This window comes from Rhodocytophaga aerolata (assembly GCF_030503435.1).
In the GTDB taxonomy this organism is placed as follows: domain Bacteria; phylum Bacteroidota; class Bacteroidia; order Cytophagales; family 172606-1; genus Rhodocytophaga; species Rhodocytophaga aerolata.
The window spans coordinates 1-115343 of the sequence record NZ_JAUKPO010000003.1 but is presented as its reverse complement, the minus strand read 5'-3'; the positions used below and the strand labels follow the sequence as shown (position 1 = coordinate 115343).

General features: G+C 41.6%; 81 protein-coding genes, 1 tRNA gene and 1 other RNA gene (1 of these 83 running past the window's edge). 48 read left to right on the top strand and 35 right to left on the bottom strand.

Annotated features, from left to right (window positions below; all coding sequences use genetic code 11):
- A protein-coding gene (locus tag Q0590_RS07335) for a 1-deoxy-D-xylulose-5-phosphate reductoisomerase (protein ID WP_302036859.1) crosses the window boundary here: on the bottom strand, window positions 1-393 show its beginning. The gene continues 777 nt to the left of window position 1, outside the view; 393 of the gene's 1170 nt are visible here — the first part of the coding sequence; it begins with the start codon at window positions 391-393; its stop codon lies beyond the left edge, outside the window.
- A gap of 43 nt (window positions 394-436) precedes the next feature.
- A complete protein-coding gene (locus Q0590_RS07330) occupies window positions 437-1936 on the bottom strand; it encodes a GH3 auxin-responsive promoter family protein (RefSeq protein WP_302036858.1) in 1500 nt (499 codons plus the stop codon).
- A gap of 323 nt (window positions 1937-2259) precedes the next feature.
- Between Q0590_RS07330 and Q0590_RS07325 the strand changes: the two genes are divergently transcribed.
- From Q0590_RS07325 to Q0590_RS07315, 3 genes are all read left to right on the top strand, one after another.
- Window positions 2260-3681, top strand: a complete 1422-nt coding sequence (locus Q0590_RS07325; RefSeq protein WP_302036857.1) for a trypsin-like peptidase domain-containing protein — start codon at window positions 2260-2262, stop codon at window positions 3679-3681.
- Between the two features lie 77 nt (window positions 3682-3758).
- Complete coding sequence (locus tag Q0590_RS07320; RefSeq protein WP_302036856.1) at window positions 3759-4331, top strand: DinB family protein; 573 nt, start codon at window positions 3759-3761, stop codon at window positions 4329-4331.
- A gap of 44 nt (window positions 4332-4375) precedes the next feature.
- Window positions 4376-5251, top strand: coding sequence for a GNAT family N-acetyltransferase (locus Q0590_RS07315; RefSeq protein ID WP_302036855.1), 876 nt, complete (start codon window positions 4376-4378; stop codon window positions 5249-5251).
- A gap of 5 nt (window positions 5252-5256) precedes the next feature.
- On the opposite strand, the gene Q0590_RS07310 is transcribed toward Q0590_RS07315, so the two are convergent.
- Entirely contained in the window at window positions 5257-6780 is a 1524-nt protein-coding gene (locus Q0590_RS07310) for a hypothetical protein (RefSeq protein ID WP_302036854.1), read from the bottom strand.
- Between the two features lie 196 nt (window positions 6781-6976).
- On the opposite strand from Q0590_RS07310, the gene Q0590_RS07305 reads away from it, so the two are divergent.
- The 9 genes from Q0590_RS07305 to Q0590_RS07265 all read left to right on the top strand — a co-directional run bounded on the left by Q0590_RS07305 (window position 6977) and on the right by Q0590_RS07265 (window position 15507).
- Complete coding sequence (locus Q0590_RS07305; protein WP_302036853.1) at window positions 6977-7252, top strand: YiaA/YiaB family inner membrane protein; 276 nt, start codon at window positions 6977-6979, stop codon at window positions 7250-7252.
- Between the two features lie 30 nt (window positions 7253-7282).
- Window positions 7283-8629 carry an MFS transporter gene (locus Q0590_RS07300; protein ID WP_302036852.1) on the top strand — a complete coding sequence of 449 codons (1347 nt, stop codon included), beginning with the start codon at window positions 7283-7285 and terminating at the stop codon, window positions 8627-8629.
- A 255-nt stretch (window positions 8630-8884) separates the two neighbouring features.
- Window positions 8885-10261, top strand: coding sequence for a lysophospholipid acyltransferase family protein (locus Q0590_RS07295; RefSeq protein WP_302036851.1), 1377 nt, complete (start codon window positions 8885-8887; stop codon window positions 10259-10261).
- 91 nt (window positions 10262-10352) lie between these two features.
- Entirely contained in the window at window positions 10353-11189 is an 837-nt protein-coding gene (locus tag Q0590_RS07290) for a universal stress protein (protein ID WP_302036850.1), read from the top strand.
- A 49-nt stretch (window positions 11190-11238) separates the two neighbouring features.
- An RNA gene (gene rnpB, locus Q0590_RS07285) (RNase P RNA component class A) lies at window positions 11239-11731 on the top strand.
- Between the two features lie 89 nt (window positions 11732-11820).
- Window positions 11821-12984 (top strand): sigma-54-dependent transcriptional regulator, encoded by a 1164-nt coding sequence (locus Q0590_RS07280; RefSeq protein WP_302036849.1) that lies wholly within the window; start codon window positions 11821-11823, stop codon window positions 12982-12984.
- Window positions 12985-13201: 217 nt separating this feature from the next.
- Window positions 13202-13897, top strand: coding sequence for a DUF4142 domain-containing protein (locus Q0590_RS07275; protein WP_302036848.1), 696 nt, complete (start codon window positions 13202-13204; stop codon window positions 13895-13897).
- A 376-nt stretch (window positions 13898-14273) separates the two neighbouring features.
- Window positions 14274-14699 carry a hypothetical protein gene (locus Q0590_RS07270; protein ID WP_302036847.1) on the top strand — a complete coding sequence of 142 codons (426 nt, stop codon included), beginning with the start codon at window positions 14274-14276 and terminating at the stop codon, window positions 14697-14699.
- Window positions 14700-14841: 142 nt separating this feature from the next.
- On the top strand, window positions 14842-15507 hold the full coding sequence (locus tag Q0590_RS07265; RefSeq protein WP_302036846.1) for a toxin-antitoxin system YwqK family antitoxin: 666 nt from the start codon (window positions 14842-14844) through the stop codon (window positions 15505-15507).
- Here the strand turns inward: Q0590_RS07265 and Q0590_RS07260 are convergent.
- The gene (locus Q0590_RS07260; protein ID WP_302036845.1) at window positions 15487-16626 is read right to left on the bottom strand and encodes an HTTM domain-containing protein; all 1140 of its coding nucleotides are present in this window, start codon (window positions 16624-16626) and stop codon (window positions 15487-15489) included. The genes Q0590_RS07265 and Q0590_RS07260 overlap by 21 nt on opposite strands.
- Window positions 16623-17021: a hypothetical protein gene (locus Q0590_RS07255; RefSeq protein WP_302036844.1), complete on the bottom strand. Its 399-nt coding sequence runs from the start codon at window positions 17019-17021 to the stop codon at window positions 16623-16625. The genes Q0590_RS07260 and Q0590_RS07255 overlap by 4 nt, the downstream gene beginning before the upstream one ends.
- Before the next feature lie 125 nt (window positions 17022-17146).
- Here Q0590_RS07255 and Q0590_RS07250 point away from each other — a divergent pair, with 125 nt between their 5' ends.
- The 3 genes from Q0590_RS07250 to Q0590_RS07240 all read left to right on the top strand — a co-directional run bounded on the left by Q0590_RS07250 (window position 17147) and on the right by Q0590_RS07240 (window position 24403).
- Window positions 17147-18958, top strand: coding sequence for a hypothetical protein (locus Q0590_RS07250; protein WP_302036843.1), 1812 nt, complete (start codon window positions 17147-17149; stop codon window positions 18956-18958).
- Window positions 18959-19388: 430 nt separating this feature from the next.
- Entirely contained in the window at window positions 19389-22688 is a 3300-nt protein-coding gene (locus Q0590_RS07245) for a SusC/RagA family TonB-linked outer membrane protein (RefSeq protein ID WP_302036842.1), read from the top strand.
- A 152-nt stretch (window positions 22689-22840) separates the two neighbouring features.
- Window positions 22841-24403 (top strand): RagB/SusD family nutrient uptake outer membrane protein, encoded by a 1563-nt coding sequence (locus Q0590_RS07240; RefSeq protein ID WP_302036841.1) that lies wholly within the window; start codon window positions 22841-22843, stop codon window positions 24401-24403.
- Between the two features lie 164 nt (window positions 24404-24567).
- On the opposite strand, the gene Q0590_RS07235 is transcribed toward Q0590_RS07240, so the two are convergent.
- The 8 genes from Q0590_RS07235 to Q0590_RS07200 form a co-directional block, all read right to left on the bottom strand.
- Window positions 24568-26319, bottom strand: a complete 1752-nt coding sequence (locus Q0590_RS07235; RefSeq protein ID WP_302036840.1) for a RagB/SusD family nutrient uptake outer membrane protein — start codon at window positions 26317-26319, stop codon at window positions 24568-24570.
- Window positions 26320-26358: 39 nt separating this feature from the next.
- A complete protein-coding gene (locus tag Q0590_RS07230) occupies window positions 26359-29664 on the bottom strand; it encodes a SusC/RagA family TonB-linked outer membrane protein (RefSeq protein ID WP_302036839.1) in 3306 nt (1101 codons plus the stop codon).
- A gap of 604 nt (window positions 29665-30268) precedes the next feature.
- On the bottom strand, window positions 30269-31999 hold the full coding sequence (locus Q0590_RS07225) for a RagB/SusD family nutrient uptake outer membrane protein (RefSeq protein ID WP_302036838.1): 1731 nt from the start codon (window positions 31997-31999) through the stop codon (window positions 30269-30271).
- 42 nt (window positions 32000-32041) lie between these two features.
- Window positions 32042-35302, bottom strand: a complete 3261-nt coding sequence (locus tag Q0590_RS07220; RefSeq protein WP_378410331.1) for a SusC/RagA family TonB-linked outer membrane protein — start codon at window positions 35300-35302, stop codon at window positions 32042-32044.
- A 739-nt stretch (window positions 35303-36041) separates the two neighbouring features.
- The gene (locus tag Q0590_RS07215; RefSeq protein ID WP_302036837.1) at window positions 36042-37022 is read right to left on the bottom strand and encodes a prolyl oligopeptidase family serine peptidase; all 981 of its coding nucleotides are present in this window, start codon (window positions 37020-37022) and stop codon (window positions 36042-36044) included.
- A gap of 84 nt (window positions 37023-37106) precedes the next feature.
- A complete protein-coding gene (locus Q0590_RS07210) occupies window positions 37107-37778 on the bottom strand; it encodes an ABC transporter ATP-binding protein (RefSeq protein WP_302036836.1) in 672 nt (223 codons plus the stop codon).
- Window positions 37779-37902: 124 nt separating this feature from the next.
- On the bottom strand, window positions 37903-40314 hold the full coding sequence (locus Q0590_RS07205; protein WP_302036835.1) for an ABC transporter permease: 2412 nt from the start codon (window positions 40312-40314) through the stop codon (window positions 37903-37905).
- Between the two features lie 169 nt (window positions 40315-40483).
- Entirely contained in the window at window positions 40484-42922 is a 2439-nt protein-coding gene (locus tag Q0590_RS07200; protein WP_302036834.1) for an ABC transporter permease, read from the bottom strand.
- A gap of 859 nt (window positions 42923-43781) precedes the next feature.
- Here Q0590_RS07200 and Q0590_RS07195 point away from each other — a divergent pair.
- Window positions 43782-46154: a zinc-dependent metalloprotease gene (locus Q0590_RS07195; RefSeq protein ID WP_302037139.1), complete on the top strand. Its 2373-nt coding sequence runs from the start codon at window positions 43782-43784 to the stop codon at window positions 46152-46154.
- Window positions 46155-46416: 262 nt separating this feature from the next.
- On the opposite strand, the gene Q0590_RS07190 is transcribed toward Q0590_RS07195, so the two are convergent.
- Window positions 46417-47562: an FAD-dependent oxidoreductase gene (locus Q0590_RS07190; protein ID WP_302036833.1), complete on the bottom strand. Its 1146-nt coding sequence runs from the start codon at window positions 47560-47562 to the stop codon at window positions 46417-46419.
- A gap of 459 nt (window positions 47563-48021) precedes the next feature.
- Here Q0590_RS07190 and Q0590_RS07185 point away from each other — a divergent pair, with 459 nt between their 5' ends.
- Window positions 48022-48426 (top strand): MerC domain-containing protein, encoded by a 405-nt coding sequence (locus Q0590_RS07185; RefSeq protein WP_302036832.1) that lies wholly within the window; start codon window positions 48022-48024, stop codon window positions 48424-48426.
- 433 nt (window positions 48427-48859) lie between these two features.
- On the opposite strand, the gene Q0590_RS07180 is transcribed toward Q0590_RS07185, so the two are convergent.
- Window positions 48860-50734 (bottom strand): proton-conducting transporter transmembrane domain-containing protein, encoded by a 1875-nt coding sequence (locus tag Q0590_RS07180; RefSeq protein ID WP_302036831.1) that lies wholly within the window; start codon window positions 50732-50734, stop codon window positions 48860-48862.
- Between the two features lie 10 nt (window positions 50735-50744).
- Window positions 50745-53285, bottom strand: coding sequence for a YbcC family protein (locus Q0590_RS07175; RefSeq protein WP_302036830.1), 2541 nt, complete (start codon window positions 53283-53285; stop codon window positions 50745-50747).
- Between the two features lie 232 nt (window positions 53286-53517).
- Here Q0590_RS07175 and Q0590_RS07170 point away from each other — a divergent pair, with 232 nt between their 5' ends.
- From Q0590_RS07170 to Q0590_RS07160, 3 genes are all read left to right on the top strand, one after another.
- Window positions 53518-55749 carry a SulP family inorganic anion transporter gene (locus Q0590_RS07170; RefSeq protein WP_366970339.1) on the top strand — a complete coding sequence of 744 codons (2232 nt, stop codon included), beginning with the start codon at window positions 53518-53520 and terminating at the stop codon, window positions 55747-55749.
- A gap of 17 nt (window positions 55750-55766) precedes the next feature.
- On the top strand, window positions 55767-57317 hold the full coding sequence (locus Q0590_RS07165; protein ID WP_366970338.1) for a hypothetical protein: 1551 nt from the start codon (window positions 55767-55769) through the stop codon (window positions 57315-57317).
- Between the two features lie 196 nt (window positions 57318-57513).
- Window positions 57514-57765: a hypothetical protein gene (locus Q0590_RS07160; RefSeq protein WP_302036829.1), complete on the top strand. Its 252-nt coding sequence runs from the start codon at window positions 57514-57516 to the stop codon at window positions 57763-57765.
- Window positions 57766-57836: 71 nt separating this feature from the next.
- Here the strand turns inward: Q0590_RS07160 and Q0590_RS07155 are convergent, their stop codons facing one another.
- Genes Q0590_RS07155 through Q0590_RS07145 form a run of 3 tightly spaced genes read right to left on the bottom strand, consistent with a single transcriptional unit; the run spans window position 57837 to window position 61040 of the window.
- Entirely contained in the window at window positions 57837-58403 is a 567-nt protein-coding gene (locus Q0590_RS07155) for an acyl-CoA thioesterase (RefSeq protein WP_302036828.1), read from the bottom strand.
- A gap of 24 nt (window positions 58404-58427) precedes the next feature.
- A complete protein-coding gene (locus Q0590_RS07150; RefSeq protein ID WP_302036827.1) occupies window positions 58428-59261 on the bottom strand; it encodes an ion transporter in 834 nt (277 codons plus the stop codon).
- Window positions 59262-59267: 6 nt separating this feature from the next.
- Window positions 59268-61040 carry an alpha-amylase family glycosyl hydrolase gene (locus Q0590_RS07145; RefSeq protein WP_302036826.1) on the bottom strand — a complete coding sequence of 591 codons (1773 nt, stop codon included), beginning with the start codon at window positions 61038-61040 and terminating at the stop codon, window positions 59268-59270.
- 432 nt (window positions 61041-61472) lie between these two features.
- On the opposite strand from Q0590_RS07145, the gene Q0590_RS07140 reads away from it, so the two are divergent.
- Window positions 61473-62039: a hypothetical protein gene (locus Q0590_RS07140; RefSeq protein WP_302036825.1), complete on the top strand. Its 567-nt coding sequence runs from the start codon at window positions 61473-61475 to the stop codon at window positions 62037-62039.
- Between the two features lie 128 nt (window positions 62040-62167).
- On the top strand, window positions 62168-62920 hold the full coding sequence (locus tag Q0590_RS07135; protein ID WP_302036824.1) for a class I SAM-dependent methyltransferase: 753 nt from the start codon (window positions 62168-62170) through the stop codon (window positions 62918-62920).
- 4 nt (window positions 62921-62924) lie between these two features.
- Here Q0590_RS07135 and Q0590_RS07130 read toward each other — a convergent pair whose 3' ends face one another.
- Window positions 62925-63878, bottom strand: a complete 954-nt coding sequence (locus Q0590_RS07130) for a glycosyltransferase family 2 protein (RefSeq protein ID WP_302036823.1) — start codon at window positions 63876-63878, stop codon at window positions 62925-62927.
- An 82-nt stretch (window positions 63879-63960) separates the two neighbouring features.
- On the opposite strand from Q0590_RS07130, the gene Q0590_RS07125 reads away from it, so the two are divergent.
- The 6 genes from Q0590_RS07125 (at window position 63961) to serS (ending at window position 71550) form a co-directional block, all read left to right on the top strand.
- Window positions 63961-65250, top strand: coding sequence for a hypothetical protein (locus Q0590_RS07125; RefSeq protein WP_302036822.1), 1290 nt, complete (start codon window positions 63961-63963; stop codon window positions 65248-65250).
- Between the two features lie 34 nt (window positions 65251-65284).
- On the top strand, window positions 65285-67417 hold the full coding sequence (locus Q0590_RS07120) for a bi-domain-containing oxidoreductase (RefSeq protein ID WP_302036821.1): 2133 nt from the start codon (window positions 65285-65287) through the stop codon (window positions 67415-67417).
- A gap of 103 nt (window positions 67418-67520) precedes the next feature.
- On the top strand, window positions 67521-68237 hold the full coding sequence (locus Q0590_RS07115) for a tetratricopeptide repeat protein (protein ID WP_302036820.1): 717 nt from the start codon (window positions 67521-67523) through the stop codon (window positions 68235-68237).
- A gap of 103 nt (window positions 68238-68340) precedes the next feature.
- Window positions 68341-68817, top strand: coding sequence for a 6,7-dimethyl-8-ribityllumazine synthase (gene ribH, locus Q0590_RS07110; RefSeq protein WP_302036819.1), 477 nt, complete (start codon window positions 68341-68343; stop codon window positions 68815-68817).
- A 47-nt stretch (window positions 68818-68864) separates the two neighbouring features.
- Complete coding sequence (locus Q0590_RS07105) at window positions 68865-70178, top strand: aspartate kinase (protein WP_302036818.1); 1314 nt, start codon at window positions 68865-68867, stop codon at window positions 70176-70178.
- Window positions 70179-70275: 97 nt separating this feature from the next.
- Window positions 70276-71550 carry a serine--tRNA ligase gene (gene serS / locus Q0590_RS07100; protein WP_302036817.1) on the top strand — a complete coding sequence of 425 codons (1275 nt, stop codon included), beginning with the start codon at window positions 70276-70278 and terminating at the stop codon, window positions 71548-71550.
- A gap of 125 nt (window positions 71551-71675) precedes the next feature.
- Here the strand turns inward: serS and Q0590_RS07095 are convergent, their stop codons facing one another.
- The gene (locus tag Q0590_RS07095) at window positions 71676-73016 is read right to left on the bottom strand and encodes an HTTM domain-containing protein (protein ID WP_302036816.1); all 1341 of its coding nucleotides are present in this window, start codon (window positions 73014-73016) and stop codon (window positions 71676-71678) included.
- A gap of 327 nt (window positions 73017-73343) precedes the next feature.
- Between Q0590_RS07095 and Q0590_RS07090 the strand changes: the two genes are divergently transcribed.
- Together Q0590_RS07090 and Q0590_RS07085 are read left to right on the top strand one after the other, a co-directional pair.
- The gene (locus Q0590_RS07090; RefSeq protein ID WP_302036815.1) at window positions 73344-74768 is read left to right on the top strand and encodes a GMC oxidoreductase; all 1425 of its coding nucleotides are present in this window, start codon (window positions 73344-73346) and stop codon (window positions 74766-74768) included.
- Between the two features lie 11 nt (window positions 74769-74779).
- Window positions 74780-75199 carry a hypothetical protein gene (locus Q0590_RS07085; RefSeq protein WP_302036814.1) on the top strand — a complete coding sequence of 140 codons (420 nt, stop codon included), beginning with the start codon at window positions 74780-74782 and terminating at the stop codon, window positions 75197-75199.
- A gap of 189 nt (window positions 75200-75388) precedes the next feature.
- Here the strand turns inward: Q0590_RS07085 and Q0590_RS07080 are convergent, their stop codons facing one another.
- Entirely contained in the window at window positions 75389-76627 is a 1239-nt protein-coding gene (locus tag Q0590_RS07080; protein WP_302036813.1) for a M16 family metallopeptidase, read from the bottom strand.
- Between the two features lie 381 nt (window positions 76628-77008).
- A tRNA-Phe gene (locus tag Q0590_RS07075) sits at window positions 77009-77081 on the bottom strand.
- A gap of 179 nt (window positions 77082-77260) precedes the next feature.
- Between Q0590_RS07075 and Q0590_RS07070 the strand changes: the two genes are divergently transcribed.
- Window positions 77261-78640, top strand: a complete 1380-nt coding sequence (locus tag Q0590_RS07070; protein ID WP_302036812.1) for a 4Fe-4S dicluster domain-containing protein — start codon at window positions 77261-77263, stop codon at window positions 78638-78640.
- Window positions 78641-78718: 78 nt separating this feature from the next.
- Window positions 78719-79513: a (Fe-S)-binding protein gene (locus Q0590_RS07065; protein ID WP_302036811.1), complete on the top strand. Its 795-nt coding sequence runs from the start codon at window positions 78719-78721 to the stop codon at window positions 79511-79513.
- 225 nt (window positions 79514-79738) lie between these two features.
- Here Q0590_RS07065 and Q0590_RS07060 read toward each other — a convergent pair whose 3' ends face one another.
- On the bottom strand, window positions 79739-80170 hold the full coding sequence (locus Q0590_RS07060; protein ID WP_302036810.1) for a hypothetical protein: 432 nt from the start codon (window positions 80168-80170) through the stop codon (window positions 79739-79741).
- A gap of 416 nt (window positions 80171-80586) precedes the next feature.
- Between Q0590_RS07060 and Q0590_RS07055 the strand changes: the two genes are divergently transcribed.
- The 5 genes from Q0590_RS07055 (at window position 80587) to Q0590_RS07035 (ending at window position 83752) form a co-directional block, all read left to right on the top strand.
- A complete protein-coding gene (locus tag Q0590_RS07055) occupies window positions 80587-81204 on the top strand; it encodes a deoxynucleoside kinase (RefSeq protein WP_302036809.1) in 618 nt (205 codons plus the stop codon).
- 131 nt (window positions 81205-81335) lie between these two features.
- The gene (locus tag Q0590_RS07050; protein WP_302036808.1) at window positions 81336-81776 is read left to right on the top strand and encodes an ABA4-like family protein; all 441 of its coding nucleotides are present in this window, start codon (window positions 81336-81338) and stop codon (window positions 81774-81776) included.
- Window positions 81763-82596, top strand: a complete 834-nt coding sequence (locus tag Q0590_RS07045; RefSeq protein ID WP_302036807.1) for a hypothetical protein — start codon at window positions 81763-81765, stop codon at window positions 82594-82596. Before Q0590_RS07050 ends, Q0590_RS07045 begins: the two co-directional genes overlap by 14 nt.
- Window positions 82597-82700: 104 nt before the next feature.
- Window positions 82701-83096 (top strand): Dabb family protein, encoded by a 396-nt coding sequence (locus Q0590_RS07040; protein WP_302036806.1) that lies wholly within the window; start codon window positions 82701-82703, stop codon window positions 83094-83096.
- A 95-nt stretch (window positions 83097-83191) separates the two neighbouring features.
- Window positions 83192-83752, top strand: coding sequence for a hypothetical protein (locus tag Q0590_RS07035; protein WP_302036805.1), 561 nt, complete (start codon window positions 83192-83194; stop codon window positions 83750-83752).
- A gap of 36 nt (window positions 83753-83788) precedes the next feature.
- Here the strand turns inward: Q0590_RS07035 and Q0590_RS07030 are convergent, their stop codons facing one another.
- The gene (locus Q0590_RS07030; RefSeq protein ID WP_302036804.1) at window positions 83789-84049 is read right to left on the bottom strand and encodes a CBU_0592 family membrane protein; all 261 of its coding nucleotides are present in this window, start codon (window positions 84047-84049) and stop codon (window positions 83789-83791) included.
- A 153-nt stretch (window positions 84050-84202) separates the two neighbouring features.
- On the opposite strand from Q0590_RS07030, the gene Q0590_RS07025 reads away from it, so the two are divergent.
- Together Q0590_RS07025 and dacB are read left to right on the top strand one after the other, a co-directional pair.
- Entirely contained in the window at window positions 84203-85624 is a 1422-nt protein-coding gene (locus Q0590_RS07025) for an alkaline phosphatase PhoX (protein WP_302036803.1), read from the top strand.
- A 278-nt stretch (window positions 85625-85902) separates the two neighbouring features.
- Complete coding sequence (gene dacB, locus Q0590_RS07020; RefSeq protein ID WP_302036802.1) at window positions 85903-87435, top strand: D-alanyl-D-alanine carboxypeptidase/D-alanyl-D-alanine endopeptidase; 1533 nt, start codon at window positions 85903-85905, stop codon at window positions 87433-87435.
- Window positions 87436-87499: 64 nt separating this feature from the next.
- On the opposite strand, the gene Q0590_RS07015 is transcribed toward dacB, so the two are convergent.
- Complete coding sequence (locus Q0590_RS07015) at window positions 87500-89107, bottom strand: hypothetical protein (protein WP_302036801.1); 1608 nt, start codon at window positions 89105-89107, stop codon at window positions 87500-87502.
- Window positions 89108-89485: 378 nt separating this feature from the next.
- Between Q0590_RS07015 and Q0590_RS07010 the strand changes: the two genes are divergently transcribed.
- The gene (locus Q0590_RS07010; RefSeq protein WP_302036800.1) at window positions 89486-90316 is read left to right on the top strand and encodes a YciE/YciF ferroxidase family protein; all 831 of its coding nucleotides are present in this window, start codon (window positions 89486-89488) and stop codon (window positions 90314-90316) included.
- A gap of 126 nt (window positions 90317-90442) precedes the next feature.
- On the opposite strand, the gene Q0590_RS07005 is transcribed toward Q0590_RS07010, so the two are convergent.
- Together Q0590_RS07005 and Q0590_RS07000 are read right to left on the bottom strand one after the other, a co-directional pair.
- Window positions 90443-91000: an RNA 2'-phosphotransferase gene (locus tag Q0590_RS07005; RefSeq protein WP_302036799.1), complete on the bottom strand. Its 558-nt coding sequence runs from the start codon at window positions 90998-91000 to the stop codon at window positions 90443-90445.
- A 23-nt stretch (window positions 91001-91023) separates the two neighbouring features.
- On the bottom strand, window positions 91024-92502 hold the full coding sequence (locus Q0590_RS07000; RefSeq protein WP_302036798.1) for a M14 family zinc carboxypeptidase: 1479 nt from the start codon (window positions 92500-92502) through the stop codon (window positions 91024-91026).
- Between the two features lie 158 nt (window positions 92503-92660).
- Between Q0590_RS07000 and Q0590_RS06995 the strand changes: the two genes are divergently transcribed.
- Complete coding sequence (locus Q0590_RS06995; RefSeq protein ID WP_302036797.1) at window positions 92661-93998, top strand: D-alanyl-D-alanine carboxypeptidase/D-alanyl-D-alanine-endopeptidase; 1338 nt, start codon at window positions 92661-92663, stop codon at window positions 93996-93998.
- Between the two features lie 146 nt (window positions 93999-94144).
- On the opposite strand, the gene Q0590_RS06990 is transcribed toward Q0590_RS06995, so the two are convergent.
- Window positions 94145-95338: a C40 family peptidase gene (locus tag Q0590_RS06990; protein WP_302036796.1), complete on the bottom strand. Its 1194-nt coding sequence runs from the start codon at window positions 95336-95338 to the stop codon at window positions 94145-94147.
- A gap of 644 nt (window positions 95339-95982) precedes the next feature.
- On the opposite strand from Q0590_RS06990, the gene Q0590_RS06985 reads away from it, so the two are divergent.
- The 4 genes from Q0590_RS06985 to Q0590_RS06970 all read left to right on the top strand — a co-directional run bounded on the left by Q0590_RS06985 (window position 95983) and on the right by Q0590_RS06970 (window position 104723).
- Complete coding sequence (locus Q0590_RS06985; RefSeq protein WP_302036795.1) at window positions 95983-98049, top strand: PKD domain-containing protein; 2067 nt, start codon at window positions 95983-95985, stop codon at window positions 98047-98049.
- 237 nt (window positions 98050-98286) lie between these two features.
- Window positions 98287-99348, top strand: a complete 1062-nt coding sequence (locus tag Q0590_RS06980; protein ID WP_302036794.1) for an efflux RND transporter periplasmic adaptor subunit — start codon at window positions 98287-98289, stop codon at window positions 99346-99348.
- A gap of 40 nt (window positions 99349-99388) precedes the next feature.
- A complete protein-coding gene (locus tag Q0590_RS06975; RefSeq protein WP_302036793.1) occupies window positions 99389-102478 on the top strand; it encodes an efflux RND transporter permease subunit in 3090 nt (1029 codons plus the stop codon).
- 112 nt (window positions 102479-102590) lie between these two features.
- Window positions 102591-104723, top strand: a complete 2133-nt coding sequence (locus Q0590_RS06970) for a prolyl oligopeptidase family serine peptidase (RefSeq protein WP_302036792.1) — start codon at window positions 102591-102593, stop codon at window positions 104721-104723.
- Window positions 104724-104948: 225 nt separating this feature from the next.
- Here Q0590_RS06970 and Q0590_RS06965 read toward each other — a convergent pair whose 3' ends face one another.
- The 3 genes from Q0590_RS06965 to Q0590_RS06955 all read right to left on the bottom strand — a co-directional run bounded on the left by Q0590_RS06965 (window position 104949) and on the right by Q0590_RS06955 (window position 109163).
- Window positions 104949-105497 carry a hypothetical protein gene (locus tag Q0590_RS06965; RefSeq protein WP_302036791.1) on the bottom strand — a complete coding sequence of 183 codons (549 nt, stop codon included), beginning with the start codon at window positions 105495-105497 and terminating at the stop codon, window positions 104949-104951.
- A gap of 156 nt (window positions 105498-105653) precedes the next feature.
- Window positions 105654-108920, bottom strand: a complete 3267-nt coding sequence (locus tag Q0590_RS06960) for a PAS domain-containing sensor histidine kinase (protein ID WP_302036790.1) — start codon at window positions 108918-108920, stop codon at window positions 105654-105656.
- Window positions 108921-108950: 30 nt separating this feature from the next.
- Window positions 108951-109163, bottom strand: a complete 213-nt coding sequence (locus Q0590_RS06955) for a PAS domain-containing protein (RefSeq protein WP_302036789.1) — start codon at window positions 109161-109163, stop codon at window positions 108951-108953.
- A 394-nt stretch (window positions 109164-109557) separates the two neighbouring features.
- Between Q0590_RS06955 and Q0590_RS06950 the strand changes: the two genes are divergently transcribed.
- Window positions 109558-109863 (top strand): DUF4286 family protein, encoded by a 306-nt coding sequence (locus Q0590_RS06950; RefSeq protein ID WP_302036788.1) that lies wholly within the window; start codon window positions 109558-109560, stop codon window positions 109861-109863.
- 41 nt (window positions 109864-109904) lie between these two features.
- On the opposite strand, the gene Q0590_RS06945 is transcribed toward Q0590_RS06950, so the two are convergent.
- Together Q0590_RS06945 and Q0590_RS06940 are read right to left on the bottom strand one after the other, a co-directional pair.
- A complete protein-coding gene (locus Q0590_RS06945; RefSeq protein ID WP_302036787.1) occupies window positions 109905-110384 on the bottom strand; it encodes a GNAT family N-acetyltransferase in 480 nt (159 codons plus the stop codon).
- Window positions 110381-110842, bottom strand: coding sequence for a hypothetical protein (locus Q0590_RS06940; protein ID WP_302036786.1), 462 nt, complete (start codon window positions 110840-110842; stop codon window positions 110381-110383). The genes Q0590_RS06945 and Q0590_RS06940 overlap by 4 nt, the downstream gene beginning before the upstream one ends.
- Window positions 110843-111094: 252 nt before the next feature.
- Between Q0590_RS06940 and pruA the strand changes: the two genes are divergently transcribed.
- Both pruA and Q0590_RS06930 read left to right on the top strand, forming a co-directional pair.
- Window positions 111095-112726, top strand: coding sequence for an L-glutamate gamma-semialdehyde dehydrogenase (gene pruA / locus Q0590_RS06935; protein WP_302036785.1), 1632 nt, complete (start codon window positions 111095-111097; stop codon window positions 112724-112726).
- Between the two features lie 178 nt (window positions 112727-112904).
- Window positions 112905-113747 (top strand): Rossmann-fold NAD(P)-binding domain-containing protein, encoded by an 843-nt coding sequence (locus Q0590_RS06930; protein ID WP_302036784.1) that lies wholly within the window; start codon window positions 112905-112907, stop codon window positions 113745-113747.
- A gap of 80 nt (window positions 113748-113827) precedes the next feature.
- On the opposite strand, the gene Q0590_RS06925 is transcribed toward Q0590_RS06930, so the two are convergent.
- Window positions 113828-115195: a HAMP domain-containing sensor histidine kinase gene (locus Q0590_RS06925; RefSeq protein ID WP_302036783.1), complete on the bottom strand. Its 1368-nt coding sequence runs from the start codon at window positions 115193-115195 to the stop codon at window positions 113828-113830.
- Window positions 115196-115343 lie beyond the last annotated feature (148 nt).

Genomic DNA, 115343 nt, shown 5'->3' with positions numbered 1-115343 from the left:
TACCAGGGTTTCTTTATTAGCTAAAGCAATGTGTTTTCCGGCTTGAATAGCTTTGAGTGTAGGCTGCAAACCTGCGTAGCCGACTAAGGCCGTTAGTACTATATCAATTTGCTCCATTTGCACGACAGAAGCAAGTGCCTGTAACCCTGCATACACCTTTATGCCATGCGGATCTAGGGCAGCAAATACTTTATCGTACAGCTTCTCATTGCAGATTACAACCGTATTAGGGTTAAAGTGTATGCTTTGTTCTATTAACAGATCTGCATTATTCTGGGCAGTAAGTACTTCCACTTCAAACGTATCCCGGTTAGCCGCAATTACTTCCAGTGCCTGCCTGCCAATAGAGCCAGTAGAACCTAATATAGCTATATGCCTTTTTTGTGATGTCATTCAATTATATGGTTGATAGATAAAATATACTCCATCTATCGTATTAATTTAGTTTATACTGCTGCAACTCATCCGCAATTATTCGGTCATTGGATAGGCGGGGAACTTTGTTCTGGCCACCTAATTTTCCTTTAGATTTCATATAACTACGGAAGGCATCTTTTTGCAATGGTGTAATTACCAGATTTTTTAAAATATTTCCAACAATCAGGTCATCATAGTATACATTTAGTTGCTGGAGATGCGCATTTAAATCTTTTTCAAATACCTGCATATTCTCGGGCATCCGGGCAAATTCTATCAGCCACTCGTGATGAGGTAGACCTTCGGCTGGCGTAACTTGTGGAGCTACTGTAAACTCTACTAGTTCCACTCCCGGATGCCGTTTCATGGCTTGCTGCATAGCTTTTTCTACTTCCTCGCCTATTACGTGTTCGCCAAACGCAGAAATAAAATGCTTAATTCGCCCGGTAACCAGGAGTTTATAAGGATTTTTGGAAACAAATTTTACTGTATCGCCAATAGAGTAACTCCAGAAGCCAGCATTGCTGCTAATTACCAGGGCATAATTTTTTCCTAGTTCTACTTCGCCAATCGTTAGCCGGGTAGGCTTCTCGTTAAAATATTCTTCTACAGGAATAAACTCATAAAAAATACCATCGTTCAGTAATAATAATAACCCTTCGTCGTGCTGTTTGTTCTGGTAAGCAAAAAAGCCTTCAGATGCCGGAAACAATTCAATGGAATCTATCTTTTTGCCGATAGACTCATAAATTTTTGCCCGGTAGGGTTCAAAATTTACGCCACCATATACGAACAAATTAAAGTTTGGAAAAATATCTTTCACGAGTTTTCCGGTACGGGCCTGCAACCTGTCGAAGTACATCTGCACCCAGGGTGGAATACCAGAGATCAGCGACATATCGGCAGTAATGGTTTCATCAATAATTTTGTCCAGTTTCTCTTCCCAATCTTCAATACAATTGGTTTCGTAACTCGGTTTCTGATTCGACCGCAAATACGCTGGTACATGATGGTTAGCAATACCTGATAAGCGGCCGGTAGGTATAGTACCTTTCGTATCCAGAACCGGACTGCCCGATAAAAATATAAGGCTTTTATCCAGAAAAGCAGACTGCCCGGTTTCTTGCACATAATTGAGCAGGGCATTGCGGGCAGAGTTAATATGGTTAGGAATAGAATCTTTAGTAATCGGAATATATTTCACCCCTGAGGTAGTGCCTGAAGTTTTGGCAAAATAAATAGGCTTTCCTTTCCATAAAACGTTTTCCTGTCCATCAATGATCTTTTTAATGTAGGGCGAAATCTGTTCATAATCTCGTACCGGAACCTGGTTTACAAAATCCTGATGCGAACGTATATTCTCAAAATGATGATCTTTGCCAAAAAGCGTATTCTTTCCCTCTGCAAGTAAGTGTTGAAAAGTTTTTTGCTGGGTTTCTACCGGGGAAGCCGCCCATTTATTCTGGGCTTGTACTATATAAGCGGCCAACGGTTTACTTAATAATGCTCTTATTCCCATAGTTATTTGAATAAACAAAAGTAACTAAAATAATAAGGACTAAAAGCAAGCATTATTGTCTGATACACGTTTGTTTTGTAAGATATAGCCTACGTATGTTTTTGAAATGTGTCATAATTACTATATATCGGCATACTTTTTAAAGATGTACATTTTTTGCTTAGTTCTTTATTCATACAAATTTATACTGCGCACCTATGTATACTGATCCATCAACTGATAACCCGGGACACAAGAATACGTCTCCTATGCGGCCTCCAATGGGCAGCACAGGCAACTATTCGCCAGAAATAGTACCGTTTGAATCAATTATACAGTCACCTATGAAATTCATATTTAAGATTGTGCTTATTAGTTTTATAGCCGGCCTGGCGGGTGCCTACGCCTTTCAACTGCTGTTACCTAAAGAAAATCCACCAGCTACCCAGACTGCTGCTCCTATACAGCAAGCCAGTGACAAAAGAAATCTGACAGTAGCCGCTAACCCCGATCTGGTAGCTGCTTCTGCTGCAAGTACGCCGAGTGTGGTATATATTAAAACAGCAGCCACCGGATATGCCCAACAAGATATTTTTGATCTACTGTTTGGTGGCGGAGGTCTTCGGGAGCAAAAAGTAGTCAGCTCCGGCTCTGGGGTTATCTTCAGCAACGATGGCTATATTGTTACCAACAACCACGTAATAGAGAATGCTACCTCTATTGAAGTTATTCATAATAAACGTTCGTATGTAGCCAAACTGATAGGTACCGACCCTTCTACGGATTTAGCAATTTTAAAAATTGAGGCCAAAAATTTGCCCAATGCCAAACTAGGCCGCACCAAGGATGTGCAGGTAGGGGAGTGGGTACTGGCTGTAGGCAATCCGTTCAACCTGGAATCTACGGTTACAGCCGGCATTGTAAGTGCAAAAGGCCGAAATATTAATATTCTTAGCAGCCAATTTCCCATTGAGTCATTTATTCAGACAGATGCTGCCATTAATCCTGGCAATAGTGGAGGAGCTTTGGTTAATAGCCGGGGCGAACTCATTGGCATAAACACTGCCATATTGTCCCGGACAGGTTCGTATACTGGCTACGGCTTTGCCGTTCCTATTGATATTGTCGTAAAAACAGTAAATGATATTATTCAGTATGGGGAAGTACAAAAAGCATTTATGGGAGCAGAGGTAGCCGAAATTACAACTGAAACTGCCAAACAATATGAGTTGCAGGATTATAATGGAGCCGTAGTAACTTATGTAGAAAAAGAAGGGGTAGCTGAAAAGCTGGGCGTACGCAAAGGTGACGTAATTCTGAAAATCAACAACGAAGCAATTAATAGTAAGAGTGCTTTTGATGAGCAGCTGAGTTATTACCGTCCGGGTGATAAAATAACTGTTACATACCGGCAGGGTACTAAAGTGAAAGATGGACAGATTACTTTAACCAACCGGGAGGGAACCACGGAAATATTAAAGCGTGAAACGGTTACTGTGGAAGGCCTGGGGGCTGACCTGGAAACTATTTCCAAAGTAGAACGCGATAAACTAGGTATTCAGAGTGGAGCACGGGTGCTGAACGTACGGAGCGGACTGGTTGGCCGGCTTGGTATTGAAGAAGGATTTGTGATTACAGCTATCAACAAACGCCCAATTACGGCTGCCAAAGAAGTAGTAGATATCTTGTCGCGGCTGAAAGGACGAGTAATTATTGAAGGTGTAGACAAACGGGGCAGGCCAAGTTACTACCAGGCTTATTTCTAATTCACCCACAGAATACTATACTATTTTAGAAGGCATGGATCAACAGTTCATGCTTTTTAGTTTTTAGCTTTACGAATATGATTGATCAAATAATTTCAAAAATCGAAACCGATCTTATAGAAACCTTTGCAGCCATAGATAGGTGGTTTGATGTGCCCGATACGTTAGGAAATTTTACGCCTAGCAATAGTGGCTGGACAATTCACCAAATTCTGGAACATGTTTCGCTTACGAATCATTTTCTGCTCATCCTGATTGAGAAAGGTAAGCGTAAAGCCTTGCAAATGGTAGATGAAGCAAAACTGCAAGAAGCTTTAGCTACCTATGCTTTCGAGTCTGATCAATTAACCCAGATTGGTATGCATCAGTCGTTTATCTGGATACGGCCGGAGCACATGGAGCCCCGAGGTGAAAAACCAATGGAAGAAATAAGGCAACTACTTAAAGAACAACTTGCCCAATGCCTGGCTGTGTTGGAAGCTTTACCAAATGGAGAAGGCGTACTTTATAAAACCACTATGAGTGTAAACAATCTGGGCAAGATTGATGTGTACCAGTATATATACTTTCTAGCCCGGCATGCTAGAAGGCATCTCGAACAAATGCAAAAAGTAGCAACAGAGTATACACAAGTGACTAATAAGCAGTAAATTGTAAGGGAATCCATTTAGGCACGTTAGGAAGATATATATATATGCCTGCCTCTAGTAAAGAACTGCATCATAACTACAGAGATACCCAGTGGGTACGGGAAGCCTTTTTTGAGTTTACGCCAAAAGCCTTATACGGAGCCGATTTCCGGCCATGGTATGATATGGGTGGCTGGACCAATCAGTATATTCCTTATTCTTTTGTGGACCAAACCACAATGCTTGCCAATGTTTCCATTTCTACAATGGAACTGCTGATAAATGGGAAGAAAAAAAGAGGAATCCAGTTTGCTACCGTAGGTACTTTACCCGAATACCGCAACCAGGGTTTAGCCAGAGAGTTAATGGAGCAGGTGCTGGCAGCATATGAGGCTTCAACCGATCTTTTTTTCCTGTTTGCCAATGATACAGTTCTGGATTTTTATCCGAAATTCGGCTTTACCAGAGTAGAAGAAACCATCTTTTGGGCGGCTGCTTCTGGCATTACGCCTCAGTTCAAAGCCCGGAAGTTAGAGGTAGCTACCATTGCCGACCGTAAGTTGATAGAAAGTCTGGTGAAAGAGAGAATACCTGTTACAGAAGTGTTTGGCGCAACCGATTACTGGCATATTCTGCTATTCTATCTGCCACATTATTCCGTCTGGTATCTGGAGCATGAACACATTTTGGTGATAGCCACTGTAGAGGGAAATATTTTGCATGTATATGATATTATCAGCAGGCAACCTTTTTCTTTCCGGCAAATTTTGCCTTTCGTAGTAGAAAAGCCTATAGCTACTGTGTATTTCTATTTCACACCAGACAAAATAGATTTGCCTACCCTGCCTAGTCATCTCTATACAGAATCACCCTTGTTTGTACGGGGAGAGTTTCCGTTAAAAGGGCAGCCATTCAAATTTCCACTGCTGGCACAAACCTGAGCTTATTAGTCAGTTGTGTTTGCCAGTTCCAATAACACCTCATAATAGTTTCTTTTCGTCATTTTAGACTTCAGCCAGGCATAAAAACCCATCGATTGCAGGTCTTCTTGCTTGGAGGGCAGAAAGACAAAAGAACTATCTACCTGTTGGAAGAAATCCTCTTTGGTGGCAGAAGAAGGATTTTGGAGCAATTGCTTAATAAACTGCACATATACCTGTACATTTTTGTAGGCCGGATTTTTAAATAAAGTAACAAAACTTCTCTCAATAGCACGGACTTTATTCATCGCTAGGTCGTCATTTCCTACTTCATATTGAATAATCAATTCGCTTAAGTTTTTCTTCAATACCCATTCTTTTCCCATCTTCTTCTCACACCACTGGTCGGAATGTGTAATCGTTCGGAGTTGTTTATTGGCTTTGCTATACTCTTCCTGCTGAAAATAATAAAAAGCTAAATTCAGCTGTGCATTTAATATATCTCTGGTAGCATAAGAAGTATTACTTGTACTTAGAAACTGCTCCAGCAAAGCCACTGCCTTCGCATTCTGATGCGTAAATACATAATTTGCTGCCAGCAGTAAAACATATTTGGGATATAGCTGCTGTTCGTATATTTTCTTATCAGAAGTCATCTGTTGCCGGAGCATCGCCAGGTATTGTATAGAGTCCGTAAACTTCCGGTTGCGGTACAGCACATGGGCAATCATGTATAATAAATTTAGCTTGTAGGGTAGTTGTGATTGAGCAAAACCCTGCGAACTCTCTATTTTCTGATACTGGCTAATAAGGTAGGGTTCAAAGGAATAAAAGTCTTTCTTTACCAGAATGGCGCTCCGGGCTATCGTGATCAGTTTATACAACAGCGCAGGTCTGCGGCTTACTGCCTGCGTGAGCTGATAGCTTTGCAACGTTTGTTCAAGTATTTCATCAAAATTCAGTTCCTTGCCTTGCAGCCTCACCTGGTTTAATTTCTTACTCACCAGGCTGCTGGCAATGGTAGCCCGTTCATCTTCGTCGGCGAGTAATTTATTGCGGTTCCGTTTGTCAAGTACCATATCCAGGTCTGGCGCATGCTCACTGGCGATGTAGGTAATTTGCAGGTTGTAAATGCTATTCAGCAAATCGTATTGCTCGGCATCAGCAGCTAGTTTCTCCGCTTTAGTTATGTACTGCCAGCCCATTTTATACAATTGCCTTTCCAATAGATATCTGGCAAGCGAGATAAGGCTCATAATAGCAGCCGTAGAAGAAGAATCATGTGTGGTCTGCTTCAGCAAAATAAAGTCTGACAGATGGCGCATTAGCCGTTTACGCAGCGCATGATACGCCATGGTATTGTCGCTCTCTTCCGGATATAACTTTTGAATAATTTCCTTGGGAGTATACCTGTTTTTTTGTTGCAGTAATTTTAGCAACTCCACATCTTTCCTGGATCGTTTCTGTTTTTGCCTGCTGATAAACTGGCTAAGTTCCTTTAACTCATCGGTAGATAGGGTATGGATAATCAGTCGTAAATCGTCTGCCATAGTGTTTAATTGAGCTATAAATTTAACAGATTTTTGAGATTTCTAAAAGTCCGTACTATAAACATATAAATTAATATAAATCAATTATTTATATCAATTTATAATTGATTTTAAAAGTCTTGCTAGAATATATCTTTGTTTTTGCTGTACCTGTTTTCCGTCTACTTTTGATGCATCACTAAAACAAATAACTCATATGGAGAACAATGTAATTACCAAAAATACCGGCGCCTTCCGGATGCAAGTGTGGGCTTCGTTTATCTTATCGTTTGGATTGATGTTGATAGGTATTTATCATGTGCCAGTAGACCTGTGGATAAAAGGCTATTTAATGATGGGGACCATTTTTCTGGTAGCCTCCTGCTTCACCTTAGCCAAAACCATCCGCGACGATCATGAAACCCAAAAGTTAATTAACCGCATTACCGGGGCAAAGACAGAAAAGATTTTAAAAGAGTACGAATCTGTTTAATAAACCTCCCAATTTCAGTATATTACCCTCATGACTCATCCCATTCAGCCGGTGGCGGCACAGCCGGACGTATATAAAAACAATAAAAAAGTAGTGAATGCCTGGTGTTCCTACGATTGGGCTAATTCGGTATACAATCTGACTATTACCGCTACTATATTTCCGGTGTACTACAGTGCAGTTACCCGTGCGGCCTATAATGGGGAAGTAGTGAATTTCTTTGGCGTAGAAGTACAAAATACGGTGCTGTATAGTTATGCCATCTCCTTTTCTTTTCTGGTAATAGTTGTGTTATCACCTGTTTTGTCGGGTATTGCGGATTATAGTGGAAAGAAAAAACGGTTTATGCAGTTCTTTACCTATCTGGGTTCCCTGGCTTGCCTGAGTCTGTACTTATTTACCGGAGAAAATGTAGCGTATGGTATTATTTGTTCGGTACTGGCAAGTATTGGGTATGCGGGAGCCTTGGTATTCTACAATGCCTTTCTGCCAGAGATAGTCACGCCCGACCGGATGGATAAAATCAGTGCCCGAGGCTTTTCTATGGGCTACATTGGCAGTGTGGTGCTCTTGTTAGTGAATGTGGTTATTATTTCTAATCCGGAACTGGTAGGCATGGCCAATACAGATGCAGGGAAATTGCAGGCAACGCGGCTGGCATTTCTGATGGTGGGTATCTGGTGGCTTTCTTTCTCGCAGATTGCATTTTACTACCTGAAAGATATACCTACGCATCATAAAGTCAGTTCCGGGGTATTAACCAAAGGCTTTCATGAGTTATCAAAAGTAGTGAAGAACTTAGTTAATCAGGTGCCTACCTTGCGGTTTTTAAGTGCCTTCTTTTTCTATAGCATGGGCGTACAAACAGTAATGCTACTGGCCCCTTTGTATGGAGAGGCGGAAATACACCTGGCTGGAGACAAACTAATACTAACTGTACTTATTCTGCAGATCGTGGCTATTTTGGGTGCCCAGGTATTTGCCAGAATTGCCACAGTAAAGGGAAATAAATTATCCATAGCCATTGCTATCGTGATATGGGCTGGGGTATGTATCGGTGCCTATTTCCTGCAAACCGAAACCCAGTTTTACATACTGGCAGCTTTCCTAGGCCTGGTTATGGGAGGTATTCAGTCGGTATCCCGTTCTACCTATGCCAAACTTATTCCAGTTAATACACAGGATACGGCCTCTTATTTTAGTTTATATGATGTAAGCGAAAAACTGGCGATTGTATTGGGTACTTTCTCGTATGGCCTTATCCTGCAACTGACCGGCAGCATGCGCAACAGTGCCGCCTTCATGATTGTGTTTTTCGCCATAGGCTTCTTTTTCCTCATGCAAGCCAGATTACCGAAACCGATGAGGATTGATTAATGAGTATGGACGAATAATTAAATGTTATTTTCCAGCTAAAATTCAAATTAATAGCAACTGATAACAGCCTTTACATAAGCCGCCTTATTGAATCTTCGGCATAGGGAGCAGGTATGTGCGGATTCTATAGAGCGGTTTTGCAAAGGCGAGGCCTGCCCGGCCTTGAGGGCAAAAGATTTATACAAGGAGTGCACTCAATGATTAGTGTACCATTTCTACCTATTGTTCATTCATCACACGTCAATATTCATTCCTATGTACGCTTTGTTGAAACTGATTGTGCAACTAGCTTTACGGGTCTTTTACAAAGATATTCATGTGCAGATAAAAGGAGCCATTCCTAAAAACGGACCTTTACTAGTAGTGTCCAATCATCCGAATACCTTTATGGACCCCATTGTAATTGCCTCTATTCTGCCGCAGCAAGTATATTTCCTCACGAATGGCTCTGTATTTAAAAATCCCTTTATTGGCTGGTTGCTGGGAAAAATGCATATGATTCCAATTTACCGCAAAGAAGACGTAAACGGTCAGGCGCCAGATAACCGGGCTTCTTTTGCCAAATGTTTTGATTTTCTGGCAAATAAAGGCACCCTGCTTATTTTTCCGGAAGGGAGCAGTGTGCATGAAAGAAGGCTTCGAAAACTAAAAACTGGTACAGCCCGCATCGCTCTGGGCGCCGAAGCAGAACATGAGTTTACGCTGGGTGTACAAATTCTTACCATTGGCTTAAATTACTCTGACCCTATTCGGTTCCGCAGCGAATTATTTGTCAATATAGATGCTCCTATTGCTGTAGCAGAGTACGCTTCCGCGTATCTGAAAGATCCGGTAGAAGCCGTGAACCAGTTAACAGAGCAGATGCGCCTCCGGCTGGAAAAACACGTGATTATTACCAGGACCCAGGAAGAAGATGCCTTGGCTGCGAATATTGAGGCTGTGTACAAAAGCCGCCTGGTGAAGGAACTGAATATAAATGAGGAAGAGCCAGAACAGGAGTTTCTGTTAACTAAAAACATACTGGAAGCTATCCGGTTTTTCGAAGAGAAAGCACCTGCCAGAGTACAGCAGATCCAGGCAAACTTAGCAGACTACCAGAATAGCTTAAGGCAACTTCGATTAGAGGAAGAAGTCTTTCATAAAAAAGATAACCGCAAGGGGTTTTACACTATTTTTATATCAATCCTATACATCCTACTAGGTTTTCCTCTTTATCTGTATGGCTTGATTAACAATTATATACCTTATATCATTCCATCTAAAGTGGCTAGCCTTATTATACGGGATAAAGTATACAGAGCGCCCCTTATGATGACTATTGGCATATTCAGCTTTAGCCTATGCTATAGTTTGCAGGTACACCTGTTTCATCAGCTGATCAGCCCTTCTGGATGGTATACAGCCGCCTATGCAGGTAGTTTGCCAATTAGTGGATTTTTTGTATTACATTATTGGAATTACCTTGTTAGTTTTTATCAAAACTGGACCTTTGCTTCGATAGTTCGTAGCAGAAAAAGCCAAGTAGCGGCTATTATCCGTAAAAGGCTTATTATACTAAGAGAGTTGGAGAATGCCCGCAAAGAATATAACACCTATCTGCAAATGCATAAAAAAGCTGTGAAAAAGATGTAAAGTAGAAGGAATATTTTCAATTTTACTTCAAAGTTTGTAAACTACATTCTTCTTTTTCAACCTAGTATAGAAGTTTAGAAAGTAATCGTCTATGAAAAGCATATTATTACCTACCGATTTTTCTGATAGTGCAGAAAATGCACTGAAATATGCGCTTTATTTAGCCAAAAAAACAGGCGCTACCCTCACCCTGCTGAATGTTACCTATCCGTCGCCGGGCAATAGTACGATGCACCGCAACATCCGCGACATATTAAAAAATGATTCTAAAAAAGCCCTAATTGAGCTGGAAAGTAAAATAAAAATTGATCCGGCCAACGAAGGTGTAAAAGTAAAAACTGTTTCCAAATATGGCACACTCAATGTGCAGATACAGGCCGTAGTACAAGATTTGGACATAGATTTAATTGTGATGGGCACACATGGAGCTACAGGATTGAAGGAATTAATCTTCGGTAGTAATACCGCCACTGTTATTGAAGAAGTAACCGATTGCCCAGTGCTGGCTGTGCCTTACAAAGCTCCTTTGCATGAACTCAATAAAATTGTATTTGCTACTACCTACTCATTTAATAATATCGAAGTATTAAAAGAGTTATCAGCTATGGCAGATATTCTTGGAGCAACTATCCAGATTTTACACGTGCGTACTCCCAAAGACAGCACGAAAGAAGCCATTGTGGAAGAGTTTAAGCAAAAGTTAAAAACAGAAATACCCCAGGGTAACTTTGCTTTCCATGAAATAGAGCACGAAGATGTTGTAGAAGGCCTGCAGCAATATGTAACTGCTGAGAAAATAGATTTACTGGCCATGGGTACCCGAAAAAGAGGTTTTTTTGGCTCGTTTATCAACAAAAGTCTTACCAAAACAGCTGCCTTCCATACTAACATACCTTTGCTGGCGTTCCATGACAAGCAGAAAATATAATTTGAAACTAAGCTGTTGATATTACAGTTAATAGAGAGCATATTTGCAGAAAGCAAGCCGTCTTATCGCTGCTCTGCTCCGGCAGAGGAGAGGAAAGTCCGGGCAACACAGAGCATCGTACTTCCTAACGGGAAGGCATTCTGGCAACGGAATGACAGATAGTGCCACAGAAAATTACCGCCTTTGTAATGAGTACTGATTAATGCATAATGACTACCTAAAAATATTCATTTATCATTCTTTATTATTCATTATAAAAGTAAGGGTGAAAAGGTGCGGTAAGAGCGCACCGCCTGGCTGGCGACAGGCAGGGCATAGGTAAACCTTACGAGTTGAAAGACCAAATAGGCTGGCATAGCAATGGTTAGTGATTAATAAATAATGAGTAGTCATTAATGTTTCTTCATTAGTCATTGCTAAAGGGCTGCTCGCTCTTGGCCAGCGGGTAGGTTGATGGAGTGCAGCTGTGAAGCTGTGCCTAGATAAATGATAAGACCTTTTGCAAAAAAGGACAGAACCCGGCTTACAGGCTTGCTTTTTATTATTCAATGCCGTTAAAAGATTAGAAGTTGGAAGATCATCCATTCTCTAATCTTTTAATTTTTTAGAACCTACTAATTTTATACAGTGTATGGCAAAAATTCTCATTATTGACGACGAAAAAAGTATTCGCTACACTTTACGCGAAATACTGGAATATGAAAAATACCAGGTAGATGAGGCAAAAGACGGAGAAGAAGGCCTGGAAATGTTTACCAAAAATGACTATGATGTAGTGCTGTGCGATATAAAAATGCCTAAAATGGATGGCATGGAAGTATTAGCCAAAGCTACCGAACTAGGTAAAGAAGCACAATTTATTATGATATCGGCACATGGTACCATTGAAACAGCAGTGGATGCCACCAAAAAAGGAGCCTATGATTTTATTCAAAAACCGCCAGATCTTAACCGTCTGCTACTGACAGTAAGAAATGCAATGGATAAATCTTCGCTGGTTACAGAAACCAAAGTGCTGCGCAAGAAAGTAAGCAAAACGTTTGATATTGTAGGAGAGTCTGCCCCCATCCGGAAAGTAAAAGAAGCGATAGACAAAGTTGCCCCGACCGATGCCCGTGTGTTAATTACTGGGGCCAATGGCGCTGGAAAAGAGCTAGTAGCCAGATGGCTGCACGAAAAAAGCAACCGGGCACAAGCCCCTTTAGTAGAAGTTAACTGTGCTGCCATTCCTAGCGAACTAATTGAGAGTGAATTATTTGGGCATGAAAAAGGTTCTTTTACTTCTGCTGTTAAACAACGGATTGGGAAATTTGAACTAGCCAACAATGGCACCCTGTTTCTGGATGAGATTGGCGATATGAGTTTATCTGCTCAGGCCAAAGTACTACGGGCATTGCAGGAGCACAAAATTACCCGCGTCGGTGGCGACAAAGAAATAAAAGTAAACGTACGGGTACTGGCAGCCACTAACAAAGACCTGAAGAAAGAAATAGCCGAGAACCGTTTCCGCGAAGATTTGTACCACCGCCTGAGTGTTATACTCATTCATGTGCCGTCTCTGGATGAACGCAAGGACGATATTCCATTATTGGTAGAGAAGTTTCTGAAAGATATTGCCGAAGATTATGGAAATAGTCCCAAGAAAATCACTCCAGAAGCTTTGGCTTATCTGCAAAGCTTGCATTGGTCTGGCAACATCCGGGAATTAAGAAATGTAGTAGAGCGGCTGGTCATTATGAGCGGCACAGAAATAACCGAAGAAGATGCTTCATTGTATGCCGGTTTAAACCGGTAATTTATGAGGCAACTATTGTAACTAATAGGTTACCAGACACACCCGTAAGGCTGATATATCCTTACGGGTTTATTGTTTTAACGGATTTACTATCGATAGAGGATACATGCAACGTATTAAAGCCCCTATAACCCTACTTGTTTTTATCCGTATATACACTCCGAAATGCACATAAAGTGCTAAACAAACTTAACCTTAAACTTAATAAGTTAACAATATGAAAAAGATAGTAATGAATGGTATGCTTGCAGCCGCCCTATGTTTTGGCTTTGCTGCATGTGATTCAGGCCAACGAGCCACTAATGATGCAGAAACTGCTGCTGCTTCAGATGCTAATACTATGGAACGTGATCCGATGGAAGCTGCTGAGGACGCCAATGAAGATAAAATAGAAAATAATGATGCAATGGCAAACAGCACTTCTGACGATAAAGAAGATGATGCAGAATTTATGATGAAAGCGGCTGCCAGTGGTATGTTTGAATTGCAAGCTTCTGAACTGGCTTTACAAAAAGCCTCTAGCCAATCGGTGAAAGAGTTTGCTAAGAAGATGAAAGACGACCATACCAAAGCTAACAGCGAGCTGAAAGCACTGGCTGCTAAAAAGAATATTACCTTGCCCACTTCTTTGGATAAAGAACATCTGGATAAAATAGAAGATTTGCGGGAAGAAACCGGCACCGATTTCGACGCTGAATACATGGAGGCCATGCACAAAGCACATGAGAAGGATGTGGAATTATTCGAAGATATTTCTGAGGAAGATGATGTAGATGCTGAAGTGAAAGCCTTTGCTTCTAAAACATTGCCTACCCTGCGTTCACATAACGATATGGCGGAAACTAAAAAAGAAGCCGCTCAGAAAATGGATATGGATACCATTGGTATTCCTAAATCTAAAAGAAACAACTAAGCACCAGATAATAACGGATAGTAAAAGAGGCCTCTATGGGGCCTCTTTTCGTTTTTGTGAAGAGTGTTTTTCCTAAAAAAATTGGTAACCGAAAAATCTATATATGTTTTATTGAATACACAAAACTTTTTCAAGCCATTAGCCTTAAAAAGCCAAATATTATTTACTTAATAAAATTAAATTTCGATAATTAAAAATTTTCGGAATAATATTTTGATTTGGGATATTTTTTTGCTTAATTAAAAATACAAACTCAGTAGTAACGGCATTACAGTTAAAGGGAATTTAGGCCTATGTAAGATATTAATCAATAAGTTATAGAATGCAGGTAAGCCAATGGTAGGTTACCCAATGAAAATCAGGTGTATCCATAGATATGAAACATCTTCTGACCTACCTGTTATGCATGGTTATATTTTCTGTAAATGCAGAAAACAAACCGAAAGCTGTTAAAACAGTTCATAACCCTACATCTGCGCTTCCAGTCATTTATTCTTATATAGATATGGTGTTGCTGTTGAAGCATCCGATGGACGTAGTTGATGGAAAAGGAAATCTCAAACACACCGGATTTACCTACAATGCTATTAAGCATTCCTCGCCAGAGAATATTTACAAAGCAAAGCAGGGACAGATCTTCAAAGTGATTGGAGTGTTGAAAGAACAAAGTGATGTGTATTTTTTACGGTTGGAAGTTGTAAATACCGACCAGATCGTGTATTACCGGGTAATGGAAGGAACAGACAAACTTAAAAAGCAATTCCTGATAGCCACCTTTGCAGAAAGTAAAGGACAATTATAAATAGTAGAATGGAAGTAAGGTGGCATCCAGTATAACAGCCTATATTCTCTCTATTGGTGAGCTAAAAATTGATAGTAACAACGTATACAGCACATCTTAGGAGAAGCAACTATAACTTATTGACCACCTAATTGACAAAGCTATGAAAGGTATACTATCCCTTTTGCTGGTATTGCTTTTATACACTTTTTCCTTTGCACAGCTTCTTTATAAACCTATTATACTGCATAATGGGTACAAAAACGGAGTCTTGGTAAGAAACCACGTAGAAATACACTATACGCATTATACTTCCAAGGTAATTAGTGGATGTATAGTAGTCAGCCGTGTGCTGGAGGTAGCCCAGGTTGATAATTTATCTCTGTATTCAACGTATATTCAGAAAGATACCTTAGCTTCCTTTTATGGGACCATTAGCAAAGGAAAAAAACAAGGCACTTTTATTTCTGAGCCCGATGGAAATATTGTAACCATTCACACCTATACAAATAATACCATTGAAGGACCTTTTCGAGGTTTTTATATATCTGGTCAAGTGTACAATGAAGGATATATGCATAATAACCGGCAAACCGGGCAATATGTACAATATTATGCAAATGGAAAGCTGTCTAAAATAATTACCAGAAGCACGGTTGAAGATTTATCAGCGGAAGAGCATTTTTTCGTAAATGGGCAACTGGAATCTAAGGGGACCATGTACCGGGATAAAAAGGTAAATGAATGGGTGTATTATGACTATTATGGAAATCTGAAGAAAAAAGAGTACTACAATCACCGGGGCAGGTTATTGAAAACCATCCGTTAAGGTAGCTCTTGTTTGTCTATTGGGCAAATAGGGGTCTAGCCAGGTCCAGTCAATAAAGAAAATATAAACAAAGATCCAGGCATTGAAATACCATCCTACCTCCAGCAAAATATAGGTGCCAGCATGAAAGCCGATGCCTGCTAGCAAGACGAAGGGAGTAAGCCTGCGAAAAAATAAAATGCTGCAAAATCCTAGCTGAAAAAGCATAGCTCCAAAGGGTAGGATGGTACATAATACATCACTTTGGGCCACCCATAATCCTGCGGGAGCCTGGTGTAAAAACAAATAACTGCGAAAACTCTCCGGGTTGAACCATTCTGTTCCTGCAATTAATAACTTTTCTAAGCCAGCCATTACATAAACCATGGCAATGCATACCCGGATCAACTGCAGAGGCCAGGCAGCTTGTTGAGGACTTGCTGCCCGGAAAGCTTTTTGTTGCTCATACACGAGGAAAGGCATAATCAGAGCAGCATAGGTTAGGGTAGAGAAGGTATGATCTATTTTTTCGAAACTATATAGCCAGCCCTGCATCAGCACAAATAGCAGGGTGGATATTATGGAACAGCTAACTGGTTTAACCCAGAAAATTACTCCTGCATAAGATAGCATAAGCAAGCCGAATACTATCCCACTCACTGGAACCGACGGAAAATCAATGTTCAGAATCCGCAATAGCAGCAAAGGTTTGTAAAAAATCTCGGCAGGCCTCACTAAATCAAGGTAGTAAAACCAGTCGTAGGTAAAAAAGAGCATGCCCAGATAAAACAATACGCGTAGCCAGTGTACCTGACGGACTGAAACCGGAGTATCCCAAAAAGCATTAACTTGGTTACGGAAAGGAAGTTTAAAAATATAGGCAGACGTAAAAACCAGCAAAAACATCTGCACCAGACTGAACCTGATAACTACCTGGTCAGCCTTAGACAAAAAAAAGTGTGTATCGAAACGATGTTTTTCTATAGCAAATCTCGGATAAAATGTCTCTAGTATCTGGTTAAACCAGGCAGGAGCCTTACCTTCTATAGCTTCCAGCATTAATTCACGGCCTGCAAACAGGTACAGCATAGGTACTCCAACAATACATAGCAGCCAGCCTAAAAGTACTTTTTTCATCATGGCTTAGCTGGAATGGTATATCTGGCAACAATGGCTGTATCTGGCTTAAACATTTGCGCAGGGCTTGTGATCCGCAGAAACTGCCATTCCCTTACTATATGTTTACCTGGGTATATGGTGTGAATATTCTCCAAAAAAGCTATGGCCTGATTCCGGTAATAGTAATTGCGCAGCAGATAATCCAGGCTGCTAATTCCAAGTTGCTTAGGCGTAAGCACCTGTTGCCGCTGATTGAAAGACGTATAGCGGATAGCAAATTGCTCCATTTGAATGGCTTCCCTTACAGGTTCGGCAAACATGCCAAAACGGAAAAAAGGATATAAGTCTGTCAATAAAACAAAAGGAATCCATAGCAGACTAATCATTGCTATAATACTTATTCTCTTTACAGACATACATTAAAAAATTAAACGGCTCTAATACCCTTAGTATACGCATAAGGCTTTTACAACTTAGAGTAAAGATGGTACATAGGCATCAAAATTAGTATAATTTTCAGCTACTGTATAGCTTTGTATGTATGAAAAGGCTTCAGGTGCTTTTATTTAGACTAACTTTGTTACTAATGGTGGCAAGCTGCATGGGGAGCACTTTAGTTACCATTGTCTATTCTTATGAAGAGTTTACGGCCAGTATTGCTTCAAGTATTGGCCAACCGGAGAAGCTGGCAAAATTCCGCGAGTTGTTGCTTACTCAAGAGCGCTTCTCCCTCCTAAGAATTATTTCCTTTTTTAGCAGTAGTATATGGGTGGCTATTCTGCCATTTTTATGGAAACAAGCAGTGAGTGTTCCTGCTGTTACAAGCCGGATAGCTGCCTACAGTAACAAGCAGATAAAAAAATATGTATCCTTTTGGCAGGCTATGCCTATAACAATAAAGTATATGGCTGGTATCCTGTTATTGCTAATCATTCTTTCCAGATTTTACTTTCTTTTCCGTTTCCCCTTTCACGTAGACGAACGTTTCACCTACTTGTATTTTGTAGATAAAGGCTTTCTTGTTTCTATGACCTATTACCCTGGCCCAAGCAACCACATTTTCTATACGCTTATCTGCAATTTTTTTGATCTTTTTATAGCTGATCCTGTAGTGGTTATGAAGCTACCTGCTTTGCTAATAAGTATAGCCCTGTCTGTTGTATTCTGGCTAATTATAAGCCAGTATTTTACTTATTCTATTGCTTTGCTTATAGCAGCTTTGTTCTCTTTTGCAGAACCGGTTTTTTATTATAGCATACAAGGCAGAGGATACATCTTACTTATGTTCCTAACCTTAATAGCAACCCAGAATGCCATAAAAATAACCCAAAGCAACAGGCTTTCTTTTTCGTATTTTTTCTGGCTAGGGGTAAGCGCTACGTTGGGTTTTTACACACTACCTATCTTTTTGTATCCCTTTGTCAGCCTGCTCTTGTTCATCACATGGCAACTGATTATCCAGCGGAATTATACCTTCTTTCAACCATTATTTATCACTTGTATGGCCATAGCGGGTAGTGTATTTATTTTATACCTGCCGGTGATTGTGTTTAATGGATGGAGAGCTTTAATAGCCAATAGTTGGGTAGCCCCTATCCCTTGGCAAGAATTCATACCCTTTTTTCCGCAACATCTGCTGAAACTGGCTTCTGAGATTTGGGGTGGGTTGCCAGGAGGAATATGGCTTACTAGTGTATGCATACTCTTCTGCGTAGGAGGAATGATTAATAATAATTGGGTTTCTGTCGTCAGACCTTGGCAGCAGATATATCTACTGAATTTGATTGTAGTAATAGGTATTTCCTTTTTGCAGCGGCTCCTGGTACCTCTGCGAGTATTGTTTTATTTAAGCATTTATCAGTACATACTTCTGGTGTATGCAGCCTTAAAGGTAGTTCAATTTGTATCTGCCTATCTCCCAATTTATCTGCCTGCGGAACATTTACAAAATACAGAAAAAGATAAAACTACCTACCCGGTAAACCGGTTGCCTATGCCCCTATTGCTAGGCTTAGTGTATATTTTATTAAATGTTTATACTTTTTATTCACTTACCAAGCCCGGTCAATTCCCAGCCTATAAAAGTTTTGATGCAACCGCACAATGGCTTTACAACCATAGAGCCAACAACATATTTGTAAATGAGTATGACTATAGCTTATGTATCCGCTTTCTTTACGAAACACGGGGACATGAAATTCATTTAGATACTAATCAGCCGCAACCAGGAAAAGAATACACCTATGTTGTTATACATAAAAATTCTCCTTATCCTGCACAATTGCTTCTTAATCAGTATACTCAGGTTTATACCGATAGTCAAATAGCAATCTATAAAAAAATGCTGCTTTAAAATGAACGGGTACGTAACCTGCCTTCCCAACTATATAGGACTATATCCAGAAATTATTTTGTTAATATCGGAGGATTTTTAGAATAAACTTATACCTTTGGCCCCAATAATTAATATTAGCCTCATCACAAGCAGCACAAATCATGAAGATCTATCAGATACTTAATAATGTAGTTGTGAAAAAAATGAATTTTACGATTATTTCATGATTCTATACTATTCTGATAGTGCTTGCATAGTATCTTGACGACCAAATTTTATATTAAACCATATAAAATTTCTATTTCTAGCTATTTCTAAACAGTTTAGCTTTTTGCAGTAGCCTTCTTTCTGAACCTGTGACCCTGCTTGTAGCTATCCTATTCAACGCTCAATTAATGCTATAATCTTTTTTTATTAAGTAAACAGTTTATTAATTAACCTTAAATCTATGAGTCAACGAATTACTATTCCCTCACAGAAGCAGCTGCTCGTAAAAGTGCAGAGGTTAACTGGCATTAGCCTGTTTTCATCTGTGCTCTTCGTCAGTTCTGGCTTCTTCCCAGCTGAAGCAAAAGCGTACATCTCAACAGACCATGGTACATTGGTTGCAGGCGTACACACATCTGCATTGTTAACTAATGGCAAGCAAGCAGCTGATATCTCGGTTAGAGGTACCGTGAAAGACGAAAATGGAGAGGCTATTCCAGGTGTGAATGTCTTGCTGAAAGGTACCTCCACAGGAACCACAACAGATGTAAATGGCGGGTATACGATTAATATACCTGATAATGCAGCTAATGGCACGTTGGTATTTTCGTATATCGGCTATACTACAGAGGAAGTGCCCATTAACGGGCGTACCAGTATAGATATTAGTCTGGTGTCAGATATTAAATCACTAAGCGAAGTAGTAGTAATCGGCTATGGTACAGCGCAAAAATCTGACTTAACAGGCTCAGTTTCGTCAATAAAAGCCGAAGTACTACAGGAAAGGCCAGCTCCATCCCTTAATCAGGCCTTAGCAGGTAGAATGGCCGGTGTTCAGGTAAATACGAACTCTGGCCGTCCAGGAGGTAGAACCACTGTACGGGTGCGTGGATTCAGTTCTATCAACTCCTCCAATAATCCTTTGTATGTAGTAGATGGAGTAATGTTACCTCAAGGCAATCAGAATCAGTTCAGCAATGCCATAGATTATATTAATCCTAACGATATTGTTTCTGTAGAAGTATTAAAAGATGCCTCTTCGACAGCTATTTATGGAGCAAGAGGTGCAAACGGCGTTATTCTAGTTACAACCAGAAAAGGCAGATCTGGCGAAGGAAGAATAACCTATGATGCAGATTTTAGTGTGCCAACCCTTGGCCCTAATGCACCTGAAGTACTAAATGCGCGAGAATACTTAGCCGTAGAAGACCTGGCTTACCAGAACATGGCAAAATATGATCCTAAGGGATGGGCAGAAGGCAAATGGGCATTTAGAGATCCTGCACTTGCCCGGAAAGATCCACGGCTTTTAGATGCCAATGGTAATAATAAACTTTTTGATGCCAATGGCAATCCCTTATATGATACCAACTGGATGAGGGAAGCCACACAAAATAAACTCTCTCAAAATCACCAGCTGGGCTTTAGCGGTGGTAATGAGCGAACTACCTATGCCCTTTCGCTGGGTTACCGGGATGACCAAGGGTTTGTAAAAACTTCTTATCTGAAACGCTATTCAGGCAGATTCTCTATAGATGACCAAGTTAAAAAATGGTTGAAGATAGGTGGAACCCTGAGTTATACCTACCAGAACGAAAACTTGGTGGATGTGAATGATGCAGTTTCTCGTCAGATTGTGGAAGATTTTCCTTTTATGCCAGTACGATATGCAGATGGCACCTTTGCTAATAACAGGGATTATCCCAATGCAGAAGGCACTATGAGTTCTGTACACAGGTTATACGGCCGCAAATACATCTTGAATACGCAAACCAGTATAGGAAGTCTTTATTCCAATATTACTTTCTTTCCAGGTTTAGAAATGCGAACCGTTTTGGGTGCTAATATCCTGACACAGGAAAATAACCAATCCCAAACCCGGACCTTAGCTATAAATGAACAAGGCACGGCCTCTACGTTCAATAAACGTGAAATGTTCTGGTCTTTAGAAAACTATCTGACCTATACCAAACGCTTTGCTGACATTCATTCACTTACTGCTTTGTTAGGTATTTCCTGGCAGAGGACAAACTATTTTGATATGAGTACCAGCATACGTGGCTTTGCAACAGATTATTTTGGTTTTAATAATATAGATGCTGGTAGCACTAACCCTCAGGTTTTTTCTGAGGCTTCCCAAAATTCATTTAATTCTTATTTTGGAAGGATCAACTATGGCTTGATGGATAAATATTTAGTAACCTTTACTGGCCGTGCCGATGGTTCATCTAAGTTTGGTGAAAATAACAAATTTGCTTTCTTCCCATCTGCCGCCCTGGCCTGGAGAGTTTCTGAAGAAGAATTCTTAAAAGGTAACAATGTAATCTCCAACTTAAAGCTGCGGGCCAGCTATGGGTTAACAGGTAACTCTGAAATACCTGCTTATAATTCTTTAGCTTTATTAAGTTCAACCTATGCGGCAATCTATGGTGATACACGTGTAGGAGGTACTGGCTTGAACAGATTAGCTAACCCTGATTTGAGATGGGAAAAAACTGCTCAAACAGATGTTGGTTTGGAACTGGGCTTATTTAAAGGCAGAATAAACTTAGAAGTGGATCTCTATCACAGAAAAACCACGGATATGCTGCTGGATGCTCCTGTTCCCCGTACCAGTGGCTATGCTACTATCCGGAAGAATGTGGGCTCAATGGAAAATAAAGGGATAGAATTCGCACTGAATACTGTAAATATTCAATCCGGAGATTTTTCATGGAATACTAATTTCAATATTTCACTAAATAAGAACAAAGTACTTACATTAGCCACACCTGCCGATATTTTTGGGGTTGGTGGTCCTAATTTTACCAATCAAACCAGTGTTATTCGTGTTGGAGAGCCAGTGGGTTCTTTCTGGGGGCTTACACGTTTAGGCATCTGGGGAACTGCTGAGGCGGATGAAGCTGCTAAATATACCAGTTACCGTAATAACCTGACCATTTTGCCAGGTGATGTTAAATATCTGGATGTAAATGGCGATTACATCATCTCTGATGCTGACAGGAAGATTATTGGCAATGGTACGCCTAAAGCCTGGGGAGCCATGACTAACTCATTCCGTTATAAAAGCCTGGATCTGACTGTAGAACTTCAGTTCTCTTATGGCAATGATGTGTTAGATTTAACCAGACATGCCAGTGAAGACCGTCAGGCACTTGCCAACAGTTACAAAACTGTATTGAACGCCTGGACACCGGAAAACCAGAATACCATGATTGCCGAAATACGTGATACACGGGCTGGTTATGTAACCAACGTAGATAGCTGGTGGGTGAAAGATGGCTCTTTTATACGGGGCAGGAATATATTATTAGGGTATACTTTCCCTGAAGCAATCTATTCTAAATTAAAATTAAGTAGACTTAGAATTTATGCTTCAGCCCAAAACGCATTCCTGATTGTTGACAAAGACCTCATCGGAGATCCTGAAGTAACACCGACCAATCAGAATAATGAAAATAGCGCATTCTCACAAGGTATAAAATGGCATGAATATCCCAGACCAAGAATTTTTACGGTAGGTATTAACATTGGTATTTAAGTAACTGGATAATTATCTAAAGATATAAGGTACAAGACAAGAGATATACGTGTAGTGAAAATGAAAATTTTGTAGAATAAATGCCTATATCTTTTGTCTACAGTCTTAGTATCTGCTTATTCAAATTTATTTCATTATAACAGACATTCCTTATGAAGTTTAATATAGTAAAAATTGCTGGCAACATATTTCTGTGCGGAGCCATGCTGCTTGGTACAGGTTGTAAAGATTTTCTGGAGGAAACTCCTCCTTCCAACCTAACACCGGATAATTTCTATACCATTCCAGATCATGCTGAAGCTGCGATTGCAGCTGTCTATGCTGATACCAGGTTTATAGGAAATGGTGCCGGTATATTCTCGGTGACCTGGCAAATGCTGGAAGCACCTACCGGAACTTCTACTACAGAAACGGCTCAGAATTCAGATCTAAACAACTTGTATTCCCTTTCTTATGATGGAAATACACAGCATATCATCAACTGGTGGAATGGCCTATATAGGGTGATTGCCAATGCAAACCTAGTTCTTGAGAAAGTACCAAGTATTACTCCAATGGATGCTGCCCAGAAAGCCCGGATATTAGGTGAAGCACAATTTCTGCGTGCCTGGGCCTATTTTTATGCCGTCAGGTTATGGGGTGATGTACCTTTAATTACTAAGCCTCAGACTATTAATTCACCGGATTTTCTACCTTCCCGTACTTCACAAGAAGAGGTATACCAACTAATTGTAGATGACCTGACTGCTGCTGAAAATGCTGGGCTTGCCTGGATGAATGCAAATGGACGTGTATCACAAGCGGCTGTAAAATCGCTGTTAGCAAAAGTATACCTGACAATGGCAGGGCAACCGCTCAACAAAGGTGCTTCGCATTACAAGTTAGCTGCTGATAAAGCCAATGAAGTAATAACCTATGCGAATGCAAATCCGGCAACCATCAATCTTTTCCCAACCTACGGGGATGTGCATCTGGAGACTAAGAAAAATATAGTAGAGCATCTTTTTATGATTCAATACAATATATTGGTGGCTGGTAATCCAATGCAGGATATGCATCCTAATTTTAAGCCTGTTACCTTTGCCGGGAATGCTGGTACCGGAAGTACTGTGCCAACCAGATCATTTTATGAATCTTATGAGGATGGAGACCTGCGTACTAAAGACAGAGAAGGTTACTTTTACACTAGTTATTTCCAGAGCGGAAATGGCGCTCCTTTTGAGTTAGGCGCACCCTATATTTTTAAACACTTTAATGTAATAGCAAATGGGACTGCAGGCGTAGCTGGCACTCGCAATAACAACCTGAATGTACCAATGATCCGGTATGCTGAAGTATTGTTAATTTATGCGGAAGCACAAAATGAATTGGGTGGCCCTACACAAGAAGCCTACAATGCATTTAAAAGAATCAGAGATAGAGCTCAGCTAACAACTCCGGAACTAGGTACCTATGATCAGAATACCTTTAGAGAAGCAGTATGGAGAGAGCGCTGGCATGAGTTCTGTTATGAATTTATTACCTGGTTTGATATGGTACGCCTCCGGAAAGTATACAATGAGACTACTCAAGGATTTGATAACTTTGTAGGCCATGTTAATCTTGGTTCAAATCAAGCTTTACAGGAAAAACACCTCCTGTTCCCTATTCCAAGACCAGAGATGCAGAATAATGAGAATCTCAGACCTCAAAACCCAGGGTATCCACAACAGTAAATATAGAAATCTATACTTGACAAAATCCCCACCTACAAATGCTGGTGGGGATTTTTTTATGATACTGATTAGGAATATTATACACGATACGTATTGCGATTAACAACAAAAAAGCTGCTTCATCTGAAGCAGCTTTTTTGTGAATGTATGAGTAAGATGAAATTCTAATTATAGCCTGGGTTTTGTACCAGTACATCTTTTCCATCCACTTTTGTATTAATTATTTCTGACCAAGGAATCGGATAGTATTCATGCCTGCCTTTTATAAACTGTGCATTGTTTAGATAGGTACGCAAGTTTTTTTCCTTTTCCAGATAGGCGTTGAGTGTAGGGGCAGCTATACCCCAGCGTACCAGATTAAAGTAACGTTCTCCCTCCATAGCAAACTCAAGCCTTTCTTCAAAACGTACGGCTTTACGGGCTGTTTCCTGGTCTGTCCAGGGTAGCAGGTATTCACTAATTACATAGTTGGCAGCAGGTGTTCCGTCGGCTTTCAGCACAAAACCGGCAGGGTTGGCAGCCCGGCGGCGAACCATATTCACATGTTCACGGGCTTTTTCCAGATTGCCTAATTCTACCTCACATTCTGCTGCCCACAACAACACGTGTGCATACCGGACCATGCGGTAGTTATTGGCATTCCGTCTCTGGTTACCGGCTATCCCTGAATTTCTTCTCTCAGGAATATGTTTTTTTGGCGAATAAGGTCCACCATAGGCCTGGTCACGTATCCAGTCTCTGCCTGGGTGAATGGCCCAGTCCATATAGGGAATTCCTCTGCGGCCCACACTCCAGTCTACCCTGGGGTCTAGGGTGCCGGTATAGGGTTCAAAAGGCTGGTTCGATGCAATACCCTGGTCACTTTTTACATCTACCTCATTAAAGGTGTCGAGTAAGGGAAGGCCGTTTTCAGTTTTGTGTGCGTTCACCAGGTTTTGAGAAGGCTGATAAAATCCACAGCATCCGCCAGGACCATTGTTGTAAGGCCATGCCAGGTCCATACCTGCATTACCACCGCCATCGGCTGCGGCCGTTACAGAGTACTGTACCTCAAAAATAGACTCTTTGTTGTTCCGGTTAGCATTATCGGCAGACCAGTTATCGTGGTATTTTTCTACCAGTGTATACTTGCCACTGGCAATAATCTGATCTAGCAACCCTTTGGCCTGCGTAAGCTTATCTACTCTGGCAGCACCCGTATTTACATCAAATCCCTGATACATTAATGCTTTGGCTAGCATAGCCATAGCTGAATATTTGGTAGGCCTGCCGGGGAAACCAGGTTGTGTTTCAGGAAGTACAGCTATAGCAGCCTCAAAATCTGCCTGAATTTTAGGCCAGGCATCTTCCGTATTAGAAATTTTCACACTATTAGGATTGGTAGAGTTGTATACCTGTTCATCGTAATAGGGAATATTGTTCCACATCCGTTTAGCTTCAAAATGGAAAAGCGCCCGCAAAAATTTGGCTTCTGCTGTGATTTGTGCGGCACGGTCTGCCGATAGATCAGTAGCCTTGGCTACAGCCTGTAAAACCTGATTTGTCCGGGCAACACCATTATACATAGCGCTCCATTTTCCACGCACGTGGTTATTGGTTTCCAGCCATTGATAGGTTTCCAGAAATGTCTGCTCTGGCTGGTCTCCGGCATCTGTACCCTTATATGCATCATCTGACACGACATCGCCAAATATCCAGGCATGAATAGAGCCATGCCAGTCACTTTGCCCGGCACCTACAGGAATACCATCCAGCGCACCATACGCCCCTACTAAAAGTCCTTCTACGCCGGTAGCGTTTTGAAGGCTCTCGGGGCTATACCTGCCTTTCGGTTGTTTTTCAAGAAACTTGTCGCCGCATGAGCTTACGGATAATACTCCTGCCATAGACAAAGCAATAATCCAATTTCTTTTCATAATATATAATTAAAGGTAATTAAGGTCTGATAAACTAGTTTAGAAGCCAAGGTTCAATCCGAACATATACAGTTTAGGAGTGGGTGTAACTGCCTCATCTACCCCAATCTGGTTGTCGCCGCGTAAAGCCATTTCAGGATCAAGACCTGTGTATTTAGTTATGGTAAACACGTTTTGTGCTTGTGCATAGAATCTAATCTGGCTCAATCCGATTTTTGATACAAAGCCAGCAGGTAAACTGTAGGCCAGTTGCAGATTTTTGAGACGGGCATACGAACCTTTCTCAATAAAATAGGTAGAAGGCCGGCTACTTACGGCATCTTTCTCATCCAGAATTGGCAATTTTGCATTTGGGTTGCCTGGTGTCCAGGAATCGTATAATACCCGTGTGCTACGGTTTCCCTGGAATGTATTGAAATCTGTCCAGTATCGCACATAGTTAAACACATCGTTACCAGATACACCTTGCAGGAAAGCCGTTAGTTCTATGCCTTTATATCCGAGAGAAAGATTCACCCCATAATTGAAATCAGGGTGTGGACTGCCAATATAAGTCTGGTCAGCAGACGTAATAGCACCATCTCCATTTATATCGCGGTATTTAAATTTACCTACTCCTTGCACCGCTTCCCGCACACCATCGCCATTCATATCTACATAAACGGTAGCATCGTTATATCCGGCGAAGGTGGGTGCAGCAGCGGCTTCTTCAGGGGTCTGGAAAATACCATCAATTACGTATCCATAATAGGACGAAATCGGATAGCCCTTCTGAGAACGTGTTACAGCTGGTGTACGTAAGGCAAAGCCAGGAATGAAGGCAGCATCGTTGTTAGGGTCAATTACGGTAACTTCGTTGCGGTAGGTAGAGAATATCAGGCCCAGACTTACGTCTATCTGGTCGTTCAATATCTGATCGTTGAAGTTAATCCCCAGATCAACACCTCTGTTCCGTACACCTGCCGCATTAAACGAAGGCAAATCGGCATTACCCAGGGCACGTGGCAATTCCAGTGTTAGTAATACGTCGTCAGTCTGGCGGTTAAACCAGTCAAAGTTTACCTCAATTCTGTTATCCAGTAAGCCTAAGTCAAACCCAATATTGGTAGAGGTAGTGGCTTCCCATTTACCGGAGGGGTTACCAAATTTCCGCAAAGAATACGCTACATCATAGCCATTGGGGTTACCACGTACGCTGTAGCCACCTCTGGTAACATCAGTATCGTAAAACTCATAGGAGTTATAATCGCTGATACCGTCCTGGTTTCCGGTTTGGCCCCAGCCTGCACGCAGTTTTAAATCACTTATTAATGGTATATCCTGCATAAAGTTCTCTTCAGACAAACGCCAGCCTACACTAAAGGCTGGGAAAGTAGCCCAACGGGAAGCAGCCAGGAAGCGGGAGGAAGCATCGCGGCGCAATGTAGCCTGGAACAGATACTTATCCATCAAGGAGTAGTTAATCTGGCCAAAATAAGAGAAAAGGGAGTAGTCGTTCCGGATTTCGCCCCGGTTAGTCTGAAACTGGGGGTTCCCAGCATCCAGGAAACGTAAGTTATCTGGGAACAGCACATCGGTGGTGGAATACCTGTCACGGAAGCCTTCCTGAAACTCACCCCAGGCGTTAATAGCTTCTGTGCCTAGGGTAGCATTAATGTTATGCGTTTCGTTCAGGAAAAGTTTATAGTTCAAGGTATTAGTCCAGGTCCAGGCCGTACGGTAGTTGAAATCCGAGCGGTAGTTATAGTAGCGGCTTGCTTCGGATGCTTCCCAGGTAGGGGTAGTAGCGTATTTTCCACGGCCAACGGTTCCATCCATACCAAAGCTTGTACGGGCGGTTAGTCCTTTCAATATATCTACTTCTGCAAACACATTCCCAAATACGCGTACATCCTGATACCCATTGTCTTTGTTTCTGTATAATAAAGCCACCGGGTTGTGTGCATTACCCAGGTTGTTTCCTAGTGTGCCGGCAAAATTTCCCATAATATCATATACAGGCACAATAGGCTGCATGCGCAGAGCAAAAGAGATTTCATTGCCTTCTGCCTGGTTGCCAAAAGTACCATTACGTTTGGCATATACTACCTGTAGGTTTTCACCTATCCGGAGGCGTTTTTTAATGGTAAAATCGGTATTAGCCCGTACAGAATAGCGCTCAAATCCATTATGAATAATTAAGCCTTTCTGGTTAAAGTAGCCTGCTGAAAAAGAATAATGGGCACTTTCATTACCGCCAGAAACACCTAGCTGATAATTCTGCATAGGGGCAGGATTCAATACTTCATCCATCCAGTTGGTGCCTTGTTTATTGGCCCGGGTAATCTGGAATACATCCCGGCCAAAAGCTGGGTTATTAGTACCATCCGGCAGAAAACGTTCCCGGCTATATAAAGAAGGATTTGTTCTGGGGTCGCCTTCAAACGCACCACTAGGCACCAGATAATCTGGAATTATGGGTTCTGGCCCATTGCCATACTGGCCATGTTCCGGATTGCCGGTAGTGCGATTTACAACACCTGCATTCAGCTTACTTTGCCAAAGGTACTGGCCATATTCTGCTGTATTCAATAAATTAAGAAGCTTCCCTTGGCCTTGCACCCCATAGTAACTCTCAAAAGTTACTCTAGGCTCGCCTGTTTTCCCCTTTTTAGTTGTGATGATAACTACCCCGTTACCAGCTCTGGCACCATAAATAGAAGCGGACGTAGCATCTTTCAGAATTTGAATAGATTCTATATCGTTTTGGTTAAAGTTTGCCAGGTTGTCTTTGGTAGGAACCCCATCAATAATATACAAAGGATCGTTATTACCTAAGGTTCCAAATCCGCGGATACGGACGTTTGCTCCTTGGCCTGGAACGTTGCTGTTAGTTACAAATACACCTGCTGCTCTACCTTGCAATTGCTGTTGTACACTGGTAGCAGCAACCGACAGAAGCTCTTTTGGTGATACTACGGCAATAGCACTGGTCAAGTCTTTTTTCTGCTGGGTAGTATAGCCGGTAACGACTACTTCTTGCAGGGCTTTTACATCGCCGGCTAATTGTACATCTACAGAGCTACGGCTGCCTACGGCTACTTCCTGGGTGGTGTAGCCAATGTAACTAAAAACCAAGGTAGGATTATCTTCTGTAACGCCAATACTATAGGCACCGTTGGCATCGGTAATGGTTCCGGAAGAGGAGCCTTTCACCAATACGTTCACCCCAGGTAGAGACGAGCCATCGTCTTGAGCGGTTACTTTTCCCGTAATAGTTCTGTTTTGGGCAAAAGTTGGCAGGCTCCATAGGAATATAAGCCCTATTAGCAGGATGCTGCCAGAGGAATAAATTTTCAATTTCATAAATATTGGTTTGAGGTAAAATTCAAATGCGTAAGCAAGAAAATTAGCTACTACATAGAGGGACAGGCTTCTTCTTTAGAAGTTTGGCAATCTAGTATAGCAGCTCACCGGGAGCAGTGTAATCAGTTATTTATGAACCCTTAAAGGGATATGGGAGGGGTGTAAACTATGCACTCATAGATAATATACTTTGGTTTATGGGTTTAAGATTAAATTATTTAAAGGATACTTAGGCTTAAAAATAAGTGCGAAAGATTATAGGTAAAAAAATAGACTATTATGGCTATAAAATTATACTTTTATCATAATATACCAACGAAATTATAATAAATATTTGTTAAGTTATATTTATGCAAACGTTTACATGGCTTATTCCTTGAAAAACCAACTTATTTTTATTGCCGCAAAGTGTAATCTGCTATGAAAAGTCATTGATGGAAGCTCCGTAAACAAGCATTAGAAAGGCTACTGCAAAATCAACTTACTCCTGGTGCACAGATAATTTTATGATGGAGGATTTTAATGAAGCAAAAGCGGCACAAGTATCTTGCGCCGCTTTTGCTTTACACTTCTGGTTTGTATTTGGTTGCTTAAGCTGTTATAATTAATAATTGGGATTTTGTTGTAGTGTAGGTTGTCCGTTTACTGTGCTATTTAGTATTTCTTGCAGGGGAATAGGGAAATACTCATGCTTCCCAGAGATAAATTGTACACCGCTTAAATAGGATCTTTTGGTTGCTTCCGTAGCATAATACGCATTTAATATTTCAGCGGCAATTCCCCAACGTATCAAGTCAAATCTGCGGTGCCCTTCCATACCAAATTCCAGACGTTGCTCGAATTGAACGGCTTTACGGGCAACGGCTGCATCTGTCCAGGGTTGCGTATATTCATTAATTACATAGGTGGCAGCAGGCGTGCCATCCGCTTTTTTTACAAAGCCGTCTGGGTTGGCGGCTCTTCTGCGGATCTGGTTTACATACCCTCTGGCATTTTCCAGATTACCTAATTCAACTTCTATTTCGGCTAGCCACAGCAGCACATGCGAATAGCGGATCATCCGGTAATTATTGGCATTAAGGCGAGGGTTGCCGGCAAATGTGTTTGTACCTACATCGGAGCGGTACATTACATGCTTTTTAGGCGAATAAGGCCCACCATAGGCCTGGTCGCGGACATAGGTTTTGCCCGGATGAACTCCCCAATCCAGGAAAGGTATTCCCCGTCTGCCTACCGTCCAGTCGAGGCGGGGGTCCAGGTTACCTTGGTAAGGTGTAAAATTAGGATTGGTTGATTCCAGACCCTGATCACTGGTAACATCCGTAGCATTAAATGTATCTAGCAAAGGCAAACCTTCGTCACTCGTCTTAAAAGCATTCACTAAATTTTGAGAGGGCTGAAAAAATCCGCAGCAGGTAGTAACGCCACCTCCCCCATACGGATAGTTTAAGGTAGCGCCAATATTGCCGTTTTCTCCACCAGGTGCACCATCGTTTACAGAGTATTCAATTTCAAAAACAGACTCGGCATTGTTATTGGTAACTGCCCGGAAGTTATCGTGAAATCTGTCTACTAATCTGTACTGGCCGCTAGCCACTATTGCTTCCAGAATGGTTTTTGCCTCCGTATATTTTTTCTGGAATAAATAGGCTTTTGCTAAAGTAGCGCCTGCAGCCCATTTGGTTGCCCGGCCGGGAGAGGCTTGCTTAGTAGGAAGCACCTCATAAGCTGCCTGTAAATCTGCTTCAATTTGGGGCCAGATATCAGCAGTATTGGGTATTTTGGTGCTTTCCAGATTATTGGGATCGTAGATCGTTTCATCAATGTAAGGCACATTATTGAACATCTTTTTGAGTTCAAAGTGGTAATGTCCACGTAAAAATCTTGCCTCTGCCGTAATCTGCTGGCGTTCGGTATCGGTAATATCGGTTGTTTTGGCTAATACCTGTAACACATCATTCGTACGGGCAATGCCATCATACATGGCACGCCACTTTCCCCGGAAATAGATGTTATCCGATGCTATATTCCCTTGCTCTATCAGGGAAATAGGTGGCTGATCACCGGCAATTGTCCCTTTATAGGCATCGTCTGAAGCTACACTACCATATACCCAGTTATCGGCTGACGACTGGTACGAACGGTAAGCTCCTTCGGCTGTTGCCCAGCCATCTAACAGCGAGTAAGCACCTACTAACAAAGCAGTTACACCTTTGCTGTTTTGTAGAGTAGTGCTACTCAAGGCCGCTTTTGGGGTTACTTCCAGAAACTTATCTGAGCAGGAGCTGAATACGCTCAGTAAAAAAGCATTTGTTATAATTAAAATCTTTTTCATCGTGTTAAATTTTACGTTGACTTATGTATAAACAGATGGTAGTTAGAAACTTAGGTTAATTCCAGCAATGTACTGCCTGGATACCGGATAAGAACCGCCATCTACGCCGATCTGACGGTCGTTACCAGAGGTATAATTCCGCAGGTTAATTTCAGGGTCCATGCCGGAATACTTAGTGAAAGTAAGTAGGTTCTGGCCTTGTATATACACCCTGGTAGTTCCCAAACCAAATCTGGATAACAGATTAGTAGGCAGTGTATAGGTTAGCTGAATATTGCGCATCCGGAAATACGATCCATTTTCCAAATAATAGGTGGAAGGCAGAATGCTAACCTGGTCGCTGGAGGTAAGCTGTGGCAGAATAGCATCTGTTTTGCCTGGCCGCCAGGAATCGTAGAGCATCCGTTTGCTTCTGTTTCCGGCAAAGGTGGGGAAGTCTGTCCAGTATTTTACATAATTAAAAATCTCATTGCCTTGTACACCCTGTCCGAAAATGGTTAATCCAATATTTTTATAATTAACATTGATATTTATACCATAGGTAAAATCTGGATGCGGATTGCCGATAATAGACAAATCTTTGGTATCAATTACATTATCGCCATTCATATCTTTGAAAATGAAGCGGCCGGCTCTGTTTTGGTTAGTACCTAGGTTATTTTTGGGAGCCGCCGCTGCCTCATCATCCGACTGGAAAATGCCTTCAATGGTGTAGCCAAAGAAAGAGGAAATAGGATAACCTTGCTGGGTAACTACAAAATTTTGAATACGTTCGTCGTTAATGCCAAAATATTGTGTTCTGGGGTCGCCGGTTGTTTTTATTACTTCATTCCGGTAGGTACTAAAGTTCAGGCCAACATTAAAAGTCAATTGGTTATTAAGTGCTTGTCCATTGTAGTTTACTGCTGCATCTATTCCTCTGTTCCGCATAGAACCAATGTTCTGAAAAGGTGCTGTGGCTACACCTGCGGTTCCGGGAGCTTGCACCGGAAAAAGCATATCGGTAGTTAGGCGGGTATACCAGTCAAAAGCCACATCTATGCGGTTATTAAATAAACTGGCATCTAAGCCAAGGTTAGTTGACGTAGTAGTCTCCCACTTAGCTTTGGCATTGCCAAACTGGATAAGTTCATACCCGGGAATAGCAGAGGTACGGGTGCCATTCCAGTCGTAGAAGGAGGTAGCGGGATTGGTAGCAAAAATGGTGAATGGGTTGTAGTTACCAATTTCCTGGTTTCCTGTCTGTCCCCAGCCGGCTCTTAGTTTTACCGAGCTAAGCCAGGAACTCCATCCTTTGGCAAAGCCCTCTTCAGACAGAACCCAGCCTGCACTCACAGCCGGGAAATAAGCTACCTGATATTGAGGTGAAAAACGGGAAGAACGGTCGCGGCGTAGAGTAGCTTCCAACAGATATTTATCTGCCATTACATAATTTACTTTGGCAAATTCTGAAGCTAAGGACCAGTTATAACCGCCGCCATTATTGGTTTGTACGCCAGTTCCCCCACTTAGGTAGCGGTTATCCAGGTCATCTACAGCAAAGTTAGTACGGGAAGCATCAAAGAATTCATAGTAATCTTTAATAGATTCTGTACCAATCAGCATATTCAGGCGGTGAATTTCGGCAATAGTCAACTTATAGGTCAACGTATTATACCAGGTCCAGTTCCACTCATAATTATTGGTGGTTTGCAGACTATTCGAACCCCTGGCCTCTGCCGATTCTATATCCCGGATAGTATAGTTGCGGTAGTTAAATATATTATAATCAATACCAAAACTGGTTTTAGCTGTTAAATTATCTAATATATCTACCTCTGCATAGGCATTCCCAAACAAACGCAATTCTTTCTGCTGGTTTTCTTTATTGCGCCACAAGTCTCCCACCGGCTGGCGTGAGTTATCCAAGTCAGTGCCGCGTGTTCCGGCAAACGTTACACCCGATACATCATATACTGGCACAATGGGCTGAATGCGGTAAGCAAATGAAACAGGGTTACTTTCACTGTTGTTACCACTTGGTTGGCCAACCCGTATGCTGTGGGCAGCCTGAAAGTTTTCCCCTACCCGTATACGTTTATTTATGTTAAACTCTGTATTTGCACGCAAGGAATACCGCTTAAAGTTGGTGTAGATCATAATCCCCTGCTGATCGAAATAATTCAACGACATGGCATACCGTCCGCTTTCATTTCCGCCGGAAACCCCTAACTGGTGATTCTGAATCGGAGCCGGATCAAATATTTCGTCGAACCAGTCGGTACCTTCTTTGTTGGCTTTCGTGATCAGCCATTTAGTCCGGTTAAATTCAGGTGCATCTATGTTGTTGCCATAATTGATATAATTTCCATTAGCATCCTGTGCCACCCGTGGATCGTCTGCCATAGCTCCGGCAGGGAAAATATAATCTGGTATTCTGGGTTGTTCTCCGTTTCCAAACTGGGCATGAACCGGATTGCCATTTGCACCGACTGCACCTGAATTCCTGCGTGATTCCCATACCAGATTGGCATATTCCTGCGTATTTAACAGATCCAGAAATTTGCCAGGCCGCTGGGTACCGTAATACATATCGTAGGTAAACATGGGTTTGCCAACTTTCCCCTTTTTGGTAGTAATAATAACTACCCCATTACCTGCCCTGGAACCATAGATAGACGCGGCAGATGCATCTTTTAAAATCTGCATAGATTCTATGTCATTCAGGTTCAATGTATTTAAGTTGCCTTTGGTGGGTACCCCATCAATTACATAAAGTGGGGAGTTATCGTTAATTGTACCAAAACCCCGGATACGTACCATCACCCCACCTCCAGGACTGTTCTCATTGCCAATGGTTACGCCGGCTACTTTTCCTTGCAGTGCCTGGCCTAAGTTGGTGGAAGGAGTAGTTAAGAGTTGCTTGGCATCAATGGTTGCTACCGCCCCGGTAATTTCCCGCTTTGACTGTGAGCCGTACCCGGTAACGACTACTTCTTGCAGGGCTTTTACATCGCCGGCTAATTGTACATCTACAGAGCTACGGCTGCCTACGGCTACTTCCTGGGTGGTGTAGCCAATGTAACTAAAAACCAAGGTAGGATTAGCTTCTGTAACACCAATACTAAAGGCGCCATTGGCATCGGTAATGGTTCCGGAAGAGGAGCCTTTCACCAATACGTTTACCCCAGGTAAGACGGAGCCATCGTCCTGGGCGGTTACTTTTCCCGTGATGGTTCTGTTTTGGGCAATTGTCTGCAGGCTCCATAGGAGAAGCATGCCCAGCAAAAAGAATTTGCTAAAATGGTAAATTTTAGGTTTCATAATGAATGAGAAAATAGATTGAGTAAGAACAAAGAGGGTTGATTAGCGGATGCGTGTAAAACTGAAGGTATATATGAAATGCCGGTTATAGTACCTTAGTAAAAAGAAAACGGTACTCCAAACTTCACCCTATAGCCGAAAGAGGGAAGTTCATTCATACACTATATTACTTGGACAGTGAGCTGTAAATTGATTGTATTTGCTTGCCTGCCCGTTTATACTGCTATCACCAGCATACATCAGAAAAAAATCAGGAAAGGAAGACATTCTTGAATATGCCTGGGTATCTCTGCTTAACATACAAATTAAGGTTGTTTAGGTAGTTTTAGTATGATTAGTATATTGGGTAATAACTTTTCAGAAACTTTAAACAATTCAAGAAGGCTTAACAAAATATTATTTATGAGTAAAATATACTAAAAATAAACATTCAATTGCTTCAAAAACTAAAAAAATAATTATAAAAGTGCAATTTTTATCCTGAAAAGCTATGTTCGTCGGAGTAAGCAGCTATCAAAAGTAATAAATTGGATTTTAGCTAGAGTAAATTTAATTTAAAGAGTCTTTGATGAAAAGGAAGTAGGCTGTTCCTGGCTTGCCAACTTCTAGGAAATTGAATAGGGTATAGGCACCTGAATGAAACAAAGGTAGTATTTGCTTCATGATTTGTTCAATACAGCCAATATGGCATGGATAATTCTGGCTAGGCGCTTAAACAAGTTTCTGGTGACGTACTGTATTATTTTAGCCTTTTTGCCCGCCGCTCACCATTCTGGTATAGAATCAGTTCGGTGGCTTTGCCTTTATTGTCGGTAACAAAGGTGAATTGAATGTCGGCTTCTTTAATAAAATAGTCTTTTTCGGTTTCCGGCAGCAGTTCTACTTTAGGTTGCCCGCTAGCCTGTCCATATAAATGGTCCCTTTCTTTGGTTACTGTAAATATAAACTGAGGCGAAAATTCATACTTGCCCACGTATTTGTCGAATATTTTAGGGTCTACTTCAACCGCTAAACGTTCCTTCTTCTTATGAGATAGCAGCCATTGGTAGAGCTCGGGATTATTATAAGTTACTGTCCAGGAGTCGTGGCCTGCCTCCGGATATACCGTAAACTTGGCATTATTGCCTACGTTTTTCAGGGCATTTACCATATCTTCCGATTGCTTGATAGGTACCGCTTGGTCTTTGGCTCCATGAAATACCCATATAGGCAAGTTCCGTATAGACCAAACCTTGGCCGGATCGCCGCCTCCGCAAATAGGCACAATGGCTGCAAAACGGTTGGGGTACATAGTGGCATATTCCCAGGTCCCGTAGCCGCCCATACTCAATCCGGTTAAATACATACGTTCCGTATCCACATTATGCTCCTGAATTACTTCTTCCAGCAAAGCATCTAATAAAGGGGGATGCCACCCTTGATTAGGTGGGCATTGAGGGGATATTAAAATAAAAGGAAAATCTTTCTGAGTCTCCACAATTTTAGGAGGCCCATGTTTTTTTACAGAATCAAGTACGGTACCTCTTTCGCCAGATCCGTGCAGAAACAACATAAGAGGCCACTTCTTTCCATCGTCTTTTTTATACCCTTCCGGCAAAAAGAGCAAATACCCTGTTTCTGTTACAAATTTTTTTGCTTCCTGTTGTGCCTGCAGGGGTAACTGAAGGCTATAAAGGCAAGCAACAACTAACAGTAAGCGCAAGACATAGGTAGGCCGCATACATAGAAAGTTTAGTAAAAACACAATGTAATACAAAAAGCACAGTTTTCCTGTGCTTACCTGTTTTTTATGGGCCTTGTACCATTACGCATAGGCTTGTTCTACACGTCCGTCCAGCAGGCTTACAATGCGGCTGCCATATTCTGCATTTTTTTCTGAGTGGGTTACCTGCACAATCGTTACGCCTTCTTCATTCAGTTTCTTGAACAGCTCCATAATTTCTATTCCTTGGGCAGAATTCAGATTTCCGGTGGGTTCATCCGCTAGAATTAGTTTAGGAGTAGTAATAACAGCTCTGGCAATGCCTACTAATTGCTGCTGTCCGCCAGACAGTTGGTTGGGAAACAAATCTTTTTTACCCACTATATTAAATTTATCCAGGGTATCGGCTACAATAGCTTTCCGCTCGGCAGACTTGATATTTTTATACAGCAAGGGGGTTTCCAGGTTTTCATATACCGTGAGTTCATCTATCAGGTGGTAGCTCTGAAATACAAAACCGATGTGATTTTTATGTAACTCTGAACGGTGTTTCTCCTTCATCTTATGCACCGGCTGATCCAGAAAATAGTATTCGCCTTCAGAAGGATCGTCGAGCATGCCAATTATATTAAGTAAACTGGATTTGCCGGAGCCGGAAGGACCCATAATGGATACAAATTCTCCCTGGGCAATGTCCAGGCTTACGTCGCGCAGGACGAAGGTCTTTACAAAACCCGAAGAGTACCACTTGAAAATATTTTTGAGCTTGATCATGGATATAATAAATAATAATTGATGACGAGTGAATAATGAATATATAGGTTAATATGCAGGAAACAAAGAAATAAATAATGAATAATGAATAATGTAATCATCTGTCACTATTCATTATTCATGGCTACTCGCTTCGTAGCGCATCTACCGGGTTGGCTAGTGCAGCCTTTATTACCTGATAGCTTACTGTAATCAGGGCAATTGCCAGCGACAGTACGCCAGCCAGTAGGAATATCCAGGGGCTGATGGCTACCTGATACTCAAAATCCTGTAGCCATTTTTGCATGACATAATACGCTATTGGCGTGGCTACCAGAAACGCAAACAACACCAGCAGAGCAAATTCTTTTGAGAACATGAGTACAATGTTTTGTAGCGAAGCCCCCATAATTTTGCGTACACCTATCTCGCGGCGGCGCTTTTGTACAGCCAAGGTAGCCAGACTGAATAAGCCCATACAAGATATAAATATAGCAAAGCTGGTGGCGTAGTTCATCATTTGCCCTAAGCGTAGTTCACGCTGATATTGGTTGTTAATGGTTTCGTCTACAAATGAATAGTTAAATGGCAGGTTTGGCGCATCTTTTTTCCAGGTCTGCTCCAGTAGTGAGACAGTGGTTTGTAGGTTTCCGGGCTTTACCCGTACCATAATTTTACGGCGCGACGAGGCCTGGATCATTACATTATCGGCACCTCTCAGCAAAGAATCGCTTAACGCCAGCACCAGCGGTTTTACGGGTGTGTGTAACGATTCATAATTAAAATCTGCCACAACTCCAATAATCTGGTGTGCCGGAAAGTTGGGTCCTGGCAGTCTTTGCCCCAATGGGTCTTTCCATCCGTATTCCTTAACTAATGCTTCGTTTACAATAATCCCCTGGCTAATATCCGAAGTTATTTCCCGGGAGAAGTCCCGTCCGGCAACCAGGTGAGCTTTCATGGTTTTCAGGAAATCGACATCTACTATGTTCATCATAAATGGCCGCACCGTTTTAGTATTGTCGCGGTAGTCGGCTTCCATCCAGCCTTCCCCGATTGCAAATACCGAATGGCTGATCTCTGCAATAGCTGGGTGGTTTTGCAGATTGTTTTTCATCCGGTCGAATATGCGGAGAGCCTCATTATCACCCACACCAGTAGGAATAATAATGACCTGTTCTTTATCAAATCCAAGATTTTTGTTTTGCAGGAAACGTAACTGCTGCGACATAACTAAGGTACAGATAATTAAGCCAATGGATAGCATAAACTGAAATCCAATGAGGAAACGCCTGTACAAGTTGGCATCCCCTACCTGCAAACGGCCTTTCAGTACAGCTACCGGATTAAAGTTGGATAGGAAAAGAGCCGGATAAATACCTGCCAGCAAACCCACTACAAACGCCAGCAATAGAGAGGTTAACGTAATAGTGCTGAAAAGTGAATACGATAATTTTTTGCCGGCCAGTTCATTGAATACAGGTAAAGCCAGCGTCGTCAGCGCAAGACCTAACACTAAGGCTAATAAGCTTACCAGCACCGCTTCGCCCCAGAATTGCAAAATCAGTTGCTGACGCACCGCTCCCACTACTTTACGCACACCTACTTCACGTGCCCTGTCTATGGACCTGCCCAGGGATAAGGTAATAAAGTTGATACTGGCAATAAGTAAAACAAAAAGAGCCACTGTACCTAAAATATATGAATAAGCAGGGTCACTAATGGGTTCCAGTCCTTCGGGAAAGTCCGTGTTCAGGTGTATATCCGTTATAGGCTGGAAAAGCACCAGGTACTGTCCGGTATGATCTTCGCCCAGGTGTTGTTTCAATATGGCCGGAAGCTTTTGTTGTATTTGATTAATATTTCCTGAAGCGGTAAGCTTTACATAGTTTTCACCATATACCTGATAGAAAGAAGTAAAAGCCCGTTCTCCCCAGATGTTTTTGGCATTTTCGAACGAAATCAGGTAATCGAAACGGATACTGGAGTTAGAGGGTGTATTTTTGGCTACGGCACTTACTGTAAAAGCATACGGTGTTTCCCGTAGTTGAACAGTAATGGGTTTTCCCAGAGGATCTTCTTCGCCAAAAATCCGCTTGGCTGTTTCTTCAGTTAACACAATGGTACCTGGGTTTTTTAACGCCGTAGCTGTGTTTCCTTTTACCAGCGGGAAATTAAATACCTGAAAGAACGTAGTATCTACTACATGAATGTTTTCAGAAAACACGGCTTCTCCTCTCCGGATTAGGTTCCGGTGAGTGGCTACCCGGACGGTGCTTTCTATTTCGGGCAAACTTTGCTTTAATACCGGTGCCAGTACAAAAGCCGTACTGGTGCCAAAGTATTCCTGGTTGTCTGATGTTATTTCTTTTACCGCCAGCCGGTGAATGCGGTCGGCCTGTGGATGGAATGTATCATAGCTCCATTCGTCTTTTACAAACAGCAGAATCAGCAGACAAAAAGCAATGCCAACCGATAAGCCGGTAATATTAATAAAGGTATATACCTTATGCCGGAGCAGGTTGCGAAGGGCAACTTTCAGATAATTTTTATACATACCAGGAGGTTAAACGATAGAAGGGTCTCTGCAACAAATTAGCCTTTTTGCTAATTTGTTAATTATCAATAAATTAAAAGAGATGTATAATAATACTGCCGCAAAATAACGTCCGGAAACGGACACCCACGTACGCTTCCGGACAGGACACTATATTTATTTATGATTCTTATTCACTTCGTAAAGAGGTTACCGGATTAGTCAAAGCTGCTTTAATAGACTGGTAGCTGACTGTCAGGAGTGCAATAAGCAAGGCCAGTATGGCAGCCAGAACAAATGTTAATGGATTTATGCTGATTTTGTATGCAAAATCGTCCAGCCATAAGCTCATGGCATACCAGGCCACCGGCCAGGCGATAAGGTTGGCAACAAGCACCAGTTTCAAAAATTCTTTAGAAAGCAACCCTACAATTCCTGTAACTGAAGCACCCAGTACTTTGCGCACTCCTATTTCTTTGGTACGCTGCAGGGCAGTAAATGAAGCTAAGCCAAATAAACCCAGGCAGCCAATAAGAATGGCTAATACTGAAAAGGTAGTAAAAAGTTGACTTTGTTTTTGCTCGCGTTCATAGAGTAAGCCGAAGCGTTCATCCAGAAAACTATACTCATAGGGGCGTTGAGGCAAAAACCGGTTCCATACTTTTTCTATATGTGTCAGACCCTCTTTTAAATTCGCTCCATTAACTTTAATAGACAGATTGTTGTAGCGTGTCTCCTGGCTAGGCATAACAAAGATCATAGGCACGATACTCTGGTGTACCGATTCAAAATTAAAATCTTGTACTACCCCCACAAGTTGCCCCTTCCGGTTACCATATTGTATTTGTTTGCCAATAGCCTCTTTCAGGTCGGTAAAGCCCATAGACTTAGCTGCTGATACATTTACAATAAATGCGGTAGTATCGGTGCTGTAGTCTTTGGAGAAGTTACGCCCGGCTACCATGTCTATTTTATAGGTAGGAATAAAATCCTGATCAATAGATACATCTTTCAGCGTAGCAGAAGCGGGAACGGTAGAATCGCCGCTCAAAAGAATAGCGCCTCCCTGCGAATCCAGTAAACGGCCCGATGGTATCCTGCTGGATCTGCCCACCTTGTTGACTGCGGCACTGGACGTTAACTCATTTTTAAAAGCTTCATATTGCGGACCTAGTTCATCGTAGAATGGCAGGGTTACCATATGTTCTTTCTCAAAGCCCAGGGACTTATTCTGGATATACTGCAACTGATTGAACATAACGCCGGTACAGATCATAAGTATAATAGAAATGGCAAACTGCCCCACCACCAGTACCTGCCGGAGAGTAATGCCGCCCCGTTGGTTTTTCGCCCCGGATAATAATTTCCCTTTTAGAATGGAAACTGGCTGAAAAGAAGATAAATACACCGCTGGGTAGCTCCCAGCCAGCAAACCAACAACAATGGTCAGCAGCAATAACGCTGGAATGGTGTACCAGTACTGTAAATACCCCATAGTTAAGGTACGGCCAGTAAATGTATTCAGCGCAGGCAAGCCCAGATGCACAATACCTATCGCCAGAACTAACGATATTAAAGCAAATACCACCGATTCGCTCAGAAACTGAGTTACTAAACTAGATTTGGTTACGCCCATTACCTTACGGATACCTACTTCTTTCGCCCGCTTAACGGCCAAAGCAGTAGACAAATTCATAAAGTTGATACAAGCAATAATCAGAATGAATACAGCAATCGCTATGAGAATATATACAGTGGTAATATTGCCATTCGGTTCTATTTCAGAATCCAGGTGAGAATGCAGGTGAATATCGGTAAGCTTTTGTAAATACAGATGAGTATACGTAGAAGGTTTTGTTGCATTCTGATCGTTGCTGCCCATGTGCTTATCAATAAAGGCCGGGAATTGCGAAGTAAGCCTTTCGGTTGGGTAGTTCTTGGGAAACAACAAGTAGGTAGCAAAAGAATTATTGCCAAAATTCGTGCGTAATCCTTCCCGGCCATATATGTTTTCATCGTTCAGTGTGGCAAACGACACGAAGACATCCGGATGAAAATGAGAGTTGGATGGAAAAGACGCAAATACACCAGTAACTTTTACCGTATACTGGTTATCCATCCGCAACACTTTCCCTACCGGATTTTCATTCCCGAAATATTTTGCAGCTATTTTGTCACTCAGCATAACTGAGAAAGGCTCATCCAAGGCATTGTCCGGATTGCCACTGAGTACCGGGATAGTAAATATTTTAAAAATAGAGGGTTCTGCAATAAATACATTATCTTCATTGAAAGCCTTCTCGTCATACCGGAACAAGGTACCGGATTCCAGCAAACGGGCAACAGCCTCAATATCCGGAAAATCGTTTTGCAGCAGGGGGCCGAAAGGAGGGGCTACATGGCCTAAATGTAAATCCACTTTCCCTTCGTTAGATACCCAGTCACGCGTAACCCGGTATATTCTACTTGAATTCTCGTGGTATCTATCATAGCTTAATTCATCGCGTACATACATCGAAATAAGTAGGCAACAAGCCAGTCCGAGTGCCAGGCCAAAAATATTAATGAAAGAGAAACCTTTGTACTTGGCTATGTTGCGCAATACAATTTTTAAATAGTTACTGAGCATGCGTTTTAGGTTAGTAGGTAGTTACACAATTAATTTAGGATAAAAGCCCCTGTTTGTTTGTTATACTCTTGTTTGTAAATACACTATGCTAGTAGATTTATCTGGAATTATTCCCTTTTTAGTAGATCAATAACCTAGGCATTAGCTGTAAGGTGGTAAACAACAAACTTGCCACAATTGTAATTGATTATTTTTCAGTAGTTTATGGTTGAGAATAAGCGTTTGCTTTTGTCCGGAAACGGACATCGTTTGTACATAGACGGACGGTAGATGCTATACTTTTCTATCAGGTAAGCTTTTATAAGTCAGTAAGCATAGGATGATAAATTGCCTTTACTGAATTGGCATATGCGAACTTCCAACACATGCCTCTATTCTAAAAATCATCAAGGTGAATCTTAAAATAATCAAATATTATTCCTAAAAAGTAATTTTAATTGAAATTTAATTCTAATATTAGTTATTTATATAATATATAATTTTGAAATAATAAAATAAACCTATATTATTACTCGTAAAATTGAAAAAAGTATAGATCAGGTAGCATTCCCTACCAACGGATTAAGGCTCATATAGGATTTTTTACATATACAAAAGTTGGGTAGGTGTTACTCACCCACCAAGTAATAAACCATGAAGTGAGAGGGTTCTGCTTATACATATATGAATACATAGGATAGTACATAGGTTTTAGTAAATTGATTACCCAATACCATCCCCTACACCTATGATAAAAATACTAATAAATGTGTTTCTGGCAGCACTCGTAACGATAGCAAATGCCCAGACCAACAAAAAAAAGAGTACTACAGCCGGGTTAGCCAACGAACCGGCTGGCATCCGTACTTTTACGGCAGGCATGACGCCATATCCGGGCTATTTTACTTTTTACTGGGACTATAAAAAAGGAAAAATATGGCTGGAGATAGATAAGTTTGATACAGAATTTTTGTATTATGCCTCTCTCCCTGCCGGTATTGGGTCTAATGATATAGGTTTAGACAGAGGCCGGATGGGGCCAAGCCATGTGGTAAAATTTCAGCGGACCGGCCCTAAAGTTTTACTCGTTGAACCCAATTATGACTACAGAGCCCTAAGCACTGATGCAGCAGAACGGGAAGCTGTTGAACAATCATTTGCTCAATCGGTACACTGGGGATTTGAGGTGGCTGCCGAAGAAGGGGGCAAAGTATTAGTAGATGCCAGTCCGTTTCTTTTGCAGGATGCTGTACAAGCGGCGCTTGCCATTAGTCAGACCAAACAGGGAAACTATAAATTAGATCCTGCCAGATCAGCCTTTTATCTGCCCCGAACTAAAAATTTTCCACAGAATACAGAGTTTGAAGTTACGCTTACACTAACCGGCGACACACCGGGAAATTATCTGCGGGACGTAGTACCTTCAGCTAATGCTGTAACGATGCGCCAGCACCACTCTTTTGTACAGCTTCCGGATAACAAGTATACTCCCCGGGAGTTTGATCCGCGGTCGGGTTTGGGGTACATTCAATACATGGATTTTGCTACACCAGTCAGTGAGCCTATTGTAAAACGGTTTATCCGCCGGCACCGCCTGCAAAAGAAAGATCCTCAGGCAGCTGTCAGTGAAGCAGTAGAGCCCATTATTTATTATATGGACCCAGGAGCACCGGAGCCTATCCGCTCTGCCCTGATGGAAGGTGCCAGCTGGTGGAACCAGGCATTTGAGGCCGCTGGTTACAAAAATGCGTTTCAAGTTAAGTTGCTTCCATCCGATGCCGATCCTATGGATATCCGCTACAATTATATTCAATGGGTACACCGCTCTACCCGTGGCTGGTCGTATGGTGGCGGCATAACCGACCCCAGAACCGGGGAAATCATTAAAGGCAAAGTCACTCTGGGTTCTTTACGTATCCGGCAAGATTTTCTGATAGCCCAAGGGTTGGTAGGTTCTTATGAAGAAGGCAAAGAAGTTTCTAAAGAAATGATGGAAATGGCTCTGGCCCGTATCCGGCAACTGGCTGCACACGAAGTAGGCCATACCTTAGGCTTGCCGCATAATTATGCTTCCAATTACAATAACCGGGCATCAGTTATGGATTATCCGCATCCGGTGGTAAACATTAAGAATGGCCAGCTGGATTTAGCAGATGCTTATACCAAAGAAATAGGGGATTGGGATAAACTTGCCATTACGTATGCCTACCGTACTTTCCCGGATGCTAGCAGCGAAAAGCAAGGCTTGCAAGCCATTATTAAAGAGGGAATTTCCAAAGATATGCTTTTTCTCACCGACCAGGATGGAAGGCCGGAAGGGAGTGCACACCCCATTACACACTTATGGGACAATGGAAAAAATGCCGTGGAAGAGCTAAAACATGTAATGGACGTACGAAGTATTGCCCTGAAGAATTTTTCAGAAAAGAAGATTCCTGTTGGAGCTCCTATGGCGACCTTGGAAGAAGTTTTGGTTCCTATGTATATGTTTCACCGCTACCAGGTAGAGGCAGCTTCCAAAACGTTGGGAGGTATATTCTACACCTATGCGGCCCGCGGCGACGGGCAACGGATATGCGATCCGTTGCCAGCGAAAGAACAACTAGCTGCTTTAACTGCCTTGTTAGCCACACTGAAACCGGAAGCTCTGGCACTACCGCCCAGTATTATTAGGCTCATTCCGCCCAGGCCATTTGGGTATGACGAAAATCCCAGGGAAACGTTTAAAGACCGTACTGGCCTTACCTTTGATCCGCTGGGTCCACCGGAGGCAGCCGCCAACATGACATTAAATTTTATGTTGCAGCACGAACGGGCTGCCCGCCTGAATACTAACCAGGCGTTAGATGCTGATATGCCCGGATTTACAACTGTTGTAGACCGCCTGATGGCAGAGACCTGGAAAGCAGCACCCGAGAAAGGATACAAAGGTGAAATTAAGCGGTTAACCGAGAAACTTACGCTACAACACCTGACCAAATTGGCAAGTAATAAACAGGCGGCTTCTCAGGTAAGAGCCATTGCCTCTTTAAAGGTAAATGAATTAAAAGCCTGGCTGGAGTCCAGAATAACTGGTGAAAAAGATACAGCACAGAAAGCACATTACTTTTTCGCCTTAGCTCAGATACGCGAGTTTGAAAATAACCCAACAGACTTAAATCAGACTATGCCTTTACCGGTACCGGATGGTGCGCCTATTGGTATGCCTGCTTACAATTATTTTGAAATGGGCTGTGAGGAAACCTGTAGATGACAATTAAGGAGTATGGATGAGGAAATAAATTTGCTACGTGTTAAAAATACTGGTGTTAAAAGGTTTGTACCTGCTTTGCACCGGAAGTAAAAGAGCTGTATAAAAGCTCTACCTCAGTGTATTGGGTAATTTTTATCAAAAAAGCTGTACTATTATTAGTACAGCTTTTTTCTTAGGTAATAGCATTAAACAAACTTAGAGCTAATGTAAATTCACCCGGTGAAAGATAACCTTATAGAGTTTTAGTTGAAATGAAGAAATTTTACCCACGCATATTTTGCATTAACTCTTGGAGTACTGTTACTACTTTCTCGGTTTGCTCGCGGCTTGGTGTAGTATCCCAGTTGCCTACAATTCCATTTCCACCCAGATAAATGCCATCTTTGCGGGCAATTACAGAAGCTCCCTGGGTATTGAGCTTATAGGTAACTTCCGGCTGCGGAATCAGGCAAGATAACTGGCCGGAAACAGGCGTCAACTCTTCATCATTAAAAAGAAACTTAGCTCCAAGCCCGGTACAATTCACCACGCATTTTTCTTCCAGGGCATCAATGTCTTCTAACGTTTTAAATTCCCGTATTTTTACTTTTCCGCCAAATAGCATAAAATCATTTAATTGCTTGTGTAAGTAGGAGGGGATGTTAAACATCATCCCGGACATACGGGCAACATAGCTGGCTTTAAAGGGATGTTCCTTGCGTGAGAGCAGTACCCTTTCCGGGAGTAAGCCTTTAATCTCCAGTTGCCCGTGCATTTCATTTGCCGCAGGCATATCATTACGGACTACGTACTCATCTACCCAGCTAACAATGTCATTAAAGCCTAGCAGATTCTGGAAGGTACGGAAAGAAAACAAACATGCTTTTTCCCAATCCGCTTTTAGCTGAGGTGTAATTTTTTCCGGATCGCACAGCCGGTAAGCCGGAGACCAGGTACCAGTTGCCAGAAATGACGTAACATGCGGCGGAAGTTCCTTTGCATAAATAGTTACTTCATGGCCTCTTTCCTGAAGTAAGCGGGCTGTAGCGATACCTACCGTTCCACAGCCCAGCACAGCAAATCTTTTTTCTCCTGTGGCTTCAGCTTTTTCCCTGGCTATATTGCCTGTACCCCAGGATAACGACCAGCCGCTGCCGCCATGTCCATAATTGTGTACAATCGTTTTGCGTCCCAGCATTTCACAATCGAGCCGAGGGCCGGAAGCGCGGAAAGGGCGCAAACCTACCGTTTCTTTCACTATGCGGTCCATAGAAATGCGCAGCTTCGGAATTTTATGAATGCCACTGGAAATATGAAAGTGCCGGTCCATATAGGCTTTGTTGCCGGAAGAGGAAATACAGGAGGTAAGGCCTGTGGCAATGGCTGCCGTACTTAAACCAGTTGTTTGCAAAAAGGTACGCCTGTTCATAAATAAAATACGTTAAATTGTTGGTATAGAAGAGTTAGGTTGTATTTAAATTAATAAGTACACTGCTTTCTTATAACATACAACAAAATGTTCTGGCCAGATCACATCTCTGTAATTGCCTGGCTGCTTACCTCATAAGCTTAAAAACCTGCTCATTATGTTTATCTTTTAGATAGCCTTGTTACCTCACCTATTACAAATTGTAATAACTAACTATTAAATAGTATTTAATTTTGAATTATCAGTAAAGTTTAAATTATATTATAAATTATATTATAATAATAAAAATATACTTTGGAATTGTAATAATAAATTGAAATAAAATATGGATAATATAATCTGTCTTGCTATTAATATCTCTACGGAAGACCAACCTGGAAGGGAAATAATTCGTAAAAGTTTTTGCAATAATGTTGCAAGTATAGTAGATTTGTATCAGTGATTAGTAAGCATACCACTATGAAAAAAGCACAGGCACACAACGGAAAGAGCAGATGGGATAAAGCAGGGTTTATTCTTTCCCTGGTTTGTGCTATTCATTGTGCTTCTATGCCTTTATTAATAGCTATTGTTCCGTTAATAGGCATTGATTTTTTACACAATCCTGTTTTAGAGCTAACCTTAATCGGAACGGCCGTAGTAATTGCCGGAAGTATTCTGGTAAGAGATTACAGGCAAGTACACAGAAATTTTACACCCCTATTTCTGTTATTACTAGGAGTTGTTGCTAAGCTATGTGGCATTTTTGTTTTCGGACACCAGTATGAGCCTGTAATTATTACTTCCGGAGCCGCCTTTATTTTATTAGCATACATTGCCAACTGGCGCCTTAGAGCCACTCACCGTCCCTCTTGCAAGTGCTGATTTTTTCGAAGCATTTACTGCAGATAATAGTTTGCATACGTTTTTTCCGTTCTTAACGGGGAGGAAACGGTTGCAGAAAGGTGTTTCCGGCGCTAGTTAAAAAACTTGTGGAGTATTTCCTTTGTGTATTATCAAGCACTATTTACTGATTCTAGCCGTAAGAAAATACTCGTCGCTCCAAAGGCGGTTAAATAGTTGATAAGCTGTTAAAAGTTTGGTTATAGTATTTTACAAGTAAAAAACCTGTCATTTTCTTTTTTACGAGAGGTATAAAAAAATGACAGCTAAGTTCTTATGCCGATGATTCATAAGAGCTTAGCTGGTTACTTACTCTGGGAATAGCTTTATGTTTTGCTTCTTATAGAACGTGTGTTTATTCCTTTAGCTATTTTCTGCACTTTAGTAGTCTTCTGTTTTCCTGGTAGAAAGTAAATTATGAAGAACGGTAAGCCATTTCGTACTGAGATTTTACATGGGGCCCCATAAAAACCCTGGCATACATCCGGATAATAGCTAAGCCATCTAGAATAAAACTTAAGGCTACAAAAAATGCCAGCAAGAACTGGTCTTCATGAATATGGCTGAAAAGTAAATCTTCTCCGATAAAGGTAGGTGTAATAGGAAATCCTGATAAACCCAGGCAGGCAAGCAGAAAAACCACAGCTAATGCCGGATGTTTATAAGCATGTCCATGAAAGTGGTTAAGCGTAATACTCTTTTCGCGCAGTTTCAATCGCAACAAGCAAATATATCCTACAGCCCAGGCTACCAATACGCCAGTCAGATACAACAATGTCTGGTTGAATTTAAAATGTTCGTTGAAAGAAACGGCTAGTGCAATCCACAAATGGTTCATTAAAACCAGTAACCAGGCCATTTGTACGTTTTTTCTTTCCGTAAACGACTTTAGTACCATTACCAGACCAATGAGTGCCAGTACAAGCGGAACATATTGATATACATTGGTAGCTAGCGTTCCGCGGGTATAGATATACAAAAAGAATAACCCGATCAGGTATGCTGGCGTGAAGACAATCAATATTTTATTTACACTGACTATTTTCATTTGCTTGCCCAGCCATTTCAGCGGATTCCACAAGTATTGATACATAAGCGAATCTAGATTCCATTCTTTCAGGCATAACATGTATAGGGAATATTCAAGCCTTTTAGGTAAGGAATCTTCCAGGCTATGCTGGCGGGGTACATAGGTATATACCTGTTCACGGATTAAGTAACTTACTACTGAAGGAGATACCAACAATTGATACGTACGCAGGAAAGCATTCCCGGCAAAATGAAATAACGCTAAATTCTTAAACCCGGCAGCTACCTCTATAAAAATTAACCCGATCTGGGCAATGGAAGCATACGCAATCTGGCTTTTTACCGAAGACTGTACCCGGGCAATGCCGGTAGCCACAATACTTGTACACAAGCCCAGTAAGCCAATTAATATACGGACCGACACCTGATGCTCCCAGAATGGAAAGGTCCGCAGCAAAATGAATACGCCTAAATGCACAGAAAGAGAGCCATAAAAAATAGCACTGGAGGGTGTTGGCCCTTCCATCGCTCTGGGCAGCCAGGAAGAAAAAGGTAACTGAGCAGACTTAGCGGCGGCGGAAACCAGAATCATCAGGGATATAACTACCCCGATCAACGTATGGTTTTGCAACTGGTGATGTACAAGTTCGTAATTATTCAGCTTGATAAAGGTGATGTTTTCGTGCCATAAATGATGGCTCAGCCACATAGCCAGAATAATGCCCACATCGCCAATGCGGTAAATAGAAAACACTTTTACTGCATTTTTTACGGGCAAATACCTGTTGCGGTAAAAGGCAATAAGCAGAAATGAAGAAATACCCAAGATTTCCCAGCCAACAAATAATGTCTCCAGGTTACCTGAGAAGATGGCTATATTATAGCCCAGGTAAAAAAACAAGATGGTATTAAAAAACCGTTTATAGCCTTTTTCCCGGTGAAGATACGCCCGGCTGTATACGGTTACCATAAACGTAAGGAAAGCCCCGACAAACAAGTAAACAGCGGTAATTTTGTCGAAAGCAAAATCAATAAAAAACTCATACCCAGGCGTGCTAAACAACACAAACTCTTTCAGATTCAACACCGGATGGCCATTAACCAGCCAGGCAGCCAGAAATAAAATGGCTCCGGCAAAATGTAAGCCTACCGTACTAAAAGAAATGAAAGAAATTAAACTCTCTTTTTTGCGTGGAAGAACCAGACTGATAAAAAAACCAAGCAGGGGAACGGCTATAAAAAATTGAATAAGGGAAGTCATGAAAGCAATGTTAAGAGAGTAAGTACACCGGAAGATTTTCTGCCTGGGATTCCAGCAGCGGGTTTAGGTCCGAAATAGTTTCCAGATGCTGATTATTAGGCTGATATACCTGAAAGTTGCCGTTTTTAAAGCGGTATAGTTCTTTAGTTACCGGGTGAACGGATACCAGGTGTACCCATTCGTTAATAAACCATTCATATGTTTGTGCAGACTGCTTAATGGTAGTAAGCACTATCTCTGGAAAATGCTCTACGATAAAAAGTATCCGTACCGGATCATGTACTTCTATCATCTGGCTGGGTAAGCCAGGGCGTAAATCTCCGTCTATGCCATTGGCTACTCCAAAAAGGCCCATTACGTTATGTGGGAGTTTGGTGCCAGCGCCCAATTTCTGATTATCTACCCTAGAGAAAAAGTATTCCAGGTTAATGCCCCCACAAACCGGTGCGGCGGCTTTTAATATATTAAACAGGTATTTTCCTTCCGGATCTATCTGATAATCATACGAATTGAGGAAAGAACGGCGGTCCAGAAACAAGCCTTGCGAAATATCCCTTCTACCGACAATACAGAGTGCATTCGTAGCATGGTTAAGTTCTGGCCTGGGTTCAAATAAAGACACCGATCTTTTCCGGATTTTATGATGGATGGCCTGCAAACTTAACTTTGTATCAATAGAGTCAAACCGGCGGGATCTTTCTTTGGCATTATAATCCAATGCCTGAGAAAAAATCTGCTCATGCTGTTTGTGCTTTTCCAGGTTACCGGCGGTAAGTGAATCTTCATCATAAAAAACCACTTCATCACTGGTAGTGTCGTGCAAGCCGCCCACAAATTGAGTAGTAGCCGGAATATCCAGACCTCTGGAACGCAGCAACTCCCGTACCTTTGGATGGTTAGCCATAAAGCAGATTACCCTGGCATTTACGGACCCTGGCCTGCCGGAGCAAGCGCCACAATCATACGCTGAGTAATGCGGATTATTTACACTGCTGGAACCATGACCAACTACGTATACAATAGGGGCAAAATCTTTTACCAGTCCTATGCTTTTTAGAAGCCCTTCTACCCGGGTGGCCATTTCCTCCAGCGTAAAACCTACTTGTAATTCATTTTCCTGATGCTCTGGATTGGTATGTTCAATGGTCAGTTTTGAAAATTTATCCATGTGCTTGAAGGAAGAAGCCGCTGCCGGACTTGTAGATGGCCGGAAAACAGTTAAAAACAGCTTAAAAGCCGACCAGAAACCAAGAGTTTGTGTAATTAGCCATCCTCTGAATAAAGAATGGGTATGCTTGGTAAAATGCACATCTTGCTGCCGCTTTGTATTATTCCCAACTTCTTTAATTAAATATTTGGGCGTAACCGGGGCAGGACACAATTTAGTATACGCTTTGCCATGCTCTGGTTTATAGAAAAATTCTACACCAAAGAAACCTGGCGTACCAAAGGTTTCACAACTTGCGTCTAATTTCTCCAGATAGCGGCGCAGCGAACATTCCCGGTCGTCTATACAGAACATGGCCTGGAACGTTTTCTTTGTCGTATTTTTTACAGCTGGCTTTTGTTGGGTGATACCCGCCAGTACACTATCGTAATAACTCCACTCAAACGCCTCTTGCCAGATGCTCAGTACTTCATCTTTTTCGGTTGGCTTTACTGGCCCGAAAAGATCCGGTATTTTGCCGGGTAAGCGGCTGGCTAAAGGCTGCCAGTTGTCGCCCAGCTGGTAATCCAGGGCATCTATTTCTAACAGGAGTTCAAACACAATCAGGTCGTGCAGTGAAATTTTTCGCTGGTCCAGCAAGGTATGCGGCTGGTCTTCTACCGTAGAAACCATACCAGACCATCCCTGATGTGCAAACTGCTGATCGAAGATATAATGTTTGTACAGGGTTTCATCGCCTACCAACAGATGCAACAAGTAGCTAACCTGGCACTTCCCATTGAGTAGCAGTTCTTTTGCCCGTTTTGTCCGGAAGAAACTAGTAAAGCTTGTTCGTTCCATTTCCCGGATAGAAGCTAAAAATCCTTTGTGCCATACCGGAAAGTTCCACATAGCAATTCCCTGATCCAGGTAGCTACACAAAATCCGGAACAGCACCGGGTGAACCAAAGAATCCAGATCTGTTTTATATAACCTCTTCCAGTTAGAACGGAGCCTTCCGATTCTGGGTGATTGCGAAGGCTTGTAGGTGCCAGAGAGCAGTTTATGCTTCCACTCTTTAGCCAAGGCGGCCCCTTTTCTACGGACAAGCACTGTATTTAAAACCGTGGGATCAATGCGACCTGCTGCAAAAAGTGACCGGTATTCTTCCAGGGATAGGGATACATTGTACCCTAGTATCTCCGATGCCTGGCGTATAGCCATCTCAAATGGCAAATGTTGAAAGGCATGGAGGGTGTTATGGTGAATAAAATCTTTTAAGGGGGCCTGCGCAGGCAGGTAATGTTTCAATTCGTGAATTACTTCGTTTTCACTAAAAAAAGCAGGCGTGTTGTGAGGTTTATTCACCGCTTGCTCATCTAAAAAATAGAGTTGCGTTTTCATACATCAGTCAGTAGACAGTTAATTGGGAGGTGCATGTGTACAACATTCCTAAACTGCCCATCAAAAATGCTTCCACACAATTAAACTTAGATTAAACCCAGATTAAAAAGCCATTAAAAAGAATAGAGCAGGTTTTAATTGGTTTTTAATACTGGTTTAATACCCTTTTAATTCCCTTCACTCAATTTTGGCTATCCAAATTATTGACTCAATACCATTTCAATTGAATAGTATGAAAAACAATACAATGCAAATTCCTGCTGACGGACTAGATGGGCTTAAACAAAACTGGAAAGATGATATGCTTTCCGGCTTCCTCGTGTTTCTGATAGCTTTACCTCTTTGCTTAGGCATAGCTCTGGCAAGCGGTTTCCCTCCCATAGGAGGTATTTTTACAGCCATCATCGGGGGACTTATTGTAGGACCTATTTGCGGCTCCAGGTTAACCATTAAAGGACCGGCAGCAGGCTTAATAGCCATTGCAGTAGGTTCAGTAGAAGCCTTAGGCAAAGGAGATGCGATGGCAGGCTATAAACTTACACTGGCGGTAATTGTAGTAGCCAGCCTTATTCAGATTGTATTTGGTTTAATTAAAGCCGGTAAACTCAACGACTTTTTTCCAGCGTCCGCAGTACATGGGATGCTGGCTGCTATTGGTATTATTATTATTTCTAAACAGATACATACGCTGTTTGGTGTGAAGCCTGAAGCTAAAGAGCCTCTAGAATTGCTGGCAGAGATTCCGCATACTATTGCCTCTATGAATCCGGAAATAGCTATTATAGGTCTGGTAAGTTTAGCTATACTTATTACCTTGCCTCTGGTAAAGAATAAGTATATTAAGATGATACCTGCCCCAATGCTGGTTATTTTAATAGCTATTCCCCTCGGGCACCTTTTTGATCTGGAGCATGAACATAAATACCTGTTTTTAGACGGACACGAATATACGCTGGGTCCAAAGTTCCTGGTAACATTACCGGCTAACATTGCTGATGGTATTACTTTTCCGGATTTCTCCCAGATTTTTACATTTGAATCGTTTAAATACATTCTTATGTTTGCCTTGGTCGGCAGTATTGAATCGTTGCTTACCGTTAAAGCTATTGATGGGCTAGATCCATTTAAGAGAAAGTCTAACTACAATAAAGACCTGGTAGCTGTGGGAATAGGCAATACCGTAGCCGGCCTGATTGGTGGCCTTCCAATGATCTCTGAGGTGGTTCGTTCGTCAGCAAACGTAAATAATGGAGCCAAAACCCGGTGGGCGAATTTTTTTCATGGCGGTTTCCTGCTTGTATTTGTTGCCTTTGCTCCATTCCTGATCCACCAGATTCCCTTGGCTGCTTTAGCGGCTATGCTTGTATTCACAGGGTATAGGCTTGCTTCTCCTAAACATTTTACTTCTACGTTTAAAATCGGACGAGAGCAACTAGTCATATTCGTAGTAACCATAGTTGTTACGTTAGCCACCGACTTATTAGTGGGTATTGCTGCAGGGATTATTACTAAGTTTATTATCCATATTATTTCCGGTGCTCCGCTTAAGTATTTATTTAAGGCCACTGTACAAATAAAGGATCTTGGAAAAGACTCTATAGAACTGATTGTAGAGAACGCAGCTATATTTTCTAATTATTTAGGCTTTAAAAAACACCTGGACAGCCTTCCCCAGGGAAAACACATTGTGCTTAATTTTGCAGGCACCCGCATGATTGACCATACCTTTATGGAAAACCTGCATCACTTCGAGCATGATTACCAGCTGACAGGCGGCAAAGTAGAGATCCGGGGTATGGAAAAACACAAACCTGTATCGGCTCATCCGATGGCCGCCAGAAGAGTGTCCAAAGCGCAATCTACTGGTGTGATATTAACTGAAAGGCAAAAACAAATTGAAAACACGGCCTTACATACACAAGCGGCTTTTGAATCTACGTTAAATTTATCGGTGGCCATTTTCCGGCAGTTTCCACTTTTCGCAGGGGCAAAACTCCGCTACCGCGAGAATACTTTAACGAAAGTAATAGAGGGTGTAAAAATAGAAATTACCGATGTAAAAGGTTCCAGACTTCTACAACTAAGCGAAACTGATATTCATGCTACTGTAATCTTGATTTCAAAATTACCAGTGCCGCTCCCAGATTTTGTTCTTGAAAAAGAAGACATTATTGATTCTCTGAAAGGATTAAGCGGATATAATGATATTGATTTTATGGACTACCCTAGATTCTCTGCTCATTACCTGCTAAAAGGAAAAGATACTGCCCGGGTACGGTCATTGTTTACTAGTCAACTGATCGGCCTGCTAGAGTCTAATCTGCATTATTATGTAGAAAGCAAAGATAACACCCTGCTCGTGCACAGAAACCAGAAGCTGGCAGATGGTAAAACATACAAAGACATGCTCACTTTCAGTGAACAGTTGGTCGAAAGCTTATTAAAATTATCTCCTCAAAATTAACCCCATCAAAGGCAGTTGTGACAAAGCAACTGCCTTCTTTTTATCCATCTACTTATAAGCTATTAACTGGTCTGGGTATTCTCAGGAAATTTTCTTGGGATGAAGAAAGGCTGTGTTCAATTTTTGAAATGCAGGCAGCCTATGCCACCAGTCATGCTAATGGTAGTACTACACACAAATCCATGAAAAATACTCTATTCATCATCTGGCTGTTACAAAGTATATGGATACTACCTACCAAAGCCCAGGTACAGGCCGATAGTAGTTCCGTACGAACGCCCAAACCAGTGCCGGACAAAACTGAACTAAAGTATAATTTAAATGAAAGCGGCTCTCATTATTTTAAGGTTACGTTTCTAAACCAGACCTGGCTGCGGTTTGATCAGAGTAATCCGGGCACTACGGTTCTGGGAGAACCTGCTGCTCATACGTTCGATGTTGGGTTGCGCCGCACCAGAATTCAGTTGTACGGTCAACTTACCGATAGGGCATTTATTTACTTCCAGTTTGGGCAGAATAACTTTAATTTCTTATCGCAGAATGCAGGCAACCGCAAAATGCAGGTTTTCTTCCACGATGCCTTAACAGAGTATGCGGTAGTTAAAGGAAAAAACTATTTAAAACTGGGTGGCGGACTAACCATCGCCAATGGACTTTCCAGGTTTAGTCAGCCAAGTATTGGTACGATTCTTACGATGGATGTGCCGGTTTTTGCCCAGGCTACCGTAGACCAGACCGATGAGTTCTCCAGAAAACTCAGTGTGTATGCCCGGGGGCAAATAGGAAAAATTGACTACCGCCTAGTCGTAAGCGATCCATTCCCTATTACTACCAATGGACAAACAGCTCCGGCTCTTTCTACCAACTCTACTTTCTCCCAGAAAAGCCATCATAAACAATATCAGGGCTTTTTTACCTACCAACTATGGGATAAAGAGCCGCATACAACGCCTTACATGACTGGCACTTACCTGGGCAGCAAACGGGTATTGAATCTGGAAGGAGGCTTTATAACCCAGGCAAAAGCCATGTGGCATAGCTCCGAAACGCAAGATACTGTATATACTAACCTGAATTTATGGTCGGTAGCTGCCTTTCTGGATATGCCCGTGAATAAAAACAAGGGTACTGCAATTTCCGCCTATGCCGGTTACTTTACTTACGATTTTGGGCAAGGCTATCTGCGGTATAATGGCATTATGAACCCGGCCAATGGCACCACTTCACCTTTGTCAGGGATTAGCAATACCTATGGCAATGCTTTTCCTATGTTTGGAACCGGTAATGTTTTGTATAGCCAGGTAGGGTACTTATTGCCAAAAAATTTACTTGGCGAAGGCAATGGCACCTTGCTTCCGTATGCCTCCCTGATGTATGCAAATTACAAACGCTTAGCCGACCCAATGGCTGTATATAACCTGGGCATTAACTGGCTCCTGAAAGGCCATACCAGCAAATTAACCCTGGATTACCAGAACCGTCCGGTTTATGAAGCGGCTCCGGCAGGTAATATTATACAAACAACCCGCAGAGGATGCGTGGTGCTGCAATATCAGCTCTTTATTTAACGCTAACTCAGAAAGCACAAATTCTTTAACTCAGGTATGTTCAAAATTCGCTTGATCTGGAGGATTGCGCGGGTGAATCTGCTTCCTTTTTAATCTGTTTTTAATTTTAATTTAATGTCCTTTTAACTAGCTCTAAAGATTTTTGTATCTCAGCTTAGCTTGTCTTTGGGGATATTTCTTATTTATCTATTTTTTTATGATTACTTATTTCCGTTTTTTGCTGCTTCCCTTGAGTGAAAAAAACCAATACCTCCAGCAGAATGGTACATTTCTGTTAGACTATTCCGGTGATAAAGGGATAGTAAAACTCTACGCAGTAGGCGATTTTTTTGTAGAACTGTATTCCAATTACTCCTCCGATTGCATTAGCGAAGTAGTAGCTTTTAAAAACATACAGCGCTTGCAACAGCATGCCGATCATATTGATTTAGCCTTACTCTCTGCCTGATAATACGGCAAACCAAACCGGCGGCAGCTGGCTTCTTATTCACAGCTAGCAAAACAGGCCCCTGTATTACATTACGTAAGATTGTTCCCGGTGATCTGGCAGCGTTCTCCTTCCAGCTTATAGAGTTCTTCTTCAATATGCAAACTGGTTTTGGCATTGTTCAGCTCTTGCTTGTAGGTATTTTTTAGTTCTTTGCGTTTAATAGATTCCAGAAACCGGCGGACATCTTCCCGGCTTTCCAGAAGCAGGCAGGGAACTTCGGCCAGGCTTCCGTCCTCGTGCTTGGCTACCATGGTGAAATACGAGGTGTTGGTATGTTTTATTTCTCCGGTGGTTACATTTTCTGCCGTAACCCGGATGCCTACCACTAAAGAAGTTCTGCCTACATAATTTACAGAAGCCTGCAACGATACCAGGTCGCCTACTTCTACTGGCAAGCGGAAGTCTACCGTATCTACAGAAACCGTTACACAATACCGGCCTGCATGCTTGGATGCACAAGCGTATGCTACTTTATCCATCAGCGAAAGCAAAATACCTCCATGGATTTTGCCACCAAAGTTGGCATACGAAGGAATCATTAGTTCTGTGAGTGTAGTTACCGACGTACTTACAGGTTTACAGGGTTTTTGCTGCATAGCTTTTAAAATAATATAGCTTAATTAATTCGAGGAGTTATTGGCCTCCGGTGTTTTTAACGTATGTTCCTTTACTGGTTGCCCACAGGTCGGGCATACAGTGGATTTACTTTTTTTCTTGCTGATTTCCTCCGAAAACCCCGAAGCCAGAATACCAGTGGGTATAGCAAACAAACCAACTCCCAGCACAGCTATTATGGAACCCAGAAAGCGGCCCAATGGAGTTATCGGATACACGTCGCCATAGCCAACCGTAGTTAAGGTAGCAATACTCCACCACATAGTGGCCGGAATACTGGAAAAAGCATCTGGCTGGGCATCGTGTTCTACGTAGTAAATAATGCATGAGGAAATAATTAACAGGAAACACACAAACACCAGGCTAACCAGTAATTCTTCTTTTTTATGACGGATTACATGCCGGATAGCATCAATGGCTTTAATATATTTGGCAACACGGAAAACTCTGAAAAGCCTGAAAATACGCAGTAACCGCACAAACCGCAGATCGAACCCTAAAAATGGCAGATAAAAAGGCAGGAAAGCCATCAGATCGATAATGGCTAGCGGGCTTAGCATAAATTTCAGCCGGCCAAGTACCGGGTGCCGGTACCGGGGAACCTCTACAATTGTCCAGACACGCAGCAGATACTCAATAGTGAAGAATATGACCGAAAACCAGTTGAATAGATCAATAAAAAGCCGGTATTGTTTGTAAATATCTTCTACGGTTTCTATAATAGTTACCAGCACATTCAGTAGAATAACAGTTATCAGAAATACATCAAACTGCCAGCTAAGGCTACCCTTCTTGTCGGATATTTTTAGTATTTCATATAGTTGCCTTCTTATACCCATAATAACCTAGTTCTCCTGCAAGTCGAATATATATGCTCCTAAAGGGTCTAGCGTCAGCCGTATACCAGAATCTCCCATCTCGCTGGCGTTGCTAGATATTGTTTGCTTATTTTGCAGCAGTTCTGTGAGTCGATAGGCCTTTTCCGGAGATATATTCATAGCCGCCAATGCATTAGCCGGTATACGCAGATTGATTTCTTTGGAATTTTCTGCATCAAAGTTTACTACTATCAATACCCGTTGATTTTCAGTAAAGCGTAAATACGCATAAACCTTAGCTGCATCATACTGGCTATTTTGCAGATTTGCTCCTTGTAGATCATACAATCTCCCCTTGCGGATGGCTTCGTGGTTTGTACAGATGTTGAGCAGATTACTGTAAAATGCCCGCAATTTTTTTTGTTCATTGCTCAGCAAGGCCCCATCAAACTTGCCGCCATTTATCCATTTCTGATGTTCGGGTACCCCCCAATAATCAAATATAGTGGTTCTGCCATCTTCCCCGCCGAAACCTTCGGTGCCTTTGCCTGGTTCACCTACCTCCTGTCCGAAATATACCATTACCGGGCCAGAGTTAAGTGTAGCACTCACAACCATTGCCGGCATCCCTTTGCGTGCATCGCCGGCAAAACCTTCTGAAGCAATACGTTGCTCATCGTGGTTTTCAAGGAAACGGAGCATATACTTATTAATGCCTTGGAGTTGCTTCCAGTTTGCCGGCAGTTCATTAGCCCCGGCCCGGTTTTGCATAACTGCTTTCAGCGAGTCGTATAACCCTACTTTATCGTACAGGTACGAGAATTTGCCCTGTTCCAGATAATTCCGGTATTGAGATGGATTATATATTTCAGCAATAAAGATAATGTCTTTGTTTACCTCTTTTACTTTTGGAATTACCCAGTTCCAGAATTCTACCGGTACCATTTCAGCCATATCGCAGCGGAAGCCATCTACCCCTTTTCGTGCCCAGAATTGTAGTATTTCCCGCATTTTTTCCCAGGTATCGGGTATGGGTTCAAAATGTGGCGTGCGGTTATTTTGTATATCCACCCCATAGTTGAGTTTTACAGTCTCGAACCACTCATTAATTCCCGGTGCATGGGTGAACTGGTCGTTGCCGGTAACCTTGGCAGGTGTTTCATCAAATTTGCCATCTTTGGTTGGATGGGGCAAATCACCCAAAGGTTTGTAATCATGTGGCACAACAAATGAAGTTCCGGGCAAATAATAAAAGTTATTACTGGCAACAAACGACTTGGACGTATCATCGGTCTCACCCAAATCTCTCACCCCTGATGGTTTGGCATCCGAGCGGTAAGAACGGGCTACATGGTTAGGCACAAAATCTATAATTACTTTCAGGCCTGTAGCGTGAGTACGTTGCACAAGTTCTTCAAACTCTTTCATCCGGTTAGGTACATCGTTTGCCAAGTCGGGATTTATATCGTAATAATCTTTAATAGCATACGGAGAGCCTGCCCGTCCTTTAATCACATCTGCATCATCTAAGGCTATGTTATATTTTGTATAGTCTGTCATGGTGGCATGCTCTATTACGCCGGTATACCACACATGCGTAACACCCATTTTCTTCAATTCCTCTAAAGCTTTGGGAGAAATATCCTGGAACCTGCCTACTCCATTTTCCGCTAAAGTTCCATATACTTTATTGGTAGTATTGGTATTGCCAAAAAGGCGGGTGAATAGTTGATAAACAATCAGCTTATGATCTTCTACATTTTCTTGCAGTAAATTTTCGTCCGCATTATCGATTTGCATGGTGCGTTCAGTTTGAGTGGTTGTCTGACAGGAGCTTAGGCATAGATAGAAAACTATACCTATGCATAGAAAAACTTTGTTCATTCTGTAGAGTATGATCAATTGGTAACAAATATACCGTATTAGCCGCTTGTCTGATACATGCAAAAATATATTTTTACGCATCGCCGGAAGGCTACCCGGGCAACCTATACATTTTGTATTTTATTTGAGTAGACCTAGCAACTTAGTAAACATTTGGTGGGTCTTTGGATAAAGAAAGCACCTGATGCATGTACTTTACCTATATTGCTTTACTTTTGTAGCTGGTATTTCATTTTCAGCCACATAAGTACTTACTGTTCTATACTTGCTGGTTGTATATTTTCGTTTGAAATATGAAACCAGCAGACAGGCTAATCAGTTATAAATTTATAATGCGCATATTGCTATATGTTTAAACGTCCGGTAACTACATATTTTATTCTTCTCCTGCTTGCTATGGCCGCCCTTACGGTCGGCTGCGAACTTATAACAGGGCCTGATTTTGGTGTTGTTCCCAAAATTGAACCCAGGCCAAGCAAAGTGTTTTACAATATAATAGATTCCAGGTTAGGTAACCGGGTAGATTCCGTAATAGTGGTATTACATTTTGAAGATGGGGACGGAGACCTGGGATTAACCTCAGAAGACAGGCAGAGCAATCCTAAGTTTCAGCAGAACAATGCAGATGGCACACCTAACCGCTATTATTATAATTACTTTGCCAGAGTATTCCGGAAGGTAAAAGGCGAGTTTGTAGATGCCAATGCAGGAGTTCCCTTTTCTGGTGCCTTTCCTCCCCTAAAGCCGGATGGCAAACCTGGCCCTATTGAAGGTGAGCTGGAGTATAGCTTATTGTTTCCATTATCCAGTTCCCTGCCCAACGATACATTAAGGTTTGAGATTCAAATTGTGGACAAAGAGCTTCATGAGAGCAATATCATCCTAACTGATCCCATTGTGGTTAACCCGCGGTAGGTGAAGCCATTTTTTCCGCAATGTGCATTTTTAATCACCTATCTTCGCTTTATATTATTTGCACCCGGTATTTCTGCCTGTAGAAAATGCTAGGTATCCATCAAAATAAAATTTAGAATTAACTCTTTATGGATGTAATTTATGAAAAGCAGTACCACCAGTTAGAGGAAGATAATTGGTGGTTCGTAGCTAGAAGGGATATAGTATACCATCTCTTTAGAGAGCTTAAACTTGGTAAGGATAAAACTATATTAGAGATAGGTTGCTCTGGCGGTCCTTTAATGAAAGAACTGATTGCAAATGGGTATAGTCAAGTATATGGAATGGATATAAGTGAAAAAGGTATAAGTTTGGCTAAGTCCAGAGGACTAAATAATGTATTTGTAATGGATGGTACGAATCCTGATTTTGCTCCTCAATCTTTTGATGTAATTATTGCATCTGATGTATTAGAACATATAAAGGATACAAAAACTGCTCTTAAAAATTGGTACACCCTATTAAAGCCGGGAGGGCAGGTTATTGTATTTGTACCAGCTTTTAATTTTTTATGGAGTCAACATGATGTTATCAATCATCACTTCCAACGCTATACTGAAAAAAAATTAATTGATGACCTTAAAGCTGCCGGATTTGTGATTCGCCGATCCAGTTACTGGAATATTGCACTTTTTGTACCAACCTATTTATTTAGACTTTTTCAGAAAATTTTTGGATCTGTAGATGGTAAAACAACTGAAGGAAAAGGTCAACTAGTAAAAATGCCTCACCTCTTAAATCAGCTGTTAGTACAGTATATTAAGTTAGAAAATAAGTATTTAACATACTATAAATCTCCTTTTGGTGTAAGCGTTTTTGCCATTGCTTATCGAGGAAAATAAAGAGTTAGCTATATTCTATATTCGACTCATTAACAATATATAAAGGTCTGTTACGGATATTTATATTCATCCGGCTTATATACTCTCCAATTATACCCAAGCAAATAAGTTGAATACCCCCTAAGAATAGAACGCTTATCATGATAGAAGCCCACCCTGGGGCATAATTTTTCAGAATAAATCTGCCATACAATGAATAAAGTATTAATAGAAAAGATATACCAGAAACTATAAAACCCGCTAAGGAAGCTATCTTTAATGGTATATTTGAAAACGCTGTAATTCCATCCAAAGCAAACCGGATCATTTTGCGATATGTATACCCTGTCTTACCGCCATATCTGGGATCTCGGTCATACTCCACAAATGTTTGTTTAAAGCCTATCCAGGAAATTTGCCCACGCAAAAATTTGCTCTGCTCAGGCATATTTTTGAGCACTTGTATTATCTTTTTATCAATTATTCTAAAGTCTCCTGTATCCAAAGGGATTGGAACAGACGTTACTTTGGTGAGTAGGCGGTAAAATAATTTAGCAGTAATCTTTTTTAAGATGCCTTCCCCTTTCCTGTTTCTTCGTCTGGCATATACTACATTCCAGCCTTCCATTATTTTTTCGTACATGTTTGGTATTAGCTCGGGAGGATCTTGCAGGTCAGCATCAATGATAGTTACTGTTTTACCCTTAGCAGTGTTCAATCCAGCTGTTACAGCAATTTGATGCCCGAAATTCCGGCTAAAATCTAAATATTTTACTTGTGTGTCATGCATTGCCAAAGACTTAATAATTTTCAAAGACTGGTCTGTGCTTCCATCATTAACAAATAATAATTCATATGTTAACTGCATTTTTTTAAGAATAATAGTAAGCCTATCATATAAGGTATTAATATTTGCCTCTTCATTATAAATAGGCAATACAACTGTCATATCTATCGAAACCATGTCCTTTGTCTCCATTTGAAAATTTCATGCAAGTTAATAATTAGCCTCTTAATATATGAATATGAAACATAAATTGTAATTTTGTTCAAAAATCTTAATGCGTTTTAACAACAGGTTCTTTTTTTCAGCGTCTCTTACATTATTTATTATATTATTTTGTGTTATTCTAGATAATAAGAATCAGCAATCGCCTGTGTATCTAGTACCTTATTTTTCTGGAGCAGCTAATTATCAATTACCTAATAAGTGGCTTTTTCTGGAACAGGAGGTGTACACATATAAACTACTGAATACATCTTTAAAGGAAAATTACCGTTTTAAGGTGAATGCCTCAAAAGCAGTTCTATATAATTATAATCATATAGGCTTAGTGTATATTATCAGTATTGCAACCAGCATCTTTTTTTGGTTGGGAGATGTTTCTGCTTTAGAATGGTTTCAGATAGCTGTACATTGCTTAACTAGTATCTGGATACTAGGTTTTCTCAGAACTCCAATAAGCCGATTGCTTTTTATAATGTTATATGTTTTTAATCCGTTAATTATATACTTTGTAACGTTCCCTTATTATTATTTTTGGCAGGTAGTGGCTACGGCTAGTATAGTGCCTTATCTTTGGAACAAAAGTTTCAAGTATAAAAACTACATTTGGTTAGTTGCCTCTTTATTAGCCCTAATCCAGCTAACCAGACCTACCATTATTTTAATCCCTGTTTTGTTTTTTGTATTGTATTTTTTCTTTGAAAGTCCTTGGAAGAGCATTATTGGATTAATTTTATTTTTAGTCCTAATAAACATTTTCACTGCTCGTAAACTTGATAATGCACCTACCTATTGGCATACTGTTTTTGTAGGTATTGGAGCCTATCCAAATGATTATATTACTACATTATCGGACAATGAAGCTTATAATTTCTTTAATCGTAAAACAGCTAAAAACATTACTTATACCATTCCGGGAGGAAATGTATATACTGATTTATCAATAAGAAATGAATACTTTACATTTCTAAAAAATGAGTATTTTCAAGTTTTGAAGAGCCATCCAATTTTGCTTATCAAAAATGCTGTACTAAACTTTTTTCAATCCTTTTCTTTAGGTTATTTCGTAGACTATCCGCTTTGGGTTAATTATCTAAGTTCGCTGGCAGGCTTTATATTTTTTATACTTCTTTTCTTGAAGAAGCATTTTCTTTGGATTATGGCCATTGCCTTTAATTCTCTTACCTTTACCCCATATTATCCTCCGATACAAGCATATATGTTTGGTGGGTATATACTAATAATATGCGCATTTATTCAGTTGCTAAATGATTTTGACATAATCAGAAAATTAAACAGCTGGATTCAAAATTCTAAAATATATCCCATGCTTCCTTCTGCATAACTCTATCTTTGTAGATACTATCAACCATCTCAGAATGAAACAAATCATCCAGTCGTTTAAAACTGGCGAAACTATATTGGAAGAAGTACCCCGGCCACAAGTACGGAAAGGGTATGTACTCATTAAGACACACCGGTCACTGGTATCGCTGGGTACAGAAAAAATGCTGGTAGAATTTGGCAAATCCAATCTACTGGAAAAAGCACGCCAGCAGCCAGACAAAGTGAAAATGGTGTTGGATAAAATAAAAGCGGATGGACTTGTTCCTACCTTAGAAGCAGTATTTACGAAACTTGGCGAACCACTGCCCTTGGGCTATTGCAATGCCGGTGAAGTACTGGAAGTGGGCGAAGGCGTATTTGACTTTAAACCTGGCGACCGGGTAGCTTCCAATGGCCCGCATGCGGAAATTGTGTGTGTGCCCAGAAATCTGGTGGCCCGTATACCAGATACAGTCTCCTATGAAGAAGCCAGTTTTACAGTAATAGGCGCCATTGGCCTGCAAGGCATTCGCTTAACGAACCCAACCTTAGGAGAGACAGTGGTAGTATCTGGGCTGGGGCTTATTGGATTGATTACAGCTGAGTTATTACTGGCAAATGGCTGTACAGTTATCGGATTTGATTTTGATGCACAAAAAGTAACATTAGCCCAAGAAAAAGGCATACAGGCGTATAATTTATCTCAAGGGACTGATCCGGTGAAAACGGTAATGGAACTCACCGGAGGCATTGGTGCCGATGCCGTCATTATTACAGCATCCACGCAAAGCAATGATCTGATTTCGCAGGCAGCACAAATGAGCCGTAAACGGGGAAGAATTGTACTGGTAGGAGTCATCGGTTTAGATATTAAACGGGCAGATTTTTATGAGAAAGAACTTGCCTTTCAGGTTTCCTGCTCGTATGGCCCCGGCCGGTATGATGATGAGTATGAAAAACGGGGCATCGATTATCCCCTACCTTTTGTGCGCTGGACGGAAAACCGGAATTTCCAGACCATACTTCAGGCCATTGCTACTGGTAAACTGGACGTAAAGCGGCTGATTACTGAAGAAATACCCCTAGGAGAGTATCAGAGAATTTACAGCAATATGGGAGGCAATAACTCCATTGCTTCCATCTTGACATACAAAGAAGCAGTAGACCTGCGTACATCTGTAGCAGTTAATGGAAAGGCAGGTAGCTTCTCTAAACCAGGAAAGGCAGTACTGGCTATTGTCGGAGCAGGCAACTTCACGAAGATGACGATGCTGCCTGTGCTGAGTAAAATAGGAGCTGATATAAAATACATTGTGAGTGCTGCTGGGGTAAGCGGAACACATCTGGCCAAGAAGTATCATATCCCGTTAAGCAGCACGCAGTACGAAGATGTATTACAGGACAAAACTGTCACTAGCGTAATTATTACCACTCAACATAATCTGCATGCCTCTATGACTGTGCAGGCCTTACAAGCTGGAAAGCATGTGTTTGTAGAAAAACCTCTGGTGCTTACGCCAGAAGAATTGCAACAGGTGATAGAGGTGTATGTGCAGCAGCCCGATACCTCCGTTACTGTAGGCTTCAACCGCAGATTCTCTCCCTTTATTCAAAAAGCGAAATCATTGCTGGGTACATCGCCAGAACCCTTAAACCTGGTAATTACCGTAAATGCAGGTTTTATTGTACCGACGCACTGGACACAGAATATGGCTGTAGGCGGAGGCCGGATTATTGGCGAGGCTTGTCATTTCATAGACCTGGCTGCTTACCTGGCAGGCAGTGAAATAACACAGGTAGTGGCATCCGCCTTAGGTAACCACCCTACACAGAATTCCGATAATGTTTCGGTGATTGTAAGATGTAAGAATGGATCGCAATGTGTTATAAATTACTTCTCCAACGGGCATAAAGCTTATTCTAAAGAGCGGATTGAAATATACTCCATGGGGCGTGTGCTAATATTGGATAACTTCCGTAAGCTGGAAGGGTATGGATTTAAAGGATTCTCTTCTATGAGCGGCAAGCAGAATAAAGGCCATGCACAGCAGTTTGAAGCCTACTATAGTTTCATACAAAAAGGCGGAGAACCTATTATTCCCTTCTCTCAGATCATAAACTCAACTAAAGCTACATTTGCCGCTATACAGGCATTTACTTCCGGGCAACGTATTGAAGTAGAGTAAGGTGTGCTTTAAGGAATATGTAACATTTTAGTCATCTATTGTTCTCTATTTCTTTGATGTAAAAGAAATTTTATCCTAAATTTGCGGTTCTAAATTAAGTAAAATGGCTAAAAAGAATACAGCGGCATCAGGTTCTAAGTTGATGGAGAAGCCCGACACTATGACTGCCGATATTTCAAATGACAGTGAAATTGTTCAAAGACTCCAGAGAAACAGGAATATTTTATTAGGTGTAGTAATTGCTTTGGTAGTATTGGTAGCCGGTTGGTTTGGGTACAACTATTACAAGCAGACGAAGAATCAGGAAGCCCAGACCTATATGTTTCCTGCTGTATATCATTTTGAAGCCGACTCATTGAATAAAGCCTTAAAAGGCGATGGCATTAACGATGGGTTAGAAACCATTGCCGATGAATATGGCATGACTGATGCCGGTAACCTGGCCCAGTTTTATGCTGGTGTAGCGTATTTGAAGCAAGGCAAATTTGACAATGCCATTAATTACCTGAAAGATTTTAAATCTTCTGACCTGCTCGTACAGGCCCGGGCTTACGCTTTGGTAGGAGATGCCTACATGGAAAAAAATCAGCTCGGCGAAGCTATTACTTACTACGAAAAAGCAGCTAATTATAAGCCTAATTCTTTCTTTACCCCTCAATACCTGATGCAACTAGCACTTGCCCAGGAGTTAAATAAAAATACAAGTGCAGCTATAGATACCTATAATAAAATTATTAATGAGTATCCGAATGCGGCTGAAATTACGAACGCAAAAAAATATAAGTCAAAACTTGAGGGTTTAGCAGGTACAGGTAAATAAATTATGCCTACTTGCTAAACCATACAAAGGATAGAGCCCTAGCTTTATCCTTTTTTGTTTGTCTGAAAACGAAATTTGTTCATTCATCCCACAATTTTTACACATGGCCACCTCCTTAAAAAATCTCAGCGACTATTCTCAAACCAACATGGTAGATGTATCCACCAAGAAATTTGCCATTGTAGTAGCCGAATGGAATGCTGAGGTTACAGAAGCTCTATTTAATGGTGCATACCAAACTTTGCTGAAAGAAGGAGCCAAAGAAGAGAATATAATCCGGAAAAACGTACCAGGTAGCTTTGAACTTACTTTAGGTGCCCAGTGGATGGCTCAGAATAATACCATTGACGCTGTTATCTGCCTGGGTTGCGTAATTCAGGGCGAAACCCGGCATTTCGATTTTATATGCAATGCCGTAGCCCATGGCTTAACGGACGTTGGCATGAAATACAATAAGCCAGTAATTTTTGGAGTACTCACGCCCAATAATCAGGAGCAGGCCTTAGATAGAGCCGGGGGTAAACATGGCAACAAAGGAGATGAAGCAGCCATTACAGCTATTAAAATGTTAGGATTTTAAACAATACAGTATACACCTATTTTTTCACGCTTAAAGAAGATAAATCAATGAAAGTTTTGAAGTTTGGAGGAACCTCTGTCGGAAAACCCGAACGTATGCACGAAGTAGCCCGCCTGATCACAAAAGACGGAGAAAGAAAGCTGGTAGTGTTGTCTGCTGTATCGGGCACAACCAACAGTCTGATTGAGATCGGAGACCTTATTGCACGTAGCGCACACGAAGCAGCATTCGAAGCCATCAATAAACTACATGAAAGCTATAAAGTTTTTATTAAGGGGCTTTATGCTACACCTCAAGGCCTTGCAGAGGGCGAATCCGTTGTCTCCAAACACTTCGATTTTATCCGTTCTTTAGCAGAGAAGCCATATACTGTAAAGGAAAGCAAGGAGTTAGTAGCCGAAGGAGAGTTAATTTCAACGCAGTTATTTTTTGCTTATTTACAGGAAAAGAACATAAGTTCAGCCTTGCTTCCTGCATTAGACTTTATGCGGATTGATGCCGATGAAGAACCGGTAATTCCATATGCCGAAGAGCACCTGAGAAAAGCTATTGAACAACATCCGGATACAGTGTTGTTTATTACGCAAGGGTATATTTGCCGCAATCCGTTAAATGAAGTAGATAACCTGAAACGCGGAGGCAGTGATTATACAGCTTCTTTAGTGGGGGCTGCTATTCGGGCTGAAGAAGTACAAATCTGGACCGATATTGATGGGATGCATAACAACGATCCCAGAATTGTAAAAAAAACATTTCCGATTGCTGAGCTCACATTTGATGAAGCCGCAGAACTGGCTTATTTCGGGGCAAAAATTCTGCATCCGTTTACCATCCGTCCGGCTAAATTGTACAACATTCCGGTACGTTTGTTAAATACTATGCAGCCGGAAGCACAAGGTACACTGATCGCCCACCATACCATTGAGAAAGATATAAAAGCAGTAGCTGCAAAAGATGGAATTATTGCCATTAAAATCCGTTCCAGCCGCATGTTACTGGCGTATGGGTTTTTAAGGAAATTATTCGAGGTGTTTGAGAAATATAAAACACCTGTAGACATGATTACTACATCTGAAGTAGCTGTTTCATTAACTATTGATAATCCCACTCACCTGGATAGCATCATAGATGAAATCAGCGTGTTTGGAAACGTAGAAGTAGATAAAAACCAGACGATTATATGCATTGTAGGTAGCTTTGGCTCTCAGAAGCAAGGGGTAGTGGCTAAAGTTTTTGACTCTATCGAACACATACCAGTGCGGATGATTTCGTACGGCGGCAGCAACTACAATGTATCTATTCTTATTGATACCCGCCATAAAAATGAAGCACTCAATGCCTTAAATGAAGGTCTGTTTTAATTTAAAAATGCTGAATCCGGAAATTTGAAAATGCCTAGCTTGAGTTATACGGTAACTTCTATATTTTCAAATTTCCGGATTTTCAAATTGACTTACTATGCTGCAACTCACCTACATCAGAGAAAATAAAGAAGCGGTAATCGCTGGCTTACAGAAAAAGCGTTTTGCCAAAGCCGGAGAAGCTGTTGAGCAACTTATTTTGCTGGACCGTAAACGTCGCGAAACACAGGTACAGCTCGATACTACCCTTGCCCAATCTAATGCACTGGCCAAAGAAATTGGTGCATTAATGAAAGCCGGCAAGAAAGAAGAAGCTGAACAAAATAAAGCGGAAACCTCCCGTTTAAAAGCTTCTTCCAAAGATCTGGCAGAAACCCTGGAACGTGTGGAAAAAGAACTGAATGAATTATTAGTTACCCTACCCAATCTGCCACATAGTAGTGTGCCAGAAGGAAAAAGTGCCGAAGATAACGAAATCATTCATCAACATGGGGCTGTTCCCGAGTTACCCGAAACAGCTTTGCCCCATTGGGAGCTGATTAAGAAATATGATATTATAGATTTTGAACTAGGTGTAAAAATTACCGGGGCAGGTTTTCCGGTGTACAAAGGCAAAGGTGCCCGCATACAACGCGCCTTAGTTAATTTCTTCCTGGATGAAGCTACTAAAGCTGGTTACATGGAAATACAGCCACCCATCGTAATCAACCGAGATTCTGGCTTTGGTACAGGTCAGTTGCCAGATAAAGACGGGCAGATGTATCATATTCCTGAAGAAGATTTCTTCCTGATTCCAACAGCAGAGGTACCCATTACAAATATTTACCGGGATGTAATTTTGCCTGAGGCAGATTTGCCTATAAAAAACGTTGGCTATACCCCTTGTTTCCGCAGAGAAGCCGGTTCATGGGGAGCACATGTACGTGGCCTTAACCGCCTGCACCAGTTTGATAAGGTAGAAATTGTGCAGATTCAGCGTCCTGATAAATCGTATGAGACATTAGAGGAAATGAGCCGGCATATTCAAAGCTTATTACAGAAGCTGGAGTTACCTTACCGGGTACTGCACTTATGTGGCGGCGACATGGGCTTTACCTCAGCTCTTACCTATGATATGGAAGTTTACTCTGCTGCTCAGAAGCGTTGGCTGGAAGTTAGCTCTGTGAGTAATTTTGAAACTTACCAGGCCAACCGTTTGAAGCTACGTTACCGCGACGAAAACAAACGTACGCAGCTGCTTCATACCTTAAACGGCAGCGCGTTAGCCTTGCCACGTATTTTAGCAGCTATCCTGGAAAATAATCAGTCAGAAAATGGAATTGCTATTCCTCAGGTATTACAGCCTTATACTGGGTTTGATAGAATAGGATAAGCGGGTATAACCAGTAATGTGTACGCCACATCTGCGGTAGTAGCATTTGTCGTACACGTTACTGGTAAAAATAATAAGGTATTTCCTATGCTAACGCAACAAAGCAAACAGGCGGAATTTTCTTCTTAATGAAGGCAGGGTTGTGCGCCATCTTTGCTCACTCTTCTGAAGCGCAGCAATTTCTCCAGAACAATATTTTTTGTTAGTAAGGCATGGTTGGGAGACGCTTCTTTCAGTAAAAAAGTGTGCCGTTGCCCATTTCTGATATATTCTATCTTTTGTGGCTTAACATGCGCCACATAGTTCTTGAAATCAAAATAAACCATCAGCTTACCACTATCGGCATTAGCCTGCAAGTAGCGGTCTGAGGAAGAAAGTATTTCTACCATATCTTTTTGAAAATCAAAAATCTGAAAGCTTGCCGGGATAATATAATGATTAGAAATATTGCCTTCCGTCCGCAGGTTGGAAAACATAGCAAACGAATTTTCTGTTTTCAGGCCAATATAGGGGCTTAATCCATTAAGAAATACCATTACTGGCAATACATAAAACAAAGGATGAGGCACAGCAAAGGAAGGAGACGCTACTACTATTTGTTCTTTTCTACGATGTGAAATCATAAAAACTACAACAAGGCCAATACACACCAAACTATACCCTGTCCAGAAAATATGTAAGTAGAACAACTCGGCCTTGGCTAATACTTTGGTTATAATAAAAATGATAGCCATTCCTACCAGCCAAAAACTAATAAGCTGGGCCAAATTTCCAAATACATTTCCCGGAGAAAGTACCTTAGACACTCTATGCCTGATTCTACTGTATAAATTGGTTAGATAGGAACTGAGCGGATAGCTGGCAAAAAGAAAATAGGTGGCAAAAATCATGGATGAGAAGTCATAAAAAGCATTATGAGAGCTATATCCAAGAACCCAATGAAAAATTAAGCCTAGCAGAATACCCCAGTTTCTGGTTCTTTTGAAGCATAAAAAGAGAGGGATAGTTGCTTCGACCACTAAAGTAAAATAGGCATTGGCCGCAAACATTTCAGGCGATAGCGGAAAGATCAGATCCAGATGCTGCGCTTTCAACAGATCGGTGGCGCAACTGGATTCCGGCGTAAAAAAGCCAGAATTTAATTTATGAAAGACCGCATAAAAATACAGGATAATTACTTCTATGCGTATAACCGGAGCAAAGGTCTCAAAAAACTCATCTTCTCTTATTTGGAAACGTCTGTTTTTAATAATTAAATAGATAAGCGCCTGAACAATCGTGAGGTTTACGAAAGCTGTAAAAAGCCAATGGTTACTGGTGGCAGGCATCGTATACACAATATCCACTAGTTGCATCGTAATTAGCAACACCAACCTACCTATGGATGGCTTAAAAATAACATATACGGCTGCCAGTGATAGCAAAACATAGTGAAAACGATCGGTGAACAAATCTGAATGCGCCATATGGAAAAGGGTGGCAACAGCCCACAGGCAGCAAAAAATCTTAAATGCAACTGACTGTCCCTGTCTATACAATCCCTCTGTAGCTAACTCTCGTCTAGGATTTAATGATGTTTGTGTAAGCATGGATGTTCAGACCAAAAAATGTTCGCAAATACTACCTCAAAAATATATATTTTTTTTATATGAATTCCTAATTTCCGTAAACTTTCTGTAGCATTATTACATAATTTAAAGGAACTTGTGTACTTTTATGAAAGTATGGGCTATTCTGTATTAGTTGATTTTGGCTATATAGGATAAAAGTAGTAATTTAGTTAATAAAAATGTATGTACGATCTAGTAGTAGTAGGCACTGGCTTTGCTTCCACCTTTTTTCTGAAAGCTTATTTAAGTAAAGCTCCTGCTTCTGCCAAAGTACTTGTGCTGGAAAGAGGGCATCTGTATCCCCATGTAGAACGGGTAAAAAAAGGCAGAGGAGAGGATACGCCTTTCGCAAAGTTGAATGTAAATTACACAGATACCTTTATTAACAACACGCCTGAGAAGCGCTGGGTGTTCCAGCCTGCTTTTGGTGGAAGTTCAAACTGCTGGTCGGGTTGTACCCCCAGGTTTTTACCTGCCGATTTCCAGATGAAAACGCTGTATGGGGTAGCCAATGACTGGCCTGTAACCTATCAGGAGTTGGACCCTTACTATACGGAAGCTGAGGAGCTTATGGCTATATCAGGTCCAGATGATACACCTTTTCCTAAAAAACAACCCTATCCGTTACCCGCTCACACCTTTACTGCCGTTGACCGTATTTTGCAGAAGGAATATGGCAATTTGTACATTAGTCAGCCAACTGCCAGAGCAAGCAGGGCTGTGAATGGCAGAGGACAGTGCTGTGGCAGTGTTATTTGCAGACTATGCCCGGTAAATGCCAAGTTTACTATTGAAAACTCTAATATACCTGTATATGAAGATCCACGGGTAGAGCTCCTATATGGGGCACAGGTGCTTCACTTATCATTTAAGCAAAATAGCGTAGAAAAATTAACATTTATTAAAGAGGGTAAAGAAAAACAAGTTACTGGTGACGTAATAGCTTTAGGAGCAAACGCCTTATTTAATGCCCATATATTACTCAGTTCCGGAGATACTAACCCTTTTACGGGCAGAGGTTTAGGAGAGCAGGTAGGAATGGAAACAACAGTTTATCTCAAAGATCTGGCAACACTAGGAGGGAGTACGCTGGTGAATGCTAATGGATATATGCTATATGATGGCCCTCACCGGACAGAAGCAGCCGCTTGTTTAATAGAAACCAGCAATAATCCTTTTATACGCTTGGAAAAAGGTAAGTGGAGAGATATGGCAAAGTTCCGGATGATATTTGAAGAACTGCCGGATGAACAGAACTATGTAGCCATTTCTGATGACCGTACAAGGCCTCAAGTATACCACAAGGGAACATCAGCCTATACCCTGAAAGGGATTGAACGGATGAAAAAAATGATCCCTCAGCTTTTCTCTTGTTTGCCAGTGGAAAAAATAGAATTTGAGGAGCCTTTTGAAACAGAATCCCATATTATTGGTACTACCCGTATGAGCAAAACTGCGTCAGAAGGAGTAGTAGATAAACACATGATCCATCACCAGTACAGGAATTTATTTGTTTTGGGTAGCAGTAGCTTTACTACGTATACTCCTTCTAACCCTACCTTAACGTTAAGTGCATTGTCTCTGTACGCGGCCTATAATTCATTTTAATAAAACAAAAAATGCAACGGAGAAAATTTCTTGGTTTAACAGCAATAGGCGCTACCGCAATAGCCATTCCAGCTATTGGGTTTGGGGCTGTATCCACAAAGTCGGCTATAACTGGAATTATACAAAAGGAATTAAGTTATCTGAATTTAGATAAACAAGGAATAGAGCAATACGCGGCAGATTATCTACAGTATGAAGGTAATGTGCCACGTATAGAGTTGAAGCTTAAAATGTACCGCCTGTTAGGCGTTAACTCAGAAAAGTCTAGCATTGTGAGTGCATTAATAGAAAAATATTTACTATCCACAGATTTCTTTCTGAAGAATATGGACGAAAGCCGGAAGATCAATTATATAGGTTATTATAATCCCTACAACTCTCCCTGTGCCAATCCGTTTTCTGCGCAATTCTATCCGGAAGCGCACACCTGATTAGCAGCTATGAGCAAGCGTAGATAATTTAAAGTATGTAAATCCTGTTATACAAACACTGGTGCATAGAACTATCTTCCTAGAACGTCAAGTCCTGAATACATAATAAGCCGGTCTATGTATTATCTCCTCAAGCGTACAGGTAGCTTAGTATTCTTAACTGCGATACGTCCGCTTACCAGATTTCGGTTATTGTTTAGCCCGGTAATAAATGGTAGACGAATTTTCTTTGCGTAACACTTCTCTGGCCATTGCTTGTAAACTTTCCGGGCTTACTGCCTGAATATATTCCGATTCCTGGTTCACTTGCTCTGGTTTTCCCAGGTTTGCATAAAACGCCAGGTTCATAGCCCGGTTTAGTAATTCTACCTCAGAAAACACAATAGTAGATTCGGCCTGGTTTTTTACTTTTTCCAGCTCCAGCTCTGGCACCCGTTGCTCCCTTATTTCGGCAAGAATCGCATTTATTTCCTCTTCTCCTCTCTCAATACTTACTCCCTGATTCAAATGCCCTTGTATAACCAGTAAACCCGGATCTACTGAGCCTGACACATACCCATTAATAGAATTAAAAAGCTTTGTCTCTTTTACTAATTTATCATATAGGCGGGACGATTTACCCCGGCCCAGAATATCACTTAGTAAGTCGCCTGTATAATATTTTTCAGAGCTCTTGCCTGGAATATGAAATACTTTGTAGATGGCATCCAGGGGTACGCTGGCTTCTAATTCCATGTACCGGGCATGCTCTTGTATGGGCTCTGCGGGTAACCGGCGGATATAGGGTTTACCTGCAGGAATAGGTCCAAACCATTTTTCTGCGAGTTTTTTTACTTCTTCTAGTTTTACCGGGCCTGCCACTACCATAATGGCATTATTGGGAATATAATATTTGAAGAAAAATTCTTTTACATCGTCAAGTGTAGCACTTTCAATATGGCTAATATCTTTGCCGATAGTGGCCCAGCGGTAAGGGTGCTGCTGAAAAGCCAACGGACGCAATTTTAGCCACACATCACCATAGGGCTGATTCAAGTACCGTTGCTTAAACTCTTCAATTACCACTTTCCGCTGCACTTCCAGCACCTGCGGATCGAAAGACAGGCTAAGCATCCGGTCAGATTCCAACCAGAAAGCGGTTTCCAGGTTTACGGCTGGTAGGGTTATATAGTAATTTGTAATATCCGGCGAAGTAAAGGCATTATTTTCTCCGCCTACGCGCTGTAAAGGTTCATCGTATACTGAAATATTCCTGGAACCTCCAAACATCAGATGCTCGAACAGGTGGGCAAAGCCGGTCTTGTTCTCGTCTTCATCGCGTGAACCGACGTTATATAAAATATTAACAGCGGCAATAGGCGTAGTATGGTCTTCATGAACATAGACCTGTAAACCATTATCTAGGGTAAATTGCTGGTAGTGTATCATAGACTATTAAAATGCATTACTGATAAAAGTAAGATAATATCCCGCCGGCCCTTCTGTATGGTCTGTTTACGGGCATGTGCTGGAAAAAACGTACCAAAGGCTATATTGACTAAACAGCACTATACACAAAAAGTTACCACTATTTGTAAGAATGCCTGTACTTTTTCTTTGTACAATTTATTTAAATAATTGCACTTATTATACGTTAGTCATAGCCGAATGGCTATATTTACGGCGCAAAGCAGCTTATTAGTCCGCATGAAAAGCAAAACAGATAGCATTTATTTTTGTTTCTATTTAGGTAGCGTTTACCTAAACTGCTGCCTGGTAAAAAGCAAAAGCCCTCAATACATATATTAAGGGCTTTTATAAATAATTACGTGGTGATGAGTGGAATCGAACCACCGACACAAGGATTTTCAGTCCTTTGCTCTACCAACTGAGCTACATCACCCCCTGAATTAGAGTGGTGCAAAACTATATATTTTTACAACTAACACAAAATTTTTTAAAAATTTATCAGAAATAAATCATTTTAAAGAAAACCATTATCGATATATATGTTAAATACATGTACCCAAATAGTAAACTTCAAGCAGCATAACAATATATCCACACACTAGCATAGGAAACATGACGTATATAAGCCAAATTCTATTTTTTATTAGCTTACTAGCAGTAATTTATTTCTTCACCAAACGCATAACCCGTATCCGGAAGAACATTCAGCTAGGCAAACCGGAAGACCGTAGCGATAATCCCTCTGAACGGTTTAAAATAATGGCTATGGTTGCGCTGGGCCAGAAAAAAATGTTCGACAAACCTCTGGTAGCCTTTATGCACCTGGTAATCTATCTGGGTTTTCTCATCATCAATATCGAAATTCTGGAAATTGTATTTGACGGTTTACTGGGCACACACCGCCTGTTTGCGCCTTTTCTAGGCACATTTTACCCTATTCTGATAGGCATATTCGAATTTTTGGCCGTTGGCGTACTGGTTACGTGTATTATCTTTCTTGTCCGGAGAAACATACTAAAGTTAAAAAGATTTCAAGCATATGAGCTTACTAAGTGGCCCCGCACCGATGCTAATATTATTCTAATCACAGAGATATTGCTGATGCTGGCGTTCCTTACCTGGAATGCTTCCGATTCAGTGTTGCAACAAAGAGGAGTAGGCCATTATGCCAACGTAAATGCCGGACCTTTTCTATTCAGCCAGTTTCTCATGCCATTGTTTGAAGGGTGGAGCGATACAGCTTTAATTGCGTATGAGCGTTTTGCCTGGTGGTTTCATATTTTGGGGGTATTTGCTTTTAGTGTATATGTTACCTATTCTAAACACCTGCACATTTTCCTGGCCTTTCCTAATACCTATTTCTCTAAACTGGCGCCCAAAGGTAAATTCCAGAATATGCCTGTCGTAACAAATGAGGTAAAAATGATGCTTGGTTTGCCTGCCGAACCAGCCATAGAAACGGCTCCTGAAACACCACAGCCAGAAACACCTGCCGAAATAGGCCGCTTTGGAGCCAAAGATATAAACGACCTTACCTGGAAACACTTAATGGATGCCTACAGTTGCACTGAATGCGGCCGTTGTACGGAAGCCTGTCCGGCAAACATAACAGGCAAAAAATTGTCGCCACGTAAAATAATGATGGACACCCGCGACCGGGTTGAAGAAGTAGGCCGTAGCCTGGAGAAAGGTGGCCCCGGAATAGAGGATGGCAAATCGTTGATAGATACTTACATTAGCCGCGAGGAGTTACTGGCGTGTACTACCTGCAATGCCTGTGTACAAGCGTGCCCAGTCAATATTAATCCATTAGATATTATTATTGAGCTTCGCCGGTATATGGCCATGGAAGATGCCAAAGTGCCTGGATCCTGGGGGGCTATGTTCTCTAACATTGAAAACAATATGGCTCCCTGGAAATTTTCGCCATCTGACCGGTTTAACTGGGCTGATAAGCTGAAAGAAACGCCGGTAAATGGAAACAAAGAATAAGCAATTTTAGGCTGTAAACAATACTTGCAAATAGAGTAAATAGTAATAAAATAAACTTTACTTAAGAATTAGATACAAATGAGTGATACATATAAAGTGCCTACTATGGCAGAAATGATGGCCGAAGGCAAAGAGCCGGAGATACTTTTCTGGGTAGGCTGTGCAGGCTCTTTCGACGACCGGTATAAAGCCGTAACCATTGCTTTTGTAAAAATTTTAAACACTGTCGGAATTAATTTCGCTGTACTGGGCCCAGAAGAAAGCTGTACTGGCGACCCTGCCCGCCGGGCCGGAAATGATTTTCTATTCCAGATGCAGGCTATATCTAATATACAGGTGCTGAATGGATATAACATTAAAAAGATTGTTACCGCTTGTCCGCACTGTTTCAATACTATCAAAAATGAATATCCGGAACTGGGGGGCAGATATGAAGTTATTCATCATTCTACATTTTTGCAGCAACTAATTAATGAAGGTAGGGTGAAAGTAAAGGGTGGTGGTGAGTTTAAAGGAAAACGGATTACATTTCATGATTCCTGCTACCTGGGCCGCGCCAATAAAATTTATGAAGCTCCACGGGAAGTATTAGCTGCATTAGATGCCGACCTGGTGGAGATGAAGCGGTCACGGGCACATGGCTTGTGCTGCGGTGCGGGTGGCTCACAAATGTTTAAAGAAGCCGAACCAGGTAAAAAAGAAGTAAACATTGAACGCACAGAAGAAGCTCTGGCTACAGGCGCATCTGTCATAGCCTCGGCTTGTCCCTTCTGTATGACCATGCTTTCCGATGGAGTAAAGAACAAAGAAAAAGAGGCCCAAGTGAAGGTGTACGATATAGCTGAACTTATTGCTAAATCACAAGGATTGTAACAACAATCACAGCTACCCTCAAACATCCATACGGAAGGCCATATCCTTGTGTGGGTGTTTACTATGCTTCTTCAGTGTCTTTAGCAACATTCAAAAGTACTAACGAGAACAATTCATAGGTTAATAGCTAACTTTTATATTTATGTCCAATATATATTGAATATCTATATGTTTATATATACATATAGCTTACCAAATTAGCTTGGCTCCTAAGAAAATAGCGAATTATTGGATTTTCTTGTATGTGGCCGTACTTGCATAAACCGATCCATTACATACATTAGCATTGTAATGAGTAATATATAATCCATAGCTATTTTCAGACTGCTCAAAAAACCTTATTTGTTGAATTCTGTCACTAGTACAGGCTTTGTCTTTTTGAAGATACAAACTATTGCTGTTTGCATCGTAAATGAAGTCGTAAGGTATTCCTTTATAGAAAATCCTAAAATTACTATCCTCATACTTTACTGATAACTCTTGTTCAACTACCTGTAAATTAGAGCTGCTTTCAGTAAGGGTGTATTTTCCAACTAAATGAGATCCTTTAATAGCTATAGGTATATGATTGGGGTCAGTTTTATGAGGAGGTTTAATATAAATTTTTTCACAAGAAGTAAAAAAAGTGAGTGCCAGAAAGAGTAGTAGAAATCTCATAGAAAAAAATTTCTGGCTAAATACTATTTACCTGTCACAATGTGAAAGTAGTCGTTTTCTACTCAATAAAGATTATGTAATAATTAAAACAGAGGTAAAAAATAGTAGAGGAAACTGAAATTATAAATCTGTTTTTTCTTCCTAAAAATTTGATATATGAATGCTTTATGTGATGTAACTTTATGACTAACAGAAAATTACAATATAAAATCAATAAATCTAAAGCAAAAAAAGTGCTGTCTTAAATAAATAACTACGTGCATATGTAGAGTGCCAAATAAACATTCAAAACATTTATTTTAAAAGATATGTATAATTAATAATTGCTTAGCAACACCAGTTTGTTTTCATTTTGTTATTTAATAAAAGTATCAGAGCTCACGGTCTGATGATCTGTTAATATATTATTAATCTACATGCACATAGCCATTGCAGGGAATATAGGAGCAGGAAAAACAACGCTGACTAAAAAGCTAGCCAGCCATTATGGATGGGAAGCTTTTATTGAAACGGTAGAAACCAATCCGTATCTAAAAGATTTTTATGAAGATATGCCCCGCTGGTCGTTTCACCTGCAAGTATTTTTTCTGAGCAGCAGGTTTAAGCAGGTGGTGCAGATCTACAATAATCCCCGCAACCTGATACAAGACCGATCTATTTATGAAGATGCCTATATTTTTGCGAATAATTTGTATGTGTCTGGCCTAATGGCTCCGCGCGAATACAAAAACTATTTACAATTATTTGAGTCCATGATTCAACTGGTGCAGCCGCCTCATTTACTGGTATACCTACGGGCAGATCTGCCAAAGCTTCTGCAACAAATTGGCAAACGTGGCCGGGATTATGAAGCCAATATCAGTGTGGAATACCTGCAAAGCCTTAACCAACATTACGAAAACTGGATTAGCGGCTACACAGCCGGAGAGCTGTTGATTATTGACGTAAACAACCTGGATTTTGTAAATAATCCCGGGGATATGAGTTTTATTATCAGCCAGGTTGATCAGGCCATTCGTACTATCCCTGCGTAAAGGCTATACCGGAATCATACGTTTCCCCGGCTGTTCCATACGGTTCAGCCCTAACTATTTTCCTTTTGCTTTTCTTTGTCAGCACCTCAGCTAATAGGCGTCGTATCTTCACGTAAACAAATGATGATCGTATGTCTGCTGAAGTACTATTTTCTATCTGTAGCACCCTGGTCCTTCCACAATGGCTGCTACTTATTTTTGCACCCCGCTGGAAATGGACAAAGTGGTTGAGAGACACCTATAGCATACCACTTTTGCTGGCAGTCGTGTACGGGTATCTGATTGCTGCACATATGGGCGAAGCACCTGATAGTGGATTTTCCAGCCTTACACAGGTGAAAAATTTATTTGCCAATGATTTTCTGCTTCTGGCTGGCTGGATACATTATCTGGCATTCGATTTAGTAGTTGGAAGCTGGATAAGCAAAGATGCCCAACAGCAGGGTATGAGTCACCTGGTAGTGGTTCCTTGCCTATTCTTTACTTTTATGCTTGGGCCAATAGGCTTTCTTCTGTATCAACTGAGTAAACGGATCATTGTAAAAAAATCAGCGTCTTATGAAAGTGCTTAACGTTTTCAGCCAATTATATATCCGGAACAAATTACTAACCATAACCGGCTGGGTGCATGTGGCTTTATTACTCCTGTTTTTTCTGCTTATGCCATTCGATGACCGGCTGGTTACAGGTAGTAACCCCTGGATTAAGCCAGCCAAGTTTGCTGCCAGTATTACTATTTTTGCCTGGACTATGGCCTGGATTCTTTATTATTTCCGGGAAAAACCACGGAGGATCAAGATATATAGTACTATGTTTGCTGGGGGTATGCTGGTTGAGATGATTATTATTGGGACACAAGCGGCCAGAGGCACAACTTCTCATTTCAACGTATTTACTTCGCCACTCAATGCCATTCTGTTCTCTATAATGGGTGTGTTTATTACCCTTATCCTGATTACCCTTGTTGTGCTGCTTATTGATTTTTTTATCCAGAAAACCAGCCTCACCCAGCCTATGCTTTGGGCCATCCGGCTTGGTTTGTTGCTGATGATTCTTGGCAGTCTGGAGGGTTTTCTGATGACAAGTATGCTTTCTCATACAATAGGTGCAGCAGATGGCGGTCCGGGGCTGCCTGGTGTAAACTGGAGCACTGTTGCCGGAGATTTACGGGTGGCACATTTTCTGGGAATGCACGCCTTACAGATTTTTCCCTTAATAGCCTATTTCCTTTCCAGATTCAACAAAACGCTTTCTTTAAAAGCCAAAACATCATTGGTCGTGTGTTTTGCTTTGGTATATCTGCTAGTAATGAATTTTACGTTATGGCAAGCAATGAACAAAATTCCCCTTATCCGAATGGAGAATGCGATAGGCGTACTAGGTAAAAAGTAAGGGAACAGAAAGTAGGTGTTAAAAAGAAACGTAAATTTTATTTGTTACACCCGATAAAATTATATATTTGACGGGAATATCCATACGTTTAAACCGGAACTCAAATGAAGAAAATACTTTTTTCCTTGCTGATTTTAGCTTTATCTATTCCATTTGCCATGACACTAAGCAGTTCTACAACACAGAAAAAACAACCTGTGCGCCATGTGGTAGTTTTTAAGTACAAGCCTTCTGCTACAGAAGCACAAATTAAACAAGTAACCGATGCCTTTGGTGGACTCAAGTCTAAAATTCCCGGAATTACTGCTTTTGAGCATGGGATTAACAATAGTCCGGAAGGCAAAAACCTGGGTTTCACCCATGTATATATGCTCACCTTTGAAGATGCCAAGTCCAGGGATACCTATCTGCCTCATCCAGAACATAAAAAATTTGGTGAGTTATTAGGCAAATTAGGCATTATGGAAGATGTGTTTGTGGTAGATTACGAGCCTAAATAATTAGCATATATATGTGGAAAAAAGCGAAGTTACGCACTTCGCTTTTTTTGTTTTGTAGAAGTATCACCTGGTAGCTTTTCTTCGTAAGTATGGCTATGACATCTACGAGTATATTTGCGCAAGCCAGAAAAAAGTATCTTCCTTCAAAAGTGAAGCTTCTTTTTATCACCGAAGCCCCACCTACGCCAGACCGCAACCGTTATTTCTTTTTTGAACAGGTAAAGCAAGGCGACAGCCTGTTTCTGGAGTTGATGAAAGTGTTATTTACAGAAGAGGTAGCTTCTTTTGATACGGTGAAAGCCTTACGTGCAGAAAAAGTGTATTTCCTGGAACGCTTCCAGTCAGTCGGGTTTCACCTGATCCATGCTTCCGATATGCCCTTGCCCAATACAACAGCCACTGAGCGGCGTAACACCTACAGGGCTAATCTACCGGTTCTGATGAAGCAGATTGATTCTTCAGGAGGAAAATCTATTCCTATTGTGCTGGTGTCTGCTGTGGTATATGAAGCTTGTTTTGAAGGTTTGGTAGAATCTGGCTACCAGGTAATCAATGAAACTATGATTGAGTTTCCTAACTCTGGCCAGCAGATCAATTTCCGGCGCAAATTAACTGCGTTGCTCACAACACACAACTTAATGCCCGAGGGCCTGTAGTAGATAGGGAACAAAGGTAGATACAATATTCCGTTATCAGCTTTTTACTTTTGTTTTCACCCTGTTGCGGAGCAGCGCCATTAAGGCAATACCTAACCAGATAATATTTACAGAAGCCGAAGGATACGCCCGGTAATAAGCTGTATTAACAATTAAGCATAAACTTCCAGCGGCGTTCAGTAACTGATATAAAAAAGGGCTCATCCGGAACCTGTCGTAACTTACAGAGAAGTAGGCTGCTACCACACATACAGAACCCAGCCAGCCAATACCATCTATCCATACTTTCTGATCCATAATTTAACAGTGTTTTAACCTGCAGTACATGTCTGCATCATTTTGGAGTGGTAATATAGCATATTACGCCTGATGAGTAGAAGTTTATACAATTATTTAGTAAATTTCTGACAGGCTATCACCAAACATTATACCCCTTTCTACTAATTAGTCATGCATACCAAACAGCAAAACAACTCCTCCAGAAGAAATTTTTTAAAGCATTCCGCTGTCATTAGCCTTGGGTTTATGGGCTTATATAATTTTACCTCCTGCACTCCAGCGCCAGCTTCTGCTACCAAAGCCGTTAAAGGAGGAGGATATGGACCTTTAGTACCCGATCCGAACCGGATACTTAATCTGCCAAAAGGGTTTACGTATAAGATTATTTCCCGGAAAGGAAATAAAATGAGTGATGGCTTTTTTACCCCAGGTGCTCCTGATGGTATGGCTACATTTGCCGGCCCTGGTGGCAGAACAATTATTGTACGCAACCATGAAGTAAGCCCTGCTACGCTGGAAAGTAGTCCTTTTGGCAGTAAAAATGAATTGCTAAAGTTAATAGACCGCAACAAAGTGTATGATTATGGCCGGGGAGAATATCCTGCTCTGGGAGGAACCTCTACACTCGTGTATAATCATCAGACACAACAAGTGGAAAGGGAATTTTTGAGTCTGGCCGGTACCACCAGAAATTGTGCTGGCGGCCCTACCCCATGGAATAGCTGGATCACCTGTGAAGAGACCATAGAGAAAGCAGGCGAAAAAACAGAAAAAGACCACGGATACACTTTTGAAGTACCTGCCACTGAAACCATTAGTCTGGCAGAACCGATTCCATTGAAAGACATGGGCCGCTTCAACCATGAAGCCGTAGCTGTAGACCCCGTAACTAGTATTGTCTACCTCACCGAGGACCGGCCTGATGGGTTAATCTACCGGTTTCTACCCAATGAGCCAAAAGCTTTTGCTAAAGGAGGCCGCTTACAGGTACTATCTATCCGTGATCAGAAAAGCTTTGATACCCGTAACTGGAAAGACCTGAAAACAGCTAAGATGGAATCAAATAAACCTATGGAGGTAGAGTGGCTGGATATAGATAATGTAGAATCGCCGGATGATGATTTGCGCTACCGGGGTTTTGAGAAAGGAGCTGCCCGTTTTGCCCGCGGCGAAGGAATGTGGTTTGGAAAGAATGAATGCTATTTTGCCTGTACCAATGGCGGCCACTTATCACACGGCCAGGTATTCCGCTATATACCTAGTGCACTTGAAGGTCAGCCAGGTGAAAAAGACAACCCAGGAAAAGTAGAGCTATTTGCAGAACCTAATGATTCTCAAATTCTGAAAAGCTGCGATAACCTGACCATTGCGCCATGGGGCGACCTGGTGCTATGCGAAGATGACCCGCACCCCTTTATTGTGGGCATTACTCCTAAGGGCGAATATTATAAGTTGGGAGAAAACGTAGGCTTCAGGTCTGAATTTGCCGGGGGGGTATTTTCACCAGATGGCAGCACCTATTTTGTGAATATTCAGGGAGCCGGACTCACCATAGCTGTTACAGGCCCGTGGAATAATACCAACAAAGCATAAGCTTCAGTATGCCTGCTGCCTACCTAACTTAGTGCCCTAAGCGTAAGTGTTTATAGAAGAATAATGTACTAGTCAGTAGTCAAGTTGATTGCTGACTATTTATTTTTCGTATAAGCATATATGGCAACCAAAAGTGTAGCTGTGCTTTTGTTTCCTCAACGCTTTGCATGTAATTTGCATAAAAAACTCATTGCTTTGCGTATCTACCTGCTTTTTATACTAAACAAACTATATAAAGAGTTTTACTAGTTTAATTCTACTATTTGTCCAACTAACGAATGCCTTTAATCAACCGCTTAGCCTGCTATAATTTTCTTTTATTACTATTGATATACGCCTGTGCAGAAACTTCCGAAACAGAACAGAAAATTGTAAAAGCCGTTCCGCGGCCTCCGGTTGCGATCCGGGATATTGAAAATGCCCTTACAGAGCTAAGCACTGACCCGCTAATAAAACATGGGCAACTGGCGCTGTCTATCAAATCTACTTCCACCGGAAAATCCCTGCTGGAATATAATTCAGACAAAAGTCTGGTGATTGCCTCCAATATGAAACTTGTAACAACCGCCACCGGACTGGCTGTGTTAGGTGAGGATTTTACCTTTAAAACAGAACTAGCGCACGACGGAACCTTGGAAGCCAATGGCACATTACGGGGTAATATTTACATTACTGGTGGTGGCGATCCAACCTTGGGCTCTAATAAAGTCACCGGTAGCCTGCCCCTGAATGACCTGTTAGATATGTGGGTAAACAAATTGTGGGAGTATGGAATCCGGCAGGTTAGTGGGGCTATTATTGCCGATAGTGAACTATACAATGCCAATGCGATTCCCAGCGGGTGGACCTGGGCAGATGCAGGAAATTATTATGGTGCCCCGGCTTTCGGGTTAAATTTTCATGATAACTTATATTATTTGTATTTCAAACCAGGAGCAAAAGTGGGCGAGGCAGCTACCATTCTGCGTACCATACCTGCGATAAAAGAGATACAATTTGTAAATGAAGTAACTACTGGTGCACCTGGCTCTGGCGATAATGCCTATATCTATGGAGCGCCTTACACCCACTTGCGCTATGTGCAGGGAACGATCCCGGCAGGGGTGAAAGAATTTTCGATAAAAGGCTCCCTGCCTGAGCCAGGGATGACCTGTGCCGGATTATTGCATCAAAAACTTGTGAAACGGGGCATAAAAATAGGGTTACCCGCCACCTCTGTCCGCCTGATGCAAATCCAAAAGAAAAAAGTAAGTACAGACCGCAAACCTATTTACACACATTCTTCGCCAGCATTACCTGCTATTGTTACTGAAACTAATTTAGAAAGTGTGAATCTGTATGCTGAGGCCATTCTTAAACAGCTGGGTATAGCAAAATATGAAGATGGTACTACTTACAGCGGCACAGAAACGGTTATGGAATTCTGGAAGCAGAATGGCATAGATATAAATGGATTCTTTATGCGGGATGGCAGCGGATTATCCAGAAATAATTCGATACGGGCCACCACTTTAACAGATATACTTGTCTACTGTGCAAAAGCACCCATGTTTGCTTCTTTGTATGCTTCCTTACCGGTTGCAGGCGTATCGGGCACCATGAAAAATATTGGGAAAGGAACAGGAGCTGCCAGAAATTTACATGCTAAAACTGGTAGTTTAGAACGGGTAATGAGTTTTTCAGGGTACTTTACTACCCGGTCAGGAGAGATGATGTCTTTTGCCTTTATTGCCAATGACTATGCCGGGCACAATTCACCCATGCGGAAAAAAATGGAAAGGCTCATGGCTTTACTGACGGACTTACCTTAAAAAAATGTGCCGGTACTTGCAAGTACCGGCACATAACAAAATTACTATAAGACTCAACTCCTCATTAGTTCTCCCCATTAAAATCTTTAAAGGTTTTGCTAATCTGGGCATCGGTTGCTTTCTGCTTATTTTCCCAACCGGCATCTAATTCCAGAGCTACTAAGCCTTTCAGATTCATAGCCGCTACAAAATCATCCAGGTCTTTTATAAATTCCGGGCGGCGGCGCGACGATTTTAAGGCATATTTCCGGGCAAAAATATCGCCCTTTGTCTGTATCTCATGGCGTTTTTCCATTACATAATTTACCCTATCTAGAAGGTCTTTGGTGGAGCGGCCTATTACTTCTGTAGCCTCTAATGTACCCATCGTCATTACGGTAGTACCCCCTACGGTAGAAACAATCTTTTGTGTGGTAGGTGCCTGAATAACTACTGGTGACAAACCCGAGGCAGCTCCCAGCGAAGCATTTACAACCGACCGGCCTTTTTTGCCCTTTCTTGCCTGGTTAAACTTCTTTTTCAGGTCTTTTTCAGTGTCTTTTAACTGCTCAAGCAAATCCCAGGCTCTTACCAGGCTTGTCCGGTATTCGGTGTAAAACTTACGGTCTTTTTCTTCTTCATTTACCGTATTCACAATGGTTACCTGCACTGTTTTCTCATCCCGTTTCTGAGATTTGTCAATCACAAAAAAGCTAATATCGAAGCTGAGAGAGTCCAGAGGATCTTTTACAAAGTCGTAGCCCGGAGTCCAGATAAACTCATACTGATTGGGCGTATTTTGCACCAGAGCGCTTTTCGGTACGGCCGGATTTTCAGAAACAAAATTAAACGTAGCAATGTCATTATCTCCATTCGGATCAGATAGGTAGAAACGCAGGTTTACGGCTGCATTTTCGTTATAGCGGATGGCTGTAGTTTTAGGCACTACAGAAATTTCGGGTGCAAGGTCCATCTGGGTGGCTTCAATCTTGAAACGGCCTTTGGTACGGGTTTTAGCGGGTTGGTCTTCCACATAAAATTCAATAGTCAGCGGTTTCGTTTTCAGCTGGTTATACTGCGTAACCGACGGCTTCCAGGTAAACTCGCCCTGCGCAGTCAGCTTAGCGCCTTCTGGCATCTGGTCGGGAATGGAAACAAATACCAATGGATCATTGTCCGCATCTTTTACCATGGTAGCATCTATTGTATAAGTATTTACGACATTGTAGCGTACATAAAATGGTTTAAGATCTTCTACCTGCGGCGGGCGGTTTACATGCCATACGCGGAATTCTACTTCTTTGCTGGCAAATTCATTGTTTTCGTTTCTGGCTTCAAATAGTACTTGTATCGTGCGGTTGGGGGTGAGGCGGTCTACAAAATCAAAACCCGGTATCCAGGTAAAGCGGCCAGTAGAATCCAGTTGCATACTGTCTGTTTTGCCATGTACTAAGGCATACGTTACTGTGTTGCCTGTACCGCCAGTAGTGGTTAGGGCAAACTCTATTTTCTGTCCTTCCTGTATATGGCTCCAACCGGGCTGTACAGCCAGCTGAATTTGCAACGCACTGGAATCATTTGCTTGTGTCTGGCTCCCGGTTTGGGCTTGGGCTTCTGACTGGGCGTATAGCTGGGAAGTTGAAAAAATACAGGCAAATACAAAAAGAATATAAAACAAAGCAGTTGATTTCATCTAAGTAATTCCTTGATAGGTAGATAATCTAACCCGCTATTTTAAATAAAAAATATAAGAATGAGACAGGTATTATTAGTTAATTCTCACATGGTACAATTTTCATGCAAATTATATAGTAACCTACAAAGCTAGCCATATTTACCTAATCAGGTAGCATTGCTGACAAATTGCCATCTGTGCATGGGTATTAGCAGATATAATGGACACTGCTTACCCTGTAAAGAGCACGCATATTTTAGCCATAACGTTATGCTCTATGGTAAAAAAATTTATCTATGTATCGTTCAATTGATTATAAAAATGGATCAATTTATTTATATCTTTTTTCAAAGGCATTCGTATAAATATTATTTAAACCAGATAACACAAACCACTATGAAATTAGAAACCCTTAAAAAGCTGTATGTCACTCAATTGAGAGACATCTACGATTCAGAAAGCCGGATTTTAAAAGCTTTGCCACAAATGGCTGAAGCAGCACAACATCCGCAATTGAAAAGAGCTTTTGAAAGACATGAATCTGAAACTCAGGAACAAATAAGAAGGCTGGAACAGATTTTTGATGCATTGGGTCAGAGCCCTAAAGGCGAAACTTGCGAAGCTACGCTGGGACTAATTAAAGAGGGTCAGGAAATGATTAGCGCAGGAGGAGATGCAGATGTGAGAGATGCCGGATTAATTGGAGCTGCCCAGAAAATTGAACATTATGAAATAGCTAATTATGGTACGGTGGCTACGTATGCCAAAATGTTAGGCGAACGGCAGGCACTGCAATTACTTACTACTTCACTGGAAGAAGAAAAGAGAACAGACAAACTGCTAACTACTCTGGCTAAGAGCTTTGTTAATAGTGATGCGTACCGGTCATATCAGTATGATCAAAACAACGGAGATGATAGTTACGATTATGAATCAGCCAGCGGTATTGGCTTTTCTATTGTTTCGTTACTCATAGGTGCGGCAGCTGGTATAGCGGCTGGCATGTTGCTGGCTCCATCCAGTGGGGCAGATTCCCGTCGGTTTATTACCAACAAAGCCAATAAATTTGGCGGACAAATAGGAGATCAATTTAATAACACATTTAAAAAAGATAAGTCTTCTGATTATTCCTCTCAAAGATCGGATACAGAAACTTATGTAACACCAAATTATAACCGCCCGTCTTCAACAGGCTATAATGATTTTGGTTCACCAGCTAATTTATAAGATTACTTTTAATAAGGGGTTAAAAAAGTAGAGGTTTATACCGACATAAACTTCTTACTCAAACTTAAAAAACCTGTATTGTTTTCAATACAGGTTTTTTTGTGTACCAAAATTTTAGCACATGTTTTACTCTCCCGTTGCCAGAGAAATATACTTGGCAGGCACATGCTCTGTAAGCCATACCCCATTAGCTGACTGAAAAAAAGTGTACCCTTGACCGGCCATCTGTTTGGCATCAATACATAATACAGCAGGTTTGCCATGCCGCCGTCCAACTTTTATGGCCGTATCCTGATCGGCACTCAGATGTACATGGTGCCGGGTCATTTTCTGCAATCCGTTTTGGAGTATGCTATTTACGGACTGTGTTCCAGTGCCATGATACAATAAGACAGGCGGTATTTGTGGAGTATACAGTAGATCTACTTCTACCGAATGTCCCTGGCTGGCTCTGATCTTTGTTAGGTCATTGTTGAAGGCAAACCGTTTTTTAACATTGGTATTTACTACATACTTCAGAATGCCGGGAGTCAGGTTTACGCCTTTTTTCTGTGATTTTGCTATCAACGTGTTTACATCTGTCCAGCCATGCTCGTCTAGTTCAATGCCAATATGCTCTGGCTGATGCCGCAATACCAGGCTTAATAACTTGCTGATTCTGGTATTTTCCTGTTCATTAATCATTTCTTTCAAAAAAACTAACCTATTTATTGATTTACTAAAGCATTAATTACTCCATTTTTGTCTGCCTGCACATCATATACAAACCCATTTATAACCGCGTACCGGACTTCACCATTCTGTTCCAGCACAAAATTGGGAGCCCGGTTGAGTATTAGGTCGTTGTTTGGTATTTTCTTGCCAGATAATATATTAATGGGTAAGTTCGTAAACTGCTCAGGCGGCAAATAATTACTCAGCCGTACATGCGTATAGCCTTGCTGCAAGAGCTTTTTTACATCCAGAGTTTTTAAGGCTGTCACATTCTTAACTTCTTTAGGGTATACTTTTCCTGGAACTAGACGCATACCAGTAGCATCCAGTTCCTGGTAGCCATAATTTACCGACATATCCCCAATTTCTTCTACCAGGCTCCGGTAATAAAAGTTTGTATAGGGTTCAATTGTCGTTTCATAACGGTTTATCCCTATATCTGCCTTATAAGAACTAGAATTTCTGGGCACTTCTACATTCCGGATTACCAGATCATACAGATATCTTTCATTTTGTGGTATTTCATAATAAGGCTCAATAGATTCTCTGGCATATGATTGTGTAGCAATAGATTGCATAGCCGTGAGCAATGCCACAAAATTCAGTTTCCGGATATATTGTTTTTCCGGGTCATTCTTATATCCGCCAGATTCTATTAATACTACACTGGTGCCCCATTTCTGTATGTTGTCGCCGAAAGCCCGTGGTTCGTGTTCATCGGAATATTTTGCTACCTGATTAGGAATATATAATTGCAGCGTTTTGTTCAGCCTTACGATCAACTTCATGGCATTGCCCCGTACTTCGTTCACTGATTTTGCATAATTATAGGGAGGAGCCAAAAAAGAAATAGTAGCCGGATTTCCATTTTTACCAGCCGTGTACCTGGTATTCTGGTCATGCAAATTAAATCCAAATTCAGGTTTCAGGCTGTCGCGTACACTTTTTAACAACCGGGACTCTGGTGATTGCAGGCTTATGGCATCCCGGTTTAGGTCTACGTCCAGGGCATTGCGGCGCTTGTATACTTCTGCGCCATCTGGGTTTAGCATGGGTATTACATATAGTGTAATCTGTTTTAGTATTTCATCACGTTCTTTGTCTGCTGTGCTTGTCTGGCGCAGGTAGTTAAATATATCCATTAAGGCCATGGTGGCTGTTGGCTCATCGCCGTGCATCTGCGACCACATTAATACGGTAGTTTTACCAGTACCAATTTTTACCAGATATATGTCTCTGTTTTCATAAGATTGGCCTATTTTTTTTACATCAAACCGGTTATCTGTTTGTAATTCTTCCAGCAGGCGTACAACATCGGCATGTTTAAACCGGCGGTTGGTAATACTTGTTTCTTTGTACTGCTCATGTAACTCATGAAACTTATCGGATACTGGGCTTGATGTGAGCGTTGCCGGCACAACATTGGCTTTTTTGTCGGTTGTACGGCCAGGCTCACAGGAAATAAAACTCATATAAAATATACTATAGAGGTATGTATAAATAAGGGAATATTTTTTAAAGGAAGTATACATACGCATTAAGGAATTATTTAATAATTTGACGAATGGAAACTATTATCCGGACCAAGCAGGAACTATAAACCTGTAAAGTTGTAATTAACTAACGTTGTATGGCTGTAAAATTACTGTATTTCTCTTGTAGAACTGTACTATACCTGCTTGTGTTTAGCCATATAGCTTGTATTTCCTCCCCGTATAAGCGTATTGCCAGAAGGCTTCACAAAACAATAAATACCTCGGCTGTATTTTCTTCCCATTTTACGGGATTTGCTCTATACGACCCTTCCAAGCAGCATATGGTATATGCACGGCAGGCGGATAAATATTTCACACCAGCCTCCAATACAAAGTTATTCACTTTATATACTTCTCTACAAATTCTTGGCGATTCTATTCCTGCATTGCAATATACACTCAAAAATGATTCTTTAATTTTTTGGGGAACTGGCGACCCATCTTTTCTGCATCCGGACTTAAAAAGCACAAAAGCCTATCAGTTTCTTTGCAAGAGGGCAGATACAACCTTGTACTATGTATCGACTTACCAAGGGAGGCCTTTTGGTCCTGGCTGGGCCTGGGACGATTACAATGATTATTACCAGCCAGAGAAATCAGCTTTTCCCGTGTATGGCAACATTGTGCGTTTTGCTGTAGATAGTGTGAAGCAAATAGTACCATACCCTTCTTTTTTTTCCCGCTATCTCATACAAGACTCTATCCGGCCTTATAAAGCTGATATCATCCAACGAGACCTCTCAGAAAACCTATTTACCTATTATCCGAATGCTTCGCAGCTTAGTTTTACGAAAGATATTCCTTACAAATATTCTCCCAGCCTGCTGCTTCAACTGCTTAGTGATACCCTGCACAAAAATATTACCCTGCTGAATAAACCATCCGTAACAGGAGAAGTACATACCTTATATAGTTTGCCTGCCGACACCTTGTATAAAAGAATGATGCAGGAAAGTGACAATTTTCTGGCGGAGCAACTCTTATTGCTATGTGCTTCCACCAAATGGGATACCTTAGAGTCTGAAAAAACCATAGAATTTGCCCGGGAAACCCTTTTACAGGATCTGCCTCATAAACCCATCTGGCGGGACGGTTCCGGGCTATCTCGTTACAACTTGTTTACACCGGCAAGCATTGTTAAACTGCTGGAAAAAATGTACAAACAAATACCTCAGCAAAGGTTGTTTTCGCTTTTTCCTGCTGGCGGGCAATCGGGCACCCTTAAAAACTGGTATGCTACCGCTACCGGGCAGCCGTATGTGTATGCCAAAACAGGCTCTTTATCCAATGTACATTGTTTGAGTGGCTACCTGCTAACTAAAAAAGGAACGGTGCTTATTTTTAGCTTTATGCACAATAACATGGTACGCCCGTCTTCCGACATACGAAAAGAGATGACAACTATTTTACAGACATTGCATGAACGGTATTAGCAATGAGTTGGCAGATATAGCTACCATAAACACCGGCCTATAAAACTGGTGAATCGAGTTTCTGAACGTAGAACCACACTAAACAACAAAAGCGGCCTTAAGCCGCTTTTGTTAATTTCTACGCCTGTAAATGCACCTTCAGCCTATTAATAAACTTTGGCACTTTGCAACTTCAGAATATCTCCCTGAGTAGAATTCAGAATGCGTTTAGCCCGGAGGAAAGAGTCAAAAATGGATCTATTAAAGTTTTTCGCCTGCTTGTCGAAGCTATTAACCGTTACTTTGCCCGACGACCCGGAAGCGTGAATGTATTCATAGTTGCCAATCCACATGCCAACATGGGTAACCTTTTCTGTACCACCGTTGGCAGCAGGCTTGCCAAAAAACACTAAATCGCCCGGCCGCAAATCTTCAAATCCATTAGAAGTATCTATCAAATTGCCAGTGTGCACTTGCTGGGAAGCATCCCTGGGTAATACCAGACCATTCAAAAAGTATACATTTTTAGTAAATCCACTACAGTCCATACCTTTTAGAGAGGTACCACCCCATAAATAAGGAATACCCATCAGCTTTTTGGCTGTACTAATTAACGACTCTTCTGTGGGATTTAACGATGCCACCCAGCTTTCGTAAACTTGTGCCGATGCCTTAGGAATGTATGCTTCCCGTCCGTCTGGGTAGGCTACCTGATAAAAATCAGCTCTTTCTCCTTTCAGCCACAATACATCGCCGCTTACCAGATCGGAAACAGTTTGGGTATCTGTGTTGGGCTCACTATAGGAAAGGCCATACATATTCAGGTAAATGATTTTTTTAGCCTGTTGCCAGGTATCAAATTCCTGTTTATTCATCAGTTTAATACCGCCTTCATCAACCCAGGAAATATAATTGTCTGGTGTTTGTACCTGATACCAGCTTCCATTTTTATTTAACACCTTTACTGGTGTTCCTAAGGTTGCTTGTGTAGCCAGTTCGGCAGAATGGGCTGGCTGCGAACGGATATTAGCTACTGACACCGAAACAACTCCATACGTTTGGGCACCTAAAGCCTGGGCAGGCAACACCTGAATGCTATCTATATATGGAACATTATCTGTCCGTAGTTGGGCCAATAGTTTGTCTTTGGCTTCTGGCAGATTAGTCTCGCCTCTTAGTAATACAGTGCCCTGATTGCGGATAGGTTCTACTTTGAAAACGGCTACACGTTTATCGGGGGCATATGCTTGTTTAATCGTGGTAATAGTAGTATTTACCTTACTGGCAGTAGCCAGATCCTTACCTGACTTACAGGCAGTAGCTAGGGCAAATACACCAAATAGTAAAGCAATTCTATTCATTTAATGATGGGTTGTATACGTAAAAATTTTATATAGCTTTTATACGGATGCGACTTCTTGAAAGGTACCTTTTCCAAACGCATAAAGCAGCCTTTTATTTCAATTTCCTTTCAGGCCAACATCCATACCTTCTTAGCTTATTACAATAATAAGATAAATAAGGTTTACATTCCAGAACTATTATATCACTTACAGGAAAGCAACGCAGTATTTTAAAACATTTGTTAATAAATAAACAGAAAAAAAGTAAACCGCCCATTAAAATACTTCTCATAAGTTCTCACTACTGACCGGTGCTCAATAAATTACTGTTTCCTGTAGATTCTACCGGGTTTGCAGCACTAAATAACAGCTAATTCTATATAAGTTCTGCAAATACATCAACTAATAAATTTCACTTTTTCAAAATCTACTCCTTTTTCTTACATGTAATTAATTGATCCTCAATTGACTGGTTTTTTTAATGGTTTTTATTAAAATTTTTCTTTTTTCGGCGGGTTACTAGCCCTTGGTGCTCTTCATCAAGCAGTGGATTTAAACAATACACTCCTGATAACGCTGGGTCTATACTTCTGCGTGAATACTAATAAAATCCAAAAATTTTATAACCAACAATCACTTTTCACACTACAATTAATTTTCAAATGAAAAAAGTAAACTTTCTACTGAGTCTGCTAGCCCTATTAGCAGCATTTATTACAAGTTGTAAAAAAGATGATAATCCACCCAAACCAGAAGTGAAGGTTACCGCCGATGCAGGAGCTGATCAATCGGCAACTGTCGGACAAACGGTTACGTTAGACGGAAGTGCCTCAAAAGACGATAGCGGCAAAACGCTTACCTATGCCTGGGCAATCACGAAGAAACCCAACGCTAGCACAGCTACATTGAGCAGTATGACAGTGGCTAAACCAACCTTTTCGCCGGATTTAGCAGGTGAATTTGAGTTTGAACTGACAGTTACCAGCGAAAATGGAACAGCGAAAGACAAGGTTATGGTAACAGCCACTGGTAGCGTAGTAGCTCAGGTAATCAGTGAGAATATTACAACCGACCTTGTATTGGCCAACATTATTGCCGATCCTACCAAGCCGGATTATTTTATAACAAAAGATATTGATGTATCGGCAAAGCTGACAATTAATCCAGGTGTTGTCATTGAGTTTGAATCGAATGGTGCTTTGTATATTGGCGATCAAGGTAGTATAGTGGCCAAAGGTACAGAAGCTCAAAAAATTGTGTTCACAGGAAAAAATAAAACCAACGGATTCTGGAAAGGGATTAAAATTAGCTCTGCCAATCCGTTAAACGAACTTGATTATGTAGAAATTGCCTATGGTGGTAGCTTCAATCTGTCCGGTATGAGTTCTGCTATCAAAACAAACCTGGCCCTGAACGGATTTACTAAAGCACAGGTGAAGATTACCAACTCTACTTTTACTCAAAGCGGTGGCTATGGCATATTTTCTCAGGAGGGAGCAGAATTGAAAGCCTTTGCTAACAATACATTTACCAGCAATACTGGCGCTTCTATGTATGTAACCATTGATCAGCTGCACATGCTGGATGCTGCTTCTAAGTTCACAGGCAACAATGGCAAAAATGGAGTTGAAGTTGAAGGAGAAGCTACCGGGTCAGGTGAAGTTACCTGGAATGCTTTTACTGACGGATCTAAATATTTTGTAATGAATGATATTGAGATTATCAGAGGTGTAAAAATTAAAGAGGGTGCTACTTTTGAATTTGCCAATGACAAAGCCTTGTATGTAGAAGATGAAGGATATATAGTAGCTTTGGGTACTGCTCAACAGAAAATTACCTTCACGGCTGTAAATAAAATCAGAGGAATGTGGAAAGGTATAAAAATTAACTCCGCTAATCCGCTTAATCAGTTCGACAATGTGGAAGTAGCTTACGGTGGTAGCTTTAACTTGTCTGGTATGGGTTCTTCTATCAAAACGAACCTGGCCCTGAATGGCTATACCAAAGCACAACTGAAAGTAACCAACTCTACCTTTACTCAAAGTGGCGGGTATGGCATGTATGTACAAGAGGGTGCAATATTGAAAGAATTTGCCAATAATAAGTTTAGCTTCAATGCCGGATATGCTGCTTCAGTTGCTGCTGACCAGGTACATATGTTAGATGCTGTTTCCAAATTTAACGATGTAAATATGTTCAATGGCATTGAAATATATGGAGAAACCTCAGGCACAGCGGAGGAAGTAACCTGGCAAGGATTTACAGACGGATCTGTTTACTATGTAATTAATGACCTGGGATTAAATTCCGGTGTAAAGGTAGCTCCTGGTGCTAAATTCTTATTCAATGCAGACAAAGCTTTATATGTAAATGATGATGGATATATTATCGCCAAAGGAACTGCTGCTCAGAAAGTAGTATTCACAGGCAAACAACAAACCGTCAATGGCTACTGGAAAGGTATAAAAATTGATTCCAGAAATCCATTGAATGAAATGGATTACGTAGAAGTATCTTATGGCGGCAGCTACAATTTGTCTGGTATGGGTTCATCAATCAAAACCAATATTGCCATGAATACCTATACAAATGCCCAGCTGAAGATTACTAACTCTACTATCAGCAATAGCAGTGGTTGGGGTATCTATGTAGATGGTGCCGTTATTAATGAGAATGTAGAAACAGTAAATACATTCATTAACAATCCTGCCGGAAAAGTGAAAAAATAACTTATCCGTTGATACCATCCCCAGAAGCCCGGAAGCTAACCTTCCGGGCTTTCTCTTTTCTTGCGGAATATTCTACGGTTTTGTAGAATATTTTGCGTTTAGGCTGTTGGCTGCCTATCTATCTACAAATAAAATTATTATTTTAGTAGATACTTTCTAACTATATGCATTCCTGTTTCTGTTTGCACTTTTTTAATATACTATTGACTTTAATACGGCAATAACTGCTGTTATCTGATGAAAAAAACGGTTACTATTATTTCTGTTGTTGTCCTGCTAGCTATTGTATCGTACTTTGTATTTTCTCCTGAAAAGCAACCAGCCATGCAAGGCAAGGCTCCGGTTGCCAGTAATAAAGGAATTGCGGCAGAAGTATATATAGTAAAAGACACCACTATTCAGGAGTATCTGGATGTACTGGGAAGCCTGGTAGCCAATGAGCAGGTACAAATTGTTAGCGAAAGTGCTAAAAGACTTGTTAAAGTAAACTTCCGGGAAGGCGCGAATGTAACAAAAGGCCAGTTACTTTTTAAACTGGACGACGCCGACCTGCAGGCTCAACTGAAAAAACTACACGCTCAACGGAAACTGATTGCCAGTGACGAGGCACGTACAGCTGCCCTTTTAAAGCTGGAAGGAGTAAGCAAGCAAGAGTATGAACGAGTGGCCGGCTCTATTGAAAGCCTGGATGCAGATATAGAACTAATAGAAGTAGAAATTAATAAAACCGAAATCAGAGCACCATTCAGCGGCAAAACAGGGATACGTAAAGTAAGCGAAGGAGCTTTTGTTACGCAAAACATGCCTCTGGTTACTTTGGAAGATATCAATCTTGTAAAAATAGAATTTGCCGTTCCGGAAAAATATGCAAACAGCCTGCGGTTAGACCAACCCATTCAGTTCCGTGTGGAAAACAGTGATACAACTTATACTGGCCTGGTGAAGGTGATAGAACCCTTTATTGATCTTAATACCAGAAGTTTGTTTGTACGGGCTATTGCCAGTAATACTGATAAAAAACTCATTCCTGGCTCTTCTGCTACTATTTCTCTTCCACTGAATGAAATAACTGATACCAAGATGGTACCGGCACAGGCATTAATTCCAGGCCTGCAAGGCAACAATGTATTAGTGGTAAGAAACGGAAAAGCACAAAATGCACAAGTTACAATTGGCCTGCGTACCAGTTCGCACGTACAGATTACAAGCGGCTTGCAACTGGGCGACACGGTTATGACAACCAATATATTACGCGCCAAACCTGGTATACCAGTACGGGCTATTTTTGCCAAGAATTAATTGCTGTAATTCACTATTTTACCTCAGAGCCTTTAGTACCATGAGCATATCAGAACTAAGCATCCGGAGACCAGTACTAGCCATTGTATTATCCATCCTGCTGGTTATATTCGGCGTGGTAGGATTTAGTTTTTTAGGTACCAGAGAATATCCGGCTGTAGATCCACCGATTATCACCGTTAGTACTACGTATGCAGGCGCTAATCCGGATGTAATAGAGTCGCAAATTACCGAACCGCTGGAGCAAGCCATCAATGGGATTTCTGGTGTACGCATTATTTCTTCTACCTCGCGTGAGCAGGTAAGCCAGATAACAGTAGAGTTTGATATCAATGTAGATTTGGAAGCAGCTGCCAACGATGTGCGAAGCAAAGTTTCTGCTGCCTCCGGAAACCTTCCTAAAGATGCCGACCCGCCGGTTATAGATAAAGCCGATGCCAACTCCCAGTCTGTCATATTCCTCACCATTCAGAGCGACACCAAAAACCTGATGGAGATTACAGATTTTGCAGAGAACGTACTCAAAGAACGGCTGCAAACCATTCCTGGCGTAAGCTCTGCCCAGGTACGTGGTGCCCGCCGCTACTCCATGCGTCTATGGATGGACCCCTTAAAACTCTCTGCCTACAAAATTGTTCCCTCAGATGTATTTGCTGCGTTGAACCGTGAAAACATAGATTTGCCTACCGGCCGCATTGAAGGCAATACCACCGAATTAGGTCTGCGTACCGACAGCCGCCTAACCAAACCTGATGAATTCAACCGCATGATTATTAAATCTGAGAATGGCCGTATCATCCGGTTCTCCGATATAGGGTATGCAGAATTAGGCATTGAAAATGAACGTACCTCTGTTAGAAGGGAAACCGTGCCGGGATTAAACCTAAGCATACAACCGCAACCGAATGCGAATGAAATTGCTATTGCTGACGAAGTTTACCGCCGTTTAGAAGCTATAAAAGATGAAATTCCACCAGAATTCAAAGTGGCTATTGCCAATGATTACACCAAACCGGTAAGGCGGTCAATTGCAGAGGTAGAGGAAACGCTGATCATAGCATTTATGCTGGTGGCGATAGTTATATTTATGTTTTTGCGCGACTGGCGTTCTACCCTGATCCCGGTAATTGCCATTCCAATCTCTATCGTCTCTACCTTCTTTATCATGTACCTGGCCGGGTTCTCTATTAATGTACTTACGCTGGTAGCCATTGTATTAGCCATTGGACTGGTATGCGATGATGCCATTGTGGTGCTGGAAAATATTTATGCCAAGGTAGAAAAAGGAATGAATCCGATTCAGGCCGCTCTTGTTGGCTCTAAAGAAATCTACTTTGCCGTAATCTCTACTACCATTACGCTGGCAGCTATCTTCATTCCCATTATCTTTTTGCGGGGGTTAACCGGAAGGCTGTTTCTGGAGTTTGGAGTAGTACTGGCAGGTTCCGTATTGATTTCTGCACTGGTAGCCCTTACACTTTCTCCGATGATGTGTGCGTACATGTTGAAGCATCAGGACAAGCCAAGTAAATTTTATGCAAGCACGGAGAAGTTTTTTGTAGCCATAACAGATGGTTATCTGAAATCTCTCCAGCTGTTTATGAAAGCCCGTTGGTCTGCCTTTCTGATCTTACTGGGCATGTTTGGCATTATCTGGTTTGTGGGTAAATCTATACCCTCTGAACTCTCTCCTCTGGAAGACCGGTCTATAATCCGGGTAAATGTAAAAGCCCCTGAAGGCGTTTCGTTTGAATACATGGACCAGTATATGCAGGCTATAGACAGCTATATTGTAGATTCGGTTCCTGAACTGTTCACCACTATTTCACTGACAGCTGTTACTCCGGGAAGTAGTACCTTCAGCCCGGTAAACGCCGGCTTAGAAAACATCTTTCTGGTAGATCCTGACAAACGGCAACGAACCCAGGAGCAGATTTTTCAACAAATTTCTAAAGGATTAGAAGAGTTTACCGGGGTGCGGTCTTTTCCATCACAGCCACCCACCATCGGTTCCAGGTTTGGTGGCCAGCCGGTACAATACGTGCTACAAACAGGTGATGTAAACAGCTTGATAGAAATACTGCCAAAGTTTTTGGAAGAAGCACAGCAGCATCCCACACTCCGCTTTGTAGATTCCGATTTTAAAGTAAACAAGCCTGAACTAGTATTAAAAGTAAACCGGGAAAAAGCGTCTGAACTGAATGTATTTGTGGAAGAAATTGCCCGTACACTTCAATTATCCTACAGCGGCCAGCGGTATGGATATTTTGTAATGAATGGTAAACAATACCAGGTAATCGGGCAGCTGGCGCGCAATAACCGGAATGAACCCATAGATATAAAAAATTTGTATGTACGCAGCCGAAATGGCAGCATGGTTTCTCTGGATAATTTGATTTCCTATGATGAAACCGTAAGTGCAGCGGCTATTTACCGCTATAACCGCTATGTAGCTGCTACCGTCTCTGCAGGATTGGCTCCGGGAAAAACCCTGGGAGAAGGCATCCAGGCAATGGATGAAGTAGCCCGTAAAGTATTACCTCCATCTGTAAAAACAGACCTTGCCGGACAATCCAAAGAATTTGCTGATAGCTCCTCCAGCCTGATATTTGCTTTAATACTGGCCTTGGTATTGATATATCTTATCTTAGCGGCCCAGTTTGAAAGTTTTATTGATCCCTTCATTATCTTACTTACCGTGCCTACCTCTATGGCGGGCGCATTAATAACGCTGTATTTTACCGGGCAAACACTGAATATTTTCAGCCAGATAGGCATTATTATGCTCATTGGCCTGGTTACCAAGAATGGTATCCTGATAGTAGAGTTTGCCAATCAACGCAAGCTGGAAGGTGCCAGCCGGCTGGAGGCTGTACTGGAAGCAGCAACTACCCGCTTCCGCCCAATTCTAATGACCAGTATGGCAACCATTTTAGGTATTTTGCCTATTGCCCTATCTTTAGGTACTGCAGCAGGTAGCCGCCAGTCGCTGGGGATTGCGGTAGTAGGAGGAATGATCATTTCCGGATTTCTTACTTTATACATTGTGCCGGCTATGTATTCCTACTTGTCCAGAAGCAGAAAATCCCTGGGTATTCCTACAGAAAAGAAAGAACTGGCCATTGGCTGAACCTGAGAAATAATTGTCTCCCTGCAACCATATAGGCAGTAGGTTTGTTGTATATGCATAATTTCAGTAATTTTCAAGGTATTCATGTCTAACAAACCAATTGCCGAAATCAATGTATTTTAAAAAGCTATCCATTATTTTACCTGTTTTGTTACTTACACATCTCACCCACGCACAAACTTCACCTATTCAGTATCCGGCAACAGAAAAAGTAGATCAGACAGATGACTACTTCGGCGTAAAAATTTCAGACCCTTACCGCTGGCTGGAACACGATACGGCGGCCAATGTTGGCCAGTGGGTAAACGCCCAGAATCAGGTCACTCAAAAATATTTAGCCAATATTCCTTTCCGGGATGCCGTAAAAAAACGGCTGGAGCAGATATGGAATTATCCTAAATACTCTGCCCCTTTCAAAGAAGGTGAGTATTATTTCTTTTATAAGAATGATGGCTTGCAAAACCAGAGTGTGCTGTACTATCAGAAAGGCTTAAATGCTGAACCTGAAGTTTTCTTAGACCCCAATACCTTGTCAGCAGATGGCACCGTAGCTTTATCTGGTATTACGTTCTCCAAAAATCATAAGTACGCCGCATACACAGTTTCTGAAAGTGGTTCTGATTGGCAACAGATCTATGTAATGGAAGTAGCTACAAAAAAACTATTAAGCGATCAGGTGAAATGGGTGAAGTTTTCGAATGCTTCCTGGCGGGGTAATGGATTTTACTACAGCCGCTACGATGCACCTGCTAAAGGAAAAGAGTTTTCCACACAGAACCAGTATCAGAAAGTATATTACCATACTCTTGGCACTTCTCAAGAAAAAGACGAATTAGTATTTGAAGATAAAGAACATCCGCTCCGCTATTTCTTTGCCCAGGTTACAGACGATGAACGCTATGTAATCGTCTATGCATCTGAAGGTACCCACGGCACAGAATTATATGCCAAAGACATGGATACCAACTCGCAAGGTTTTCAGCTGATCTGTAAAGGATTTGAAAATAATTATTCGGTGATCGATAATGTGGGCAACAAACTGTTAGTACATACCGATTATGGAGCTCCTAACTACCGCCTGGTTTCCATAGACCCTCGGCAAACGCATAGCAGCAGCTGGAAAACCATTATCCCGGAGAAACCAGAGTTATTGGAAGGAGTTAACTCGGCTGGCGGAAAATTATTTGCCTCCTACCTGAAAGATGCCAGTAGCAAAGTTTACCAGTTGAGCATAGATGGAAAAACCGAAAATGAAATAAAACTACCGGCTATTGGCTCAGCAGGCGGTTTTTCTGGAGAAAAAACAGATAAAGAATTGTTTTATACCTTTACTTCTTTTACCTATCCTACAACCATATACCGGTATACAATCGCCACAGGCAAGTCTGAAATATTCCGGAAGTCAGAGGTAAAATTCAGTATTGACGACTATGTAACCAAACAGATTTTTTATACAAGTAAAGATGGTACCAAAGTACCTATGTTTATTGTACACAAAAAAGGCTTGGTAATGGATGGAAATAATCCTACGTATTTGTATGCCTATGGTGGGTTTAATATTAGCTTAACTCCTTCTTTCAGTGCCAAAATGATGGTATTTCTGGAAAATGGCGGAATCTATGCCATGCCTAATTTGAGAGGTGGCGGTGAATACGGAGAGAACTGGCACAAAGGAGGCATGCTGGAGAAAAAGCAAAATGTTTTCGACGACTTTATTGGTGCTGCTGAATACCTGATTAAAGAAAAATATACCTCGTCACAAAAATTAGCTATCGCCGGTGGCTCTAATGGAGGTTTACTGGTAGGCGCCGTAATGACGCAACGTCCGGAGCTGTTTAAAGTAGCTCTGCCGGCAGTAGGAGTAATGGATATGCTGCGTTACCACAAATTTACTATTGGTTGGGGATGGGCAGTAGAATATGGCTCCAGCGATAAGCAAGAGCAATTCAATTATCTAATTAAATACTCTCCCTTACATAACCTGAAGGAAGGAATAAACTACCCAGCTACTTTGGTTACCACCGCTGACCACGACGACCGGGTAGTACCTGCCCATTCGTTCAAGTTTGCGGCTACTTTGCAGGAAAAACATAAAGGCAACAACCCAGTGCTTATCCGGATAGAAAGCAAAGCCGGACACGGGGCGGGCAAACCTACCTCCAAGCAAATAGAAGAAGCGGCTGATATATGGTCTTTTGTGTGGTATACAATGGGCGTTACCCCGAATCTGCAAAAAAATCAGTAATAGTGTCTTTTTAGCAAAAGCCTGTTAGAAAATTGTATAAATTTTCAAACAGGCTTTTGTTTTACCTCACTGCCTGCCTAGCCAAAACTGGCATTTTATTAGTGCTGTAAATAGCTTATAAGGTTAAATTATTAACAGAGCCAATAAAAAAGCAGTGACCATATTGCTACAGCCACTGCTTTTTTCATTTATACAAAACGGGCTTACCGCCAGTTTTCTGAGAGCTTATCTATAAATTTTTTCGCCCCGGTAAGTTTTCCACTCATTCTCCAGGTAAGTAGCATCATCATCTGAACGTGGACTTACGCCCATTACAATGCCTCCTTCCTTTATACCAGACTCATATTCTTTGGCACGGTCTTCTGGAATACCTGCACCAACCAGTGCGCCTAGTACACCGCCGGTTAATCCGCCTGCACCAGCACCTGCTAATCCGGCAGCTATTGGGCCGGCTACTACCAGGCCAAGACCAGGTAAGGCAATAGAAGTACCTGCAGCAGCAATTGCTCCTACGATAGCACCAAGTGTACCACCAATAGCAGAACCTACGCCTGCGCCTTCCATGGCTTTATTACCTATAGCAGAATCATCATGCTTGAAATGTTTTTTACGGGTATCATCAGACATTAACAGGTTAATATCTTCATCTGAATAGCCACGGCTTCTTAGTGAAGTATAAGCCTGTTCTGCGCTATCGCGGTCTCTAAACATACCTGTGAGCATTCGTCTCTGGCCAGTTGACCCTGTAGAATAATTGCTTGTTGTGTTGTCCATAATTTTTTGAGGTTTTAGTAATGTGTGGTTGTCGAACAATTTGCCTGAGTAGTGGCAAAAAAATTGTATATGTTACTACGGTAAACACGCCGCATGGTTACAGTATGCCAGTTGATTTTCTTCCTCACCACCCCTACAAATCCGTAGTATTCCTCTCTATTTACGGATAGTAAAATAAAAAACCGAACCTTTACCGGGCTTAGAATCTACCCATATTAGCCCGCCATGCCTTTCTACAATACGTTTGCAGGTAGCTAACCCAATGCCGGCTCCTTCGTATTCATCGCGGCTGTGTAACCGCTGAAATACCTGAAATATTTTATTTGTATATTTCATATCCATGCCAATCCCGTTGTCTTCCACAAGAAACAGGTAATGATTTTCTCCTTCTTTCATCCGGATATCTATCACCGGAGGCGATGGCCCTTTAAATTTGATGGCATTACTGACCAGGTTCTGGAACAACTGCACCATCTGTAAGGGAACAGCCTGTACAACTGGCAAGGTGCCTACTGTAATTTGCGTGCCACTCTCTAGAATGGTTGCTTTCAGGTTCTCTTGTACCTGTGCAAGCACATTGGCCAGATTAGTCGGTTCCAGCAGCTTACCAGATGAATTTATTTTAGAATAATCCAGCAGAGAGCGGATCAGGATTTTCATGCGGTCGGTAGCATTTACTATAAAATCAATAAATTCACTTCCTTCCGTACCCAGCTGTGTTTGATATTTACGGGCTAGCAACTTAGCAAAACTGGCAGCCGTATTAAGTGGCTCTTGCAAATCATGGGAAGAAATGTAGGCAAACTGCTCCAGATCAGCATTAGATTGTTTTAGCTCCAAGGCCTGGTGCTCCAGGGCTTCCTGTGCCTCTTTTATATAGGTAATATCTACCATAGAGCCAATCATCCGGATAGATTTTCCTTGCTTATCATGCAGAATGTAGCCTCTGTCCAGAACAAAGGCATAGGAACCATCGGCTTTTTTGAAGCGGTATTCATCTGACCATTGTTCTCCACCAGTATCTATCACATAATGAACTCCGGACAAAACCCTTTCCATATCTGCGGGATGAACGCGGCTATACCAGGATTCGGAGCCTGGTTCAATTTCTTCAGGCTTGTAGCCAAATAGTACCCGTAACCCTTCGTTCCACCAGATGCTGTCATTTGCAAGGTCCCAGTCCCATATTACATCATTGGTTGCTTTGGAAACCAGCCGGAAACGCTCTTCACTAAGTGCCAGTCGTTGTTGAACTTTTTTCTGTTCGGTTATTTCTAACACAAAAGCCACCCCTCCGCTGGGATATTCTTCTAGAGCGGCTCCACCTATCAGCAGCGATACATAGCTTCCATCTTTCCGGATATATTCTTTTTCAAGAGGAGGCACAAGGCCGGTTTTCTTCAGTTGATTCACGGCATCTGCATCAGCGTGTTCGTAGCCTGGCGGCGTCATCCGGTACCAGTTCATTCCGCTGCTGCGTAAGTCTTCACGCGAGTAGCCTACCAGTTGCAAGAATTTATCATTGGCCTCCACAATACTACCATCTTCCTGGAAAATCATAATACCAAGCATATCCGATTCAAATACACTTCTGAACTTGGCTTCACTGGCGATAAGTGCTTGCTCGGTTTTTTTTCGTTCAGTTATATCCAGCACCATCACGTAAAATCCTTTTACTATGCCTTCTTCCCGGAGGGGGATATAGGTGGCATTTACCGTACGAAATCCGGCACCTTTATAATTAATAAGCAGTTCGAAGGTAAGCAGATTACCCGCCAGTACAGAGTTTATGTACGGCTTTATTGCAAGATATGCTTGTTCTCCAACAAATTCCCGTACATACATACCTTGTGCTTGTTCACGCTTTATAGCAAACCATTCTTCGTACGTTTTATTAATGAACTCGTATTGTTCATTGGCATTTACATACGCAATAAGGACCGGCAGCGAATCTGTAATTAGCCGAAGTTGTTCTTCATTTCCGCGTAGCGCATCTTCCGCACGTTTACGTTCAGTAATATCAGCCATGGCACCTACCATCCGGATAGGTTTGCCAAAAGCATCATGCTGAACATAGCCCCGGTCATAGACATAGGCAAAGGAGCCATCTTTCCGTAAGTGGCGGTATTCATTGGTCCACAGTTTTTTACCACTATCAATAACTGCCTGGATGCTCTCTGTCACTTGCTGTACATCCTCTGGATGAATATGGTTATACCACTCATCTATGGTGCCTTGCACTTCTGCTTCTGTAAATCCAAAAATGGCATAATACCCGCTGGTATAGGTTAATTCGTTGGTAAGTAAATTCCAGTCCCAGATGGCGTCGTGTGTTACGGAAGCCGCTATTTCGTAGCGTTTTTCACTTTTGCGAAGCGCCTCTTCTGCCATTTTACGGTCGTGTATATCGCTGCAAGTGCCTATCCACTCTTTTACTTCTCCTTGCGGACCAATAATAGGTACGGCCCGAACCGCTACATAGCGGTATTGCCCACCGCGATGCTGCAGGCGGCACTCGGTATCTACGGGTACTTTTTCCAGAAAGGCATTGGCCCAGAGCTGTTTGTTCTTTACACGGTCTATGGGAAGTATAGCCTGTAACCAGCCCATTTGCCGGTATTGTTCAAAAGTTTGCCCGGTAAATTGTTCCCATTGGCTGTTTTGCTCCGTCATTTCACCTGCACTGTTGGCTGTCCAGACGATGGAGGAAGAGGCAATAATTAATGACCTGTACCGCTCTTCACTATCCGATAGTTTTTTTGTACGTTCCTGAACGCTAGATTCCAATTGTTCATTCAGCCGTGTTAACTGAGTTTCATTCTGCTTCAGTTTTGTTTCGGTTTCTTTTTGTTCTGTAATATCTATGCTAAAGCCGCTTGCACATTGTCTTGTTGAATCCAAAAAGTAGAAGCACTGAAAATAGATTTTCCTGCCTTTATATGTATGTTCAAAAATAAACGACACCTTTTCACCTGCCAGAACTCTCCGGAGGTACAAAGCTAGTTGCGCATCATGTTCCAGTACATTATACCCTGCCAGTTGATTGTCTGTTAACCCAAAACTTTGTAAACCCAGGCCAACCATTTCCTGTACAATCCCTTGTTTATCGATTCTGGATAGTATTACCGGAAAGTCAGCAGTCATATTTTCAATCAGCTGATTTTTGTAACGGGCTTCTTCCTGGGCAAAATTTTTCTCAGGAACTTCTGTAGAGATGCCTGCCAGCTGAGATGGCGCCTGTTCTCTTTCCTGGGTTTCACCCGGTAACTGTAAGTCAACTTCAAGGGCACTTTTTTGAAACACTCTACCCTGGCTACCTTTTGCATAGGCTATTTTTTTTATCACGGCTGCACATCCGTTGTGGGCTTGCGATTCTGTGAAGGAAGGCACCAGAGTGATCTGTAAAGCCTGGTCCTGATACATAAGCTCTTTGGTGGAATTTTCATGATAAAGCTATCGGGCAGAGGTTGGTCCGTCAAAAATCTGTTGCAATACCTCTCCCTGCACTTGCTGAGCAGATTTTTGAGCGATAGCCCGAAAAGCAGGACTGCAGTACAGGATACGGCCAGAATTATCCAGGGCGGCTACGCCTTCTTCCACATGCGGTAGAATTCCGGAAAGGAAGTCGCGCCAATCTATTGTAGGTAGTATAGGTATATGTTCCATATATGGTTGATGCAAGGCTGAAAAGGTCTGATTTACAAATATCCAACTGCCTAAACAACGGATAGGGTACGTCTTCTTAAGAGTACTACTTATAAAAAGCAACTGTATAAACCAGGCCTGTAATCCTATTCTTACCTAATACTTTTACACGCACATAAGGTTACAGGCATACCTTCCTTGCCTGAGAGGCAACGGATGGATATTCTCTTCAAATAGGTGGTAGTATCTTGCTTTTTCAACAGTAAAAGGCTTGTTCTTATCCGGTATTTTTCTCTAAGCGTTGGGTAAGGCAGGTACTAGTAAGGATTTGCTGTCTGTAAACCTGCTATGCTTTTTTTCGTGTATACAAAAATATTCCGTTAACTTCGGCCCTGTTTTACCCTTGTTTACTGCCATGATCCTTTATAGCATAACCGTAAATATAGACCATCAGGTACATGACGAATGGCTGCACTGGATGCGGACTAAACATGTACCCGAAATGATGGCAACCGGCTTATTTGTAGAAAACAAAATGCTCCGGCTACTGAATGAATTTGATAATGGTGGCATTACCTATTCCTTTCAGTATTATTTAAAAAGTATGGAAGATTATATCCGCTATGAAAATGACCATGCGCCCCAGTTACAAATGGCTCATGCAAAAAGATACGACGGTAAGTTTGTTACATTCCAGACATTGCTGGAAGTGGTAGACTAATGATTTTCAGTGGATGAAGAACAGTATGTAGTACTTAAATGTCATTTAATCATTTCTAACTGTTTGCGGCTGAGGCTGCAGTTAATCCATTCGCTATCCAGCGAGGCACCGTATTTTTTATAAAAGTCAATGGCCGGGGTGTTCCAGTCGAGTACTTGCCAAGCCATGCCATAACAATCCAGTTCCAGGGCTTTTTTCATGGTAGCTTCAAACAGCAGTTTACCTAACCCTTTGCCCCGGTAGGCTTCCGTCACTATTAAATCCTCTAGATACAAGCGTCGGCCTTTCCAGGTAGAGTACCGGAAAAAATATAATGACATGCCGGCAACATGCCCGTCTACTTCGGCGATGAGAAATCCAAATACCGGATTTTCTCCAAAGCCATCTTGTAGCATCCGTTCTGGTGTATTATCTACTTCGTGAGGTGCTTTTTCGAACAAAGCCAGTTCCTGCACCAGGGCAAAAGCAGCAGGTATATCGTCTCTGGTTCCGGTGCGGATTTGTATGTGTTCAGTGCTCATAATGAATGCTCAATCCCTAATTCTTTTTTTACATGCTCTATCATAATTTCCTCCTTCTCGTGTATACCATTCGATACATTGGCAAACAAATACATAGTCTGGAGTATCTCTTCTTTTTTCTCCGGATTTTCAGCCAGATACTGCCGCAGTGTTTTGATAAATTTTCTTTCCCAGGTATCAAAATTCATTAACAGGAATTTAAACTCATTCAAATACAGAGCTTTTAAATCGCTGAGCAACTCCGCGTCTGTAATGTCTTTCAGGTAAAGATCGCCCAGGCTATCAGACAGGTGCTGAACATATTTCCATTCTTTTTCATCCACTTTTCCATCCGTACTGATAATCAGCAAAACCGGGTAGAAATGTACAATATGGGTAAACTGATTTAAGGTAATTCTGAGTTTTCTAAAATCGGTATATTCCTCGTATAAATTTTCAATAGTATGCAGTGCGCTCATAAGCAAAAGATTATTATTCCATAACGGCTACCGCAAAGGTATATGATATTTCAGGAAAAATATTTACTGGCAGGCAAAATCGCATCTTTTTTACAAGAGTTCTGTTTATAAGGAAGGACAAATCATATATCTGCTGAACCATCAGATTTTGCTACCTTTGCAACCCGGATGGAGCAGGCCATGGAAAGAAGTGTAGTCTTGTATACTTTCCATGTTTGTATACGTCCAGCTGTAAAATTAACCTAGCCACCTATGTCAAAAGGATTCTTTCATACACCCAAACCAGTTAATGAGCCTGTGTTGAGCTATGCCCCAGGATCTGCAGAGAAAAAACAATTAAAAGAAGCCATCGCTGCTGCACGTTCGCAACAAGTAGATATACCCATGTACATCGGTGGTGAAGAAGTCCGGACCGGAAACAAACATGCCCTTTCGCCTCCCCACGACCATCAGCATATTCTTGGGTATTTTCATGAAGGAGATGCCTCCCATGTAGAGCAAGCCATACAAGCTGCCCTGAATGCCAAAGAAGCCTGGGAAAACCTGGCCTGGGAACACCGGGCGAGCATATTTTTAAAAGCTGCCGATCTGATTGCCGGACCTTACCGCGCCAGATTGAATGCTGCTACGATGCTGGGCCAGTCTAAAAATGCCTACCAGGCCGAAATAGATTCTGCTTGTGAAATAATTGACTTTCTGCGGTTTAATGTACACTTCATGAGCCAGATATATAGTCAGCAGCCGGAGTCAAGCCCGGGGATCTGGAACCGGATTGAGCAGCGTGCCTTGGAAGGATTTGTGTTTGCATTAACTCCCTTTAATTTTACGGCTATTGCCGGCAACCTGCCTACCGCTCCAGCGATGATGGGCAATACGGTAGTATGGAAACCTGCCTATACGCAAATATATTCTGCACAGGTACTCATGCAAGTATTCCGGGAAGCCGGTGTACCCGACGGAGTAATTAATTTAATTTATGTAGATGGCCCGGCTGCCGGAGAAATTATTTTTAACCATCCCGATTTTGCCGGCATCCACTTCACGGGAAGTACCGGCGTTTTCCAGCATATCTGGCGCACCATTGGGCAGAATATTGCACGCTACAAAGGGTATCCGCGAATTGTAGGCGAAACCGGCGGAAAAGATTTTGTTATTGCACATAAATCGGCCAATGCCAGGGCTTTTGCGACAGCATTGGTTCGCGGTGCGTTTGAATACCAGGGCCAGAAATGTTCGGCTGCTTCCAGGGCCTATGTACCCTCTAATTTGTGGGAAGAAGTAAAAGGCTATATTATAGAAGACCTGAAAAGTATAAAAATGGGCGGAGTGGAAGATTTTACCAACTTCTTCAATGCCGTGATTGATGAAAAGTCGTTTGACAAAATTGCTAATTATATAGAAGCAGCCCGGAAAGATTCTAAAATTAAAGTTGTTGCCGGGGGTAGGTATGATAAATCCAAGGGGTACTTTGTAGAGCCTACCGTATTAGAAACTGCGGACGCCTCTTCAGTAACCATGTGTGAAGAGATATTTGGACCTGTGCTAACAATCTATGTATATCATGCTGAAAACTTCGAACAGACCTTAGAGTTAGCCGACAAAACCTCTCCTTATGCCCTTACTGGCGCCCTCTTTGCCCAGGACCGGTATGCCATTGAACTGGGTGAGAAAAAACTGCTTCACTCAGCCGGTAATTTCTATATTAACGACAAGCCTACTGGTGCGGTGGTAGGGCAACAACCCTTTGGGGGTAGCCGGGCATCTGGTACCAATGATAAAGCAGGTTCTATGATTAATCTGCTCCGCTGGGTGTCGCCAAGAGTCATCAAAGAAACCTTTGTACCAGCTACGGATTACAGGTATCCTTTTTTGCAGGAAGAATAATAGAAAGCTGATCCGGCTATTTGCCAGAGGAGAATGGTTATAGAATAGTAAGCTCCATGATTTATAGCTATGGGTGTTGAGTCCGGTGTATCTGTAGTCATAGGGCTAATTCGTTCTTCAGGCAGTTATCCTTTTAGACGCATAGCCGTTAACGTTTCATGTAACAGGCGAAATTTATATGGCAACAACCGTAAGTATACTTGGCTGCGGATGGTTAGGATTACCATTGGCGGAATTTCTGGTAACGAAAGGATTCACTGTAAAGGGTTCTACCAGGCATGAAGATAAACTGGTTAGGCTTCAACAGGCGGGGATTCAACCTTTTTTACTCAACTTTACGCCCCATCCACAAAAAGAACAACTAGATGCTATTCCTGATTTTCTCAGGGCCGATATACTTATTGTGGCTATTCCGCCAGGTATAAGTAAGCATGGAGAAGAGTTTCATCCCATGCAAATTCTGCATTTAAGTGAACATTTGAAGCTCTCCCGGCTTAACAAAATTATTTATGTCAGTTCCACTTCCATATATCCGGATAAGGGAGAAGTAACAGAAGAGACCGATATCTCTGGGGAAGATAGCAACGCCTCTTTACGCCGTGCCGAAGAAATTTTATGTGGCTTGCACCGAAAACCCACCATTTTGCGTTGCGGCGGCCTTATGGGGTATGATCGTGTGCCGGGAAGGTATTTTATTGGAAGGATCGATTTGCCTACCGGAAATGTACCGGTAAACTTTGTGCACCGCGACGATGTAATTGGTATTATTTACGAAGTAATCCGGCAAGAAAAATGGGGCGAACTATACAATGTAGTAGCACCGGAGCACCCTGTCCGTAAAGATATCTACCTAAGTAATGCCCGGGATTTTGGCTGGCAAGCACCTACCTTTCAGGAGGGCAACACGCCTGCCTATAAGCTGGTAAATAGCGATAAAGTCGTAACAGCATTAGGTTATAGATTCATTTATCCCAATCCTCTAACCTTCAAATATGATCTGCCTCCAACAGGAAACGCCTGAATGAAAGGTAGAAAGGCAAACAGAATTAATCGCAAGGCATTTCTGCAGCAGGCTTAATATGCGTTAAGTGAAACAGTTCATTAAGCAGCTACTACTGGTAAGGTAACCGTAGCAATTGTACCCTGGTGTTCATCCGATTCTATCTGTAGGCTGCCTTTGTGCATTTGGATTACTTTAAGGGCAAGGGGCAATCCTATACCGTGACCAGCTATGTGCCGGGTGCGGTGGGACCGGTAAAAAGGTTCAAAAATATGAGGAAGGTCTTCCGAAGATATGCCTTCTCCCTGGTCTTTAAAGCGGATAATTATATTTTCAGGTTTAAATAATAGCCAGATATGTACAGGTTTACTAGCAGAATACTTGCAACCGTTTTCCATTAAATTCATCAAGGCCCTTTTCAGCAGGGCTTCGTTGCCATATACAATTAAATCATCTTCTTCATTAGGCTGCTCTTCAAAATCAATAACAATCTGGCAGTCGGGGTTTTTTTTGAGCAACTCTTTACGTGCCTGCCAGAGAATTTCATCGATACGTACTCTGGAAAAGCTAATAGAATTAGCATCTGCACTAGCTCTGGCAAGCTCCAGTAGGCCATTAGAAAGGGTATTCATCATGTGGATTTCACCCAGGATGGATTCAAACTTTGCCCGGTATAGATCCGGAAGATTTTGCTGCATAAGTTCTACCTCCAGTTGGCTGGTTAGAATAGCCAGAGGGGTACGTAGTTCGTGTGAGGCATGAGAAACAAATATTTTTTGCGCAGCAAATGACTCCTCTAATCTGGCCAACATCTCATTAAAGGTGCGGGCCAGCTGGTTCAATTCATCTTGATTATTGCTGGTTTCCAGCCTAGCCGATAGATTAGAGGCAGTAATTTCTTTTACCTGCCGCACAATAGTAGTTACTGGTTTCATCACATTGCCGGAAAAAAACCAACCAGCTACTGCCACCAATACCACACTAGCCAGACCACCTATGGTTAGTAAGTTCGTCAGGATATCTACTTTGTCGAATCCATACTTATCCACTGCCGAAATAACAATAACCAGATTATCTTTATCGTGGAGGTATCTGACTGCCAGCACTTCTTTCTGGCCGCTATGCAGTTGTATGGTTTTCCCATCTCTTACCTGTTGCAAAAATTCCGCAGTCACCGGGAAGGGTGTATTGCCACTGTCGTAGATAGCCTGGTTTTTTTCATTATAGATGGTAACCTCTTCCTCATACAGGGAAGTTATTTCATTCTGGTCAATCGTGTGTAAAACCCCGGCATTGATGCCATTTTCTTTTAGTAAACGTACGGTAGTATAGGCTTTTTCTTCTAGCCTGTTATAAAACTCGATGCGCCGGTAAAGGGTGTAAAAATAGTGGATAGATAAGGAAAAGATCAGCAGAATAGTGGCTACCAGTAAGGTGAACAGAAGAGTAAGCTTATTCCTTATTTTCATTGGTTAGTAGTTAAAGTTGCCATTTCCGGGCAGTAGTTCAGGCACAGCAGCCTTGCTTGTAATAAGAGTATTTGTTAAATCTATGCGTATTACTCTTCTTTCATAATATAGCCCATGCCAACCACGGTGTGAATCAGTTTGGTAGGAA

Excerpts from the sequence above, each read along its gene's own strand:
- Q0590_RS07150 (WP_302036827.1), bottom strand. The coding sequence starts at position 59,261 with ATGGGTATAAGAAGGCAACTATATGAAATACTAAAAATATCCGACAAG.
- Q0590_RS07115 (WP_302036820.1), top strand. The coding sequence starts at position 67,521 with ATGGCTAAAAAGAATACAGCGGCATCAGGTTCTAAGTTGATGGAGAAG.
- Q0590_RS07275 (WP_302036848.1), top strand. The coding sequence starts at position 13,202 with ATGAAAAAGATAGTAATGAATGGTATGCTTGCAGCCGCCCTATGTTTT.
- Q0590_RS07080 (WP_302036813.1), bottom strand. The coding sequence starts at position 76,627 with ATGATACACTACCAGCAATTTACCCTAGATAATGGTTTACAGGTCTAT.
- Q0590_RS07015 (WP_302036801.1), bottom strand. The coding sequence starts at position 89,107 with ATGAAATCAACTGCTTTGTTTTATATTCTTTTTGTATTTGCCTGTATT.
- Q0590_RS07125 (WP_302036822.1), top strand. The coding sequence starts at position 63,961 with ATGCGTTTTAACAACAGGTTCTTTTTTTCAGCGTCTCTTACATTATTT.
- Q0590_RS07195 (WP_302037139.1), top strand. The coding sequence starts at position 43,782 with ATGACGCCATATCCGGGCTATTTTACTTTTTACTGGGACTATAAAAAA.
- Q0590_RS07070 (WP_302036812.1), top strand. The coding sequence starts at position 77,261 with ATGACGTATATAAGCCAAATTCTATTTTTTATTAGCTTACTAGCAGTA.
- Q0590_RS07040 (WP_302036806.1), top strand. The coding sequence starts at position 82,701 with ATGAAGAAAATACTTTTTTCCTTGCTGATTTTAGCTTTATCTATTCCA.
- Q0590_RS07235 (WP_302036840.1), bottom strand. The coding sequence starts at position 26,319 with ATGAAAAGAAATTGGATTATTGCTTTGTCTATGGCAGGAGTATTATCC.
- Q0590_RS07160 (WP_302036829.1), top strand. The coding sequence starts at position 57,514 with ATGATTACTTATTTCCGTTTTTTGCTGCTTCCCTTGAGTGAAAAAAAC.
- ribH (WP_302036819.1), top strand. The coding sequence starts at position 68,341 with ATGGCCACCTCCTTAAAAAATCTCAGCGACTATTCTCAAACCAACATG.
- Q0590_RS07135 (WP_302036824.1), top strand. The coding sequence starts at position 62,168 with ATGGATGTAATTTATGAAAAGCAGTACCACCAGTTAGAGGAAGATAAT.
- Q0590_RS06925 (WP_302036783.1), bottom strand. The coding sequence starts at position 115,195 with ATGAAAATAAGGAATAAGCTTACTCTTCTGTTCACCTTACTGGTAGCC.
- Q0590_RS07090 (WP_302036815.1), top strand. The coding sequence starts at position 73,344 with ATGTACGATCTAGTAGTAGTAGGCACTGGCTTTGCTTCCACCTTTTTT.
- Q0590_RS07130 (WP_302036823.1), bottom strand. The coding sequence starts at position 63,878 with ATGGAGACAAAGGACATGGTTTCGATAGATATGACAGTTGTATTGCCT.
- Q0590_RS06980 (WP_302036794.1), top strand. The coding sequence starts at position 98,287 with ATGAAAAAAACGGTTACTATTATTTCTGTTGTTGTCCTGCTAGCTATT.
- Q0590_RS07045 (WP_302036807.1), top strand. The coding sequence starts at position 81,763 with ATGAAAGTGCTTAACGTTTTCAGCCAATTATATATCCGGAACAAATTA.
- Q0590_RS07105 (WP_302036818.1), top strand. The coding sequence starts at position 68,865 with ATGAAAGTTTTGAAGTTTGGAGGAACCTCTGTCGGAAAACCCGAACGT.
- Q0590_RS06990 (WP_302036796.1), bottom strand. The coding sequence starts at position 95,338 with ATGAATAGAATTGCTTTACTATTTGGTGTATTTGCCCTAGCTACTGCC.
- Q0590_RS07325 (WP_302036857.1), top strand. The coding sequence starts at position 2,260 with ATGAAATTCATATTTAAGATTGTGCTTATTAGTTTTATAGCCGGCCTG.
- Q0590_RS07245 (WP_302036842.1), top strand. The coding sequence starts at position 19,389 with ATGAGTCAACGAATTACTATTCCCTCACAGAAGCAGCTGCTCGTAAAA.
- Q0590_RS07145 (WP_302036826.1), bottom strand. The coding sequence starts at position 61,040 with ATGCAAATCGATAATGCGGACGAAAATTTACTGCAAGAAAATGTAGAA.
- Q0590_RS07265 (WP_302036846.1), top strand. The coding sequence starts at position 14,842 with ATGAAAGGTATACTATCCCTTTTGCTGGTATTGCTTTTATACACTTTT.
- Q0590_RS07270 (WP_302036847.1), top strand. The coding sequence starts at position 14,274 with ATGAAACATCTTCTGACCTACCTGTTATGCATGGTTATATTTTCTGTA.
- Q0590_RS06945 (WP_302036787.1), bottom strand. The coding sequence starts at position 110,384 with ATGAGCACTGAACACATACAAATCCGCACCGGAACCAGAGACGATATA.
- Q0590_RS06975 (WP_302036793.1), top strand. The coding sequence starts at position 99,389 with ATGAGCATATCAGAACTAAGCATCCGGAGACCAGTACTAGCCATTGTA.
- Q0590_RS06970 (WP_302036792.1), top strand. The coding sequence starts at position 102,591 with ATGTATTTTAAAAAGCTATCCATTATTTTACCTGTTTTGTTACTTACA.
- Q0590_RS07000 (WP_302036798.1), bottom strand. The coding sequence starts at position 92,502 with ATGAGTTTTATTTCCTGTGAGCCTGGCCGTACAACCGACAAAAAAGCC.
- Q0590_RS07190 (WP_302036833.1), bottom strand. The coding sequence starts at position 47,562 with ATGAACAGGCGTACCTTTTTGCAAACAACTGGTTTAAGTACGGCAGCC.
- Q0590_RS07025 (WP_302036803.1), top strand. The coding sequence starts at position 84,203 with ATGCATACCAAACAGCAAAACAACTCCTCCAGAAGAAATTTTTTAAAG.
- Q0590_RS07140 (WP_302036825.1), top strand. The coding sequence starts at position 61,473 with ATGTTTAAACGTCCGGTAACTACATATTTTATTCTTCTCCTGCTTGCT.
- Q0590_RS07310 (WP_302036854.1), bottom strand. The coding sequence starts at position 6,780 with ATGGCAGACGATTTACGACTGATTATCCATACCCTATCTACCGATGAG.
- Q0590_RS07315 (WP_302036855.1), top strand. The coding sequence starts at position 4,376 with ATGCCTGCCTCTAGTAAAGAACTGCATCATAACTACAGAGATACCCAG.
- Q0590_RS07010 (WP_302036800.1), top strand. The coding sequence starts at position 89,486 with ATGAAATTAGAAACCCTTAAAAAGCTGTATGTCACTCAATTGAGAGAC.
- Q0590_RS07170 (WP_366970339.1), top strand. The coding sequence starts at position 53,518 with ATGAAAAACAATACAATGCAAATTCCTGCTGACGGACTAGATGGGCTT.
- Q0590_RS07060 (WP_302036810.1), bottom strand. The coding sequence starts at position 80,170 with ATGAGATTTCTACTACTCTTTCTGGCACTCACTTTTTTTACTTCTTGT.
- Q0590_RS07290 (WP_302036850.1), top strand. The coding sequence starts at position 10,353 with ATGAAAAGCATATTATTACCTACCGATTTTTCTGATAGTGCAGAAAAT.
- Q0590_RS06955 (WP_302036789.1), bottom strand. The coding sequence starts at position 109,163 with ATGGAACATATACCTATACTACCTACAATAGATTGGCGCGACTTCCTT.
- Q0590_RS06965 (WP_302036791.1), bottom strand. The coding sequence starts at position 105,497 with ATGGACAACACAACAAGCAATTATTCTACAGGGTCAACTGGCCAGAGA.
- Q0590_RS07050 (WP_302036808.1), top strand. The coding sequence starts at position 81,336 with ATGTCTGCTGAAGTACTATTTTCTATCTGTAGCACCCTGGTCCTTCCA.
- Q0590_RS07260 (WP_302036845.1), bottom strand. The coding sequence starts at position 16,626 with ATGATGAAAAAAGTACTTTTAGGCTGGCTGCTATGTATTGTTGGAGTA.
- Q0590_RS07200 (WP_302036834.1), bottom strand. The coding sequence starts at position 42,922 with ATGCTCAGTAACTATTTAAAAATTGTATTGCGCAACATAGCCAAGTAC.
- Q0590_RS07175 (WP_302036830.1), bottom strand. The coding sequence starts at position 53,285 with ATGAAAACGCAACTCTATTTTTTAGATGAGCAAGCGGTGAATAAACCT.
- Q0590_RS07030 (WP_302036804.1), bottom strand. The coding sequence starts at position 84,049 with ATGGATCAGAAAGTATGGATAGATGGTATTGGCTGGCTGGGTTCTGTA.
- Q0590_RS07250 (WP_302036843.1), top strand. The coding sequence starts at position 17,147 with ATGAAAAGGCTTCAGGTGCTTTTATTTAGACTAACTTTGTTACTAATG.
- Q0590_RS06985 (WP_302036795.1), top strand. The coding sequence starts at position 95,983 with ATGAAAAAAGTAAACTTTCTACTGAGTCTGCTAGCCCTATTAGCAGCA.
- Q0590_RS07120 (WP_302036821.1), top strand. The coding sequence starts at position 65,285 with ATGAAACAAATCATCCAGTCGTTTAAAACTGGCGAAACTATATTGGAA.
- Q0590_RS07210 (WP_302036836.1), bottom strand. The coding sequence starts at position 37,778 with ATGATCAAGCTCAAAAATATTTTCAAGTGGTACTCTTCGGGTTTTGTA.
- Q0590_RS06930 (WP_302036784.1), top strand. The coding sequence starts at position 112,905 with ATGGCAACAACCGTAAGTATACTTGGCTGCGGATGGTTAGGATTACCA.
- serS (WP_302036817.1), top strand. The coding sequence starts at position 70,276 with ATGCTGCAACTCACCTACATCAGAGAAAATAAAGAAGCGGTAATCGCT.
- Q0590_RS07330 (WP_302036858.1), bottom strand. The coding sequence starts at position 1,936 with ATGGGAATAAGAGCATTATTAAGTAAACCGTTGGCCGCTTATATAGTA.
- Q0590_RS07205 (WP_302036835.1), bottom strand. The coding sequence starts at position 40,314 with ATGTATAAAAATTATCTGAAAGTTGCCCTTCGCAACCTGCTCCGGCAT.
- Q0590_RS07035 (WP_302036805.1), top strand. The coding sequence starts at position 83,192 with ATGACATCTACGAGTATATTTGCGCAAGCCAGAAAAAAGTATCTTCCT.
- Q0590_RS07005 (WP_302036799.1), bottom strand. The coding sequence starts at position 91,000 with ATGATTAATGAACAGGAAAATACCAGAATCAGCAAGTTATTAAGCCTG.
- pruA (WP_302036785.1), top strand. The coding sequence starts at position 111,095 with ATGTCAAAAGGATTCTTTCATACACCCAAACCAGTTAATGAGCCTGTG.
- Q0590_RS07225 (WP_302036838.1), bottom strand. The coding sequence starts at position 31,999 with ATGAAAAAGATTTTAATTATAACAAATGCTTTTTTACTGAGCGTATTC.
- Q0590_RS07085 (WP_302036814.1), top strand. The coding sequence starts at position 74,780 with ATGCAACGGAGAAAATTTCTTGGTTTAACAGCAATAGGCGCTACCGCA.
- dacB (WP_302036802.1), top strand. The coding sequence starts at position 85,903 with ATGCCTTTAATCAACCGCTTAGCCTGCTATAATTTTCTTTTATTACTA.
- Q0590_RS07300 (WP_302036852.1), top strand. The coding sequence starts at position 7,283 with ATGACTCATCCCATTCAGCCGGTGGCGGCACAGCCGGACGTATATAAA.
- Q0590_RS07180 (WP_302036831.1), bottom strand. The coding sequence starts at position 50,734 with ATGACTTCCCTTATTCAATTTTTTATAGCCGTTCCCCTGCTTGGTTTT.
- Q0590_RS07305 (WP_302036853.1), top strand. The coding sequence starts at position 6,977 with ATGGAGAACAATGTAATTACCAAAAATACCGGCGCCTTCCGGATGCAA.
- Q0590_RS06960 (WP_302036790.1), bottom strand. The coding sequence starts at position 108,920 with ATGTATCAGGACCAGGCTTTACAGATCACTCTGGTGCCTTCCTTCACA.
- Q0590_RS06950 (WP_302036788.1), top strand. The coding sequence starts at position 109,558 with ATGATCCTTTATAGCATAACCGTAAATATAGACCATCAGGTACATGAC.
- Q0590_RS07095 (WP_302036816.1), bottom strand. The coding sequence starts at position 73,016 with ATGGCGCATTCAGATTTGTTCACCGATCGTTTTCACTATGTTTTGCTA.
- Q0590_RS07220 (WP_378410331.1), bottom strand. The coding sequence starts at position 35,302 with ATGAAACCTAAAATTTACCATTTTAGCAAATTCTTTTTGCTGGGCATG.
- Q0590_RS07065 (WP_302036811.1), top strand. The coding sequence starts at position 78,719 with ATGAGTGATACATATAAAGTGCCTACTATGGCAGAAATGATGGCCGAA.
- Q0590_RS07320 (WP_302036856.1), top strand. The coding sequence starts at position 3,759 with ATGATTGATCAAATAATTTCAAAAATCGAAACCGATCTTATAGAAACC.
- Q0590_RS07255 (WP_302036844.1), bottom strand. The coding sequence starts at position 17,021 with ATGTCTGTAAAGAGAATAAGTATTATAGCAATGATTAGTCTGCTATGG.
- Q0590_RS07155 (WP_302036828.1), bottom strand. The coding sequence starts at position 58,403 with ATGCAGCAAAAACCCTGTAAACCTGTAAGTACGTCGGTAACTACACTC.
- Q0590_RS07280 (WP_302036849.1), top strand. The coding sequence starts at position 11,821 with ATGGCAAAAATTCTCATTATTGACGACGAAAAAAGTATTCGCTACACT.
- Q0590_RS07230 (WP_302036839.1), bottom strand. The coding sequence starts at position 29,664 with ATGAAATTGAAAATTTATTCCTCTGGCAGCATCCTGCTAATAGGGCTT.
- Q0590_RS07240 (WP_302036841.1), top strand. The coding sequence starts at position 22,841 with ATGAAGTTTAATATAGTAAAAATTGCTGGCAACATATTTCTGTGCGGA.
- Q0590_RS07215 (WP_302036837.1), bottom strand. The coding sequence starts at position 37,022 with ATGCGGCCTACCTATGTCTTGCGCTTACTGTTAGTTGTTGCTTGCCTT.
- Q0590_RS07055 (WP_302036809.1), top strand. The coding sequence starts at position 80,587 with ATGCACATAGCCATTGCAGGGAATATAGGAGCAGGAAAAACAACGCTG.
- Q0590_RS07185 (WP_302036832.1), top strand. The coding sequence starts at position 48,022 with ATGAAAAAAGCACAGGCACACAACGGAAAGAGCAGATGGGATAAAGCA.
- Q0590_RS06940 (WP_302036786.1), bottom strand. The coding sequence starts at position 110,842 with ATGAGCGCACTGCATACTATTGAAAATTTATACGAGGAATATACCGAT.
- Q0590_RS07295 (WP_302036851.1), top strand. The coding sequence starts at position 8,885 with ATGTACGCTTTGTTGAAACTGATTGTGCAACTAGCTTTACGGGTCTTT.
- Q0590_RS06995 (WP_302036797.1), top strand. The coding sequence starts at position 92,661 with ATGGCTGTAAAATTACTGTATTTCTCTTGTAGAACTGTACTATACCTG.